The 112574-nt window shown below is 47.6% G+C and carries 128 protein-coding genes, 1 other RNA gene and 6 pseudogenes (2 of these 135 running past the window's edge); 32 read left to right on the top strand and 103 right to left on the bottom strand.

Translation table 11 applies throughout. The features are described from left to right. Together prmC and P6M73_RS06375 are read right to left on the bottom strand one after the other, a co-directional pair. Positions 1 to 1747, bottom strand: the 5' portion of a protein-coding gene (gene prmC / locus P6M73_RS06380; RefSeq protein WP_277855280.1) for a peptide chain release factor N(5)-glutamine methyltransferase. Its footprint begins 5 nt before the window's first position; only the first 1747 of its 1752 coding nucleotides appear in the window; the start codon lies at positions 1745 to 1747; the stop codon falls past the left edge of the window. 44 nt (positions 1748 to 1791) lie between these two features. After that, complete coding sequence (locus P6M73_RS06375; protein ID WP_277855279.1) at positions 1792 to 2454, bottom strand: thymidine kinase; 663 nt, start codon at positions 2452 to 2454, stop codon at positions 1792 to 1794. Between the two features lie 171 nt (positions 2455 to 2625). Here P6M73_RS06375 and rpmE point away from each other — a divergent pair, with 171 nt between their 5' ends. After that, positions 2626 to 2883 (top strand): 50S ribosomal protein L31, encoded by a 258-nt coding sequence (rpmE, locus tag P6M73_RS06370; protein WP_489666476.1) that lies wholly within the window; start codon positions 2626 to 2628, stop codon positions 2881 to 2883. A gap of 234 nt (positions 2884 to 3117) precedes the next feature. Here rpmE and rho read toward each other — a convergent pair whose 3' ends face one another. The 3 genes from rho to P6M73_RS06355 all read right to left on the bottom strand — a co-directional run bounded on the left by rho (position 3118) and on the right by P6M73_RS06355 (position 9620). Then, entirely contained in the window at positions 3118 to 4803 is a 1686-nt protein-coding gene (rho, locus tag P6M73_RS06365) for a transcription termination factor Rho (protein WP_277855278.1), read from the bottom strand. Positions 4804 to 5476: 673 nt separating this feature from the next. Further along, positions 5477 to 8497 carry an AAA family ATPase gene (locus P6M73_RS06360; protein WP_277855277.1) on the bottom strand — a complete coding sequence of 1007 codons (3021 nt, stop codon included), beginning with the start codon at positions 8495 to 8497 and terminating at the stop codon, positions 5477 to 5479. Further along, a complete protein-coding gene (locus P6M73_RS06355; RefSeq protein ID WP_277855276.1) occupies positions 8487 to 9620 on the bottom strand; it encodes a metallophosphoesterase family protein in 1134 nt (377 codons plus the stop codon). Before P6M73_RS06355 ends, P6M73_RS06360 begins: the two co-directional genes overlap by 11 nt. A 450-nt stretch (positions 9621 to 10070) precedes the next feature. Between P6M73_RS06355 and P6M73_RS06350 the strand changes: the two genes are divergently transcribed. Together P6M73_RS06350 and P6M73_RS06345 are read left to right on the top strand one after the other, a co-directional pair. Beyond that, positions 10071 to 10457, top strand: a complete 387-nt coding sequence (locus P6M73_RS06350; RefSeq protein ID WP_277855275.1) for a DUF2200 domain-containing protein — start codon at positions 10071 to 10073, stop codon at positions 10455 to 10457. A 373-nt stretch (positions 10458 to 10830) separates the two neighbouring features. Continuing rightward, positions 10831 to 11163 carry a cupin domain-containing protein gene (locus P6M73_RS06345; protein WP_277855274.1) on the top strand — a complete coding sequence of 111 codons (333 nt, stop codon included), beginning with the start codon at positions 10831 to 10833 and terminating at the stop codon, positions 11161 to 11163. 193 nt (positions 11164 to 11356) lie between these two features. On the opposite strand, the gene pdxT is transcribed toward P6M73_RS06345, so the two are convergent. Both pdxT and pdxS read right to left on the bottom strand, forming a co-directional pair. Beyond that, positions 11357 to 11938, bottom strand: coding sequence for a pyridoxal 5'-phosphate synthase glutaminase subunit PdxT (gene pdxT, locus P6M73_RS06340; protein WP_277855273.1), 582 nt, complete (start codon positions 11936 to 11938; stop codon positions 11357 to 11359). Then, a complete protein-coding gene (gene pdxS / locus P6M73_RS06335) occupies positions 11938 to 12813 on the bottom strand; it encodes a pyridoxal 5'-phosphate synthase lyase subunit PdxS (RefSeq protein ID WP_277855272.1) in 876 nt (291 codons plus the stop codon). The genes pdxT and pdxS overlap by 1 nt, the downstream gene beginning before the upstream one ends. A 248-nt stretch (positions 12814 to 13061) precedes the next feature. Between pdxS and pdxR the strand changes: the two genes are divergently transcribed. Further along, positions 13062 to 14474 (top strand): MocR-like pyridoxine biosynthesis transcription factor PdxR, encoded by a 1413-nt coding sequence (pdxR, locus tag P6M73_RS06330; protein WP_277855271.1) that lies wholly within the window; start codon positions 13062 to 13064, stop codon positions 14472 to 14474. Positions 14475 to 14633: 159 nt separating this feature from the next. On the opposite strand, the gene P6M73_RS06325 is transcribed toward pdxR, so the two are convergent. After that, positions 14634 to 15059 carry a YwiB family protein gene (locus tag P6M73_RS06325; RefSeq protein WP_277855270.1) on the bottom strand — a complete coding sequence of 142 codons (426 nt, stop codon included), beginning with the start codon at positions 15057 to 15059 and terminating at the stop codon, positions 14634 to 14636. A 340-nt stretch (positions 15060 to 15399) separates the two neighbouring features. On the opposite strand from P6M73_RS06325, the gene P6M73_RS06320 reads away from it, so the two are divergent. Next, a complete protein-coding gene (locus tag P6M73_RS06320) occupies positions 15400 to 16755 on the top strand; it encodes an MGDG synthase family glycosyltransferase (protein ID WP_277855269.1) in 1356 nt (451 codons plus the stop codon). Between the two features lie 118 nt (positions 16756 to 16873). Here the strand turns inward: P6M73_RS06320 and ispE are convergent, their stop codons facing one another. The 6 genes from ispE to P6M73_RS06290 all read right to left on the bottom strand — a co-directional run bounded on the left by ispE (position 16874) and on the right by P6M73_RS06290 (position 24666). After that, on the bottom strand, positions 16874 to 17740 hold the full coding sequence (gene ispE, locus P6M73_RS06315) for a 4-(cytidine 5'-diphospho)-2-C-methyl-D-erythritol kinase (protein WP_277855268.1): 867 nt from the start codon (positions 17738 to 17740) through the stop codon (positions 16874 to 16876). Further along, the gene (locus P6M73_RS06310) at positions 17712 to 18677 is read right to left on the bottom strand and encodes a polyprenyl synthetase family protein (RefSeq protein ID WP_277855267.1); all 966 of its coding nucleotides are present in this window, start codon (positions 18675 to 18677) and stop codon (positions 17712 to 17714) included. The genes ispE and P6M73_RS06310 overlap by 29 nt, the downstream gene beginning before the upstream one ends. Beyond that, positions 18677 to 19210, bottom strand: a complete 534-nt coding sequence (locus P6M73_RS06305; RefSeq protein WP_277855266.1) for a Gx transporter family protein — start codon at positions 19208 to 19210, stop codon at positions 18677 to 18679. The genes P6M73_RS06310 and P6M73_RS06305 overlap by 1 nt, the downstream gene beginning before the upstream one ends. Next, positions 19210 to 19620, bottom strand: a complete 411-nt coding sequence (locus P6M73_RS06300; protein WP_277855265.1) for a NusG domain II-containing protein — start codon at positions 19618 to 19620, stop codon at positions 19210 to 19212. The genes P6M73_RS06305 and P6M73_RS06300 overlap by 1 nt, the downstream gene beginning before the upstream one ends. Positions 19621 to 19846: 226 nt before the next feature. Then, complete coding sequence (locus tag P6M73_RS06295; protein WP_277855264.1) at positions 19847 to 21547, bottom strand: FAD-dependent oxidoreductase; 1701 nt, start codon at positions 21545 to 21547, stop codon at positions 19847 to 19849. Between the two features lie 98 nt (positions 21548 to 21645). Beyond that, positions 21646 to 24666 carry a peptidoglycan D,D-transpeptidase FtsI family protein gene (locus P6M73_RS06290; RefSeq protein WP_277855263.1) on the bottom strand — a complete coding sequence of 1007 codons (3021 nt, stop codon included), beginning with the start codon at positions 24664 to 24666 and terminating at the stop codon, positions 21646 to 21648. Between the two features lie 213 nt (positions 24667 to 24879). On the opposite strand from P6M73_RS06290, the gene P6M73_RS06285 reads away from it, so the two are divergent. Both P6M73_RS06285 and P6M73_RS06280 read left to right on the top strand, forming a co-directional pair. After that, the gene (locus P6M73_RS06285) at positions 24880 to 25896 is read left to right on the top strand and encodes a 3'-5' exonuclease family protein (protein WP_277855262.1); all 1017 of its coding nucleotides are present in this window, start codon (positions 24880 to 24882) and stop codon (positions 25894 to 25896) included. Then, positions 25893 to 26168: an acylphosphatase gene (locus P6M73_RS06280; protein WP_277855261.1), complete on the top strand. Its 276-nt coding sequence runs from the start codon at positions 25893 to 25895 to the stop codon at positions 26166 to 26168. Before P6M73_RS06285 ends, P6M73_RS06280 begins: the two co-directional genes overlap by 4 nt. 191 nt (positions 26169 to 26359) lie before the next feature. Here P6M73_RS06280 and P6M73_RS06275 read toward each other — a convergent pair whose 3' ends face one another. Both P6M73_RS06275 and P6M73_RS06270 read right to left on the bottom strand, forming a co-directional pair. Further along, positions 26360 to 26884, bottom strand: a complete 525-nt coding sequence (locus P6M73_RS06275) for a DUF3867 family protein (protein ID WP_277855260.1) — start codon at positions 26882 to 26884, stop codon at positions 26360 to 26362. Between the two features lie 603 nt (positions 26885 to 27487). Then, positions 27488 to 27643, bottom strand: coding sequence for a hypothetical protein (locus tag P6M73_RS06270; RefSeq protein ID WP_277855259.1), 156 nt, complete (start codon positions 27641 to 27643; stop codon positions 27488 to 27490). Between the two features lie 381 nt (positions 27644 to 28024). Here P6M73_RS06270 and smpB point away from each other — a divergent pair, with 381 nt between their 5' ends. The 4 genes from smpB (at position 28025) to P6M73_RS06250 (ending at position 30568) form a co-directional block, all read left to right on the top strand. Beyond that, positions 28025 to 28486: an SsrA-binding protein SmpB gene (gene smpB, locus P6M73_RS06265; RefSeq protein ID WP_277855258.1), complete on the top strand. Its 462-nt coding sequence runs from the start codon at positions 28025 to 28027 to the stop codon at positions 28484 to 28486. A gap of 150 nt (positions 28487 to 28636) precedes the next feature. After that, a complete protein-coding gene (locus P6M73_RS06260) occupies positions 28637 to 29497 on the top strand; it encodes a methyltransferase domain-containing protein (RefSeq protein WP_277855257.1) in 861 nt (286 codons plus the stop codon). 4 nt (positions 29498 to 29501) lie between these two features. Then, a complete protein-coding gene (locus tag P6M73_RS06255) occupies positions 29502 to 29915 on the top strand; it encodes a YbaN family protein (RefSeq protein ID WP_277855256.1) in 414 nt (137 codons plus the stop codon). Between the two features lie 14 nt (positions 29916 to 29929). After that, positions 29930 to 30568 (top strand): poly-gamma-glutamate hydrolase family protein, encoded by a 639-nt coding sequence (locus P6M73_RS06250; RefSeq protein WP_277855255.1) that lies wholly within the window; start codon positions 29930 to 29932, stop codon positions 30566 to 30568. 285 nt (positions 30569 to 30853) lie between these two features. On the opposite strand, the gene P6M73_RS06245 is transcribed toward P6M73_RS06250, so the two are convergent. From P6M73_RS06245 to P6M73_RS06235, 3 genes are all read right to left on the bottom strand, one after another. After that, positions 30854 to 31054, bottom strand: a complete 201-nt coding sequence (locus P6M73_RS06245; RefSeq protein WP_277855254.1) for a hypothetical protein — start codon at positions 31052 to 31054, stop codon at positions 30854 to 30856. A gap of 409 nt (positions 31055 to 31463) precedes the next feature. Further along, on the bottom strand, positions 31464 to 32360 hold the full coding sequence (locus P6M73_RS06240) for a hypothetical protein (RefSeq protein ID WP_277855253.1): 897 nt from the start codon (positions 32358 to 32360) through the stop codon (positions 31464 to 31466). A 292-nt stretch (positions 32361 to 32652) separates the two neighbouring features. Continuing rightward, on the bottom strand, positions 32653 to 32781 hold the full coding sequence (locus P6M73_RS06235; RefSeq protein WP_277855252.1) for a hypothetical protein: 129 nt from the start codon (positions 32779 to 32781) through the stop codon (positions 32653 to 32655). 109 nt (positions 32782 to 32890) lie between these two features. Here P6M73_RS06235 and P6M73_RS06230 point away from each other — a divergent pair, with 109 nt between their 5' ends. Together P6M73_RS06230 and P6M73_RS06225 are read left to right on the top strand one after the other, a co-directional pair. Next, complete coding sequence (locus P6M73_RS06230) at positions 32891 to 33859, top strand: glycosyltransferase family 2 protein (protein ID WP_277855251.1); 969 nt, start codon at positions 32891 to 32893, stop codon at positions 33857 to 33859. Continuing rightward, a complete protein-coding gene (locus tag P6M73_RS06225; protein ID WP_277855250.1) occupies positions 33819 to 36116 on the top strand; it encodes a YfhO family protein in 2298 nt (765 codons plus the stop codon). Before P6M73_RS06230 ends, P6M73_RS06225 begins: the two co-directional genes overlap by 41 nt. A gap of 106 nt (positions 36117 to 36222) precedes the next feature. Here the strand turns inward: P6M73_RS06225 and ltrA are convergent, their stop codons facing one another. From ltrA to P6M73_RS06210, 3 genes are all read right to left on the bottom strand, one after another. Next, positions 36223 to 37608, bottom strand: a complete 1386-nt coding sequence (ltrA, locus tag P6M73_RS06220; RefSeq protein WP_277855249.1) for a group II intron reverse transcriptase/maturase — start codon at positions 37606 to 37608, stop codon at positions 36223 to 36225. A 647-nt stretch (positions 37609 to 38255) separates the two neighbouring features. Beyond that, positions 38256 to 39506, bottom strand: a complete 1251-nt coding sequence (locus P6M73_RS06215; protein ID WP_277855248.1) for a PQQ-dependent sugar dehydrogenase — start codon at positions 39504 to 39506, stop codon at positions 38256 to 38258. 55 nt (positions 39507 to 39561) lie between these two features. Next, positions 39562 to 40143: an SGNH/GDSL hydrolase family protein gene (locus tag P6M73_RS06210; protein ID WP_277855247.1), complete on the bottom strand. Its 582-nt coding sequence runs from the start codon at positions 40141 to 40143 to the stop codon at positions 39562 to 39564. Positions 40144 to 40277: 134 nt separating this feature from the next. Here P6M73_RS06210 and ssrA point away from each other — a divergent pair. Continuing rightward, positions 40278 to 40631: a transfer-messenger RNA gene (gene ssrA, locus P6M73_RS06205) on the top strand. Between the two features lie 422 nt (positions 40632 to 41053). Here ssrA and P6M73_RS06200 read toward each other — a convergent pair. The 5 genes from P6M73_RS06200 to P6M73_RS06180 all read right to left on the bottom strand — a co-directional run bounded on the left by P6M73_RS06200 (position 41054) and on the right by P6M73_RS06180 (position 46699). Next, positions 41054 to 41608 (bottom strand): hypothetical protein, encoded by a 555-nt coding sequence (locus P6M73_RS06200; protein ID WP_277855246.1) that lies wholly within the window; start codon positions 41606 to 41608, stop codon positions 41054 to 41056. A gap of 66 nt (positions 41609 to 41674) precedes the next feature. Beyond that, positions 41675 to 44386, bottom strand: a complete 2712-nt coding sequence (locus P6M73_RS06195; protein ID WP_277855245.1) for a DNA methyltransferase — start codon at positions 44384 to 44386, stop codon at positions 41675 to 41677. Between the two features lie 146 nt (positions 44387 to 44532). After that, on the bottom strand, positions 44533 to 44790 hold the full coding sequence (locus P6M73_RS06190; RefSeq protein WP_277855244.1) for a hypothetical protein: 258 nt from the start codon (positions 44788 to 44790) through the stop codon (positions 44533 to 44535). Positions 44791 to 45237: 447 nt separating this feature from the next. After that, positions 45238 to 46065, bottom strand: a complete 828-nt coding sequence (locus P6M73_RS06185; RefSeq protein ID WP_277855243.1) for a DUF3800 domain-containing protein — start codon at positions 46063 to 46065, stop codon at positions 45238 to 45240. Positions 46066 to 46069: 4 nt separating this feature from the next. Then, positions 46070 to 46699: a PBECR4 domain-containing protein gene (locus P6M73_RS06180; protein WP_277855242.1), complete on the bottom strand. Its 630-nt coding sequence runs from the start codon at positions 46697 to 46699 to the stop codon at positions 46070 to 46072. A 375-nt stretch (positions 46700 to 47074) separates the two neighbouring features. On the opposite strand from P6M73_RS06180, the gene P6M73_RS06175 reads away from it, so the two are divergent. Next, entirely contained in the window at positions 47075 to 47485 is a 411-nt protein-coding gene (locus tag P6M73_RS06175) for a replication/maintenance protein RepL (protein WP_277855241.1), read from the top strand. Between the two features lie 81 nt (positions 47486 to 47566). Here the strand turns inward: P6M73_RS06175 and P6M73_RS06170 are convergent, their stop codons facing one another. The 26 genes and pseudogenes from P6M73_RS06170 to P6M73_RS06045 all read right to left on the bottom strand — a co-directional run bounded on the left by P6M73_RS06170 (position 47567) and on the right by P6M73_RS06045 (position 70549). Beyond that, complete coding sequence (locus P6M73_RS06170) at positions 47567 to 47935, bottom strand: phage holin (protein WP_277855240.1); 369 nt, start codon at positions 47933 to 47935, stop codon at positions 47567 to 47569. Between the two features lies 1 nt (position 47936). Continuing rightward, positions 47937 to 48713: an N-acetylmuramoyl-L-alanine amidase gene (locus P6M73_RS06165; protein ID WP_277855239.1), complete on the bottom strand. Its 777-nt coding sequence runs from the start codon at positions 48711 to 48713 to the stop codon at positions 47937 to 47939. Positions 48714 to 48722: 9 nt separating this feature from the next. Then, on the bottom strand, positions 48723 to 49100 hold the full coding sequence (locus P6M73_RS06160; protein WP_277855238.1) for a hypothetical protein: 378 nt from the start codon (positions 49098 to 49100) through the stop codon (positions 48723 to 48725). 2 nt (positions 49101 to 49102) lie between these two features. Next, complete coding sequence (locus P6M73_RS06155; RefSeq protein ID WP_277855237.1) at positions 49103 to 49756, bottom strand: carbohydrate-binding protein; 654 nt, start codon at positions 49754 to 49756, stop codon at positions 49103 to 49105. An 8-nt stretch (positions 49757 to 49764) separates the two neighbouring features. Continuing rightward, the gene (locus tag P6M73_RS06150) at positions 49765 to 52578 is read right to left on the bottom strand and encodes a hypothetical protein (RefSeq protein ID WP_277855236.1); all 2814 of its coding nucleotides are present in this window, start codon (positions 52576 to 52578) and stop codon (positions 49765 to 49767) included. Further along, on the bottom strand, positions 52578 to 53648 hold the full coding sequence (locus tag P6M73_RS06145) for a hypothetical protein (RefSeq protein ID WP_277855235.1): 1071 nt from the start codon (positions 53646 to 53648) through the stop codon (positions 52578 to 52580). The genes P6M73_RS06150 and P6M73_RS06145 overlap by 1 nt, the downstream gene beginning before the upstream one ends. A gap of 3 nt (positions 53649 to 53651) precedes the next feature. After that, the gene (locus P6M73_RS06140) at positions 53652 to 55571 is read right to left on the bottom strand and encodes a phage tail spike protein (RefSeq protein WP_277855234.1); all 1920 of its coding nucleotides are present in this window, start codon (positions 55569 to 55571) and stop codon (positions 53652 to 53654) included. Next, the gene (locus tag P6M73_RS06135; protein WP_277855233.1) at positions 55568 to 56350 is read right to left on the bottom strand and encodes a distal tail protein Dit; all 783 of its coding nucleotides are present in this window, start codon (positions 56348 to 56350) and stop codon (positions 55568 to 55570) included. The genes P6M73_RS06140 and P6M73_RS06135 overlap by 4 nt, the downstream gene beginning before the upstream one ends. A 2672-nt stretch (positions 56351 to 59022) precedes the next feature. Then, a pseudogene (locus P6M73_RS16960) lies at positions 59023 to 59574 on the bottom strand (tape measure protein); the annotation flags it as partial. Between the two features lie 214 nt (positions 59575 to 59788). Continuing rightward, positions 59789 to 60058 (bottom strand): hypothetical protein, encoded by a 270-nt coding sequence (locus P6M73_RS06125; protein WP_277855231.1) that lies wholly within the window; start codon positions 60056 to 60058, stop codon positions 59789 to 59791. A gap of 77 nt (positions 60059 to 60135) precedes the next feature. Next, positions 60136 to 60543, bottom strand: a complete 408-nt coding sequence (locus P6M73_RS06120; RefSeq protein ID WP_277855230.1) for a tail assembly chaperone — start codon at positions 60541 to 60543, stop codon at positions 60136 to 60138. A 57-nt stretch (positions 60544 to 60600) separates the two neighbouring features. Continuing rightward, on the bottom strand, positions 60601 to 61092 hold the full coding sequence (locus P6M73_RS06115; RefSeq protein ID WP_277855229.1) for a phage major tail protein, TP901-1 family: 492 nt from the start codon (positions 61090 to 61092) through the stop codon (positions 60601 to 60603). 11 nt (positions 61093 to 61103) lie between these two features. Continuing rightward, complete coding sequence (locus P6M73_RS06110) at positions 61104 to 61493, bottom strand: gp17 family tail completion protein (RefSeq protein ID WP_277855228.1); 390 nt, start codon at positions 61491 to 61493, stop codon at positions 61104 to 61106. Next, positions 61490 to 61867: an HK97-gp10 family putative phage morphogenesis protein gene (locus P6M73_RS06105; protein WP_277855227.1), complete on the bottom strand. Its 378-nt coding sequence runs from the start codon at positions 61865 to 61867 to the stop codon at positions 61490 to 61492. Before P6M73_RS06105 ends, P6M73_RS06110 begins: the two co-directional genes overlap by 4 nt. After that, positions 61864 to 62154, bottom strand: a complete 291-nt coding sequence (locus P6M73_RS06100; RefSeq protein WP_277855226.1) for a hypothetical protein — start codon at positions 62152 to 62154, stop codon at positions 61864 to 61866. The genes P6M73_RS06105 and P6M73_RS06100 overlap by 4 nt, the downstream gene beginning before the upstream one ends. 11 nt (positions 62155 to 62165) lie before the next feature. Further along, positions 62166 to 62546, bottom strand: coding sequence for a phage head-tail connector protein (locus P6M73_RS06095; RefSeq protein ID WP_277855225.1), 381 nt, complete (start codon positions 62544 to 62546; stop codon positions 62166 to 62168). 12 nt (positions 62547 to 62558) lie between these two features. Then, positions 62559 to 62843 carry a HeH/LEM domain-containing protein gene (locus P6M73_RS06090; protein WP_277855224.1) on the bottom strand — a complete coding sequence of 95 codons (285 nt, stop codon included), beginning with the start codon at positions 62841 to 62843 and terminating at the stop codon, positions 62559 to 62561. A 38-nt stretch (positions 62844 to 62881) separates the two neighbouring features. After that, a complete protein-coding gene (locus P6M73_RS06085; protein WP_277855223.1) occupies positions 62882 to 63910 on the bottom strand; it encodes a major capsid protein in 1029 nt (342 codons plus the stop codon). A 14-nt stretch (positions 63911 to 63924) separates the two neighbouring features. Further along, positions 63925 to 64245 (bottom strand): hypothetical protein, encoded by a 321-nt coding sequence (locus P6M73_RS06080; protein WP_277855222.1) that lies wholly within the window; start codon positions 64243 to 64245, stop codon positions 63925 to 63927. Positions 64246 to 64256: 11 nt separating this feature from the next. Further along, positions 64257 to 64913 carry a capsid assembly scaffolding protein Gp46 family protein gene (locus P6M73_RS06075; protein ID WP_277855221.1) on the bottom strand — a complete coding sequence of 219 codons (657 nt, stop codon included), beginning with the start codon at positions 64911 to 64913 and terminating at the stop codon, positions 64257 to 64259. A 142-nt stretch (positions 64914 to 65055) separates the two neighbouring features. Next, positions 65056 to 65391 carry a hypothetical protein gene (locus P6M73_RS06070; RefSeq protein ID WP_277855220.1) on the bottom strand — a complete coding sequence of 112 codons (336 nt, stop codon included), beginning with the start codon at positions 65389 to 65391 and terminating at the stop codon, positions 65056 to 65058. Between the two features lie 179 nt (positions 65392 to 65570). Further along, entirely contained in the window at positions 65571 to 65798 is a 228-nt protein-coding gene (locus P6M73_RS06065; RefSeq protein ID WP_277855219.1) for a hypothetical protein, read from the bottom strand. Further along, positions 65795 to 67390, bottom strand: a complete 1596-nt coding sequence (locus P6M73_RS06060; RefSeq protein ID WP_277855218.1) for a minor capsid protein — start codon at positions 67388 to 67390, stop codon at positions 65795 to 65797. The genes P6M73_RS06065 and P6M73_RS06060 overlap by 4 nt, the downstream gene beginning before the upstream one ends. Next, positions 67365 to 68831 carry a phage portal protein gene (locus P6M73_RS06055; RefSeq protein WP_277855217.1) on the bottom strand — a complete coding sequence of 489 codons (1467 nt, stop codon included), beginning with the start codon at positions 68829 to 68831 and terminating at the stop codon, positions 67365 to 67367. The genes P6M73_RS06060 and P6M73_RS06055 overlap by 26 nt, the downstream gene beginning before the upstream one ends. A 10-nt stretch (positions 68832 to 68841) precedes the next feature. Next, on the bottom strand, positions 68842 to 70125 hold the full coding sequence (locus P6M73_RS06050) for a PBSX family phage terminase large subunit (protein WP_277855216.1): 1284 nt from the start codon (positions 70123 to 70125) through the stop codon (positions 68842 to 68844). Then, positions 70109 to 70549 (bottom strand): terminase small subunit, encoded by a 441-nt coding sequence (locus P6M73_RS06045; RefSeq protein WP_277855215.1) that lies wholly within the window; start codon positions 70547 to 70549, stop codon positions 70109 to 70111. The genes P6M73_RS06050 and P6M73_RS06045 overlap by 17 nt, the downstream gene beginning before the upstream one ends. 162 nt (positions 70550 to 70711) lie before the next feature. On the opposite strand from P6M73_RS06045, the gene P6M73_RS06040 reads away from it, so the two are divergent. After that, entirely contained in the window at positions 70712 to 71485 is a 774-nt protein-coding gene (locus P6M73_RS06040; protein WP_277855214.1) for a DUF4393 domain-containing protein, read from the top strand. Positions 71486 to 71665: 180 nt separating this feature from the next. Here P6M73_RS06040 and P6M73_RS06035 read toward each other — a convergent pair whose 3' ends face one another. From P6M73_RS06035 to P6M73_RS05915, 25 genes are all read right to left on the bottom strand, one after another. After that, the gene (locus tag P6M73_RS06035; protein ID WP_277855213.1) at positions 71666 to 72049 is read right to left on the bottom strand and encodes a sigma-70 RNA polymerase sigma factor region 4 domain-containing protein; all 384 of its coding nucleotides are present in this window, start codon (positions 72047 to 72049) and stop codon (positions 71666 to 71668) included. Position 72050: 1 nt separating this feature from the next. Continuing rightward, entirely contained in the window at positions 72051 to 72356 is a 306-nt protein-coding gene (locus P6M73_RS06030; RefSeq protein ID WP_277855212.1) for a DUF4406 domain-containing protein, read from the bottom strand. Beyond that, positions 72353 to 72529, bottom strand: a complete 177-nt coding sequence (locus P6M73_RS06025; RefSeq protein WP_277855211.1) for a hypothetical protein — start codon at positions 72527 to 72529, stop codon at positions 72353 to 72355. Before P6M73_RS06025 ends, P6M73_RS06030 begins: the two co-directional genes overlap by 4 nt. Next, positions 72526 to 72909 (bottom strand): hypothetical protein, encoded by a 384-nt coding sequence (locus P6M73_RS06020; protein WP_277855210.1) that lies wholly within the window; start codon positions 72907 to 72909, stop codon positions 72526 to 72528. The genes P6M73_RS06025 and P6M73_RS06020 overlap by 4 nt, the downstream gene beginning before the upstream one ends. Beyond that, a complete protein-coding gene (locus P6M73_RS06015) occupies positions 72910 to 73152 on the bottom strand; it encodes a hypothetical protein (protein ID WP_277855209.1) in 243 nt (80 codons plus the stop codon). After that, positions 73139 to 73642: a TRM11 family methyltransferase gene (locus P6M73_RS06010; RefSeq protein WP_277855208.1), complete on the bottom strand. Its 504-nt coding sequence runs from the start codon at positions 73640 to 73642 to the stop codon at positions 73139 to 73141. Before P6M73_RS06010 ends, P6M73_RS06015 begins: the two co-directional genes overlap by 14 nt. Beyond that, positions 73639 to 74010, bottom strand: a complete 372-nt coding sequence (locus P6M73_RS06005) for a YopX family protein (RefSeq protein WP_277855207.1) — start codon at positions 74008 to 74010, stop codon at positions 73639 to 73641. The genes P6M73_RS06010 and P6M73_RS06005 overlap by 4 nt, the downstream gene beginning before the upstream one ends. Then, on the bottom strand, positions 74010 to 74246 hold the full coding sequence (locus P6M73_RS06000; protein ID WP_277855206.1) for a hypothetical protein: 237 nt from the start codon (positions 74244 to 74246) through the stop codon (positions 74010 to 74012). Before P6M73_RS06000 ends, P6M73_RS06005 begins: the two co-directional genes overlap by 1 nt. Next, on the bottom strand, positions 74243 to 74581 hold the full coding sequence (locus P6M73_RS05995) for a putative PDDEXK endonuclease (protein WP_277855205.1): 339 nt from the start codon (positions 74579 to 74581) through the stop codon (positions 74243 to 74245). Before P6M73_RS05995 ends, P6M73_RS06000 begins: the two co-directional genes overlap by 4 nt. Next, complete coding sequence (locus P6M73_RS05990; protein ID WP_277855204.1) at positions 74578 to 75252, bottom strand: ATP-binding protein; 675 nt, start codon at positions 75250 to 75252, stop codon at positions 74578 to 74580. Before P6M73_RS05990 ends, P6M73_RS05995 begins: the two co-directional genes overlap by 4 nt. Beyond that, the gene (locus P6M73_RS05985; RefSeq protein ID WP_277855203.1) at positions 75253 to 76104 is read right to left on the bottom strand and encodes a transcriptional regulator; all 852 of its coding nucleotides are present in this window, start codon (positions 76102 to 76104) and stop codon (positions 75253 to 75255) included. A gap of 29 nt (positions 76105 to 76133) precedes the next feature. Beyond that, a complete protein-coding gene (locus tag P6M73_RS05980; RefSeq protein ID WP_277855202.1) occupies positions 76134 to 76847 on the bottom strand; it encodes a hypothetical protein in 714 nt (237 codons plus the stop codon). A gap of 12 nt (positions 76848 to 76859) precedes the next feature. Next, entirely contained in the window at positions 76860 to 77255 is a 396-nt protein-coding gene (locus P6M73_RS05975) for a replication terminator protein (RefSeq protein WP_277855201.1), read from the bottom strand. 13 nt (positions 77256 to 77268) lie between these two features. Continuing rightward, a complete protein-coding gene (locus P6M73_RS05970) occupies positions 77269 to 77988 on the bottom strand; it encodes an MBL fold metallo-hydrolase (RefSeq protein ID WP_277855200.1) in 720 nt (239 codons plus the stop codon). Beyond that, positions 77988 to 78890, bottom strand: a complete 903-nt coding sequence (locus P6M73_RS05965) for a recombinase RecT (protein WP_277855199.1) — start codon at positions 78888 to 78890, stop codon at positions 77988 to 77990. Before P6M73_RS05965 ends, P6M73_RS05970 begins: the two co-directional genes overlap by 1 nt. A 3-nt stretch (positions 78891 to 78893) precedes the next feature. Beyond that, positions 78894 to 80855 (bottom strand): AAA family ATPase, encoded by a 1962-nt coding sequence (locus P6M73_RS05960; protein WP_277855198.1) that lies wholly within the window; start codon positions 80853 to 80855, stop codon positions 78894 to 78896. A gap of 52 nt (positions 80856 to 80907) precedes the next feature. After that, positions 80908 to 81090, bottom strand: a complete 183-nt coding sequence (locus tag P6M73_RS05955) for a hypothetical protein (RefSeq protein ID WP_277855197.1) — start codon at positions 81088 to 81090, stop codon at positions 80908 to 80910. Beyond that, positions 81087 to 81473, bottom strand: coding sequence for a helix-turn-helix domain-containing protein (locus tag P6M73_RS05950; RefSeq protein ID WP_277855196.1), 387 nt, complete (start codon positions 81471 to 81473; stop codon positions 81087 to 81089). The genes P6M73_RS05955 and P6M73_RS05950 overlap by 4 nt, the downstream gene beginning before the upstream one ends. A gap of 48 nt (positions 81474 to 81521) precedes the next feature. Beyond that, a complete protein-coding gene (locus tag P6M73_RS05945; protein WP_277855195.1) occupies positions 81522 to 81755 on the bottom strand; it encodes a helix-turn-helix domain-containing protein in 234 nt (77 codons plus the stop codon). Beyond that, positions 81739 to 81942, bottom strand: coding sequence for a hypothetical protein (locus tag P6M73_RS05940; RefSeq protein ID WP_277855194.1), 204 nt, complete (start codon positions 81940 to 81942; stop codon positions 81739 to 81741). The genes P6M73_RS05945 and P6M73_RS05940 overlap by 17 nt, the downstream gene beginning before the upstream one ends. Beyond that, positions 81939 to 82121, bottom strand: a complete 183-nt coding sequence (locus P6M73_RS05935) for a hypothetical protein (RefSeq protein ID WP_277855193.1) — start codon at positions 82119 to 82121, stop codon at positions 81939 to 81941. Before P6M73_RS05935 ends, P6M73_RS05940 begins: the two co-directional genes overlap by 4 nt. Further along, complete coding sequence (locus P6M73_RS05930) at positions 82118 to 82516, bottom strand: hypothetical protein (protein WP_277855192.1); 399 nt, start codon at positions 82514 to 82516, stop codon at positions 82118 to 82120. The genes P6M73_RS05935 and P6M73_RS05930 overlap by 4 nt, the downstream gene beginning before the upstream one ends. Beyond that, the gene (locus P6M73_RS05925) at positions 82513 to 82725 is read right to left on the bottom strand and encodes a hypothetical protein (RefSeq protein ID WP_277855191.1); all 213 of its coding nucleotides are present in this window, start codon (positions 82723 to 82725) and stop codon (positions 82513 to 82515) included. The genes P6M73_RS05930 and P6M73_RS05925 overlap by 4 nt, the downstream gene beginning before the upstream one ends. Continuing rightward, positions 82722 to 82904 (bottom strand): hypothetical protein, encoded by a 183-nt coding sequence (locus tag P6M73_RS05920; RefSeq protein WP_277855190.1) that lies wholly within the window; start codon positions 82902 to 82904, stop codon positions 82722 to 82724. The genes P6M73_RS05925 and P6M73_RS05920 overlap by 4 nt, the downstream gene beginning before the upstream one ends. Before the next feature lie 90 nt (positions 82905 to 82994). Beyond that, positions 82995 to 83189 (bottom strand): hypothetical protein, encoded by a 195-nt coding sequence (locus tag P6M73_RS05915; RefSeq protein WP_277855189.1) that lies wholly within the window; start codon positions 83187 to 83189, stop codon positions 82995 to 82997. A gap of 102 nt (positions 83190 to 83291) precedes the next feature. Here P6M73_RS05915 and P6M73_RS05910 point away from each other — a divergent pair, with 102 nt between their 5' ends. Further along, positions 83292 to 83468, top strand: coding sequence for a hypothetical protein (locus P6M73_RS05910; RefSeq protein ID WP_277855188.1), 177 nt, complete (start codon positions 83292 to 83294; stop codon positions 83466 to 83468). Here the strand turns inward: P6M73_RS05910 and P6M73_RS05905 are convergent. From P6M73_RS05905 to P6M73_RS05880, 6 genes are read right to left on the bottom strand one after another with little or no spacing between them, the layout of a single operon-like run. After that, entirely contained in the window at positions 83461 to 83628 is a 168-nt protein-coding gene (locus P6M73_RS05905) for a hypothetical protein (RefSeq protein WP_277855187.1), read from the bottom strand. The two genes, P6M73_RS05910 and P6M73_RS05905, sit on opposite strands and share 8 nt — an antisense overlap. A gap of 22 nt (positions 83629 to 83650) precedes the next feature. After that, on the bottom strand, positions 83651 to 84394 hold the full coding sequence (locus P6M73_RS05900; protein WP_277855186.1) for a Rha family transcriptional regulator: 744 nt from the start codon (positions 84392 to 84394) through the stop codon (positions 83651 to 83653). An 8-nt stretch (positions 84395 to 84402) separates the two neighbouring features. Beyond that, positions 84403 to 84558: a hypothetical protein gene (locus tag P6M73_RS05895; RefSeq protein WP_277855185.1), complete on the bottom strand. Its 156-nt coding sequence runs from the start codon at positions 84556 to 84558 to the stop codon at positions 84403 to 84405. Beyond that, a complete protein-coding gene (locus P6M73_RS05890; RefSeq protein WP_277855184.1) occupies positions 84543 to 84710 on the bottom strand; it encodes a hypothetical protein in 168 nt (55 codons plus the stop codon). The genes P6M73_RS05895 and P6M73_RS05890 overlap by 16 nt, the downstream gene beginning before the upstream one ends. A gap of 4 nt (positions 84711 to 84714) precedes the next feature. Further along, a complete protein-coding gene (locus P6M73_RS05885) occupies positions 84715 to 84909 on the bottom strand; it encodes a MerR family transcriptional regulator (RefSeq protein WP_277855183.1) in 195 nt (64 codons plus the stop codon). 35 nt (positions 84910 to 84944) lie between these two features. After that, complete coding sequence (locus P6M73_RS05880; RefSeq protein WP_277855182.1) at positions 84945 to 85145, bottom strand: DUF739 family protein; 201 nt, start codon at positions 85143 to 85145, stop codon at positions 84945 to 84947. A gap of 139 nt (positions 85146 to 85284) precedes the next feature. Here P6M73_RS05880 and P6M73_RS05875 point away from each other — a divergent pair, with 139 nt between their 5' ends. From P6M73_RS05875 to P6M73_RS05865, 3 genes are all read left to right on the top strand, one after another. After that, positions 85285 to 85683, top strand: coding sequence for a helix-turn-helix domain-containing protein (locus tag P6M73_RS05875; RefSeq protein WP_277855181.1), 399 nt, complete (start codon positions 85285 to 85287; stop codon positions 85681 to 85683). A gap of 187 nt (positions 85684 to 85870) precedes the next feature. Further along, a complete protein-coding gene (locus P6M73_RS05870; protein ID WP_277855180.1) occupies positions 85871 to 86479 on the top strand; it encodes an HIRAN domain-containing protein in 609 nt (202 codons plus the stop codon). A 2-nt stretch (positions 86480 to 86481) separates the two neighbouring features. Next, complete coding sequence (locus tag P6M73_RS05865; RefSeq protein WP_277855179.1) at positions 86482 to 87639, top strand: tyrosine-type recombinase/integrase; 1158 nt, start codon at positions 86482 to 86484, stop codon at positions 87637 to 87639. A gap of 449 nt (positions 87640 to 88088) precedes the next feature. Here P6M73_RS05865 and P6M73_RS05860 read toward each other — a convergent pair whose 3' ends face one another. Genes P6M73_RS05860 through P6M73_RS05850 form a run of 3 tightly spaced genes read right to left on the bottom strand, consistent with a single transcriptional unit; the run spans position 88089 to position 89442 of the window. Then, entirely contained in the window at positions 88089 to 88373 is a 285-nt protein-coding gene (locus tag P6M73_RS05860) for a hypothetical protein (protein ID WP_277855162.1), read from the bottom strand. Positions 88374 to 88398: 25 nt separating this feature from the next. Further along, positions 88399 to 88890 carry a DUF6568 family protein gene (locus P6M73_RS05855; protein ID WP_277855178.1) on the bottom strand — a complete coding sequence of 164 codons (492 nt, stop codon included), beginning with the start codon at positions 88888 to 88890 and terminating at the stop codon, positions 88399 to 88401. 15 nt (positions 88891 to 88905) lie between these two features. Further along, positions 88906 to 89442: a DUF2599 domain-containing protein gene (locus tag P6M73_RS05850; protein WP_277855177.1), complete on the bottom strand. Its 537-nt coding sequence runs from the start codon at positions 89440 to 89442 to the stop codon at positions 88906 to 88908. 372 nt (positions 89443 to 89814) lie between these two features. On the opposite strand from P6M73_RS05850, the pseudogene P6M73_RS05845 reads away from it, so the two are divergent. After that, positions 89815 to 91020: pseudogene (locus tag P6M73_RS05845) on the top strand (ISL3 family transposase). 64 nt (positions 91021 to 91084) lie between these two features. Here P6M73_RS05845 and P6M73_RS05835 read toward each other — a convergent pair. Further along, a complete protein-coding gene (locus P6M73_RS05835; protein ID WP_277855175.1) occupies positions 91085 to 91705 on the bottom strand; it encodes a hypothetical protein in 621 nt (206 codons plus the stop codon). A 205-nt stretch (positions 91706 to 91910) separates the two neighbouring features. Beyond that, the gene (locus P6M73_RS05830; RefSeq protein WP_277855174.1) at positions 91911 to 92609 is read right to left on the bottom strand and encodes a hypothetical protein; all 699 of its coding nucleotides are present in this window, start codon (positions 92607 to 92609) and stop codon (positions 91911 to 91913) included. A gap of 647 nt (positions 92610 to 93256) precedes the next feature. Here P6M73_RS05830 and P6M73_RS05825 point away from each other — a divergent pair. Continuing rightward, a pseudogene (locus P6M73_RS05825) lies at positions 93257 to 93376 on the top strand (helix-turn-helix domain-containing protein); the annotation flags it as partial. Between the two features lie 326 nt (positions 93377 to 93702). Here the strand turns inward: P6M73_RS05825 and P6M73_RS05820 are convergent. From P6M73_RS05820 to P6M73_RS05785, 8 genes are all read right to left on the bottom strand, one after another. Then, positions 93703 to 94482, bottom strand: a complete 780-nt coding sequence (locus tag P6M73_RS05820; protein WP_489666494.1) for an RHS repeat domain-containing protein — start codon at positions 94480 to 94482, stop codon at positions 93703 to 93705. 97 nt (positions 94483 to 94579) lie between these two features. Further along, positions 94580 to 94792 (bottom strand): DUF4315 family protein, encoded by a 213-nt coding sequence (locus P6M73_RS05815; protein ID WP_277855172.1) that lies wholly within the window; start codon positions 94790 to 94792, stop codon positions 94580 to 94582. Then, positions 94761 to 95807: an IS1634 family transposase gene (locus tag P6M73_RS05810; RefSeq protein ID WP_489666493.1), complete on the bottom strand. Its 1047-nt coding sequence runs from the start codon at positions 95805 to 95807 to the stop codon at positions 94761 to 94763. Before P6M73_RS05810 ends, P6M73_RS05815 begins: the two co-directional genes overlap by 32 nt. Positions 95808 to 95843: 36 nt before the next feature. Then, a complete protein-coding gene (istB, locus tag P6M73_RS05805; RefSeq protein WP_277855170.1) occupies positions 95844 to 96563 on the bottom strand; it encodes an IS21-like element helper ATPase IstB in 720 nt (239 codons plus the stop codon). Further along, the gene (istA, locus tag P6M73_RS05800) at positions 96551 to 98050 is read right to left on the bottom strand and encodes an IS21 family transposase (protein ID WP_277855169.1); all 1500 of its coding nucleotides are present in this window, start codon (positions 98048 to 98050) and stop codon (positions 96551 to 96553) included. The genes istB and istA overlap by 13 nt, the downstream gene beginning before the upstream one ends. Before the next feature lie 20 nt (positions 98051 to 98070). Then, a complete protein-coding gene (locus tag P6M73_RS05795) occupies positions 98071 to 99198 on the bottom strand; it encodes an IS1634 family transposase (RefSeq protein ID WP_277855168.1) in 1128 nt (375 codons plus the stop codon). Then, positions 99161 to 99673, bottom strand: a complete 513-nt coding sequence (locus P6M73_RS05790; protein ID WP_277855167.1) for a hypothetical protein — start codon at positions 99671 to 99673, stop codon at positions 99161 to 99163. Before P6M73_RS05790 ends, P6M73_RS05795 begins: the two co-directional genes overlap by 38 nt. 201 nt (positions 99674 to 99874) lie before the next feature. Beyond that, positions 99875 to 100324 carry a hypothetical protein gene (locus tag P6M73_RS05785; protein WP_277855166.1) on the bottom strand — a complete coding sequence of 150 codons (450 nt, stop codon included), beginning with the start codon at positions 100322 to 100324 and terminating at the stop codon, positions 99875 to 99877. 99 nt (positions 100325 to 100423) lie between these two features. Between P6M73_RS05785 and P6M73_RS05780 the strand changes: the two genes are divergently transcribed. Beyond that, positions 100424 to 100672: an IS3 family transposase gene (locus tag P6M73_RS05780; RefSeq protein WP_277855165.1), complete on the top strand. Its 249-nt coding sequence runs from the start codon at positions 100424 to 100426 to the stop codon at positions 100670 to 100672. Positions 100673 to 100923: 251 nt separating this feature from the next. Here the strand turns inward: P6M73_RS05780 and P6M73_RS05775 are convergent, their stop codons facing one another. From P6M73_RS05775 to P6M73_RS05750, 6 genes and pseudogenes are all read right to left on the bottom strand, one after another. Continuing rightward, positions 100924 to 101331 (bottom strand): hypothetical protein, encoded by a 408-nt coding sequence (locus P6M73_RS05775; protein ID WP_277855164.1) that lies wholly within the window; start codon positions 101329 to 101331, stop codon positions 100924 to 100926. A gap of 665 nt (positions 101332 to 101996) precedes the next feature. Next, entirely contained in the window at positions 101997 to 102305 is a 309-nt protein-coding gene (locus P6M73_RS05770) for a hypothetical protein (protein WP_277855163.1), read from the bottom strand. Positions 102306 to 102374: 69 nt separating this feature from the next. Beyond that, a pseudogene (locus tag P6M73_RS05765) lies at positions 102375 to 102722 on the bottom strand (transposase); the annotation flags it as partial. Between the two features lie 618 nt (positions 102723 to 103340). Next, positions 103341 to 103625, bottom strand: a complete 285-nt coding sequence (locus P6M73_RS05760; protein ID WP_277855162.1) for a hypothetical protein — start codon at positions 103623 to 103625, stop codon at positions 103341 to 103343. A gap of 25 nt (positions 103626 to 103650) precedes the next feature. After that, a complete protein-coding gene (locus P6M73_RS05755; protein WP_277855161.1) occupies positions 103651 to 104142 on the bottom strand; it encodes a DUF6568 family protein in 492 nt (163 codons plus the stop codon). 15 nt (positions 104143 to 104157) lie between these two features. Beyond that, the gene (locus P6M73_RS05750) at positions 104158 to 104694 is read right to left on the bottom strand and encodes a DUF2599 domain-containing protein (RefSeq protein WP_277855160.1); all 537 of its coding nucleotides are present in this window, start codon (positions 104692 to 104694) and stop codon (positions 104158 to 104160) included. 484 nt (positions 104695 to 105178) lie between these two features. Between P6M73_RS05750 and P6M73_RS05745 the strand changes: the two are divergent. From P6M73_RS05745 to P6M73_RS05710, 9 genes and pseudogenes are all read left to right on the top strand, one after another. Beyond that, positions 105179 to 105778, top strand: a pseudogene (locus tag P6M73_RS05745) (ISL3 family transposase); the annotation flags it as partial. Between the two features lie 165 nt (positions 105779 to 105943). After that, positions 105944 to 107254, top strand: coding sequence for an ISLre2 family transposase (locus tag P6M73_RS05740; RefSeq protein WP_277855159.1), 1311 nt, complete (start codon positions 105944 to 105946; stop codon positions 107252 to 107254). Positions 107255 to 107327: 73 nt separating this feature from the next. After that, positions 107328 to 107828, top strand: coding sequence for a transposase (locus P6M73_RS05735; RefSeq protein WP_277855158.1), 501 nt, complete (start codon positions 107328 to 107330; stop codon positions 107826 to 107828). Positions 107829 to 108259: 431 nt separating this feature from the next. Continuing rightward, a pseudogene (locus P6M73_RS05730) lies at positions 108260 to 108673 on the top strand (IS1634 family transposase); the annotation flags it as partial. Continuing rightward, positions 108673 to 108897: a hypothetical protein gene (locus tag P6M73_RS05725; RefSeq protein WP_277855156.1), complete on the top strand. Its 225-nt coding sequence runs from the start codon at positions 108673 to 108675 to the stop codon at positions 108895 to 108897. The pseudogene P6M73_RS05730 and the gene P6M73_RS05725, both read left to right, overlap by 1 nt. Positions 108898 to 109553: 656 nt before the next feature. Next, complete coding sequence (locus P6M73_RS05720; RefSeq protein WP_277855155.1) at positions 109554 to 109763, top strand: hypothetical protein; 210 nt, start codon at positions 109554 to 109556, stop codon at positions 109761 to 109763. 326 nt (positions 109764 to 110089) lie between these two features. Further along, complete coding sequence (locus tag P6M73_RS05715) at positions 110090 to 110665, top strand: hypothetical protein (protein WP_277855154.1); 576 nt, start codon at positions 110090 to 110092, stop codon at positions 110663 to 110665. 377 nt (positions 110666 to 111042) lie between these two features. Further along, a complete protein-coding gene (locus P6M73_RS16955; protein ID WP_489666475.1) occupies positions 111043 to 111462 on the top strand; it encodes a DUF421 domain-containing protein in 420 nt (139 codons plus the stop codon). Between the two features lie 61 nt (positions 111463 to 111523). After that, on the top strand, positions 111524 to 112574 hold the 5' portion of the coding sequence (locus P6M73_RS05710) for an IS1634 family transposase (protein WP_277855153.1). It continues 548 nt past the right edge of the window; 1051 of the gene's 1599 nt are visible here — the first part of the coding sequence; it begins with the start codon at positions 111524 to 111526; its stop codon lies beyond the right edge, outside the window.

Below are 112574 nucleotides of genomic sequence, written 5' to 3'. Positions count from 1 at the left end.
AATCGCGGATCCAGGTGGCCCGAACCACACGGTCCTGTCCGGCCAAGTCCCCGATTACCTGAGGATCCTGCCAGTTGAACCGCCGCAGCAGATCTGCCACCGCCGTTCCCTGATCGGCTCCGATCTCAAAGAACAGGACGCCGCCCTGGGTAATATACTGCCGGGCTTTGTCCGAGATCCGTTCATAGAACTGAAGTCCGCTCTCGCCGCCGTCCAGGGCCTGTTTGGGCTCAAACTCCCTGACATCACGGGGGAGAGTTCGAATCTCCCGGCTGCGGATATAGGGCGGGTTGGAAACGATCAGATGGAACTCCTCTGACCCGTCAATGGCGTCAAACAAATCGCCGACCAGGAACCGAGTCCGGTCTTCGACCTTGAGATTCTGTGCATTCATCCGGGCAACGGCCATGGCCCGCGGGCTGATATCAGCCAGCACCAGACGAGAGTTGGGATAAAGGGCAGCCAGGGACAATCCGATGGCCCCGGAACCGGAACAAAGATCCAGGATTCGGACGGGCTCCCCGGTCTGAGGCAGTAATTTCAAGGTCAGGAGAGCCTCCTCGACCAGAATCTCCGTATCGGGTCTGGGAATCAGTGTGGACTCATTGACGATGAAGTCCATCCCCATGAATTCCTTGTGCCCCGTAATATAGCTGATGGGCATATGGCTGCGCCGTTTGCTGATGACATCCCGGAACCGATCGTACTCTGAAAAGGTGACGGTTGCCTCGGGATGAGCCAGCAGATAGCTCCGGTCATGTCCGGTCACAAAGCTGAGCAGGACATCCCGGTCCAGCGCTGCGCCTTCCAGTCCTTTCAACCGTTCATCGGCATAGGCTTTCAGTTCCTTGATCGTGAAGGGCAGATTTTCCGAACGCTTCAGCGCAGTGATGGCCACTTCGATCATGGCATCATCGGGTTCCGCAGTCGTAATGCGCTGCATCAGGCGTCCCGGCAGACTGATGGCGCGGGACAGCGGGGTATCATTGGCTCCCAGCCACAGAATCAGTTCAAACGTCAGACCGGCAACCACCGGGATCAGCAGAACTTTGGAGACAACCCGAATAAACGGATCAAAGCTTGGGACGAAGGAGTAGACAACGATGGACATGATCAGAACCAGAAACATAAAATTCGTGCCGCAGCGGGCATGATAGCGGGAAGACTGGCGAACATTGGCCACGGTCAGTTCTCGGTCGTTTTCGTAGGCATCGATGACCTTGTGCTCCGCCCCGTGATACTTGAACACCCGGCGAATATCCGGGATCCGGGAGATGGCCAGGAGATAGAGAATGAACAGAACCAGCTTGATGACTGCTTCCAGAAGGTTCAGAGCCAGCCGGTTCCCCTCCGGCCGGATCAGGAATCGGGCCAGCAGAGTAGGCAGCACCGTAAAGAAAATCAGAGCCAGCCCCAGAGACAATCCAATGGTCAGGGCATTTTCGATCTGCTCTCCGCGTCCGCCGGAGATGCGATCCACAAACGCGGCAAAGCCGGTCCGCGGCGTGGAAGGTTCCTCGTAAAAACGGGCCGCATAATTCATCATGCGCAAGCCCGTCGCCAGGGAGTCAACCAGGCTGAATACTCCGCGCAGCACAGGCGTCTTGCGCCATGCAGAACTGTTGTATTGAATTGGTTCCGTCAGCGTTTCAATCACCCCGTCCGGAGTTCTGACGCTGGTTGCCACACAGTGGCTGCCACGCATCATTACGCCTTCCAGGACCGCCTGTCCTCCTACATTTTTCATGCTTTTCATTCCTTATCTTAAAAATTACTTTTCGTGCGATTTTTCTATTCCCCAGACTGGGACAACCAACCGACTGCCTGGCAGACCTGCTCGGGCTGGTTGTCCTGCGGCCGCTTTGCGGCTTCATACTCATCTTTCAGGCGAAAGTAGCAATCCGGGCAAAGGGACTGGTATTCAATGTCCGCCTGATTGTCGATGGCCACCTGCTCGCCTTCGAAAACAAATCGGCCGTTGACCTTGCGGCCGTTGAACGTTGCTTTGCGGCCGCAGGTGCAGATGGTCTTCATCTCCTCAATGCTGTGAGCCAGCAGGAGGAGCCGCTGTGCGCCCTCAAAGCCATTGGTGGAAAAGTCCGTCCGCAGGCCATAGGCAATGACCGGAATCTTCAGGCGAATCGTCACCGCCAGCAGTTCATCCACCTGCGCCGTTTTCAGGAACTGCGCTTCATCTACCAGAACGCAGTCGATGGGCTGGGTCTTCAGCCGTTCTTCTATGATTTCAAACAACCGGTCGGTGCCCTGTACCATCAAATCCACATGGCGCGAGACGCCGATGCGTGAGATCAGGGTATCGCCCCCCTTGGTGTCAATCTGAGGCTTGATCAGAAAGACCTTCATCCCCCGCTCCTCATAATTGAAGGCGACCTGCATCAGGGCGGTGGATTTTCCTGAGTTCATCGCGCCATATCGAAAATATAATTTAGCCATGGTTTCCTCTTCAGCAGTGGATCCGAAAAATCGCATCCGTTCTCAAGATAATATTATACTGTAAAACATCGCGGATTACGAGAATTTTATTGACTTTGAATCGGAGGTTCTGATATCATTGAATAGTTAATTGATACAGTTCCTGACAAATTATGATTTGAGGTGAAAAAAATGAGAGAAGGCATACATCCAAAGTACAACCACGAATCCGTTGTTAAGTGTGCATGTGGAAACACTTTCGTCACCGGCTCGGTAAAGGACGAACTGAAAGTTGAAATATGTTCTCAGTGCCATCCTTTCTTCACAGGCAAACAGAAGATCGTTGATGTCGGTGGAAGAGTTGATCGGTTCAAGAAGAAATTCGAAAAGAGAACTGTCAAGAACGCTGCGCCTGTTGACGCCCCGGTCGAAGAAAATACTGCTGAATAATGACCCGTTCATTATTCCAGGGAGATCCCACGGTACTTCGTGGGATCCTTTATTTTTTGGGCGGAGCCATCCGCCCGTCCGGGAGCCGGCAGGATTGCCGGCTCTCCAAAGCACCCGATTGGTCGAATGCCGTCGGTTTCGCTCATTTTCCCCGGATCACATGAATTCTGTTCAATACGCCAAGTCCGAACCATCCGGTTCCATCGATCGGTTGTGTACTGACTCTCATGGTTATCAGCTGCGTTCGGTCAGCTGCACTTTTTTGAGTGCATCCATGAACTCTTCATTCGTTTCTGAATTGTCCAGCAGTGATATCAGTTCCTGAGTGACTTTGCTGATTTCGGAAGTCCGGTAGAGCAGTGCGCGGATTTTGCGAACCGCTTCCAGCTCATCGCCGGTCAGAATCAGTTCTTCCTTTCGGGTGCCGGACCGGTATATATCGATGGCCGGGAAAATCCGCCGTTCCTGGAGCCGGCGGTCCAAATGAACTTCCATGTTGCCCGTGCCCTTAAATTCTTCAAAGATCATGTCATCCATCCGGCTGCCGGTATCCACCAGCGCAGTGGCCAGAATCGTCAGTGATCCGCCGTTGCGAATGTTGCGGGCAGCTCCGAAAAACTTCTTGGGCATCAGAAGTGCCGCCGGATCCAATCCGCCGGACAATGTCCGGCCCGATGGAGTAACCGTCAGGTTATAGGCCCGGGACAGTCTGGTCAGAGAGTCCAGCAGAATGACAACGTCCTTCTTATGCTCAACCAGACGCTTGGCCCGCTCCAGCACCATGCCTGCCACTTTGATATGATTCATCGGATCTTCATCAAAGGTCGAGTAGATGACTTCACCCTGGATGGATTCCCTCATATCAGTGACTTCCTCCGGCCGCTCATCAATCAGCAGCACGATGAGGACTGTCTCCGGGTTATTGATGTGGATGTGCTGGGCAATCTTTTTCAGGATCGTGGTCTTTCCGGCTTTGGGCGGAGCGACGATCATGCCGCGCTGCCCTTTGCCCACAGGACTGATGATATCCATGATCCGGGTCGACATGTCGTTTCGTTCCGGAACTTCCAGACGAAGCCGCTGATTGGGATAAATCGGGGTCAGCGTTTCAAAGTCCCGGCGCGTGATCGCGCTGCCCGGGGGATCTCCATTGACGCGATCCACATAGAACAGCGCCTTGAATTTCTCCCCTTCCCGGGTGGGGCGGGTTTTTCCGGCGACTTCATCCCCGGTTTTCAGTCGGAAGCGGCGAATCTGGGTGGGTGATACATAAATGTCATCCGGTGTAGTCAGGTAGTTGTCGCCGCGAAGGAAGCCGAAGCTGTTCTGATCCATGATTTCCAGGATACCTGTCACTTCAATGGTATCCGGCGGGAAGGAGCGTTCACCGGAGTCCGACCGATCCTCCGCGGAACGGGCAGTGCTTCGTTCATAACCCGCGGACCCGTCCCGCTCAGACCGCATCGGTTCAAACCGTCGGGAAAGCTTCTCTTTCAAGGCGATTCCGTTCCGATCCACATAAGATGTTTCCCGCGACGAACCGGCTTCTGCTGAGCTCCCCACTCCGGCAGCTGTCGCTTCCTGAACGGCCTGGCCGATTTGCGGCGGATAACCGCCCCCCGCCGCCGGTTCCGCTGAGGGACTCGCCCCCAGCTCCTGGTCTGCCTCATGCTGATAGGGAGCAAACTCATCCCCAGTCCTGTTATCGAGCTCGTCCGCGGCTTCGGACGGATCCGGTCCTTCTGAAGCCTCAGAATCGACCAGCTCCGCGGCTGGTTTTACCTGATCCGAATCCTGCAGCAATTCCTCCAGAAGAGCAATCAGTTCCGGCTTGCGCAGCTTGGCAATGCCCTTTACCTGGTTTGCCTTGGCCAGATCCCGCAGTTCATTAAGGGTCAGACGTCTAAAATCAAATTCCATAGTTCACCTGCCTGTGATGGATGTCGAAGAGTGAATGTCAAATGTCGTGGGTGGAATGAGTTGAAACCAACAGAATACAAGGAACAGACAACCCAATGAATAACAAGGCGTCCCAGCGATTTTTTCCATGCAAAAAAACCTGGGCTGATCATAAAAACAAAAACTGGTGGAAGGCTTGGGTCATCTGATGAGTGAAAGAAGAATTTCAGTGAAATGGAAAAGAGGCTAAGAGATTTCGGTTTATCGCCAAAAGTCATTGGCATCAGAAGAAAATTACTGTTCTAATTATCCCTCTACAGGCGAAATTTGTCAATGATTTTTATACAGCCTGAGAAAGCAGACCAGCACGCAACCGTTCAGACAGCTATGCAGACAGTCTGGCAGGCATCTCTATGGAAAGATCATTCGTCAGATCATAGCCCGGTTAGTGGACCGTTATTGAATAGATCATTGATTGGATCATGAAACAGATCAAAAAAAGAGCAGTCGCTGCTTTGGTTCTTGTCCGACCGGCAAGGATCAAGGCAACGGCTGCTTTGGTTCTTGTCCGACCGGCAAGGATCAAGGCAACGGCTGCTTTTCTGGCTCTACAATTTCTGGTTATGATGGAAACTTATCCTGGTTCCATTTCAACATGATTCAGGCTGCCTGATGGTTGTGCCTGCTCCATGGATCAGGTCAGGTCCAGAACTGTGACCTCGGGCATCAAACTGGCCCAGTCCCGGATCCGGCCGTGGCAGGTGAAGAGCACCGTCTGGAGCGGAACGGGTCGGGCGCAGGTATGCTCTTTCAGAAAGTTCAGCCCCTCTCTGGCTCTTGCGTCATCATACTGGGTGAAGATGTCATCCAGGAACAGAGGCAGGGGCTGAGCAGGTGACGAAATGAGATCTGTGATGGCGAGCCGGAGGGCCAGGTATGCCTGATCCACGGTTCCTCCGCTGAGGTAACCCCACTCAAACAGCTGACGCTGATTCCCATCCTCCACCATAATATCAAAGCTGCGGCTGACTCGAACATTCTGATATTTATCCCGGGTCAGCCGTCGCAGAATGGCTCCGGTGCGATCGTTCAGGAGCGGTCCGAAGCTTTGCTGCAGCTCCTCAAAGGCTTCTGTCAGCTTTGTCTGGGCCAGGGTCAGTATCTCATATTGCTCCTGTTTGCCCTTGACGCTCATCCGGGCTTGATCCAGTCGTTCCTCCACCTGGCTGAGATTTTCACGGGATCGGTATTTCTCACGCAGTTCCGCTTCTCTTGCCGCCAGCGTACGGTCCAGGGCGTGGATCTGACCCGTCAGCATCTCCGCCTGATGTTCCAGATCCCGGAGATCGTCCGGATCCGGCAGGGCGGCATCGCGCTCATCCGCTGAAGATTCTGACCAAAGAAGTTTCAACTCTTCCAGCGTATGGTTCTTTTCCAGCTCCTGACGGTTCTGTTCAACGGCTTCCCGCTGAATGGAGAGCTGCTGGCACCGCTCCAGGTCTTCAGTCAGATCCTGCATCAGCCCAGTGGTTTCCTCCAGGGTCTTCACGGTGCGGTATGGCTGCAGATGTGTCAGCAGGTCGTTGATGTGTTCGGTCCGCTGTGCGGCCAGTTGTTCCAGTTCCTGCCTTAATTTTGAGATCTCGCGCCCCAGCTGCTGTACTCTCTGGAGCGACATCTGACTGGTAAGCACCTTCTGAATCGCATCCGTCAGATCTCTGGCCTCCAGCAAATCCAACAGCTCGGCATGTCGTTTTTCCAGGCACTGACCTGTTTGCTGCATCTGATCCAGCTCTTCCAGCAGATTCAGTTCATCCAGCTTTGTCCCCTTGACGGTGAACTGCTCCAGTTCTCTCTGCAGCTCCTCATGCTCCCGGGTCAGTGCACTGAGCCGGCTGGTCAGTCCCAGGACACGGCGCCGGACTTCGTCCAGCTGCGTTTCTGTTGCACCATACCTGGCTTCCATTTCGGCCAGCCGCTGGATTGACCTGTTATAGCCCTGTGTGAGCTCCCCGACCTCCCGGGTGAGCGCTGTGTGCTGCACCAGGCTGCCGGCCTGCTCCTTTTCCAGCTGGTCGATCTGATTCAAGAGCATTGCCCGCAGCTGGTTTGCCTCATCGGGTCCAGCTTCCCCCCGGGAATCAGCCGCTCCCGGAAGCCCGCGATATCCCCAGGCAGCAAACAGCAATGCCAGGATCAGGACTCCATAGAATCCCGGGTGAACCTGACTGCCCAGAATGAGGGCAAGCAGAACCGCCAGACCTGAAAGCGTCAGTGCCGGAAGAGCCCGGCTTCTGTTGCTGTATGAACCGGAGGGTGTTTCCTTCGAGATCTGACCGGCATTGTGACTGAGATCCGCCTGCCACTGCCCCACCTGGAGCCGGCTGCGCGCCATGGCTTCCTCGAGCTGCCTGATTTCCTGCTCTTTCTGCCACTGAGTCTGGCGCTGCTGCTCCTTAGCCTGTTTTGCCTCCTCCAGTTCAACGCGCACAACCTTGTACTGCTCTTCCAGCTGTGTCAGTTCGACCTCAGCTTCCCGCACTTCGGCGGAAGTCTCTTCGCACTGACCAGACAGCATCTCCGCTTTCTGAATGGCTGTGCGGTAAAGGCGCAGCTCCTGCAGCTGCCGGCGCGTCACCTGAAGCTGTTCCTCCAGTTCGGACTGCCGCACCTCGTTGGCTTTCAGCTCTTCCAGCGGTTCCTCCAGAGGACTGGTTCGGTCCGAATCCAGCGCCTCAAGCTCGGTTTCGCGGGCTGACAGATTTTCTTCCAGCGATTGGGTTTTGGCCTCGTTCTGATGAATTCGACGCAGCATCTCATCCGCAGCGGACAGATAGCTCCGATCCATCCGGCCGCCGGAATATGTCAACCGAGCCTCTAGGGCATTCATCTGCCGGGTCAGCTCCAGATGCCGGGTTTCCCGGTCAATGGCAGTGGCCAGCTGATGGGTCCGAAGGATGCCTTCGTTTTTCTTCTGTTCCCTGTCCAGGACGGCTTTGCGCTCAATCAGTTCCCGGCGGCAGTTTTGCTCGCGCTCCAGCTCCTCCTGGGCAGCCAGCTTCTCCAGTTCTTCGGCCTGCGCGGCTCGGCGGCGCTCCTCCAGGTGTTCAACCTCCTGGCGAGCCAGAACCAGCAGTCCGTTCTTCTGATTTTTGCTGACCAGCCGTTCTCTGGCCTGATTCATGGAGTCCAGCGCTGACTGGTAAGAAACCTCCTCGCTGCCTGTGGTTACCAGATTGAGCAGACGCTGGGTCAGTTCCTCCTGTTTGGCTCCGTCGCGGATCAGGCTGGCTCCCTGACTGATAAACACACTTCGGGCAAAAGCATCCTCTCCCAGTCCGAGATATTCCACCCCGGGCTCTTTCCTGGCTTTTACCCGGATCCGTTCCCCGGTTGTTTCGTTGAACAGACTGACCTGATCGGTGACATTGCTCTGGCCAAACACCCGCTCCAGGCGGTACGTGGTTCCATCCGCCTCAAAAATCAGGTGCCCCTTCATTGGGCTGCCATCCCAGGGGCGGTATTTTTTGCGCAAATTGCCCGCGACATCCCGGCCTCGGCCGCTGGACCCGTAGAACATCATCTGAAGAAACGCCATCAGCGTGCTTTTGCCTTCTTCATTGGCCCCGTGGATCACCTGCAGGCCCTGACCCAGCGTCAGGGAATAATCCTGGAACCGGCCGAACCGGTCCAGATGCATTTGTTTAATGATCACAGTCAATCACCTGCCCTTCCAATGCTCGCAGTCCCGCTTCCGACGCCTGGCGCATCCGGTTATTCTGAGCTTCGTCGGCGCCCGCTCCCGCTTCCAGCATTTTCCGGACAAAAATGCCCCGCAGTGAAGTTTCCTGAGCCAGATTGTCAAAGTCCACTTCCATCCGGGTCTCGTCCAGCAGCTGAACATAATGGAGGGTTTCAGCCAGCCGGTTCTCAATGACGGTCCAGGGCAGGACGGTTTCCAGCCCGACCCGACCGGTCAGTCGGATCCGGTAAAAATGATCGGCATAGGAGTCGCCGTGACGTTCCTTCAGCTGGGCTAAAATTGCCGCCTCAGCCTGTGCCTCCGTCCGGAAGCTTGAAACATCCACCGGTTCAATCAGATACTGCCGGCTGGACAGACTTTCGAACTGCAGATCTGCCGCACCGGCTTGAACGGTACCCAGATACACTCCTTTCCGGCCAGTTTCATCGAAACCCCGTCCATCCGGAATGCCCGGGTACGCCCAGGTGGTATGACCCACCCGCTGAATGCCGCTGCATTGGTGAATATGCCCCAGCGCCAGGTAATCCAGTCCCGTGGCCCGGATCTGCTCCGGCTGAATTCCGTGGTATCCGGAGGATTGGCCGGTGCCAACGACATCCGCGTGGAACACTCCCAGTCGAATCCGGCCGGCACAGTCCGGATCAGATTGCGGCAGCAGTACTTCCTCCTGGCGCGATCCGGTAAAGGCGGCTCCGTACACGGATACCGGAAGATCCGGCAAATCCACCCGTTCCAATCCTCCCCTGAAGATGTGGACATTGTCCGGCCAGTCCGGATCCAGGAACGGAGAATCCAAGGCTGCATAATCATGATTTCCCGGCGCGATAAAAACCCGGGAGGAAATGTCTGATAAATATTCCTTTACCGAAGCAACCACCGCCGGATCTATATTAGTTCCTTCAAACAGATCCCCGGCAATGAGAAGCAGATCCACCTGCTCCTTCTGGCACAGCCGGGTCATTCTCCGAAAACTCCCGAGCAGCTCCACCGCCCGCTGGGCGGCGTGTTCGGGAATGGACCAAAGGGATGACCCCAGATGCCAGTCCGCGCAATGCAGTATTTTAATCTTTTCCAATGGGATGCTTCCTCCGTCATTTGAAATTATTCATCACCTGAACTTACGATCCTGTCAAAACTGTCTATACCAAATAAGAATAACAGATCATAGGGACATTCTGTCCATTTTCTCTGCAACCGCAAGCCCGGTTTCACGAAAATCCCAAATATTGATCGACGAACCGCGCAGCAAATGACTTCACTTCTGGCATCGGATCCGGTGTTCACTCCGGCTTCGCCTGAACCACTCTGATTGCTCAGGAAGAAATAGATTCAGCCGGAGTACAATCAAGTAACTGTCAATTCATCAACTTAGAATATCCAGTTCATTAACTTATGATATAATGAGAGAACGATCCGTGAGACGGTTGACGTCCTGCTGTCATGAGGTCCTGATGGCCTGCTGATAGGATGCTGACGTCCCTGCGTCTTTCCGTTTCAAATCCGATCCGCCCGAAGGAGGATCATTATGACCGAACACCGAGTTTATCGCATGAGCTTTGCCCGGGTTTATCCACTGCTCGTAGCGAAAGCAGAGAAGAAAGGCAGAACCCGAGCTGAAGTGGATGAAATCATCCGGTGGCTTACCGGATACTCTCAGGATATGCTGGACAGTCAAATCGCACAGGAAGTCGATTATGAGACATTTTTCCGGGAGGCCCCTCTCCTGAACCCCTCCCGCCAATTAATTCAGGGCGTAGTCTGCGGGGTCCGGGTCGAGAATATCGAAGACCCTGTGATGCGTGAAGTCCGGTATTTGGACAAGCTGATTGATGAACTGGCCAAAGGCAAGGCCATGAGCAAAATTCTTCGAAGTGAGAAGCTGACTCCTCCGGCAGTCGACCGGCCGGAGTAATTAACATGACAGGCACAGTTTGTCCCAGTCTGATGGTACCCGTTGCCTGGACAGAGTGTTACCCAGGCAACACTCTGTTTGCTCTATCTGCAGTATACTGGAATTCAGCGGGAAGAGGACCCCTTTTTCCCCCTGCCTTCAGGAATACGAGATCAGCTGTCCCCATACCCAGAGTTCCGGAGGAACGGTCCCGACCAGAACTGTAACTTCCGCTTTTCGCGGGAGACAGTCCTTTCAGATGAGTAAATTGAACCCGGAAAAGAATGAATCAAGTTTCCATGCAATAAATCAGACGAAACAAGTGAAGCTTTAATCAAGTCACAAGATAAGAAAGAAAAGAAAAGAAAACAAAACAATGGAAAGGAGTATACCGATGATTGAAACAGTTCATTCCTACTCGCTTGATGACGAAAAAAAGGTTGAGAAAATAATTGACGCAGATGAAGTGATGATCAACCACATGATCTTCCCCAAAGGAGCCGGTCTCCCCGAACACTTCTCCAACTCCAATGTCTACATGACGATTCTGCGCGGCACGCTGACTCTCCAGCTGGGTGAACAGGAAGCACAGCATTATCCCCAAGGCAGTATTATCAACATTCCCTACAACACAAAGATGAATGTCAGCAATGCTCATGATGAAGTAATGGAGATGTTCGTTATCAAAGCGCCCAATCCCAGAGTCTTCCAGGCACCGAACAACTAACTGCCCCTGACTCGGTGATTCAGGCGAGCTGATGTACAAAGATAAGCCAGAAAACCGATCCGCACACTGGTATGGATCGGTTCTCTGACTTTTTGATTATTGCCGGGCTTTGTAATCATCGCTCGGCTTTGTAATCATCGCCCGGCTGTGTGATGACCATTTGTCATCGGATCAGAATACGACATCTGTGCAGCTAGGAGGCTGCCTGCCGGGATCGGATCATCTCGATGAAATAATCATGAACAAAGGTGTCGTCGGTCAGTTCGGGATGAAACGCCGTAACCAGCTGGCTGTCCTGCCGGGCTGCGACGATCTTTCCCTGGACCATGGAAAGAATCTCTGTCTCGGGACCCACCTTTTCTATGAACGGGGCGCGGATGAACCGCATGGGCACCGCTGTATTGCCGCTGAAGGTTCCCAGGGCCTCAAAGCTTCCCAGCTGGCGCCCGAAGGCATTGCGGCGAACATGGATATCCATGGTAGCAAAGTGGGTGAGCGCCTGCTCGGTGATGGAACGGGCGAGAAGTATCATGCCGGCACAGGTGCCGAATACCGGCAGCCCCTGGCTTATCTTCTGCCGCAGAGGTTCCATCAGACCGAGCTCTGTTAAAAGCTGTCCCATGACGGTGCTTTCCCCGCCCGGCAGGATCAGGCCATCCATGGGACCGTCCAGATCCTTCAGCTGACGGATTTCAAAGCTTTCAATCCCCCTCTGTTCCAGCATCCGGCGATGTTCTGCAAAGGCCCCCTGCAGGGCAAGCACGCCGACTCTCATTATTTTCCACGCTCCGCCATAAGAATCTCAATTTCCTGCTCATTGATGCCGACCATGGCTTCGCCCAGGTCAGCGGACAGTTCCGCCAGCATGGCGGCATCCTGATAATTCGTCACGGCCTTGACAATGGCCTTGGCCCGCCGGGCCGGATCGCCGGACTTAAAGATCCCTGAACCAACGAAGACGCCTTCCGCTCCCAGCTGCATCATCAGGGCAGCATCCGCGGGAGTTGCCACTCCGCCGGCGGCAAAGTTGACAACGGGCAGCCGGCCATGATCATGCACGTAACGGATCAGATCCAGCGGAACCATCAGCTGTTTGGCCATTTCGAACAGTTCATCCGGACGAGCCGCCTGAACCCGGCTGATTTCTGAATTGATTTTTCTTAAGTGCCGGACAGCCTGAACCACGTCGCCCGTTCCTGGCTCACCCTTGGTCCGGATCATGCTGGCCCCTTCGGCGATCCGCCGCAGAGCTTCGCCCAGATCCCGCGCGCCGCAGACAAACGGTGCCTTGAAGGCGGTTTTGTCAATGTGGTAAACATCATCGGCCGGAGAGAGTACTTCACTTTCATCGATGAAGTCAATCTCAACGGCTTCCAGAATCTGCGCTTCCACAAAGTGACCGATGCGGACTTTGGCCATGACTGGAATGGATACCGCGTCCTGAATCTCCCGGATCATTTTCGGATCACTCATGCGGGAAACACCCCCGGCAGCCCGAATGTCCGCCGGAATCCGTTCCAGGGCCATGACAGCGCAGGCTCCGGCTGCCTCGGCAATTCTTGCCTGTTCCGGAGTTGTAACATCCATGATGACGCCGCCCTTGAGCATCTGAGCCAGTTCCTTGTTTAAACCAATTCGTTCGTTATTCATAATCTTCCCCCTGTAGGATGCAGTATGGTGCATCGTTATGCAGTGTAATATGAAGCAGCGCAGAGCCGAGCGATGACGTACCGTAACATCGAATGTCAGTCAATGTCATATAACAATATTCAGTACCATACAGTGCCGCCCCCTGCGGTTTACTTCTGTTTTCTTCTCCAGTATACTGAAGCTTGGTATTGGATCAATGACCATTTTAAACTAATCTGATAAGACCAGATTAATTACAGGAGGCATTTATGCTGACTTATCATATGGAATCCCGGGGATCACTTCCCCTCTACGAATTTCTTTATCAAAAAATCCGACAGGACATCCTGACCGGCACCCTGACCGCCCATGAAAAACTCCCATCCAAGCGCAAGCTGGCCCGCCATTTGCAGATCAGCGTCATCACGGTTGAAAATGCCTATGCTCAGCTCGTTCTGGAAGGGTATGTCTACAGTCAGGAGAAGCAGGGTTATTTTGTCAGTCCCCTGGCCCTTGAGACTACAGTCCCGATTCAGACAATGCCTGCCGGATCCCAAAGCCGGACCGATGGTTCGACGACGCTCCGGCACCCGCCAGTGACCGAAGCCCTCAGCTATACGGAATTCCCCTTCTCGGTCTGGGCCCGGCTCATGCGCCAGATCCTGACCGAAGAAAACAAAACCCTGCTTGCTCCGACTCCGTTTCATGGCGTCACAGAACTTCGGGAAGCCATCGCCTGGCACCTGTTCCATTTTCGGGGAATGACCGTTTCTCCCGGACAGATCATCATCGGCGCCGGAACCGAGTACCTCTATGGCCGAATCATTCAGCTCCTGGGCAAGGATCTGCGCTACGCCGTCGAAAATCCCGGATATCCAAAAATTGCCCGCATTTATCAGCATTACGGGGCAGTCTGTCAGTTCATTCCCATGGATGACAAGGGGTTCTCGGTTCAGGCTCTGACCTGGACCGGTGCTGAAGTCACCCATGTGTCCCCTTCGCATCATTATCCGACCGGCATCGTGATGCCAGCGGGGCGCAGATTTGATCTGCTGGCCTGGGCTGCCCAGCACAGCAGCCGGTACATCATCGAAGATGACTACGACTCCGAATTCCGTTACCAGGGCCGGCCCATTCCTTCGCTCTACAGCATGGATCAGTCCGACAAGGTCATTTATATCAACACCTTTTCCCGAACCATTTCACCTTCCATCCGAATCAGCTATATGGTTCTGCCGCCTCCCCTCGTGGAGCGCTATCAATCCGAGCTTTCCTTCTATTCCTGCCCTGTCCCCAGTTTCGAGCAGTACACGCTGGCCCGGTTTATACGCCAGGGTTATTTTGAAAAGCATCTCAACCGCATGAAAACAGCGTACCGCAAACAGCGGGACGGCCTGAAATCTGCTCTGCGCCAAGCCTTTGGCAGCATACCGCATCAATTCATCGGGGAAGACGCCGGCCTCCACTTTCTGGTCAAAGTCGATACCAAAAAATCGGAAACCGCGCTGATTCGGACTTCCCGGGCATCGGGACTGAACCTCAGCTTTCTGTCTGAATACGTCCATGGCCGCTCGGATGAGTACAACGCCACCCTCATTGTTGACTATTCCCGCCTGGATCCTGGGGATCTGGATGTCACCGCCCGCCAGATGGCTGACCTGTTTCGAACCTCAGATGAGTGATGAGCCGATCATCAACGCAGCCTCCGGTGTCCAAGCGACATCCGGAGGCTGCGTTTCCCAATTTTGATTTATCTTCTGTTCCCTCGAACCCAATGAATTGCCCAGTCTGCCGACTGCGGCAAAGTTTCGGCCTGTTCCTGATCGGAGTTCACCGCTGGATTACTGATCTCTCGAGGCCTGAGGCCGGACCACCATTTCAATGCGGGTGCTGCCCTGTGACTCGCCCTCAATGACCAGTCCGTATTTCAGGAACAGTTCCATCTTTCGTTCGTCGTCCACCACCCGGTATTCCTGGGTATGGGTCGTGACGTTGAATGTCCCGTAGGGCGTATGATAGAGGCACTGCCTGGGTTCAAGCAGCGAAAACTCCAGCGTGGACGTAAAGCTTCCTTGACGCCGGATCGTTACATCCGCCTGATCCATAATGATGGTGGTCTGGGTATCATCCATTCCGGTCAGTTCACTTTCGGCGTAGGATACAATCACTTTGTCCCCTTCCCGCACAATATTGCCCAGACTTGTCAGCTCGATGTATTCTGACTCTCCCGGAAGCAATGTCCTGATCTGAATCACTGCCTTATCCATAAATATCACCTGTCTTTCCTCATTCCATTATACCTTAAGAACCACCTAAACGGGGGGCTTGGCCGTTCTTTCTGAGTGCTCCGGACGATCCGGGACGGTGAGTGCTGGTCTGCGCGGAAAACCGGTTCTCAGCGGCCCTTCGCTTTTTTGGAGTATCAGGCTGCTCAATCATTCCCGGATTTCGGGCAGCCCGCTGTTGCCTGAGACGAAGCAGTCCTCCCACCGATCGGAGCAGCTCTCGCCCGGCAAATCTGAAAACCCTTGGGAAAAGGGCTTTGTTCTGCCCCGTTCTATCCCGTCCCATGAAGTGATATAATAGACAAAGCGGAGGGTTATCCACATGAACACACTTATGCTCACGATTTCTGCCGGCCACGGGCACAATGCGGCGGCAGAGGCGATATCCGAATACATCCTGAAAAACGAACCGGACTCCCGGATCAAAATAGTTGATACACTCAAATACATCAGTCCGATCCTCGACAAAGTCGTGATCGGAACGTATCTCAATTCATTGAAAATTTATCCGAAAGGCTTCTCCATGCTCTACTCGGTGTTTAACCGCAAAGATGAGAGCGTAACCGCCTTCGCTGAAAAATTTGACGAACTTCTGGCCGATCGTCTGCTGCCCCTGATCGTAGAAACTCAGCCGGATGTCATCATTTCGACTCACCCGTTTACCACCCAGATGCTCAGCGCTCTCAAAACATCAGGACACCTCAATCTGCCGGCCCTGGCCATCATCACGGATTACGGCAGTCACGCCCTGTGGGTACATCCCGGCATCGACTTCTATGTGGTAGCCCACGAGTCCGTCGTCGAGGAACTCACCAAGACCGGACGAGACAGGCGCACCGTTTTTCCCTACGGCATTCCGTTCAGATCCACTTTCCTGAACCCGTATGACCGCAGTCAGACCCTGTCCGGCATCGGCCTGGATGAACAGCTGCCCACGGTAACCCTGATGGGCGGATCACTGGCTCTGGGCCATATCAAAACCATCCTGAAGGAACTGGATTCCATTCCCCGGCAGTTCAATATCGTTGTGGTAGCTGCCAATAACCAGAAGTTGTATGACGAAGCCCTGGAAATTTCACTGAAGTCCGACAAGAATATCGCGGTCTTAAAATTCTGCCATTTCATGGATGCCCTGCTTCAGGCCACTGATCTTCTGGTCACAAAGCCCGGCGGCCTGACCGTCACAGAAGCGCTCATCACCGGAACACCCATGGCGATCTTTAAAGCCATCGGCGGGCAGGAGGAACAGAACAAGCACTTTCTTCTGAAAAACCAGCTGGCCATTGATCTGGGTGACGGAGAAGACAGTGCCGGCCAGATTGAAGCGCTGCTCTTCCATCCCCATAAGCTGGAAGATATGACGGATCGGATCCGCGCTTTTGCCAAACCGGATTCTACGGAAAAAATTTATGGACTGCTTCGACTCATGGTCGATGACTTCCACCGTCAGAATAAAACAGCTGTTCCCAATGCCGACACCCTGGAAGATGAAGGCTTTAATGAGAAATTAAAGGGTCTTTTCGATGATGCGAAAACCAGGCTGGAGTCCAATAAAATGACATCCCGCCTGATGGAATTCCTGCGGCGCCGCTCCAAAGAAGTCTCGGATGAAGATTTCTATGAGTTGAGCGATGAAGAAATCTCTCAGCTCCTGGACGAAACCCAGGAAAAGCATTAACCTTCAGTTCAACCACTATGGGCAGGAAACTCCTTTCCGGCCGCAATAAGGCTCCCCGCCGATCCACCGCTAACCTTTCATTGCCGGTGGATCGGCGGGGAGCCTCTTGTTCTCTGGTTTAACCCTTCGCGACAGCTTGTCGGCCCAGGGTCTGAACCAGGAAGGTCTCCGGATACTTCCCGTGAAACCAGACATAGGCGTCGCGGGCGGCTGCTTCGCTGTCAAACAATCCAAACACGGTGGGTCCAGAACCTGACATCAGGCTGCCCAACGCTCCGCGCCGGATCAGCTCCGTTTTCAGATTGCGCAGGAGCGGGTGCCGAGTCAGCGTCACATTTTCCAGCACATTTCCCAAATGCCGGGCAACTCCTGCCAGATCGTCGGCGGCAATGGCTGCCTGCACCGCCTGAGTGGCCGGATGGCGCCGGACCCGGTCGAGTCTGAAGTCGGTGAACACCTGCCGGGTGGACACCCCAAAGGGAGGTTTCACCAGCAACACCCAGTGATTGCAAAAATCCGGCAGCGGTGTGATGATTTCACCGACTCCTTCGCACAAAGCGGTTCCGCCGGTCATGGTAAAGGGAACATCCGCACCCAGACTGAGCCCCAGCTCCAGCAGCTTCTCCTGCGTCAGGGGATGGCCCGTCAGTCCATTGAGTGCCGTCAGAACAGCGCCCGCATCAGTAGACCCTCCGGCCAGCCCGGCAGCCACCGGAATCCGTTTTTCCAGATGGATGCGCACACCCGAATGAATTCCCGTCGCTTCCAGAAAACGAACCGCCGCCCGATAGGCGATGTTTTTTTCAGTCACCGGGACATAGGGCAGGTTGCAGGTCAGGGCGATGCCCTCGCCGGCGAGCTCCACCGAAACATCATCTGCCAGGTCAATGGTCTGCATGACCATTTGGAGCAGATGATACCCATCGGCACGCTTACCCGTGACATCCAGGGTCAGATTAATTTTCGCATAGGCTTTGATCTTCATAATATCCCCCGAAGAGTTGTTGATTCATCCATTCGTAATGCCTCCATTCCTCAGCCCCCAGGTGACTGCGGAATACAGCGGCTGATCGATTCAGATGGTCGCGGATGACGGCCTGGGTGCGCCGGATGGCACCAGTACCTTCGATGCGCCGGACAATCCGGTCGAAGGCAGCCTCATCAGGGATCCCTGGCCCCAAATCAGCCAGTTCAACCTTCAGAGCGGGATCTTCCTCCAGGGCAAAGATGACCGGCAGCGTAAAGTTACCTTCCCGCAGATCTGAATAAGCTGAATCCGACAGATCCGCCAGGTCATCCCGCAGTTGAAAGGCAATTCCAAAATCCAGGCCGGCCCGTTTCATCGGTTCGATGTCATGGGGTGATTCCTGCCTGACGGCAAATCCCGCCGAACTGGCCAGGGAGAACAGCAGCCCGGTCTTGGCTTCAATTCGGGCCAGATAGCCAGCGGGTGTCTGCTCCATGCTGAAGCGTGACTCCAGCTGCTCTGCCTCCGCCTCCAGAAGCGGTCCCATGAAGTCCATCGGCAGCCGGGGCAGGCGGTCTGCCTCCAGCCCGTACAGACACCGTGCTGCCAGAAAAATCAGGTAGTCGCCGGCATAAAGAGCCATGGCTGTTCCATGCTGACGGACCACGGTCGGTTGTCCCCGCCGTTCCCGGCCATGATCAATGATGTCGTCGTGAATCAATGAAGCCAGATGGAGGAATTCCAGCGCCGCCGCCAGGTGATTGACCTCCCACGGACTGGTGCTGAATCCGGCGGACAGAACCAGCAGCGCCGGTCGCAGCATTTTTCCCGACTGGGCCGTCAATGGAGTCAAAACGGCTGAGAACCGCCCGGTACGGGGGACCTCAGCCTGCATAATTTCCTGGATCTGATTCAGTCGTTCGTTCAGTTTCGGCTGGTCCTGCCAAAATCCCATCAGCGTTTCAACTCCCTCATAATGCCCAGTTTTCCCATATGCTCCAGCATGAAGTTAGCGGTCATGCCAATAAAGAAACCGGTCGGTACGGCGATGATCGTCAGAGCCGGCAGATACATCAGAATCCGCGGCTCGGCCACCATCAGCGCGGCGGCCAGCAGCTGCCCCAGATTGTGGCTGAATGCCCCGCCGACTGAGACTCCGATCCGGGAAAGCCGGTTCCCAAAGGTGTTTTTCAGCAGCAGCATCACGACAAAGGACAGCATCGCCCCGGAAAAGGAGTAAATGAACGCTCCGGGATTGTTGGAAATCAGCATCGAAAGAACCGAGCGCAGGACAACGACGCCGAAGGCCTCGCCCGGACGAAGGGTATAGAGCGCCACCATGGTAAAGATGTTTGCCAGCCCCAGCTTGGCCCCCGGTATGGCGGGGAATGGAACCGGAATGAACTCTTCCAGCTTGAAGACGACCATGGCCTGGGCGACCAGGAGCGCGATATACACCATCTTGTAGACATTTTTATTGTTTCTCATCAGTATGCGTTCAGATCTCCTTTTGCTTTGTCTCCCCCTTCAACCTCAACCACCAGCATATGGGGCAGGCAGATGATCTGCTCGCCATCCTTGGAGATAGGGGGGAATGCCGTTACACAGATCTGATCCGGACAATCGGCTGTGATCATTGTTACTGTGCCGCCGTCGATTCGAATCGTATTTTTTTCACCCTTGGGGGTGACAATTTCATGGACATAAGCCGCCTTGGTTTCATCCAGCTGGATCCGCTCCACTTCCTGTGAGTCGATCTTGATGACCACATAGATGGCATCGCTCTGTGCCGGGCTGCTCATAGCCTGATAGGCAAACACGGCATTGGGGATAAAGGAAGCAAGGATCAAAAGCCCGATCAGGACAATATCCAGAAGCTTTATTTTAAAGTATTTCAACTGATTTCATTCCTTTCTGGTTTCTAATACTACATTATACCAGTTCCCGGTAAAAATTGCTTAAAATTTGCACGTTCTGAAACACCGGAACATCCTCAGGACGATCTGGCCATTGGATCAACAAATTCAGAAATGATCGAATTTGGGAATCCATGAAGTTTGAAATCAAGGCCGGCCGGATCCATCACTCGGCTGGCGGGGTTCAGATTTCTGTCCTTGCGCTGAATTACAGGGAATCAATCTTCAGCTGCCGATGGATCCAGGGGATGAGCCAGGCATCCAGCCCCATGATCCTGCCGGCACCGCCCAGCAGAGCCAGTGAAGCCGGCAGAATCCAGAGCAGCTGCCAGCCGGCGACGCCGGAGAGGAAAAAGTTGACCGTCAGAGCGAAGGACAGAAGAGCAGAGAGAAAGACCGCAAGACCCAGAATCAGTCCCACGCCAACGGCAAATTCCGCCCATACCAGCAGACTTTGGAAGAAGGCTCCCAGAGCGGGCGTGGGCATAATGGTGCGCATCAGTGCTTCATACCAGACGGGAAGCTCTTCCAGCACCGGACCGTTTGTACCTGCCATGGTGGCACTGCTGACGGCATCGACATCCCGCAGCCAGGCAAAGGGCACCTGCAGGTTTCCGGGACGAAGCCACGAATCGCTGCCCACGGTGAGGTAATCACGAGCCGAGACAGCTTTGGCAAACTGAGCTGGTCCAATGACTTTTTTCCAGGCTTCCAGAAACCACAGACCGCCCAGGTACAGGCGGAGCGGGAGCAGCCAGAAGCGCTGTCCCCGGCTGGAGAGGAGGCGTCCGGTCAGAGTCCGGCCATGCGCTGGACGAACCAGGTGCCCGGTAAAATAATTGGCAGCCGAACCCAGGCCGCCGACGGAAAACACATAATACAGATCCACCAGGAACTTCAGTACGACCGCCGGCCACCCCGATAAGGGGATTCGGGTCGTTGTCACCCCATCAGAGGGTCCCAGTGAAATCATCAGTCCGCGCCGGCTGGGCTGATAGGAGTGAATGTCACCCTCCCCGGTCAGCAGATTTTTAGCTACCAGATCCGCGGACTGCAGTCCGTTTTCCACGCAGGCCCAGTCTGGATCGCCGCCATCCCCCACTGCACAGACTTCCGGATGGCTACGCAGGCGCAGCGCGTCATCCAAAATCGGTTCAGCTGCCTCCCCCTGGGGCGCATCCAGACGAAATGCGGCCCGATTTCCGCTGGTCCATACGACCAGGTCCGCCTGGAGCTCGGCTTCAGGACACCCTTCCAGCCGAACGCCGGATTCGCAAACTTCCGTGACCCGCGCAGCCGTCATCAGGCGGATTCCCCGCCGTTCCAGCTTGCGCCTCACTTTTTCCTGAACCGGGAGGGGCAGATCCGGCAGGATGTTGTCTCTGGCTTCCACCAGCGTCACGGCAAGATTCGGCGCCATGGCCTTCAGATCTGCTGCCAGCTCGACTCCCGTCAAACCCGCTCCGCACAGTACGATCCGGCCGTCGGGATTTTGCCTCAGCCACTGCCGGATCGACAAGGCATCCTTCATAGTGTTCAGGGTAAGGCTGTGTTCCTGCGCACCCGGCACTCCATAGAAAAAGGGGACCGCTCCCGAGGCGATGATTAACTGGTCATAAGGATAACTGCCGCTCTCCCCGGTCAGGATCCTGGACTCCAGGTCGATGGAGCGGATCCGGTCACGGATTCGTTCCACCCGGGCATGCTCCAGGATATGATCCAGCGGGATCTCCAGGGTTTGGGGTTCCACCCGACCGGAGGCGACTTCATGCAGGTTGGTGATGAGGGTATGATGGTCATTCTGGTCAATCAGCGTCAGCCGATCGTACTGCTTTTCCGCCAGCAGGCGCCGGGCCAGCCGGATTCCGGCATAGCCTGCCCCCAGAATGACAATGCGTGATTCGTTCATGGCAAACTCCTTGCACTGGACTATTGATAATATTTCTCAATTAAGGTTCCGGAATAAGCAGTCAATCTGACTGCTTCTCCGTTTGGTCCTATCCTTATTTAATCACCTGTTGGATCCGCCGGTGCTTCCGGTTCTGCCGGTTGCTCTCCCTGAGGCGTTTTGATCCGCGGCGGTGTACCGTCCGGGCGGGTGTTGACCGGCTGATTGAGGTAAGCCGGAACCGGCACTCCCGGAAGGTAGGAGTCGATGACGGGCGTTGTCGTCAGTTCCGTCGGCTCCTCCAGCTTGAGCAGAGACGGTTCCACTTTCATGACCGGCTTGAGCTGGTAGTCAAAGCTTCGGACATAATCCGGAGCTTCCTTCTGGATCCGTTCCTCAAAATATTCTTCGTAGATGGCCCGGGCGACCGGGATCATGAAGGAACCGTGGATGGCGTCATACCCGATGACTGCGATGGCGATCTCCGGATCCTCCAGGGGCGCGAACGTAATGTAGGTTCCGTACTGGTGACGGCCGACATAGTTGGCCATATTGTTTTCGCGATACTGAGCCGTACCGGTTTTTCCGGCGGTCTCGATCGGGAAGTCTTTCATGTAGCGGTAGGCCGTTCCGCCCTCGACGGTATTGACCTTGTGCATGCCTTCATAGATCAGTTTCAGGTGTTCATCCTTGATTGAAACCTCTTCCAGGACTTCCGGCTCCACAACCTTGACCAGATTGCCTTCCGGATCAAGAATCCGGTCAACCAGAGAAGTCCGGTAGCGGGTTCCGCCATTGGCCAGAGTGGCTATGGCATTGGCGATCTGGAGCAGTGTCAGTTCCGCGTCGCCCTGACCGATGCTGGCATTCATGATATTGACCGGGGTGGTCAGTTCGCGGCCGCGGTCATACACCAGGACACTGGCAACCTGATCCGCCAAGTAGGTCGAGTCGGCCATGCCTTCCTGCTCTTCGGCGGGCAGGAGCGATATGATGTAGTTGAGGTTATAGTCAAGAATCTGCCGGATTTCGTCGAATTTCTCATCAACAGTCCGGGGATCGTTGAACTGAGCCTTGCTCCAGTATTCCCGCAGGCCCCGGTCCATCTCGAGTTTCAGTTCCCGCATTTTCTCGGAATCTGTATCCTTGAGCGACACGTCCAGCGGCTTAAACCGCTTGCCGTCCCGGGCAATTCCCTTTTTCAGGACATTGACCAGATCACCATAGGCGGCTCGCCCGATAATCTGCTTGCGGGACTCAAAGTTGAAGATGTTGCCGTATACATTCTCGTTAATCTCAATGCCGGTCGTTGAATGAACCCCTTCGGTGGGATCATGGCCCAGTCCCAGTTTCCAGACGGTTTCGGCGATGGCGTTGGGACCAGACTTCTGATGCATTCGCCAGCCCATTTCCAGGAAGAAGACGTTGGAAGACAGCTTCAGCGCCTCGGTCAGATCCAGCAGACCGTAGGGCATGCTGTTGTTGTTGGTTGGGCGATAGCCTTTCAACTCCGGCCGTTCGTATACGCCGGTGTCGTCGATGATCGTGTTCTTGTCGACCACGCCGTGCTGCAGGGCGGCGAGTGAGGTAAAGGGCTTAAAGATGGATCCCACCGGGGACAGGCCCTGGGTGGCGTAATTCAGGAATGGCTTGGGATAGTTGTCATAATAATCCTGGCGAACCCCTTCCTTATTTTTGGGGAAGATGTCATCCAGGGTCTTGCCCGGAATGGGCAAGTTCTGGATCAGGTTTGTGCCGAAAGCCTCCAGATCTGGATTAAAGTAGGTCGAATACAGTTCAGGAGTCAGCGCGCCCGGAGCGATGAACACATTGGGATCAAAATCCGGATTCGAGGCCATGGCCAGTACCTTGCCGGTTTTCACCTGAATGACCACCACCGCGCCGCGGGTGGCGTTGTTGGATTTGCCCTGGGTATGATCCACAAAGCTGGTGCGCAGATTCTTCAGCGTGGCATCCAGCGCCATCTGAGCTGTATACTGCAGATCCTTGTCCAGGGTCAGCTGGACGCTGGATCCGGGATAGCCCTCCAGCTTGAACAGCTCGCTGACCGTTCGTCCCTGTTTGTCGACCTTGACGGTGGTGACGGACTTGTTTCCGCGCAGTTCCTGCTCAAAGGCTTCTTCAATGCCGTAAACCCCGATCATGTCCTGATTCAGGTCATAGCCCATGGATTCGTATTTATCCTTATTGTATTCGCTGATGTTGGACAAATAACCCAGCACATGAGCCCCCAGCGTTCCATAGGGATAGATCCGGGTGGGGCTGAGCTGCACATCAATGCCGGCCAGCAGATTGGCTTTCTGCATGAAGACAAAGGCGTTCTGCTTGGTCATGGTCTTGACCAGCGGTACGGACTTGTTGGACTGATAGACTTTCATCCGCACCTGATCCCGAATCACCATGTAGCGGCGCAGTTCCGGTACAGACAGTTTTTTTAGTACGGTCTCGGTCACTTCCCGATCCGTCAGCTTAAGCAGGGCAGCTTCTTCGGTTTTGCTCAGTCCCAGGATTTTATAAAGGCCATGATAGCGCACCAGATATTGGAAGGTCTCCTCCGGTGTCACCGCCAGCAGCATTTTATTGAGCTCCTCGCTTTCTTCATTGCTCAGATCCTTGATCTGCGTTTTCCCGATCATCTTGCCGTAACCGGATTTGAGGATCCAGGAATCCATGTTGCGGTCTTTCTTAAAGCGAAGTTCACGGGTCTGGGAGGCACTGGGACTGCTGGTCTTAAAATCGAAGGCGAAGGCCGGTTCGGCCTTCAGTTCAAACGTGTCATAGAGTTCCTCACCGGTTCGATCCAGGAGGCGGAAGAATTCTCCCATCACGCTGTAGAATTGAGCAGCCGATTCTCGGGTTTCATTGTAAATCAGGTCATAGGACGAGAGATTGGTCGCCAGCACTTCGCCGTTGCGGTCCAGGATTTCTCCGCGCGGCGCCGGTTCACTGATATCTTTCACCGAATAGGCATCTGCCTTATTCTGAAATTCTTCGCCGCTGACAATCTGAAGTCCGAACAGCGTTCGGCCGATGAGCCCCATAACCGCCAGCATGATCAGAAACAGAGCGGTATAGCGGTTAAACAGTCTGCGCTCGGTTGTATTGTTACTTTTTTTCATATCTTTCACCCAGGGTTTTTGTTTCTGTGTATAATAATTGCAATGACTTCATTCAGGATCCAGAGATCCCATACCCCATTGTACAATAAAACGATGGATTATGCTCCGCTTGATTCGGTGACCGGACAGGAAAAAAACACATACTGCCGGCCTCGACCGCGAAGGAGTTCCTGAATCTTTTTTTGCCATATTACCATCGGGAGGCTTTCATCCATGATTAGTAAACTACTGACCCGCTCCTATTTCTTCAGCTTTATTGCACTGGGCTGTGCCCTTCTGATCCTGTTTATCGCCGGAGGGGGTGAATCATCCCATCTGAGCGCGGCCGGCATCCGGTTTCTTCTGGTGTCGACTGGGATCATCCTGTTTTTTGATCTCCTCAAGATCCTTTTGAATAAGGAACGGACCAGCTACCGGGCCATGCTGATGGAAAAACCTTTGTTCAACCCCAGGTCCAAGCTGCGGGAACCCCAGCTGACGGCTCCCCTGTTCCCTCGGTTCATCGCACTGTATTTTGACGGAGATGACGAGGATCCTTACAAGTCTCGGGTTTACTCCATCCAGGCCGTCCGCTATGAAGGCGGTTATCTCACCGACAGCCTGTACCTGCCGCTAAAAAGCCCGGGAAAGAAAAGCAAGGCCATCGATCTGGAACTGGAAGACGCGCTGAAATATCTCAAGACCTATACCCGGGACTTCCCGCTGATCATCCACGATAAAAGCTACGCCAACGCCTGGCTGAGGGAACATTCCAATTCCATCCTGCTGACGGATGCCATCGATACTGAAACGCTGGCCCGCAACCTATACCCGAAACTGACCGACTTTGGCATTGAAGACCTCAATGATTTCTACCACTTCGAAGTCAACGCACAGGATCCGGTCTACGGCGCCAAAATTACCACAGCGGTCTATCTGGATTATCTGCGAGTGCATAATTACCGGACTGCGCTGTCGAAAAACCCATTTGCCAAAGCGGTGGAACTCACCCCCGTCTACCCGACGGATCAGGCTCCATTGCCCGAGGCATCGGAAGCCGATGATTTTTCCTTCTGGGTTGAAAATGAACCGGCCTATCAGGTGGAGCCAGCCCTGGAACTGGACCTTGACCAGGAAGAAACCCTGACTCAAAAGGCGGAGCATTATATCGGACCTTTCACCCCGTTGGATGAAGAAGGCAATGACATCCCGGAACGCGGTCACCTCATTGACCAGAAATCCCAGTCATGATGAAACGCTTCCAATATCTAATTTCCGGCCGGGTTCAGGGTGTGGGATTTCGCTGGCAGACATTGCAGGCGACAAAAGCCATCGGTGTCACCGGATTCGTAAAAAATCTTCCTTCCGGCCAGGTTCTGCTGGAAGCCCAGGGAGAACCGGAGCAGATCGCAGCTCTGAAACAGTTCATCCTCCAGGATATGTCCTATGCTCGGATCGACAGCCTGACTGAAGAACCACGGGAAGTCATACCGGATGAAACCATTTTTCAGATTCTACGCTAAAACGCACTGGAAGGATCTCAGAATCACCTCCGGTCATTGATAACCTCTGTCCCCTGATAACCGGACAAGGAGAATGCCTCACCGCTTGGTGAGGCATTCTCCTTGTCTGGTATTTACTCACATTAACAAAGATCACTTATAAGATCTACTTCAAAGATCCGTTATAAGATCCGCTTCAAAGATTCGCTGGTTCAATACTGAAAGGTTTGAATCGACTCAGCTAGCTGAACGTCCAGGGTTTCGCTACCCGCCTGACGCTTGTAAGAGACCAGAAATTCGTGAACTTCGTTGTCCTCCAGGTCGATCTTTTTTTCACTGAGCAGAATGATGCGATGACCCGTTGCAAAAATGACCAGTTCATTGCGGTTATTCTTGATAACCTTGCGATAGCCCTTGGCTTCCTCAATGGATTTGCCGTATTTTTCGAGCAGACCCCGCGACTGCCCCAGCAGCGACGGATCTTGCATCAGTTGCTTCTCCAGTTCATTGGGATCATAGCCATAGCGTTCAATCAGTTTCTTCTGAATCTCCATGAATTTGGTATGGGAGATGTCGTTCTCCTCCACATACTTTCTGATTTCACGGTTGACGTCCGCCAAGGTCATTTTGCCTTCAGCCACCTGAAAATAAAGAGAATAGATGTAATTTTCCAGTTCATCCACATCTTTGTCCCGCACCTTCTCCTTAAATTTGCTCAAATCAATGATATCGCTCACTGATCTCACCTCCGTTTAATGCAATTAAATCCTCAGGCTGTCTTTTCTTGTGCATGCAATGGTTCAGTGTCAGCAATTTTCTGATGTTCGAAAAAAGCTGAAAGGAATAATCCAGGATATGCAGTTCCTTCGGTCCAACAGGGATCCTGCATCCATCCTGTTGATGGAACCGGGCAAGGCGACCAATCACTTGGCAGACCGGTGCATTGCATGGCAGACCGATGAATCACCTGTGTCTGTTTTTCCGCATTGGGTCGGATGGCTCTTCGTCGAACTAAGGGTACCTGCATTAATATCATATCATACTTCATTTTGACCGGTGGGCGGTTATGCTGATTCTGCCGTTCTTAAACTGCCCCCCGAAGGAGGATTAAGAATGCCCCTCCTGCCCTTTCACAGCAGCAGACATTCCGTCCGAAGGAGAAATTGACCGGACGAAAACGCCGGCAGCACTGATTGTGCCGCCGGCGTTCTCACCAACTCATTGAACTCTTATGGGGGGAGAGTCATGATTGCCTCTTCTTTCAAACAGGCTGTTCCTTCTTCGGCAGAAGGACTGCTTTCTTTCGGGGGGAAATTTATCGAAACGTCTTAGGAGGTTGACTAGATTCTGCGGATCATGCGATCAGCGATGTTGGAAAGTTCTCTTTCCAGGTTTGCCTTGTTCAGTTCCATTGTCATTGTGTTAATGTCCTGAATAGTGCCCTGTTCCATTTTCAAGTTTCTTCCAGTAATAAAGTTCATAATGTTTTTTACCATGATACGACCTCACTTAATTTAATATTTTGTTAATCTATTGCATCAGGTCATTCAAAGGATTTCTTTGATGGCTCTTGCTTTCTTCTACACTTATATAATATCTTCTTGATTTCATTTTTGCAAGTGATCTTTCACGGATTAATATCTTTTGCAAGTTTTTAACTCATTGTTGTTTACGATATTGTTTTCCCATCATGGACAGATTTATCTATTTGAACTTTCATCGAAACCCTTCTCAGATTATGTTTTTGATATTAATACAGGATAGTTCAGATAAAGTTGTCACCTGTTTTTACATATTGTTAACATAGCCGGGGCGGTTATTGATATTAAGAGAAATTCCTTCTATAATTGCAGTGTTAGGTCAGGAGGTGATATGAAATGGCCAATACCAAAACCATCGCAGAAAACCGCAAGGCGTTTCATGATTACTTCATCCTGGAAGAATTTGAAGCGGGCATAGAACTCAAAGGCACGGAAGTCAAATCGATCCGCGCCGGCAAAGTCAATCTCAAAGACAGCTATGCCGACATCGTCAACGGCGAATGCATCCTGCGGGCAATGCATATCAGTCCCTATGAGCAGGGCAATATCTTTAATGTAAATCCCCTGCGCGACCGGAAGCTGCTGCTGCACAAGAATGAGATCGTCAAGCTGGATATCGCGTCAAGCCAGGACGGAGCGACCCTGGTGCCTCTGCGGCTGTATTTCAAGGAAGGCAAAGTCAAGGTTGCCCTTGCCATTGGCAAAGGAAAGAAAAACTACGACAAGCGGGATTCACTGCTGGAAAAAACCCATATGCGGGAAATCGAACGGGAATTTAGAAACCGCCAGAAATACTAACATCGCAGGGTGAGTCCTGCTGATGAAGCCAGACCGGAACCCGGTTATCATCCGATCGTCCATTACGGGTTGGTAATATTTTTACCGGCTCGTTTTCTTTTTTATCGCTGAACTCCCCATAGCCCGACTCAATCAAGGAGCTGTGATCCATTGAATCAAAAAGCATCCCGTCTGCTCGCCCAGGCGTCTCTGTTCCGCTGTCCCATCTGCCATCAAAGCATGACTGCGCAGGATTCCAGCCTGATCTGCGAATCCCGCCATACCTTTAATCTGTCCAAAAAAGGCCATGTCAATTTTGTGCCTGGACAAAAGCCACTGAAATATACCCGAGAACTGTTTGCCGCACGGGAACGCATCCTGCAGGCTGGCTTCTACCTGCCCCTGCTCGAAACCTTGCAGTCCCTCATCGAAATCCATCGCACCCAAATCGGAGGGAACCCGCTGGTGATTCTCGACGCCGGCTGCGGTCAGGGTTACTACACCAGGGAACTGGCATACGGGACCCAGGATACTCTGCTCGGTTTCGATCTCTCCCAGGACGCCATCGCCATGGCTGCCAGCGGAGTGCATCCAGCAAACTTCTTTATAGCGGATCTTACGAATATCCCGCTGCAGGATGCCTCGCAGGATCTGGTGATCGATCTGCTGACTCAGGCGAACTATGCCGAATTCCGGCGGGTGCTTCGTCCCGGAGGCCTCCTGATCAAAATCATTCCGGGACCGGACTACCTGAAGGAAATCCGGCAGCTGCTGGGCGGCTCACTGCTGCATGAAAGCCATTCCGATGATGATGTGCTGCGCCATTTTCAGGCGCACTGCACCCTGACCGACAGACGGTCCGTCTATTATTCCAGAACTCTGGAGCAGGACCAGGCCCGGGATATGATTCGAATGACTCCCATGGCCCTTGGTGTCGATCCGGAGACCTTGTCCACCAACACCCTTCATGCCATTACCATCGACCTGCGGATCCTGATTGGATCCTTCCCCCAGACAGGAGCTGAGTTCTAATCTTATGAAACGAATCATCTACCTCATTCTGGGGATCCTCTGTGTCGTGACCGGAACCATCGGCATTGTCGTTCCGATTCTGCCTACGACCCCGCTGCTGCTGGCGAGCGCCTGGTTTTTCGCCCGCAGCAGCGAGCGCTTCTATCGCTGGCTGATGGAACACCCCATTCATGGCAAATACATCCGCGACTACATCGAAAAGCGGGCTGTTCGAAAAAGCCATCGGACCAAGGCTCTGATCCTGCTCTGGTTCGGATTGGGCTTGACCATGTTCCTGGTCAGAAAACCTGCTGTTTTTCTCATTTTAGGAATTCTGGGAACTTTGGTGACCATCCACCTGATGCACCTTCGGGTGCTGCCCGATGCCGAATTCGAAGAACCGGCAGATCCCGAACTAAGCGAAACGACCGCTGACTGACCCGGAGGACCCCAATGGCTGACAAATACAATTCCATGAAAGAACTGTTTACTTTTGAACCGATGGAGAATTATCGTCTAACCACCCGCAGCCGAGCCGAATCCGGAATTCTGGTCATGTCGCCCCATGGCGGCGGAATCGAGTTCTTCACCTCGGAAATCGCCCATGAAGTGGCCGGCGAAACTTTTTCCCTGTATGATTTCGCCGGACAGATGCAGGAACGCAATTTTTCCAACCTCCACGTCACTTCCAGGCATTATGACTGCAGCATTGCCCGGCGCCTCAGTGCACTGTCCCGCTGCACTCTGGCCATTCACGGCTGCATGGGCAAAGACAATGAACGCACCACTTATCTGGGCGGACAGGATCGGACAGGGCGCGCCATCGTCGAACGACATCTCCGGGCGGCCGGATTCGAAGTCGCCGACGCCCCCGCCCACCTGTCCGGTCTGGGTGATGACAATATCGTCAATCAGAATCAGCGGGGTCAGGGCATCCAGCTGGAGATATCCATGGCCCAGCGGCTTCAATTCACTTTTATGCCCGTCGTCGGCTTCCTGATCCGAAAAAAATATTCCAGACATTTTCACCGCTACTGTGAAGCGCTGCGCAGCGCCCTCCTTGAACTGGCTTCTCTGACAAAGGAAGCCTGATCTGACATTCCACTCGGTGAAACCGCTGTCCAAATGAAATATAAATCATAATAATAAAAACCAACAAAACGAAGAGATTCGGCCTCGCGCCAAATCTCTTCGTTTTGATTGCGTATCGAAACTTTTTGGTCCTGCCACGAATCAGCTTCGGTGCCAAAGCTGTGGCTTGGTTTCATTTTTATGTTCATCCAGAACTGGACCCTGGAACGATTCAGAATCCCGATCTGCTCGAACTTGGGGGGAAACCCCGCCGAATTCCGCTGGATCCCACCCCAAAGGAATCTGCTATCTTGCCAAGTGACTGTCTTGCTTAATCCATTGATGACCTGATGGGTTCGTTGTCTTCAGCGCTGTCATCAGCCACTCGCTCTGCCCGGCAGACATCAGTTCCAGTGCGCAGTCATAATCCAGCTGGTACCCTGCTCGTCCGGGATCGGTTGATTGGTAGAGCAGCACGAGTTCGGACGCAATACCGTGTCGATCCAATATCGCCCTCTCCATGGGAAGGGTGATCTCTTGATTTCGGGCATACAGAAATTTCCCGTCCTGTTCATGATTAAGAAGAATTTCGATGAAATTAAGCCCGGTTTGTCCGCAGGGGTTGAACGTCAGCTGTACCAGATCCCGCTCTTCGGTCGGAATGAGGCTGATCAGTCAATGCACCCTATTCTCCTCCCATTCTTTCTGACTGGAAATCCCCGTCCAGGCCACTGAAGTTCCGGCACATCTCTTTCACCTGTGGATCAGGACCTTCGGCATGCGTTTCCTAACAATCGGTCTCCGACTTGCTCTCCAGCAAAATTCATCCCCCACTAAGAAGCCCTGCTTCGAAGTGGGGGATGATCCGAGGATCCTTGCAGATCCTGATTGAGATGTCTATTGCAATGATACTCCCCTAGAACTGCTCTTTGGACATTACTTCCATCTCTGCTTCCAGATCCATGATTTTAGGATTCACGAGCTTGAAGTACTCCTTGTCGATTTTGGCCTGCAGAATGGGCAGAGCCTTTCTGGCATTGGCCTTTACATTGACCAGGAGAGAATCATATACTTCATTGTTTTCCAGTTCCAGGAGGCCTTCACCCCAGTCATGCAGCGTTTCCACATGATTATAGAACAGGTACAGCTTGGTTTCATTGGCTGGATTCTGTTTCATGAAGTCCGCCACTTTCTGGGCTGAATTCAGGGTATTGCGGAACAGCGAGCCCATTTCATGGTCATGCTGATCCAGTGATGCGGTAATGGTCTCGAGCTTTTCCAGCATGGCATAGGCTTCCCGGGCTTCCTGAATGGTTCCCTGGGAGGAAGGTTCTGCAACCGGCTCTTCCGTATCCTGATTGGGATACTCCTGGATTATTTCTGCGTCCACATACGGTTTACCCGGTCCGGGAGACGACTTGCCATAAGAATCGGTTGTTCCCGTCAGTTTCATCTCGTCAATGGAGGCTTTCAGGCCAAGGATTTCTTCGTCCCACAATGCAATACGCTTTTTCATGCTTTTCAGACGGTCCTTGATGAAGGTTTCTGAAATCACGTTGTAGCCAATCGCGATGATGAGTCCGATCCAGGAAAAACGGATGATATTATAAAAAATAAACAGGCCGGAAATGGTTGAATTCACCTTGGAGAAGCTTTTCAGATTATCATAGCTGTTCTCCATGGAACGTTTTTCTTTTGTTATCTTGGCCAGCATGTTTTCAGTTTTCTTCAGTTTGAGATCTTCTTTGTTCAGGCCCAGATCCAGCTCCAGACCCAATGTCTGCAGCATGTCTTTGATCCAGTTGCTTTTCAACGTGCATTCCTCCCGGTGATGTCCCTGCGTCTGGCGAAGGTGTGCGAAGCATCTTAATTTCATGCAAATCTTTCTTTATCCTACACCCAAATAATTAAAACGGGTTAAAAGAATAAGACCCTTCCGATCAGATCCTTCCCTATCTATTTTAACGGGAATCTCTCGACTTCTCAATCTTTACTGCCCTTTCCCCAAGAATCTCTGGAAGATTGTCGTGATCAAGCGAAGACTCTCCCTGTGAACATCCAAAAATAATATTGATTTACTGATCTTCCCTCGCTGCTATCCGGTACTATCCTGCATTCTGCCGGACATGTGACGCTTCTTTGGTCCGGAATCGATCAATCCCCCCCTCTCTGCCTGCATACTCAATGACCCTGACCAATGTGACGATTTCATTGGGAGCAGCCACGTCGTTCATTCGCTCCTCTTTTCAGCATACCGGGCGGCCGACGTGCGGTCCGAAAAGTTTGACGAGGTGGCCTGGACAAGGTAATCTTGAACTAGATTATGTCTTCAAGGAGCAATTCATGCTGATTTCGATCGTCATTCCCATGTATTTTGAAGAAGCAGTTGCCAATGAATGTCATCGCCGTCTTCAGGCGGTGATGCAAAGCCTGGCAAATACCTTGGATTACGAACTGATTTTCGTCAACGACGGCAGTCGGGACCAGACACCTGAAATTTTAAACCGGATCGCTCAGGACGATCCTCACAGCCGGGTGATCCATTTCTCCCGGAACTTCGGTCATCAGAATGCCGTGACTGCCGGAATCCTGGAATCCCGGGGGGATGCAGTCATTCTGATTGACGCCGATCTGCAGGATCCGCCGGAGCTGATCCCAGCCATGATCGAGAAATGGCAGGAAGGCTATGAGGTGGTCTATGCCACCCGCGCTTCCCGAGCCGGAGAATCCAGATTCAAGCTCTGGTCGGCCACGCTGTTCTACCGGGTGCTCGACTCTCTGAGCGATACAAAAATCCCGCGAAACACCGGGGATTTCCGGTTAATGGACCGCCGGGTGGTGGAAGCATTCCGCCAGATGCCGGAGAAAAACAAATTTATCCGCGGCATGGTCAGCTGGATCGGATATCGCCAGACCGCCATCGAGTACCAGCGGCAGGAACGACTGGCCGGGGAAACGCACTATACGTTGAAAAAAATGGTGCGACTGGCCATGGATGGAATCATGAGCTTTTCCACCAAGCCGCTGAAAATCGTGACTTCCATCGGCTTTTTCACGGTTCTGATCTCTTTTCTCGTGCTGATCTATGCCCTGGTTCAGAAATTCAGGGGGCATACCGACGCCGGCTGGGCGTCCCTCATGACCGCCATTACATTCTTTTCAGGGATCCAGCTGATCTCCCTGGGCATTATCGGAGGCTACATCGGCCGCATCTACGAGGAGGCCCGCAACCGCCCCAACTACATCATTGCAGATAAACGAGGTTTTACTCATGACATATCGACTGCCCCGGATGAATCACCCAAACGATGAGGAAACCGCCGCGCTGCGGCGGCTTCTGCTGTTATCCCTGATGGCTGCCCTGGCGATGTTCCTGCCTTATCTTCTGTTGGACGGAGGCCGCTTCACCCTGATGTCGGACTTCAACCATCAGCAGATTCCGTTTAACCGGCATTCAGCCTGGGCCATTTGGAACGGAGCCTCCACCTGGGACTGGTATACCGATCTGGGTGTCAATTTCATCGGTGCCTTCAGCTTTTATACTCTGGGCAGTCCCTTCTTCTGGATGGGCGCTCTGTTTCCGGAATCGGCCTTTCCCTATCTGATCGGCTGGCTGTTCATTCTGAAGTATGTTGCTGCCGCTCTGGTCAGCTTTCTCTGGCTGAAGCGTCATGTCCGAAACCTGGATTATGCGATTTTGGGCTCGCTGCTTTATGCCTTTTCCGGCTTTTCGCACATTAATCTGATGTACTATCATTTTCATGAAGTCATTGTGTTCTTTCCTCTTCTGCTGTGGGGAATGGACCAGTTGCTTCAGGATGAGCGACGGGGCCGCTTCGCCCTGACAGTTGCCCTGTGCGCGCTGCTGAACTATTTCTTCTTTTATGGTCAGGTTCTGTTTTTGATCCTCTACTTTTTCCTGTTCTATCAAAGTGAAAATCGCCGTGAGCGCCTTCTGGCATTCGGGCGCGTACTGGGCGAAGGGGTTCTGGGGACTCTGGCTGCCTCCATCCTGCTCATCCCTTCCGCACTGTTCATCATCAGCAGTCCCAAAGCCAGCCAGGTCATTACAGGCATTGACGGACTGCGCTATCCCCTGGAGCGTTACCTGACTCTGTGGAAAGCTCTGGTGTTTCCGGCCGAGAGCATGATCCGCTCGACCAGCATCAACCCGTGGGACTTTTCCTCCGCCTCGCTCTACCTGCCTGGTCTTGGATTGTCCATGGTCCTGGCCGCGGCTCGGACCCAGCGACTGGCTCGCCGGTTTCTGCTCGTTCTCTTCCCACTCATGCTCATTCCGGTGATGAATTCAGCCTTTGCGCTGTTCAACGGCTACTACTATGCCCGCTGGTTCTATATGCCTTTGCTGATTCTGGTTTCCTTCTCCATCCAAAGCCTCGAGACGGCTTCCGGAGCAGTGCGCCGCGGCAGCGTACGAATCATTATCATCGCTGCTCTGGCATTCATCGGCACACTCGTGATCTCTGACCGGGTGAACCCCGAGATGATCCAGCTCCCCTTTGAGTTCGTCCTGTCCGCCCTGATCGCTCTGGCCGGACTGGGACTTACGCTCTATATATTCAGACAGTCTGATCGGGAGCGAGCCCGGAAGCTGACCCTGCTGGCTCTGGTATGTTCCGTCCTGACCGGGCTGTACAGCATCCATCTGATCCGAAGTTTTCAACCGGAGGAAACGTACCAGTATGCCGAAGGCTACTTTGACCGGACTGCGGAACTGGATCTGACAGCTCCTGAGGGGGAAAACCAGCAGAATTACCGCTTCTACACCTACGAGGCGGGCTGGAACCTGTCGATGCTGAACCATATTCCTTCGGTCAATTCCTTTATCACCACCAATTCACCCAGTACGGATGACTTTTTTAAAACGGTCGGAATCCAGCACATCGCTGCTTCCCTGTTTCCAGCCCAAGCGCAGGATCTGTTGACCCTGCTCTCGGTCAGGTATCGGGTGGATCTGACCCAGCTGGAGGACTACATTCCCCGTTCCCAAAAGAGCAATGGCTTCTTTGATCTCTACGTCAGTGAAAACCCTGACTTTATTCCTCTGGGCTTTCCGCTGGACTCCTACATTACCCGGGCAGAGCTGATGAGCTATGAAGAAGCACAGCGTCCCCGGATTCTGCTCCAGGCACTGGTTATCGAACCGGGAGATCCCATTCCTGATAACCTGGTGGCCTACCGGGAGAATCCAGCCAGAACCACCTCAGCGATCGCCCGGGAAAAACGATCCGGTGCCGTGTCCGATTTTCAACGGGACACGCATGGTTTTCAGGCAGTCCTGAATGCTGCCCAGGAAAAAACACTTCTGTTTACCGTTCCCTGGGATTCTGGCTGGCAGGCCACGGTGAACGGTCAGAAAGTACCCATCCGAAAGAATCTGGGCTTCCAGACCATCCAGGTTTCTCCCGGTGCTTCCACCATTTCCTTTACTTATGAAATCCCCGGCCTGAAAGCGGGAATACTGGGGTCCCTCGCCGGCCTGATCGTGATTGCATTGCTCATTATCCGGGATCGCCGGGATCGAATGAGCGTACAGCAGAGCCATTGAAGCGCACAAACTTATTGAGCAATCGAGTAGGAGGTAGCTGATTAATTCAGCTACCGACCTCTCACACCACCGTACGTACCGTTCGGTATACGGCGGTTCAATCGCTTTAGTGCTTACGCATTCGCTCGTACTGATTAAGGATTTCAAAGTATCCTGCCTGTACGAGCTTTTCGTTTGTTATGGAGCGTGCCAAGACCGGACTTCCGGCAATACGCCAATATCCCAGCCTGGAATTTCCCCATTGGTAGGCTTGCCATGCCGGGATTCCCAGTTTCCGCAAGTTATCCACCCTTGTTCTGGGTTTCTTCCACTGCTTCCAGATGTACATTCTCAGTCGTCTTCGAAGCCATTTATCCCACTCAATCAGCGTGTTCTTGATTGAAGCGATGTAGTAGTGGTTCAGCCAGCCTGTGATATAGGCTTTGACCTCTTTCATGACTTCTCGTACGTTCTTTCCCCGGTTGCGCCTGGTTTTCTCCTTCAACTTCTGCTTGGCTTTCTTCAGGGAGCTTTTATGGGCTCGTATGTAGTTTCCATTCTTATTCTTGCCCATGGCGTAGCCCAGAAACTTGAACTTACTCGAATAGATACTGATAGCCCGGCTCTTTTCCTGATTCAGTTTTAGCTTCAGCTTCTCTTCCAGGTACTTTCTGCTGGATTCCAACAGACGCTCGGCGGCTCGCTGGCTCCTTGCCAGTACCACGATGTCATCGGCATACCGAACAATGGCCACCCCTCTGCGCTTCATCTCCCAGTCATATTGATTCAGGTAGATATTAGCCAGCAGGGGGGAGAGCGGCCCGCCTTGCGGTGAACCTTCCTCCGTTTCGGTGACCACCCCTTTTTCCATGACTCCGCTTTTCAAATAACTCTTTATGAGCTGTGTCACTCGTTTGTCCTGGATATGCTGACGAACAAGATTCATCAGCAGTTCGTGGTTGAGTGTATCGAAGTATTTGGACAAGTCTACTTCTGCAACATGGATGTAGCCTTCGTCTGCATACTCCTTGACTCTCGCCATGGCCTTCTGACAATTCCGGTCCGGTCGGTAACCATAACTTTCATCCGCGAACACCGATTCGAAGATCGGGGCCAGTTTGAGGGCAATGGCTTGCTGGAGTATTCGGTCAATGATCGTGGGAATCCCCAGCATGCGTTCGCCGCTTCCATCTGGTTTGGGAATCACTGCGCGTCGAACCGGGTCGGGTTTATACTTCCCTTCCCGGATCTTCTGCCTGAGCTCTTCCACATTCTCCTGCAACCATGGCAGTACCGCCTCGACGGTCATTCCATCGATGCCAGGTGCTCCGCGGTTGTCCTTGACCCTTTTGTAGGCTTCGAACAGATTTCTCTTATCCAGAATTTCCTCCAACAGGTCCTTAGCACCGCCTTGTTCGCTCCTTTTCCGAGCCTCGACGCTCTGCGCTCCTGCATACTCTTTGTGTTCCGCACTATCCCTTTGCAGGCAGCCCTTTCGGTATTCTGCTTTCACACGTCGACCTCCTTCTGAGTCGTTACTTAAGACTTACGATTGTTCAGCCCTTCCCAGAAAAAAATCCTGGTACTATGGCCTCGGCTGACTTCTCACAGCAAGCTTTACTCCATCCTTCGGATTTCCTGATGGATGTCTGTGAGACCTCCCCGGGTAAGAACGATAACCTTCATTCCATGTAGCCGTCCCATTTACCACAATTTAAACATAATGTCCGGATCCGGGTAGCATTGGACTTCTTCTTGTCTTGCAGAGTCGTCCTCCGGTTGTGGCCTTATATGAGATTTCTGTTCGTCGGCCCAGAACTTTGCCCGCCAGAACTCCTCGCCCTGACATCCGACTGCCTTCAGATTCCACCTCGCGATGGACACCCTTGCCTTCGGCTAACGCTTCCTGCTACCGAGCGCGTAGTGGACTTGCACCACCAAGTTATCGCCCATGCCGGGCGCACAAGGATGAGCCAGTCAACCCGCCGGATTAACGGCGGTTGACTGGCTCATTTGCAGGTTCTGATGAAGCATTCCTTTTCGAAAAGCAGCAGTGACAAAAGAAAGTGTTTTAAAGATATTACCCTGAAGCCGGGAGGTTGCGAGCCCGATTCCGTCTCTTGCATCCGGTTACAACTGATCTGAAATCATTCAATGAACTCAGGGACCAATCCGGTATAGCCGACCGCTGTCGGTTACCGCGTAGATCGCGCCGTCCGCACCTTGTGCCACATCGCGAAACCGCTGATTTTCATCGTCGAGAAGCCGTTCTTCTCCCACTACCCGATCCGACTTCAGAACAATTCGGGCAATGTGCTGACCGGCCAGACCGGCAATAAACAGATTGCCGCGCCATTCGGGGATTGAGTCGCTGGTATAAAAGGTCATCCCGCTGGGAGCCAGGACCGGATCCCAATAGTAGACCGGCTGTTCCATGCCAGCCTTTTGAGTGAGCCCCTCTCCGATTTTGAATCCAGAATACTCAATCCCATAACTGATCACCGGCCAGCCATAATTTTTTCCGGGCAGAATCCGGTTCAATTCATCCCCACCCCTTGGCCCCATTTCACTGATCCAGATATCCCCGGTTTCAGGATGAAGGGCCATGCCCTGAACATTGCGATGACCATAGGAATAAATTTCCGGCATGGCATCGCTCTGTCCGACAAACGGATTATCCGCTAACGCCTGTCCCTCCCGGGTAATGCGCAGCACTTTGCCATATCCGTTGTCTAAGCTCTGAGCCTTCACGCGGGTCGAGGCTGACTGGCGTTCCCCTGTGGTAATCAGAAGATTTCCTGATTTGTCAAAGCTCAGGCGACTGCCATAGTGGGCCGCCCGACCATCTGCCGGCATGGCGCGATATAAAACGACTGCCTCTTCTACTGACCGCTCGTCATCGGCCAGACGGGCTCTGCCTACAGCCGTTACAGAGCCTTGCTCCAGTTGTTCCGAGAAAGTGAAAAACAGATACCGGTTGGATGAAAAATCTGAATCCAGTGCCAGATCCAGCAATCCGCCCTGTCCGGATGACTCGATGGGCGGGAAACCGGTAATCGGCGGACTGACCGTTCCGGATGAATCCACGATCGCGATGCTTCCGGCTTTTTGCGTTACAATCAGTCGACCATCGGGCAGCGAATTGACGCTCCAGGGGGATTCCAGTCGTTCCGTTAAAATGCTCACCTGGAAGGGAAAGTCCGTTCGCATGCCGGGAACTCTGGTCTGACCGGGAAAGGCAGACTGATAATTAGTATTCGGCGATCGGGCTTCCACTGGCGGCAATTGCCTTGGCACCCCGGCCGCATCAGTTGCAGGCTGACTGGTCGTAAACGACGGAGTTTGGCTGCAGGCGGTTGTCAGACCTGCCATCAGCAGCAGACCCGCCTGCAGAATTCTTGTCTTATTCATGGCATTCTCCTCCTGGCCAGTTGATTGAAATTGCGATTCTCAGACTGAAAAGCCGTCATGGATTACCCCTCAACCACTTATCGGCCCGGGATGCGATATATTCATGGAACAACGCTGTAAAATGCAGTCCATCTACATAGGCTGTCCCCCCCAGGAACAGCCAGTCCAGACGGATTGATTCCAGGTCCAGGATGCATCGTCCTGTTCCCGGCCTATCATCCTGAAAAATAGCCCGAAGTTCTTTCAGCGCTTGATTGGCCTGCTCATACAGAACGACGGGATCCCCAAAGCAGCGAGCCGCAGCCACAGGATCTATTTGCGGCGGCAGAACCCATGCCGGTCTGGCCCCAATGCCTTTGAGCTGCTCTCCGATAAAGTGCAGAGATGCTGTGATTTGCTCTCCGCTGCGCCCTGAGATGGCATCATTGCTGCCGCACAGGATCAGTACCTGGTCCGGTCGATGTACGAGGACATCGTTGGTCAGACAGGCAATCAGATCGGAGATGGTATACCCGTTATGCCAGACAACGTGGCAAATCCGCAGTTCCGGACGGGCAGCCAGCTGTAATGACCAGGCAGCTCCCCCCGGATTTCCGTAAGGCCCGACCAGGCTGTCGCCATAAATGATTCGATTCATCTCACACCTCCCTGTGTTATTATTATAGGGATAAACCGAACAGATCTTGCCGACAAGCCTATTTGTTCGAATTTAATTTGATTTTCATTTACAGATGGTATAAAATAAGAGACTGGATAAGATCCAGATGATATGGGGATGTAATGGTTTCGACGGGGGCAGGAGTGTCTCTGTAAGCGAGTAGAAGGAGCCTGTAGTCCTGGCTTTAAAAAACCACAGGAAACTGTAAACGCAGAAGATAATTTTGCATTAGCAGCGTAAGCTGCTACGTTCTGCCCTGATCCACCGGAGTCAGGAACAGGGCGTCAAAAATCCGGTAAAACGAGCCGGGGATAAGCTTTGCCCCCCGGAACGGGATTAATGAAGCTACCTGACTGAAAGCCTGCTGCCGGGCGTTCACGACGGGAATTTAAATCGGACAGCTGCACTCGGAGAAAGCAGTGAAGCTCGGCTTTCGGACACGGGTTCAACTCCCGTCATCTCCACCATAGACCATCGGATTCGCCATGCAGGCGGTTTCCGGTGGTCTTTCCCTTTGTACGGTGAGTAACCCGTGAGTAGTGACATTTTGCATAGACTTCAAAAAATGCATAAAAAAGAGCCCCACTCTGAGGCTCTTTTATTTACATTTTCCAACCCTGACCGTTAGTGCATAAAAAGAGTCATATGAAGCTCTCACACACTTCATATGACGTCAGAAGGTTTGTTCTTTACTATGGGAGGTAAAACCATAATAATGAATGTCATTGGGTACCCCTAGACCTTTCGGTATAGAGAAGGGAAAAGAATGAAAATCGTACCGGTTCTCAACAACTTTTCTGTCTTTATATTATAATTTTACATCGACAGATAATCCGCAGTTGAATGTGGATTTTCGATTGAGAATTTATATTAATCCTTCTTCATAGAATTACTCATTATCCTCAGGAGTAAGATAATCATCAAGTACTTGACCATTTTTCACTGAAAATAGTAGATAGTCCGATTTCTCACCCCAATTAGTTACCACTAAACGGTACTCTGGAACCTCTGAATATATTTCCTCGCTAACTCTTAATATCTTATCTTTCATTTCTGCCCATTGTTCCAACATCGGACCAGAGCTTTCATCCAACATGATGAATGTTGCCTTAGTCAGTTCCTTTGGCTCCAACCGGAAAACCTCGTGTTCGGAATCTTCCTTAATTGAAAACCAGTCACCAAGATTAAGCTCTAAGTAACCCAATACCAATTCGAGGTCAGTGTCTTTCAAATCAATGGGGCTGGTGGTTGAAGGAGTAGTTGCCGGTGTCGTTACTGGAGTGGTTACTGGCAAAGTAGCCACTCCAGTTGTTGACGGTATTGTAGCTGCCACAGTTACAGGCGTAGTGGCGCTTATAGTAGATGAGGTAACAGCAGGAGCCGAAGAGCAACCGACCAGAGCCATCATCATTGCAACACTCAGAATAGTACATTTAATCTTCAAATCATTCCCCTCCGTTTCGTTTACTATCTTGACTATACTGTTTTGGCTGGACAAGAATTACTAAGATCACTTTGTCATCTCAGCATACAGCTTCATCAGGTGAGCAACGCAGTCGTCTTCCGAGGTGATATCCCAAGCTTTGCCATAGGCTTCCCAAACGGCCTTGTCATTTGCCTGGTGGGCTTTGCGAAGTTCAGGTGGCATGGAGGAAGATTTATAAAGTTGTAATAAGCTAGCAGTTGGATATAAGTTCCTCGCGTTTAAAATACCTTCCGCTGAAGCCGTAATTTTTTTACGGCTCATATCTGTTATTTCCGGCCATGGGAAAGTGTTATAAACCAGTTCTTTTGAATATCTGTAGTCACTTTTTAAGCGGCCTGCAAATATCCTGATCCATGCCATATGCACATTGGAAGTTAGCACTCCAAACTCAAACAGAGATGCTTCGGGCACGATAAATGTCGCATTTGAAGCCACAGTGTCTGTTGTAACAAAACCCAAAGGTATATATTTCCTCTCAGAAGAAGACACTCCGGGAATCACAACATATGAACCTTCCTCAGGGTGAGCATTCTGCCTGAAAAGATGTGGTGTATCCGCTGCATTACGTGTAGTTTCAGCCTTGCTTTTTAACCGAAACTCCCTCACGGCCTGAATCCTATCGGCAATTGGTTTGCACTTATGAAGCTCGATAAAATTACTCCCAGCCAACCATAGAACCCATCTATATCTTCTATTAATAAAATCTTCAGCATTAATGTATTTCTTAATCCATTTTTCGGCACTAGGGCATGTATTTAACAAGTCATCTTTTTCTTGTTCAGTCATGATAAAATTCCCCCCATCAGTTGGTTTACTGCCAAAGAATATTGGGGATATATCGGCTAAAGGTGATTTCCTCTTTTCTACTATTAATTTAATATCTGGATAAAGATAAGGAGATATATAGGAAACTAATTTGGTAGAACCATCTTCTAAGAATAACTTTTTAGTTAGCGGTGCATAGTTTTTGTGTGCGAATCCTATTATGACACAATGAACTGCCGCTTTCCCCTTAGCCTCATTCTCCCATGGGAAAGTTTTATAAGCATAAATTATTTCGTAGTTTACCTTTTCCATTTGAAGCCACAAGGTGGGAACCTGCTCTCCCTGCGTTATTGAATTAGTAGACACGAAAGCGATGATAATTCGATTTTCTCCAACAAATTCCGCTGCTTTAAAGAACCAAGAAGCAACGTAATCTAAATATCCTAGTTTGACCTTTGACCCGAACAGATCAATCATATCTGCTCTTTGATCCATAGTTTGTTGATCGGCTCCAATAAATGGAGGATTGCCCATAATATAATTTAGCTTTTCAGCGGTAACTACATCATTCCAGTCTATCCTCAGTGCATTTCCTTGAACTATATGCGCCGTATCTCGGATCGGAAAGTCAACAGCATTTACCCCAAAGTAATTGCTGATTTCCTGATCCATCAGATGCTTCATCAGGATCATCGATAGATTGGCTATCTGAACCGGGAAGTCTTCGATTTCAATACCATTAAACTGCTCTGGCTTGACCAGAATCATCGCATCCAGAAAAACATTCTCCTGGTAATCATACATTAGCTTTAATACTTCAAATTCCAGTTTTCGCAGTTCCTCATATGCAACGATGAGGAAATTTCCGGAGCCACAGGCAGGATCCAAGAAGTGGAGTGATGCCAGTTTATTCTGGAAGGCTAAAAGCTCTTTTCGAGTTGTTTTATTGCGCTCAAACTCATCATAGAGCTCATCCAGGAACAATGGCTGGATGACCTTCATAATATTCTCTCTTGAAGTGTAATGAGCTCCCAAGCTTCTACGTTCCTCCTGATCCATTACCCCTTGGAACATCGCTCCGAAAATTGCCGGAGAAATCTTTGACCAATTGAAGTCCTTAGAGCATTCCAGTAGAAGCCCCCTCATTTTGGAGTCAAATGAAGCCAGTGGAAGCGGATCTTTGAAGATGGATCCATTAATGTACCTGAAGCGCATCAAATCATCCGGGAGTCCTTTGGGACGCTTATCCATTGGAGTATCCAGGATGGAGAACAATGTCATCAATCGCATCGACAGATCCGATCCATCTGGATTGGAAGCTTCAATATACTTCTCAAAGGCTTCCTTTTCAAAGACGCCAGTATCTTCTGCAAATAGGCAGAATAAGAGCCTGACAAGATACAGTTCCAAAGAGTGTCCTTCATATCCTTTTTCCTTAAGAGCATCATGAAGTTTTGCCATTTTGTAAGAGGCATCGGTATTAACTTCAATCTCAGTCTTTTCCTCATCAGTGAGTCCATATCCAGCCAGAATCCCAAATATCCGCACATGCTGCTTTAGTTGGCTAACCTTGAAAGGTTTGTAAGGATGATCCTTTTTTAAGTTGTAAACTTCAATCTTATCGAAATCGCAGCACATGACCAACACTGGAATCTCTTCCGGCTTCAGAGCATGAACATAACTCATCGCTTGAGTGTATGCCTTTGCCAATGACTGTCCCTTCGACTTCATTTCAATCAGGATCTTCCCTGGAATGAAATAATCAATATATCCAGTTGTTCCATCTTTTAAATAAACCGGATGCTCATGGAGTCCATCTCGCCACTCCACTCCAAAGACATCCATAAAGTCTTTCTCGAAGGTTTGCCCAGATTGCTTCTCATCTCCGGAATTTTTCTTCCACCGTTTTTGAAAGGCAACCGCCTTTGATTCAATCTCGCTCCAAGTTAACATTAAAAATATTTCCCCCATTTTGTGCCATTTCCTTGATTTTAACATAGTTATAGATCATAAGGGGGTGATGAGGATGACAGATGATGAACTGATAATGCTGATTCTAGGAGACGACGAGATCATGGACGACCTTGTTAAAAGATACTTCCAATTAGAAAAAGAGCCTAACTAGGCTCTCCAGTCTGCTCTTTTAATTTTAAGCCGTGAATTGAATAATCCGGTTCATACTTTTCACGGCAATTATCACAATAAATTAGAATTGCGGATTCCCTGTAACCAGGAGTTTTGTCATCCTCGTCAACTACTCTGCCTTTTCCGCATGGGCACTCATATTCAGTGGTCTCAATCGTACCTTCGCCTACTCCATATGCTACTGTATGCATACTTGTTTCTTCGATGAACTTTAATTCCGATAATCTCATAACACACCTCGTAAATTGTACTTATGATCATCATACTACCATAAATAGACAAAAGCCCCTGGATGGCTCCAAGGTTAATATCCTAATCATGTTAAACAATTCCCTGCACTCCAGGCACCAATAGATCTCATCTCGGAACCTACCCATGAGGGATGTCTGTCAGTCCGGGCAAACAGCCGTACCTCAAAACTCTGAGTACTGGACAGGACCTGCCAGTTGCTTGTACCTGGTGATTGTATTCAGATTGACATGCACCATTCGGCCATCCGCCTGATAGATTGGGTTTCCAGTCCTGAAATATTCATCGATTGCTGCCTTCAAGAAGTCTTTTTCACTCATTTGTCTCACCTCGTTAGTCGTACATACATTCTAACAGGTGGAGTGGACAAAAAAACCTCTAGTTTTTAAGCTAGATTTATTGAATTAGTAAACGGCGGTTTGTTTCAACTAAGGAAACTTTTTTATACCATATCCGTAGTAATTAGGAAAATTATCGAGTTTTGATTCAATCGCTTGAAAAATCGGATCCTTTGATCCACTTTTACAAAATTTCGAAACAGAGTAAACTACTAAATCAGCTATTTCAATGCCAAAATATGATGATTGATAGTCTGAACTCCATTTAGTATTAAAGTATACACCTTTAATTTTGCCGCAATCTTTTTTTGAAATAAAACTATTTCCATGGTTGAGTAAATGATCGATAGTACGAAGTAAATTAGTATCATTATTGATACCTCTTGATTCTAATACTAATATTCCGTCTCCTTTAAAATTTTTAATTAAACGCTCGATAATAAACTCCATGTTTAAAGGGTATACAGGGAATGGTGATTTATATTTTTGAACATGTTTAGCTTTATTAGTGTAAGATGAAACTATTGTAAATCTAGAAGCTTTCAATATCGCTTGTAAATCTTCCCAAAATGAATCGTAATTAATAAATCTAGGATTAAAGGGACCAGTCTTTCTTCTGATATCTCTAGAATGGAGACAAACTCTTCTTAGTCCATCATTATATAAAAACTTACCTAGGTCCCAATATTTATTTTTTAGACACATTATAAGATTTTTACAGTCTTCAATATCACTTTTATAAAATATACATGCCGAGATACAAAAATTTATATTACTTCTTTTAGAGTTCATGATATCGAAGGATACACCAGATCTTTTTTTCTTTAATAGGTTTTTTATATCATGATCGCCGCTTTCATCAATAAACGCTATCCAATCTATAATTTCAGGATAATAATTTATATTTTCGGTTTTCATATCATTATATTTTTATCCTATCCGATTCATCAAATTGAGGAATAAAATTTTTCAATCTATGAACTTCTTTTCGCTTTTGGGATTTAAAATCGTAAATTGATAGATACACTAAAGTTCGTTTTTCACAATTGTATCTTATATCATTGTTTCTGATAAGTGTTACAGGAGCATAGTATAACGTACCCTTTTCACGTTGCAAGAAAAACCGAACATTAAGCTCGCACATGATTTGAAGTTGAAAATGAGCCTTAATGCTCCGACAACTCCCTTTGCTGATTTTATGTGGCTCTACTACATGCTGGTCTATCATGTTCATTAAATTATAAAGTAATTCAAACCGTACTTTCGGAGGATCTTCTTCATTAAAAGAGCCCTTAGAGAAAAAAGCGGATTTTTCCAAATCAGCTTGAGTAATATTTCCTCTTCTCACCTCATCACAAAATTTTTCTGATGAAAATTTTCCGGTTGCGAAAACTGTATCTGTTAATTTATGTATGCCTGCGAGATGTTTAAAATGAGTGTCATCAAACAAAACCTCAATTAGCTCATTTTCGCCTTTTTTCCCGGCCACGATTTCTAATCTGGAATTTTTAAGAAGATTGTAATGATCAAGTAGTTGATTGATGTTAATCATAAAATTCTACCTACAGAAAAAGCCACTTTTCAGTGGCTCTTTAATATACCCTCGTTAGAATTACTAACCTAATGCTATTACAATCACTGGGGTATACAGCGATAGTCTTACGCATTCTCCTATTGTACGTGTCAATAGGTACTTGAAAGAAATGATCCTTTCCGTAACTAAACTATAGCAAGTATCATACAATTTATATAATATATATATGTGGAGTCACGATAAGGTTAATATCTTCGAGACGACTCATATAATCTAACTTCAGCCAAAAAATAATTAAGAAAAGGTTGGTTTTTATACCAAGATTGTTTGCCAGAAAACCATAATTAAGCTACAATCTGGTATACAAACTAACTTTATAGGAGATTTTGCATTATGGCATATAGTATTTACTGGGGAGCGTTTATTATACCAGCTTTCGAGCCGCTTTATAGTGACGAGCTGCATGGCACAGATTACAAAATTTTCTTTTATTTGCTATCTAACATTAATTATACCAATAACATTTCATCAATTAAACAAAAGGATATTTCACAAGAACTAAATATTCATAAAACCACCGTTTCCAAGAGTTTGAAGAAATTGGAGGAACTCCAATACATAGCAAAAGTTGAAAAGTTTAATGGTTATATGATAAACCCTAACATCTTTTATGTCGGTAAGAACAAAGCGGATGAGCGCGATAAAATCAGAGATGAATTTGATGAGATAGTTATTAGTAATAATTCCGAAGTAAGATTCTCTTTAATTGAGTATACTGGGGTGTTAAACGATAATAACAGGTAAGATAAAAAATCAAGAAAAGAAAAAGCCCCCGGATCACTCCGAGGGCTCTTTTAATGTCATGCCTATGATGTCATAACTATTTTACATGCCGGGATCGGGTGCGTCAATCAAAATCGGCACCGGCTCTGGCAACTCCTGATCCCACATTTCCTTCACGGCGGTTTCAATGTAATGGTTAAGTTCTTCGCTCGTAAATCCCTTGATTCCCCAACCCTGGATCTGACAGGCAAGCCGGGCCAGTGCTTCTTCCTTTTTCTTCTGCCCTGTCTCAGTCTTCAGATCGTTTTCCACGCTCTTTACCGCGATATCTGCCATCTGAAGCACCAACTGGATCTCTTTGTTGTCCCGGTTGCGGTCAATCCACTCTTTGAGTGCCGGCACCAGCACGGCCGTTACCAGCAGCATCACCATCTTAATTATGGCATCAATAATAATCGTTCTTTCAGTCATTTTATTTCTCCTTTACATAGGCTGCCATCAGCCATGAGTCTTTAAATCCTTTGCTTTCCAGTTCCTTGAGTGCCGCTTCTGCTTCTGCTCGAGTTTTGTAGGATCCGGCCAGTACCCTGAACCAAAGCCGTTCGCCCTTATCGTTCACGTAGGGGCCGTTCTTGGGGTCCTGCTTCACTGTTTTTCTTTCCTTGTCCCATTTGATCAGATCGGTCAGAAGCTCCTCCCAGGGGAACTCCCTGCCCGGATCTGTTATTGATCGGTTGACTGTATCCACCTCGTAGTGACCTAAGATGTGATCCCGATCAACTAAAAAAGGCTCCTTATAAGTAGCCTCGTACTGCTCGATGATGTATTTATGCAGCCAAAGCGTTGCCTCGTATTGTGCGGCCGTCAAGCGCCCCTGGGTCTCCTTGTGTACGCCTTCATGCTCAATCCCTACCGTGTAGAGGTTTGGTGGTGCAGAGCGTTCCTTGACGATCCTGGCGGATGGTGAGCGCTTCAATGCATGCCATGTTCCATGGTGCAGATCCGCCAGCTGGTAGATCTCACCCTTCCGGGTTACCAGGAAATGGCAAGATACTTCTGCAGCATAGTGCAGCTCACCGGGTGAAGTCTCTACTTTCTTCACGTTTGTAAGCCAGTTTAAGGTTCCGGGCATCAGCCCTTCCGTAATGTGGTTCACGATCACATCCCACTTTTGCGGGGTTTTGAAGGTTGTGTTTCTTCGCAAAGTTGAAATCTTGCCGTTGTAATTCTCTGCTTTTTTGATTTCCATTAGTTTCTCCTATCTCATTTTTTCCAGGACCTGACTGATCTCGACAAAGCTATACCCCATGAGAACCATGGAGATGATAACAGCTCCAAGGATGATCCACATGAGGTATGTTGGGTTTTTCAGTAGGATCGCCAGCCAGCCATTGCCGTTTTGTTTGGCCTGTGATGGCGTTACTACCATGATTGAGTTTTCGATTTTCTTCAGGCTGTCCGGCACCCCGTTCAGCCGTTCCAATGCCAGCGAGAAGTTCTGATGCTCCGTGTCATTGCGTCTTGCGATGGCTTCCAGCTCATCGACACGTTGTTCCATTGCCTTGATATCGTCCTTTAGTCGCCCTACCTCTGCCAGGATCTTCCCATGTTCCACCGGATTAATTTCATACGCCACTATTACACCTCTTTCCATCCGGCAGGATAGCCATCCGGACTCCATACGTTATTGTCGATTGTTGATTCATAGACCTTCCCCTTATATAGCACTCGATCCCCTTTCATGTATGGATTCGTGCTTCCAGGCTGTACCCATTCTTTTGGTGTCCCATCAAGACTTGTCAGTTTTGGCGCATAAAGTGCCGGAGTCTGAGCTGGAATCCAATCTCTTTGAGCAGAATGTGACTGAAGCACAACATAGAGTACGCCTTCTGCCTCCACCAGATCATTCGTCTTGTAAAAGGCTGTCGGGTCATAAGTTCGGATCAGGTATTTCAACTGGCTCAGCGTTTCAGCCGGAGCATTCGAAAAATCGATTAGGGATTTGAGAGCTTCGTTTGATTTGCTGATTGAATCGGCTCGGAGCAGACTTTCCGGGGCGTTGGTCAAGTCACCATTTAATACATACCGAGTTGCTTCTTCAGATCCAAGGTTATACACATGCTTGATAGCTTCCAGCCTGCCTAGCTGATCATCTGTTAGCGTCACATCTTCAACCTTCAGATCTGGCAATCCTTGAAACCTTGTTGCGTCATCGTCATACTCTGTGATCATCTGCGAATAGGAAACCTTCTTCGTGTAAGGCCTCCATTTGATTCCGTCAAAATACAACATGTTTCCTCCTATACTGTCCTTGTGACACTGGCTTCAACCTCCAAATCATCCCAGATCGCATATCCAGAATTGAGGACACTTGAGTAGAATTTCAGTGTCGTTCCGCTTGATGGAAATAGAGTCGGTGAACCGGTTACCTGATTGCCCCATGCTCCACGGTTAACCCCTGTGAATCCACTCAGTGAGAAGCTGTATGGATCTGGTGCCACTCCGGTCGATGGTCCGTGGGTAGTGTTCTTACGATGAAGCCTAATCTTAACAACCGGGTTAGTGCCACCTTCCAGGAATTCTGCTATTTCTGATCCAAAATCAAAGCAAGCATCTTCCCAATTGGCCATACCATCCCATTTTCCCTGAGCCGCATTGTTTCCGTAGTAAGTAGAAATGGTATTTGTACCATGGTGCTTAGTGTAGATCTTCTTGGGCTTAAAAATTGCCGTGAATGTCTTAGCCGTTGCCGCTGGCGGTGAGTAGGCGGATGCCGTCTTAGTAATGGTCCCGCTGGCGAAATAGTGACCATAGCTTAATTCAACAGCTCCTGAGCAGTTTGGTGCAGTTCCTCTGGCATAGATCGCTGCACTGCTGGTCCGATATGCATTAGCTCCACAGTTTCCACGATTAGCGATCGCAAAGACTTGAGCAGCATCATAGGCCATTATGGCAAAATTGGTGCGCACAAAGTCACAGTTAGCAACATACACAAAGGATCCTTTGTCTGCTCGAACTCCACCTTCCGTTCCATCGTTGACATCGATGTTCATTCGATCAACCTGGATGTACTTATCCCCGGTTGAGTTGATCGGATGAGTGGCATTGACCCGTTTAATCGTTCCATTAGCTCCGGAGGCTCCACGGATGATAACCCGAGAAGCGTTCCCTCGGGTTGTTATATGTCCATTTAGTTTTGCCCCGGGCTGAAAGAAAATCTCCAATTCCCCGCCCATGAAGTCGTTGATGTAGACATTGTCGCTTAGTTCGCCATACACATTGATTAGGATTTTCTTGCCGTTTAAGAACCTTATCCGCTTTCCGTCAGCATCCAAAGATTCCAGTGCTGCAGAAATGGTTTTGATTGATTTTGCTGGTCCCACATCAAAGGTGACATCCGCTGGGAGGATGTTGATAATATCCCCGATAATCGACTCGGATTTAAGCTGGGCAATAACCGCTCCAGCCTCACCAAAGGAAGCAATGGGCTCCTCAATGTCGAGAACTGTAATGCCTCGGTGATTGATATGCGTATTGATATCACTGTTTGAAACTCCAACAAACACACCGTCAATATTGATCCTTGTACGCCCGCTGTAAATTTCTCCAGGTGCTGGTGTCCAGTCACTTTGAACTTTTCCCTTCTCCAGCATGATCCATTCGATTACTGCAGCTCCCGGGGTGTTAATGGGTGGCTGGTAGATACTGATCTTCCGCTCTTTTCCTGTCTGTGGAGTGGGTGCCTGGAATGTGACGGAATAGACTCCATTGCCATTGTGTCCGAGGATCCCAACGGTCGTCTGTCCGGAATTCATCCATACGCCAAATTCTTGCCCTGCAGGCTTTGAGCCCTTGAGTGATAGGGTGTACCACTCCCCTGCAATCAGATCCTCATTGGTCGTGTACTCATTGATCAGGTAACTGGATGAGAGGATCATTTCGTTACTGTTTGGGATCAGGTTCTTTCCGCCGATTTTGGAGAACTCTGCCGTCCAGTCATCGATAGCCTGCGTCACATCAGAAGTCTTGGCAAATTTTCTCTCTCCGCCAATTTCCGTTGCTTGCTCAATCACTCCAACAATTTCAGAAGGTGTGACTTTATGTTCTACTGTGGTTACTCTGGTCGTAAGGTTGTCCACCTTTCCATTTGCTTCGGCGGCTATTTGAGCGAATGATTTGAGCACCCCATTATCAAAGCGGTACATCTCATGTTGACCATAAAGTGAAAATCGGTAGGTATCATGAAGTTGCCCAATCAGCATATAAACGCTTGAATTGTTTGTTGGAGTGTCCGTGAAGAGGTTGATTCCAGTTGGAGTAAAAAGCAGACCGTTCAAAGTCCCTTCTATGTAAATCGCCTTATTGGTGGTGAATGCAAGGGTCCCGTTTCCACTATTATTCCGGACTGATATACCGCTTGGGTAGACGGTGTAATTGTTTGTCCCGGAGGCACTGGCGGCAATGGCGCTTCCAGCATACAGGATTGGTTTATCGATTTCGAAGGGCACATTTTTCGATAAATGGAAGAAATTCGAGGTGCTATCTGCGACTAAAAGATATCCAGCCGTGATGGCTGACTTGGCAGTGATGGCTCGATTGTATAAAACTCTGTCGTAGGTATTCCCATCGCTGAAGGTGGCATCTGCCCACCAACCCGTATAATTCGTTCCCGAGATTACGTTATTTACCAGGTAGGTCAGGCGGATCACATTGCCCTGCCCGAAGTGAGTCGTGAGTCTTGAGGATCCCAGGTAGTAACAATTGATGGGACCGGTTGTCCCTCCTCCTTTTAGAGTAAGGTTCAGTGTAGCTGTCCCATTCGGAGCCTGGGTCAGTAGGTAAGTGATCTGCTGTCCATTCTCCAACGTTTCAAACGGGGCGTCTCCGGTCCATGAAGCCGTGCTAGAGGTCTGAGTGCCCTTAATAAAAGGCGTGATTCTATTTGTGTCATTGATGATTATCCAAGTCGTCCCATCCCACCGTTTCAGCTGGTTAGGCACCAAAGAGGTGTCTAGCCAAAGCTGATTCAGAACTGGATTTGTCGGCTGAGTGGTTGAGATATTGACATCGTTAAGGTCAGTGATTGTAAATTGCCCAACGGCAAGAGGTGCCATTACGACACCTCCACCAGGAACGTTGCCTTTGTATCAACATCCGAATCACCGACGGTGATTGATTTGCCCGTCTTGTAGTCCGTGGCTCCGCCCCATCCGGTTACAAGGGTGCCTGCTGAGTTGTATTTATACCAACGGTAGGTTTTCGTTCCTCCAGCATCAATCTCGGTTCCTGCCTGAAAGAGCTTAGCGGTAAGAGTAGTAGACCCTAAACCGTTCTTAAAGACATCTCCACCGGTTGAAGTAATGGATACCTGAATGGGATCGGACTGGTCAGCAAGGGTAATCGTGTCAATGAAGCTGGTTCCGTTGGTGGGTGAAGCGGCATCCGTGTCCTTGATGTAGACTTTAAAGACTCCGATGTTATTGAATGCTGCCGGGTAGACGGTCAAAGTGTCAAGGTTATAGCCTGTAATTACATTAGCAGTATCGGCGGTAATTTTGCGCCATCCGATTCCGCCGCCCTGATCGGTCGATACAGAAGAATCCATGATGTACCAGGTGTAAGTAACTGAGGTGGTGTCAATCGTGGATCCACGCCACAGTTCAGCTTTCAGTCTCAAGGAACTGACAGAACCATTCTTAAAAACAGCTCCGTCAAGTGCCGTCAATACGGCATCTGTAATACCTGATCCATTTACGACACGAGAGAAGGAGATATCAAACTTGTGGATCAGATCCAGTCCGGTCGAAGGATCCTTGTAGGTAACTTTACACATGTAGTCCTTACCAGGAAGACCTGCCAGAGTGTTGGCTTTAATGGTCAGGATATGGTTTTTCGTGCCGCTGAAAACATGAGTGGCATTTGCTGTAATGGCAACCTCTGACCCGGTGGTTACGTCATACCACTGAACGCTTTGAACTGCTGCATCTGTAATAATATCTGTAGCAGTACCAAGCTTAAACAGGGATGGAGTTAAGACCAGGTTGGATGATGCCCAGTTCGGCTGATACGTACCGTTATCCGGGTTATACATCTGAGTTTTAGGATGATTACTCTGGATATATCCAGTAAGTGTAAGTGCGTCATTATAATCGATGATAGTTATTTGGCCAGTTGCAATTGCCATTTGTTATTCCTCCAAAATTTCGCATTTAAAGGATGCTCGTTGATTTACATCCTCTGCGGTTAGTGTTACCTGTTTTGCTCCGCCAAAATACCGGATGTTCCAGGCTTCATCCGGGCTTCCGTCTTCATTTGTTTTTGTCCATCGGAATCTGCTTGCATTGATCTGATCGGTCACATCCACATTGTTTTTATAGACACGAGCAATCAAAGTTGTTGATACATTATCGTTCTTAAAGACCAAACCGTTCGTCGAGATCAGATCAACTTTGTAGATTCCAATCTCCCCGATCTGTTCGGTCACCTCCGTCACGATCTTTGAGCTAATAAGTCCATCAAGTATGGTGAACTTGGTGTCCATCTCAGTTTTTGTGTAGACCTGATTGGCATTGGCTTTTTGGGATGGATCATAACCTTCCAGAAAGGTTGATGATGGTCCAATTTCGATGTACTGAGCCTTGATCTTTCCTGCCGTTATTGCATCAGCTGTCAACCCGGTTCCGTCACCGATCAAGTTAAAGTCCCAGGATCCATCCGGGAGGATATTAGCTCGCCCGATCTTTCCATTTCTGAGGACTACAGCACTGGTTGGCTCCGGAGTTCCTGGATCATCGTCCAAAGGGGCATCAAAGCTGTAAATACCTGCTGGAAGACCATAAGGATTGTCAGCCTTTAATGAGTAGTCGTAGCTGGACCCATCAAAGAAGGTGTCACTTTTCGATTCCATTAGAGCGTCATACCAATCTTTGGAGACTTTAAGGATCTGTCCCATTGTCAATTTCTCGACATTAGAAATCTTGTCGTTGAGTCCTTCAAACTGCTTCTTCAGTTCTTTTGTTCGCTGCACTTGGCCCGATGGGATATAGTCCCCAAATTTGAACTTGGTCAAACTGGGATTGAGAAGATCTACTTCATCCTCGAAGATCCGAGCTTCATAGTAAATTCCTAAATTCGGCCGAATAATGTAGTTCGTGTCTCCCAACTGATAGGGTCCCGTTCGGGCAACGGTCGACTCAAATGTAACTAGTGGCCGGGCTCTGTCAACAACCACCCTGTAGGAGCTCCAGAGAAGCTCTGTAGTGTCTGTTTGCTGGTCATCGATAAATACCTCTATCCGAGGTGAAAGCGTGCCGTCCGGCTTAGGATAGCCATATAGAGCGGTCATCTCCGGGATCTCAACGTAAAGTTGCCCAGCAGGTTTATCCACCGGATCCCCTGCTGCTTTGCTCCAGACAACATCCGCAAAATCAATGCGCCTTCCGTATCCTCCGGTTGGTTTGCCTTCATCGTCCAGGATTTCAATTCCTTTCCCCCGGCCAATAATTGCGGTGACGATGCTTGAGCGATCCTCTTCCTGCAAGATCTCCATTACATTGGATCCATAGACATATCGCTCACCAGTCAATCGTCCTCTCCTTTGGAGCACATCGATTTTTCGGCCAGTGATCTTTTTGCCATCAAACTCAAAATAGAGATCCGGTTCAATGCCCCATACCTCTATTACCTTCTGTAGCGCCTGCAGAGGGCTAACGTAATAGAAGTTAGTAGAAAGTAATGGTGTGCTCTCCACCGTGCCCAAGCTCCAGCCAGTGCCCTCCATGGCCGAAAGAATCGCTTCTGCTGCTGAAACATCCTGAGGTCTTTTATCCTCAATAATGGAGATGTTTGCCAGCTCATCGTGAGCGTAATTGATTCCTTCAAATCCCACGGTGCTTCCTCGGGCTTGAAGCCGCTTAATGGTATAAATGTAAAACCGGTCATCGAAAAAATGACCGGCATAAGAGCATCCTTTGAGGTGTTCGTAGGTTTCGATCCCCGCCTCCACTTGGAGCCGATCCACACCGATCAATCTTCGGGACATAATGGCTGAGATCGGATTTCTGACCGTTTCCGTTAGCTGTAAATGTCGATCAAACAGGTAAATCATAGTCTCAGCTCCTGGAATCTAGCGGTCAGAGTCCCTCCCGTGGACAGTGAGTAAACCGATCCAGGCTGGATCGTAAAAGTCTCAACTCCAGACTGGATCGAAAGCAGGGTCATTTTCCGGATTCCGTTTTCCTTGATCGTAATCCGATCATCACTAAGAATCAGATCATACAACCTTCCGGCTGCTACCGGGCCTATTGTTATTGCTTGTCCATACGAATTGCGGATCTGGATGCTTTCCCCTGATTCGGTTGGAATGAACGAGAAGTCGGCCAGTAGCTTGATGGTATAAAGGTTAACCGGGAATGAGACTGAGGTCCCGGAATTTGTTACCGCATTGCTATACTGGTATGGCTTTGAGCAGAAAATGCGCATCATGCCAATGACCTCGTTTCCCAACTCTTCATCTACGTTACAATCCGTCACTAGTCCGATATAGTACCGTCCTGGATCATCCCGAAAACTTACTGTTGTTTGATTTTTAGTCAGAATAAAACGATTGAGTTTTTCGTAGGATCTTCTCAGGTCTGTAGCAGAGGATCCACGGAGCAAAAACTTCACGTCAATGGTTCTTGCGGGTAGGCTTGATTCATCAATCCGCAGTCCGTCCATTTCCGGAACTTTACTAGTGGAAATGTCCTTACTGATCAATCCCCGCCCGGTTACTGACAAGGTGCGAAATCCTGGTAGTTCCTGCTCGAGATCCGTAGTATTATAGATCAGCCCAAAGGAGGATCCTGCCGAATGTGGTATTTGATTTAGGTCAGTAAAATCGTACATAGGCGCCTCCTTTAGGGATATTGAAGTTCTAAATTGACCTCGTGATCTTGGAGCCTGGAGATATCATCCACAAATGTCCGGAACGCTCTTGGTCCCAAGTGCAGGATCAATTCCAATGGTTGAGCCGGCTGGGTTTTCTCAAGCTTTGCCGGATTGGCTTTCGCTTGATAGCGCTTCGCTTGTTCGGATATATTCGCATCATGGACTTTCTCCTGGTAGGCTTTCGCTTGATAAGCCTTCAGGTCCACATCCGCCACTGTGTCCGCCATCTTTTGGGACATCCTTGCAACATCAGGAATGCCATCTTTCATACCAATAACCAATCCTTCATCGATGAAATTACCGAAACGACGGAAGAGTCTTGAAGGTGAGTTGATTTCCATGGCTGCTCGAAATTTCTGTGAGATCTTCCGGGCAATGGCTTCCGCTGTTGAATAGATCGTGCCTTTTTTCTCGTTCAATCCGATATCCAGGCCATCCATTGCGAACTTTCCATTTGCGATAGCGTCTCTTTTTAATTGCTCTTTATTCATTCCTTTGACAATGTTCGATTTAAGGCCCTTACCAACATTCTCTGCCTGGGTGTTGAGCCCGGACATCTCATTGGCCATACCGGTTCTCATCTCAATCAATGGCCGTTCGCCTTTTTCAGTCCAGTCGGCTTCTGTAATCGCCTCGTCCGCGATATTTCCGCCCGACACAATTGCTTTTCGACGTTCTTCATTGATGGCATCGACTCGATTCTTGGTCTTTTTCTTCATGTCATCGTAGGCTGTGCCTTGTTTATCACTGCCTTTGTAGAGCTCATCTACAAACCGTTGAAGCTGGTTAGCTCCGGCGGGTCCCATCTGCTCCAACTCTGCAATGATGGAGTCATCAATGCCAGCGTCATTCAAGATCTTGAGATTCTTCCACCAATTTTCTTGGGCTTTTCGGTTGGATTCCATGTTGTCCATGTATTCCTTCCAGCTAATGGTGGTGTTTTGTTTGAGCTTGCTCCAGCCGTCTGTTGCATTGCCAACATAAGTGTCAATGGCATCACCGGCAGTTTTGAGATTCTCATCATGCTTCTTAGCGAATTCATCCAGGCTGATTCCCTGCTCTCTTACGGCTGTCTGAACCGTTTCAGTCGCCAATCCATATTTCTCTGAAATCTCAGTAAGCTTTTCATGCTGCTTTGCCCACTCTTCCAAAGACAGACCGCTTTCAGCCACTTTGGCCATGATCTGATCGCTGGACAATGCATATTTTTCTGCAAGCGAAAGAACCTTTTCTCCGACTTTGTCCAGCTCCGTTCCACTCTTTTCGGCATAGTCGATTATGGCAAAGGTGGTTACTCCATATTCTTCATTTAACGACTGAAGGGACTTCTTTTGTTCGTCCTGCTCCATCCTAAGCCTTAACTGTGCGTCATTGGCAATGTTGAGTTGACCTTCAAGATCAGCAATTTTGTTATTCGTGTCGGTCAATCCACCATTTAACTCAACGCTGGAGTCTTTGAGTTTTTTAAATTCCTCTGTAGTAGCCGACCCAAGCCCAAACCAGGTCTTTTGAGTGCTTGTTCCCTGTTTTTCCATGTCCTGCATCGTTTTGGTAGTGGAATCGATGGACATCTCATATTCGATCTGATCTTTGTAGAGTTCTTTCAGATACTCTTTCATAGCTTCCATTTTGGCTTGCTGTTCCATGGCATCGATCTGATCATAGATTTCATCGGTGGTGCCCTTAATGGCCTTCCCGGTCTTGTCCAGCTGAACGTTTAGATTGGGATATTGAGTATTTAGCTCTTTGACCGCATCACTCATCCGCATCTGTTTTTCTTCGGCTGACATTGTAGACTTTTCAATCTTTTTCAGGTTATCCACCATTCGGCGTGCCTCAGCTGCATTTGCTTTCGCATCCGTTGCATTATCCTGGTAAGACTTTCCAAGTTCCTTTGTTGACTTGACCAATGACTCATTGGTACTGGCCATAGCTTCCGCCTCTTTATTAGCGGCTTTATGTTCTTTCGAAGTTTCAGTCAGCTTTCCATTAAGCCATTTTAAAGCTCCGATCAGAGCAGCAACACCAGCGACAATCATACCGATCGGATTTGCTTTCATAGCCATGTTCCAGGCAATTTGAGCAGCCGTTGTTAGTGCAATCTTTCCAGACAGCACTCCCAAAACTAAACTCTTGATAGAAATTGCGCCGGTTTCCGCAAGAATAGCGGCCTTTTGAGCATCCGTTAACCTGGTGTACTTGGTGATTCCGTCGGAGTTGATGGTAGTAAGTTCTATATTCAGCCTTTGAGCTGCTGCACGCATTCTTTCCGCTGTTTCTCCATCTTTCATTGCATTGTAATAGGCCTTTTGGATAGATGTTCCTTTGCTCTGACCGTTGAAGAATACCTCAAGGCTGGATCCGGCATTTGTTGTCGCTGTCTTAAAAGCTGTGAATTTATCAGCGATCTCATCAACAACACGATAGCCGGCCCATGCGGATAGTCCTGTGACAAGGACAGTAGAAAGTGTTTCGAAGTGCTGAGCTACAAACCCTGCAACCCCAGCTACACCGTTTAAGACTTTTTCAGTAGTTCTTCCAAACTCAGCGACTGCATCCTTCATTCCAGGGAGATTGGCATCCGCTCGGGAATCTTCAATCGCTTTGATAATGGACAGCATGCCTCTGGTGGTCGCCGCCTGCATGTTGTCAAAAGTACCCTTCCAAGTACCACCAGCATTCTTAGCGGCTCCTTCAATCTTCGTGAAAGACTTGGTTCCACTGCGGAATGCTTCATCCATCACACCAAGGAACTTCTCAGCCGAGATGGCCCCTTTTGAGATTTGATCACTGACCGTCTCCGTTGATTGGCCTGTAGCCTCGGCATAGATCTTGATTACTGGGATACCGGCTTCCATTGCGGATTTAAGGTCTCCTAAATTAGCCTTTCCTTTGGATGCCATTTGTGACAACTGGAAGGTGACGTTACCAAGAGTTTCGTTTGTTCCGTCGCCATAAGTTGAGACGGCATCCATCCATCCACCGATCCACTTAGTGGCCGTCTTAATCTCAGTTCCGGAGGTTACCAGTCCTTGAGTTGCTTTTGCGGCCACATCAAGACCGTAGGCGGTTCCGGAGACTTTGTCTTTCAGTGATTCCAGTGCTCCGCTGGCTTTATCCGTGGATCCGGTCATTAACGTCATCGTCCGGTTGAAGTTATCCATGGTATCCATTCGAGCCATTGCCTTTCCGACAGAGTCGGAAATCATGTTGAACCCCGAAGAGATCAAGGCTGTTACTCCAATAGCTGATGCCATTCCTAGCATGGTGTCCTTGAAAGATGTGGATTTTTTCCCAGCAGTGTCAAGGTTTGTACCCAGGCCTTGCGCTGCCTTTTGAGCCTTTTGCATCGCTGCAAAATATCCATTGTCCTTCACGCCCAATGCGGCACTTACTTTATACTGTTTTTCCATTGTCTACCTCCTTCCCCTTGTGGTACTCCTCAAGGTTTTTATGGATTTTCATAAGACGGGAATATGTCTCTTCATCAATAGCCAGGTCACCGAAGATTTCTCGCTCAAGCGCTTCCACATCCACCAAGTCAGATGCTTTCTGAACCTTGTAGATCTTGGTTTTCGGATCGAACTCCTGAGCCCTGCGAGTATAAATCGCCAGCTGGGCGAGTCGGTGACATTCATCGATGGTTTTCAGACTATGGGCTTCCATTCGAAGGCTATACTCTGCGAGTGTCATCCTCTGGAGCGTCACGATATCGTTCGTGAGACATCTAAGGCCGTTAATGATTAACTTCCGATAGGTTTTTTCCGAGTTTTCTTTTCTGGCCGCATTGCCATTGCCTCGATCTGCAGCTGAGTGATTGCGATCTGTGCTACCTGAGCCTTGGTCAGAGTACTCTCTCCCAAGGCATCGAGAAAAGCCATGTACTTCTCAATGACCTCAGTTTCTTCCCACGATTCGATTTCTTTCTCGATATCTTCCTCTGTGGGTGGATTGTCTAGTGTGCAGGTGGCCGCAAGTACAAAATCACAGTAGGCTACGGGATTATATTGAGACAGTGCAAGGAAGATTTTTGCGATCCCATGGCCAAACTCAACCCCCGCAAAATTTTGAGTGTACTTTTTATCCAGCTCCCGGACAAATGCCAGTCCAATGTGCAGGGGATATTCTTTCTTATTAATCGTGATTCTCATAATCCATCACTCCTTAAAAATTAAGAGGAGGCGGTGAAGCCTCCTCTCTTTTGCTTATTAGCCGGGTGCGTTAGCCAGATCCTTGAAGGCATACTGCACTTCACTGATCTGCTCTGCGGTAAGGGTTACCTGGCCTTCCTTCGGGACACCGTCAATATCTGCCGCCGTGGATATTGTTACCGGACCGGTTGCAGGTGCCGGAACAGACCAGGAGCGAAGGTTACCCTGCATGTAGAGTGCATTGTACTTACCACTGGTTACTTCCTTGGTCAGATCGATCTCCCAGATTTCCAGCTTCTCGCCATCAATGACTGATTTCATCAGCATTTTGTTCAGCGGATCGTCTGTTGCCAGGGCTGACAGCTCCAGAGTCGGAACCAGAGCACCCGGACTAACCACCGGACCGTCCTTTGTTTCAGTCGTCTCATTTGACCGCTCATAATTGAGCGTGTGTTCAACCTGCAAGGCCAGCTTTGTGCCGGTTGCAGTTGCGGCATCCTTCAGCAGTCGGAATGCCAGAATTTTATTCTTTCCTTGAATTGCTCCCATTCTTTTTCCTCCTAGAAAAATTTGATGTAAAGGGTCATTCTTGCCCTCCATAAGTCTTCTGTGGTAGAGCTATCAGTCATGAGCTCAATCGTTGATTCATTCTGATCAAGCATCACTTGATAGCCTTCCTTGGTTACTGTTTTTGATCCGACAGCAACCATAATGGCAATTGCCATATCTGATACCAGCTTTCTATTAGTCCGGTCACCCCATACATCAAGGGTGGTGATCACAGTGCCGATCAGATTACTTTTGGTTGCCTGCGGAAGCAGCTGTGTTTCGCCCATCCTTACAAAGGGATATGGGGTTCCTTCTGGTGGTATGAAGGGATAAGCTTTGAAAGTCAGATCATCAATTGTCTGAAAGATCAGATCATACACTGCTTGATCCGGAGATATCATTTCTTCATCGCCTCCTCCACCTCAGCCAGGAATACCGGCTTAACTTCTTCCAGGGCTGGCGTCATGTAAGGCTGTGCATCCATGTACCGTGTGCCAAGTTCCACATACCCAGCGTAATTCGCCTCAGCTCTGACAACAGCTGATAACCCATCGGATGCGAATTTAGGCGGCTGGATGCTTCGCCTCAGGTTTCCTGTTGGCTTAACGAGGTTCTTCCCTTCAAAGTGTCCTCTGAATACGGCTTTCCTTTGAGCTTTCCTGTGCAGTTCAGCCCCGTTGCGCTTTACAATGAGCCTTAGTTTTTGTTTTACCTCTTCAGTTGCCAGGGCTTTGATCAGATCTTCAAGGCCTTCTGTACCAACCTCTATCTTCAAGATTTCGCCTCCTCCAGCACGTAAGATGCTTTGTGATTCAGCGATCTGCTCGAACGAACCCAGTACCGTTTAGAGCCAACCAGGACTGCATCAGCAGCAATGACATGCCCTTGATGGTGTAGGGTTAAGCCCTTAACGTCCATCCGTCCCAGCAGCGTGATCCTCTCAGTACTTGAAAGATCATAGATCGAACACATCTTGCTACCAACTACCGCTTCAGTCGCCGTCATGGATCCGGTATTCGGATCGTACTTCTCAGGTCCGATCCGATAAAAAACCGCTTTCATGTCATACCTCATTAGATAAGCACCACCTGTCCCATGCTTCCGCCGGTTGGTTGCACTGGCGCATAGTAATCCTTGATCAGTGCAATGTAATCCTGAAAATCATCCGTGGCAAATGATACGCTGTGGCCTTCGACACTTTGTGACTGGTAGCCTTCGGACCCGAGCCGGTTAAACCTACGGATGACAACTTCATCCAGGATCCACATCAAATCTTCTGGGACCGGCACCGGCGAACTGGATGCAATCCCGAGACCTTTTTTGATGTTCCCAATAATGAAAATCAGCCTCTTCGATGCCATTGAATCCAGTTGATTCAATGTATCGTCCAGGCTTATGTCAGTCTTGTCGCCTAAGATTAAGAGTCTTAGTCCTTCCAGTCTTTCGGGTGTCATATTCGGATCCTCCTAATCTTCCAGGAGAGCGATTAGATCATCCTTCCTGGCATTCTTTGGATATTCTTTCCCCATCTTTTCAAGAGCCTGTTTTAGTTGAGCCATTGTCATATCTTCGGGAGCTTCAAAGGCTTCCTGATCGGAGGTCTTTTGTCCTTCGGGCGGATTTTTCTCCACCACTTCAACGAAATCCTTAATCCCTTCATAGTGGGAATCCTGGATATCAAAGTCATCACCCTTTTCGAAGTAGTTCCCTTCATAGCTGATCGACAAATCAGCAGTAACCTTTACTTTCATCAATTACCTCCTGAAGAAGGAAAAGTAGCCCTTTCGGACTACTTAACCTTGATTGACATGATGTTGTTGGCACCAGGGAACGAGGGCATGAATGCCGCAACAGCCTTGGTCCAGTGGGTTACCGGGTCCGGAGTCTTGTAGACCATGGCCAGAACGTTACCGACCATATTCACATCGATGGAAGGATCTCCGGACAGATCGATTTCCTCAGCGGTCGGACCAAAGAGGCCTTCACCCAGTTCACCAGCAGGCAAAAGAGAAATGTAGTTCTCGTCAAAATAGCGTTTGGCCGTGTAAGAACCGTCCGCATTCTGCACGTTGTACATTTCATCATAGGTAATGAATGCCGGCAGTCCCTGCTGTTCGAAGAAGTCATTCAGCACGGTGTTGGAAACCAGCATTGCTGAGTTCACTCCATTGATGGCTGTCCGAATCTTCTCGTTAGCGCTCATAAGGCGCATTACGGCATTGGAAGTGATGGCTCTGGTGACCGTGACTCCCTTACCTTTCATGAGATCTACCCAAGCCTGCAGCTGTCCCAGGATATCTGCAGCCGGGTCGGTGAACATGTTGGATCCGGCCAGAACAACCTTCTGGTTGGCGGGAACGCCATAGTCAACCGTGCCCACGATGCCATTCTCATTGATGTTGATGACACCCTTAGCGACGGCCTCCATCTTCATGGCCTCGACTCTTGCCAGAACACCATTAACCAAAGTGTCAACATCGTTATACCGTGCTTTGATCAGTCGATCCAGCTCCGCATTGGTTCTGGGGTTATTAATTGCGATGATCTCACGTTCCCGGATGGGCAGTTTCCGTTTGATCAGGGTCATTTCCTGCTTAATGGATTCAGCGCCAAGTCTGGATCCGATCTGTGTTTCAGAGTCCCAGGAATGGACTGTAGCAGCCACGGGAAGGCCGTTAGCACCTTTAAGATATTCAACCTCCAGGGCATCCGTTTTTCTGTTCGGGAACAGAGCATCGCCCACTTTAGGGGCCACATTTCGGGAAGAAAGATAGGTGATGAGTTCCTTGGGAGTCATCAGATCAAGTAAATTCGCCATATATTAAGTACCTCCTACTTGTACTGTCTGAAGATGATATTCTTCAGGACTGGTTTTGCAAGTTCAGCAACGGCAACCGGCAGTCTGTTTTCATAAACTGCACCATGATCGATGTAGGCTGCGGGTGCGTCTCCATCAGTTACATCCACATCATGAACAATGATCCCAAGCGCTGTTGCATCATTGGCCGGAAACACGGTTCCACCCTTTACGATGGTTCTTCCATCAACAGCTGTACCCATGGCTTTGGTTACGGTGCAGGACTGAGTCGTGAAATGGTCCGATGCCAGAAATTCCGGCCGGACTGAATAAGTGGTTCCTGGTTTAACAAACATTCTTCATCCTCCTATTTTTTCGCCCAAGGATCATATTCCTGGGCTTTGCTTTGATTGTTCTTTTCTTCGGCAATCCGTTCTGCCAAAGTCTTTGCTTTGCTGGAACTTCCAGCTCCGGATTTGGGATCATCCTGTCTTAATGACTCTTTGACCTTGGCGTTAATGGCTGCATCCCACGCTTTCTTGATCGCCAAGATGGATGCTTTGACCTTTTCATTGTCCTCTTCCCTGACAAGATGTGCTGCCAGCTCCATCGGCATGCCTTCCTTCTGGAGATCTGCAGTAATCTCTGTCAGTCGTTCCTTCCTGGTCAGTTCCTGTTCTTTTTCAAGGAGTTTCTGCTCTCTTTCCGACAGATCCTGTTCTTTTCTCTGCTCTTCTGTCAACTGGGAGTAGCTTTTGCCCTTGGCCACGCCCTCTGTCATGGCTTTGTCCAGAAGCTTTTGGAATTCCTTCTCTTTCTTCTTCGAATGCGAATCAACAGCTCGAGAAATAGCAGCATCCAGCTCACTTTGGGAGTAGGTTTTGCCTTTATCCTCGGCGGATCCCTCATCTGAAGTTTCCTCCGATGCCCCCTCACCTTCTCCAGCTTCGGCAAAGTACTGAAGTGGCAAAATCAAAGGTTTCAAAGCTTGTTTTGAGTTCCAAAGTTCTAATGTTCTTCTCATGTATCCTCCTTCGTCCCGCGACAGTCTCAGCTATTGCCAGTCTTTCCCCCGGCGGTGCCTGCCCCGTGCAGTACGTTATTGTAAGCCTTTTAGTGCCTTGCTCAGGGCATAAAAAATCACCCAACCGCAATGAGGTGGGTGATTAAATGTTAAGTTCCTTGAACACGGCGCCGATCTTATGGAACTGATTGGCCAGCCAGTCGGTGTCATTTTCCACGTCCCAGAGCTTATTCATGGCGTACCAGACGCCCGACTCGAATTGAAAAGCATGGATGATCTCATGCCGTGTGACCCGGTCCATTGATTCAGGATCGTCCCCTGTCTTTACAAAAATCGTTCTTCGGTCCCCATAGCAGATACCGCAAAGATCTTCGTTCTTCCGGTCTTCTTTGTCAAGCCCTATGCACTTTCTCCACTTTTTCGGGGATAAAAAACGGATTACATAGGGCACCCCTAGTATATAAACTTCTTTCTTCAATATTCCCTCCACGAGTTACGGTCTACGCCGGCGCTCTCACCCAGGCGCTGGGAGATCATTGGATCACCTTACCTTCCCCTGCCAAGCAGGAAGTCGTGAAGAATCATCCATGCTGCTATTCGTCCTCTCACCCGGTCACCTCCTTAAACCATAAATTTAAAACCACCTGGCTTTAATCGCTAGGTGGTTTCATCATTCATTTCTTCAATTTGCTGAAAGGCTTCTTCTACTGTAGACATTCGGATTTCATCACCCTTAACTAAGATCATCAAAGGTGGTCCGATAAATGCTGTTCCTTCTTCGTTGACAATTGGCTCATACGCATCGTAACCTCGCCATTTACCAAGGGGGAGGGCTCCGATATATCCCTGTGAGAGGGCGTATTTTCTTATTTCCATTTGGTTCATTTCCCGAATTCCTCCATGATTTGGTTAACAATGCCTAAATTAAATTCTTTGTCATCAACTCTTAGGACTTTTGCAGGGAGTGGTACTGTCACATTGAGAGCGGGTACTCTAAACTTCAGCTTCAAGTTGCCGAAATAAGCCTCAACTTCCTTGTTGTGGTAGTGTTTGCCGCTCTGAGGATCATATAGATTTAAGCCACCTTCCGGATTCTTGGATAACGAGACTATATGTCCCGAATTCCTCCTACCCTTCCAGGCAAATTCAATGGTGTACCTTCCTTCCGGATCCAAGGTATCATCAAGGAACTTATAAAGGCGTTTTGCAGTTGTGGCTGTTTCGTCAAAAATGTACTCTGGATGAGTCTTGGAAGCAGGATCGATCCAGGCCAAATTAGTTTTCCTTGAAAGCTGATCTCCGGCTGCGCCTTTTGGCAAGGTACTCACATCGTAACCCCTTAAACGTGCTTCATAGGTTACAACGCAACTCTGGCAATTGACTCGATATCCATATGCATCCAAAAAGTGCGGATTCGGATTGCCGCTGTTTGCCCTTTGAGGATCCATCGGTTCGCCACGTTTCACACCCGCCAGCTCATCTGGAAACATCATCTTGTTTTCTGGTTCAATTATACTACTTTCCTTTGCTTTTTTCTCCTCATCCGGCCCCATGCTGGCAGCTGTGGAACACTTACAGTTCGGATGGATCGGTGGAGCATTTCCACCGAACATCATCGTCTTAACCGGGGCAATCTTTCCATCCAGTGCTCTGCAGATTTCACAGGCAGAAGGTTCCGCAATAAACTCGAACCAATCATAGCCTCCAGCTTCATAGGCCGCTTTCTGTGAGGCGATTTGCACCCTTGCTGACTCAGTAACCGCTAATCGCTTCATGGCGTAAGCAGAGCCGTTAAATGCCTCTGTGAGGTTATGCCTCATTTCCCGCATCCAAGTTGTAGGATGTTTACCCATCAGCATGGACTTGGTGATTCCCGCATCCAATCGCTTTAAGAGTTCTGATTGGTTTTGCCAGATCCGATCCGAGAAATGAGCTCCTTGAAAGCCGCTATTTGCGATTTGTCTTGCAAGGGCTTCCATATCTTCCATATCTCCAACTGAAAGACCTAAGATCCCAGCCTGCCTCCGAAGCTCTGCCAATGACATCTCCCCAAGATAGCTTGAGAGGGTTCCATTTACGTTCCCATAAGCTCTTAATGTCTCTAAATCCATGTTCCGTAGAAGTAGCTCATGCCGGCTCATTCTCATCGAAAAGTTATAGAGCCGCATTTCTGAATTTGCTATGTCGGAAAAGTCTTTTGCCGGCACATAGATCTTAGCCTTTTCAGCCAAAGCCTTTATATCGGCTGAGCTTGCCAGCTTCAAGGCATCCGCAGTACTGATCTTTTCTTTCATGGCATACCTGGTGATCCAGGATTCAGACTCTTTCAAGCATTGCTCCATAGCATACTTGAGCTGCCGATTTACATCCTGAATCACATTGCGGTCTTGAGTATGGATCCATAACAACCGCTCTGATTCCCTTTGTCTTGCATATTTGAGTTGCTTGACTCTACTCCTCTGGATCGCTGTGGCCATGGCTAACTCCTAAATCAAAAGGATCCTCTTCAAATCCTTTGTTGGCTTCTTCCTTTTCGTCTTTGAGCTTTTCAAGCTCTGCCAGGGGATCTGCAACCAGTGCAGTCAATGTAAGCAAGGTTTCCTGGGATAGTTGCCCTCCAGCCTCCGAGAAAGCCTTCAGCTCCTCATAGAAAGCCCTTGGGATGTTGGGAGTAAATACAAACTCAAGGTCGTTGGCATCCACTCCTGTCAGCTCCTGAGCCGTTGACTTGAGGTTAAATAGTAAGCGGTATCTCCTGGACAATCCCTCAATCATTCGGGTTTCCTTGTCAGCTCTGACCTGGTCTAGCCCAAAGAGCTTATACTTCATAGACTCTCCGGAAGAACTACCGGAGAACTTCTCATCCGTGATGTCCGGAGTGTTTGTAAAACGATGAATATCATTCTGCAGTCGACTTTTATATGCCTCGACTCCTGCCACGTCATATTGCTTGTAAATGTACTTTGCATCGACATTACCAATTGGCTGACCCTCAAGATCAGTGGCTGGAATCAGCAGCATCGTGTTCTTTTCTTTCATCTGGCTGGCTGATGTGAGATCCAGTTTCAAGTTCCCAATGATGACAAGCATTGCATTGTTGAGATCGGTCATGTAGTTGGATGTGTCCGATTCAGCAGCATCATAAGCATCAATCTGATCAAGGACTGGCTCAAAGTCGCCTTGTCGGAAACGGTTATTGGAGTACTCAGTAATTGGGACCTCGCCGAAGTAGTGAGCTTGCCGCTTTACTTCTATAAGCTTATCACCGGCCTGAACATAGTAGATGACAGATCTATCAGTGTACATTTCGATCTCGTACTGCTCTTCCCGGTTGAGTTTATAGCGGATCCCTGCTAGAGGTAATCGCTCGACTGTATCACCGTAGATCACAAATGTTTTCAGCGGATCCAGCTTAACCACTCTGTCTTGATCTCTGCTGTTTCTGAAAGTCATATCGTAAGCTCGCCCATAAATGGACAGATCCAGAGTCAGATCCGAATTGAGCCGATCAGCCTTAAACATTTTGTTCAGCAAGGTTATCGCTTCGTTGACCTTCGGATCCTGGTGCTTGACCTTAATTGGATTTCCAACCAGGTATCCTTGGATAAAAGAAGAAATATACCGGGCAAATCCATGGGCTAAGCGGACATCCGCCAAATGACTCTCCCGGTCCTTTCGGTTGTAGATCGTAGGGTTTTTAACCTCGTAGTAATCATCCAGCTCGTTCAATCGGGGAGCTTGCTCTTCGTGATGTTTTCGGATCAGATCCATCAGAAGCTCTGGGGTAATCTCCTCTAGGGAGAGGACCTCATACACTTCATTGCAGTTCTCATGGAACCGGTATTTGCTTTTCCTGTAGAGCAGTGCTGCCTTTCCCATCTCTGTCCTTGGGATGGCTGATATGTTGTTGCTTTCCATAAGTTACCTCCTAAAGGCCCAGAGCCTGAATTGCATCATACTGTTCTTTGTAATCCTCTTTCTTGACTGGTCTAATGTATTTCTCAAGTCCGTACCGCATAGCATCCATCAAATGGTTAAAGTCATCAATTGGCTCATTTGTGAGCTTGCCAAACTTATCCGGTTTAAAGCCGTAGTTGCTGATCTCCGTGATGAAATTGACGCATCTTGGATGCACCCATATCTCCAGATCCTGAATCCACTGGATCCCATTCTGGATGCTGTCCGGTCCCTTTTTAGCACCGGTCACCCTTAAGCCGTAGCCTCTGAGCTCAGCATTACTCTTAGGCTCTGCTGAATCGGCTGTGATTGTTTCTTTGCCGTAGCCCAAGCGGGTGATCTCCTCGAAGATCTTCTTATTGCTCATGCCCTTCTGATATATTTCATCCCAGATATATAGCCGGCGCTGTGATGGGCTGTAGAATGGCATCAGGAAGGCTGTAGGATCATTGGTGTAGCCATAGTCCAACCCTGCTGCAGATAGTGCGTCCGGCGGGAGATCCTTTATTGTAAAGTCCTTCTCCTGCCAGTTCTCATAAACAAGTCCTTCAACGATGCCCCAGTGTCCAAGTCCGGCAACCTGGTACCGCCGTGGGTTACGCTTTCGCATATCCTCAAACATTCGGCGGTCAGAATCATCAAGGAATTCATTACAGGTGTAATTGGTCGTTAAAGCCAATACATCATGGTTTTGGACATCAAAAAAACGGCGCTTAATCCAGTGCCGTTCATTCCATGGGTTAAATGTAAGTGTTGCTTGTTTCCAAAGCCCTTCCGGGACTTCTCCCCGGATGGATTCATCCAGGATATCGAAATCCGCTTCGGTCATTACCTCATAGGACTCCTCCAACCATAGCCAGCAGAGCACTCCAACCTCTACTGTGATCGATGTGACCTTCAGTGGATCGTCTAGTCCCCGAAAATATATCTTCTGTCCTGTAGGCTTGTAGGTTGCTTCCAGTGGTTGCATCGTGAAGTGCCATAAATGTGATACCTTCAACCGATTGACTGCCCACTTGAGTTCGGTAAAGCAGCTATCTTTTAGAGTCCGGAAGGTCTTTCTGACCACCAATAAGTTTGAATCCGGATACTTCATGATGTTGTAGATAAACCAGAGTGCAGTCGTTTTTGATTTCTTACTGGCTCGGGATCCCTTGATCACTCGATACCGGTGCCTGGATCTCCAGAAGGATCCATAGCCTTTCCCGACGAGCTCCGGTAGATTAACCCGGACCTTGTTACTCGGGGATTTCATTTTCGCCCACGAATGTTACTTGGACATCCTGCTGAACTTCCTGCTTATCTACAAACAGGCGGTATCTTTTACCAAGGAGTTCTGCTGCCTTCAAGCGTTCCTTTTCATCAGGAGCCTTTTCCATTCGCCTGGCTTCTGAAGCTCCATCCCCAATACCTTCGACCACAACGATCTCTGAGGAAGATTCACCCCGGAGCACTGCAGTCAGATACTGAAGGACCTCTTTTTCTTTTGCGATTGTGGCATCTTCAAGGTGAGCCATGCGATCATCGATGTAGTTCCTGATGTTAGTATTTTTTAGTAGTTTGTCTGTATTTGTTGCCACGTATGTTGGGCTATACCCAGCACGTTTGGCTGCCTCTGTCGCATTGCCGGTGATGATGTACTCATCGGCAAATCGTTTTTGTTTGATTGTTAACTTCAAAGCGCATCACCTCCCTGATTAAATAATGATTCCGCTAATTCTGTGAATTGGTCTTTTTTCTTTTTAAAAAATCGATTAATTTAACGGTCACAAATGATATCATAGCTGATAAAATTACTGTATCGGACAAATTGTTCACCACCTTAGTTAGAAAGGATTATTATGGATCAAACTCTTATTACAGTTATTACCTCCGCGAGTACAGCGCTTGTAACAAAAGGAATAGAAGGCCCCATTAACAGCTTTAATGATTTATGGTATGGAGCAGTTGGTCATTCTATAAAAGCATGGTCAGAAGTTCGGAAACTTAAAGCTTTCGAGAATTACAACAAAATCCTTGAGGATATGGCCAATAATTTAAATAAAATTCCTCAAGAAAATTTGAAGGACCCTGACGCATCTATAGTTGGCCCAGCTCTTGAATCAGCTAAATATTATTGTGACCAAGAAATGTTAAGGAAAATGTTCGCAAAAGTAATTTCGTCAAACATGGATAATAGGCTTTCATCTAAAGTTCACCACTCATTCGTTGAGATAATTAAACAATTATCCCCAATCGAAGCGGAATTTATAAACGATATGTCCCAAACCCTACCATTAGGAGATATTGTAGTAGAATATGAACCAAGCGGACAAAATAGATTTTTCAACTATTTCTATCTCGATCCAATTTACCCTGATCCATTAGCAAATTCTGTAACAATATCTAATCTCTTGAGGCTTGGAATTATATGGAGCCCCGGGTCACTAGAGTATTTCTCAGAAGATCGACCCTATCAGTATATCCTCCAATCCTCAAAATATATAGAAATACGTGACCAAATCATCACAGCTGGATACCATCATGGTAAAAAAGTCAAGTCAGTGAAATTCCAGAAGTCTTATTTTGATTTAACCCCATACGGTAAAAACTTTAAAGAGATATGCACTCCTTAGGAATTTATTAGGCTAACACTATGTAAAATAGACTCTCAGTAGCAAAGCACCCAAGCGTAATGCCTGGGTGCTTATCTCATGGGGGAGAATATAGATGAACCGTTCTTTTCCACTTACATAGTAACACGTTTATAATGGGGTTATTTTCTGTATTTCCCGGTATAAACCGGTATTTTCCTGTCACGCTCTAAAAAAAGAGTCTTTGATCGATGCTACTGTGTCCTCATGAATGTTCTCTTCAGCTGCTATTTCCTTCAAAGTCTTCCCTTCAATGTAAAAGGCATCAAGGATGTTCCTTGTGCGGGCGTCCGGGCACCCTGAGATAGCCTTTTCCACCTCAATGACCATTTCTTCAGCTCTTGTCTTGCGAGCCTCCAAAAGCTCTCTCAGGCGTCCTGCAGGGGCATCGTCGGCCAGACCTCTTAGGACAATAGCCCTTCCCTGTCCGGTTGAATAGTCGATCCCGTAATCCGTGACCTCCCCTTTTGGAAGCTTTTGAATCCGCCGATCCAGACGCTCAATTTCTTTACGCAGTGCTTTGTATTGGCTAAATACGTTCTTCAAGCTATTCCTCCGTCAAATATCTAATCTTCATCCCTAACGATGCAGCTTCCTGTACTTCCGCCTTGCACCCTGGTGACTCTCTCCATCCTGGAGCCACCCACAGTTCATCACAGCGGGCTACCATATCCAGGCAGTTCCTCATGATTTCAACCTCTGGCAGAAAAGACCCAAAGTATGAAAAATACCTGACGGCATTAAAAATATGTGCTTCGGGGTACTTGGTCATTATCCGATATTCCAGAAGAACTGCCTTAATCCCATTCTCCGCCATGCCACCGTACGGATGGGCAAGGTAAACCAGCTTCATTCCACTAGCTCCTTTGCCCACTTTTCGAACTCCGTTTTCACCGAATCGGGGACAAACAGTTTGACATGCGCCCCCTTGACCCCTTCGATCTCCCCTCTTCTCCCCATCTCATCCAGTTCAGCCATCCCCCTAAAGAAGTTTGCCTGTTTCTGCTTTGCGCTAATCTGCTTCATTCTTCGCCCTCCAGCTCATACTTCATTTCGTCCGGAACTTCGACGATAACGGTATCGCAATAGTTGCCGTAGTTAGAGTACTTTTCGTTGTACTCCTGGAAGCACTTCCCTAAAAACTCTTTCCCGCCCTCCGGCATTTCGTAATCTTCGCCAGAAAAATCATGGTCGTAAAGCTGTTGTTCGATTGCGTCAATTGCATCTTCCGGATCAATGGCTATCTTAACCGGGATACCACCGTCAACCTCATCAGGGCAGGCATATCCGCCGTCTTTCAACTCACCGAGAAGTTCTTCAAGTGATAAAAGCATCCGTTCGCCGCATTCATAGTCCTCGTGGCCAAAACAGTGATGATATTTTTTCATGTACTCTTCGTAAGTCATCTACTCTTCCCCCTCATTCCATGCCAGGTGACTTAGATCCATCTTATCCTGGCAGCTCTCGCAGACTTCGCACTGATCCACCGCCAGCTCACCGTATCTGTGACAGTGCTTCATGGCTCGGTACCTCTGTAGCTCCTTGTGGTAGTGCAGGTGTGCTTCTTCCCGATCTCGGCTTTCTCTGCTCAGGTCAGGATTGGCCAGCCTGATTTTGCAGTTTTCTATGACTTCTTCAAGGCTTCTCACTTTGCACCTCCTGGACACTGGCCGGCTTCATGAAAATCAGCCAATGGGTATTTTTGTTTCGTCCTCGCTTCTCTCCAAGTAATGGTTCCGCCTGGAAGATCTTTAATATATCGCGGAGTGGTATTTGAATCTCTGACCATTTGAAAATCATCAGGCCATCGTCATCCAGCACTCTCATACACTCGTTAAATCCATCTCTTAGGGTATCTTCCCAATCTTCTTCGAGTCGTCCATATTTGAGCCTCGACCACGATTTATCCCCTGCGTGAATCAAGTGTGGTGGATCGAATACAACCACCTTAAATGAGCCGTCTTCGAATGGGAGATTCGTGAAATCACTGACTGTATTCGGCTTAACATTTAAGAATCGTCCTGGATAATACTCAAGGTTATCCACTTCTCGAATATCGCAAAACTCAACGTCCGGGTTGTCCTTGTCGAAATAAAACATTTTTCCACCACAGCAGGCATCAAGCACTCTTTTGCTCATTCCTTCACCTCCATCAGTTCCGGATCTTCGTGAATGTTGCCAATGACTTCCATCTCGTAATAGTCCCCAGACCCAATCGACCTGATGTCCTCGACAAGTATCGTCCCGACACACTCATACTGGTCACCGAATCTAAGTCCGTCCTTAACCTTCACAAAGTCACCTACGAAGATCTTTCGTCCGTTCTTATCATCAAATCCAAGGTACTGCTCGAGTATTACATCATCCATTGGATAGTGGTCATCACATAGTCCGCAATTCTCATAGCCACATCCCCATACTGTGATTTCTTCGTTGAAAAAATCGATGGATGCTATAGGCAAGTACTTATTTTCTGGTTTTACCCACGCTCTAAACTTAAGCTCCATTATTCCACCTCCGGTAAGTGCCACCAGTGAGTTATGTACTTTCCGTGTTGCGTATGCCAACCGAGTTGTTCGCTCCAGTACATTTCAAGAAAACTCACGAAACCGTTTATCTCCACTCTTGTCAGATAAGACTTTTCTTCCTGCGGTTTTTCCTCCGGCCATTTGTGCCTAATCAGGGGGTCAACTGTATAATCACGACCATCAGAAATGTCGATTCCAAAGTTCAAAACCTTCATTCCGTTACCTCCGAAAGTTTTTGATTGTCTTGCTCATAGATCCTCATGAAATCATCCAAAGTCATAACTACTACCCAAGGGGAGTTATTCTTCCTGTGCACAACAACCGGTATAGATCCTGCCTTTGCATCAGCTTTTGCTTGTGCCAATGCATCGTATAACCTAAAGGCTTCTGTTCGTTTGCATTCAATGTGAATCCCGGGAAGACCGATAACATCAGCGTCACCATTAGCTCCACAGAATTGCTGACCTCTCCTGGAGTCATAACCAAACTCCCTTAGTTTTAATGCCAGCTCTCTCTCGCCTCGTGCTCCTTTTGATCTGCTGTTGGTCATTTCAACCTCCGGTTCTTATTCTTGTCTGATCCGATCAGGACCCGATAACCGTGTGTCATCTCACGGATCCGGCTTCCAACCGCCTCATTGATGGCGATCAGTTCTTCAATGTTTTTTTCGGATGAGATCATCATCGGTTTTCCGCTCGTATAGCGGGCATCGATGATTTCAAACACTACCGGAATATCTTGCTCCATGGGTTTTCCCTGAAAAAGATCATCAATAGCCAACACGTCACAGTTTTTCAGTTCTGACATGATTCTTCCGTACCCTTCCGAATCAAACCGATTCTGACGAAGAAGATTGATTAGCTCGACGTACTTTAGAATGCTGACCTTGATTCCACTCTCCATGAGTTCCCTTGCGGTTGCCCTTAAGATATGTGTTTTTCCTGTTCCAGACTGTCCAAGCATCGCCATGCTTTTATTCGGATACTCCTTTATGAACTGTTTGGCAGTCGAGTACATTTTCTTTGCCATTTCGGTCGTTACTTCAAAACTGTCAAATGTCATTTTTCCACCGGAGAAGCCGCTTTCTTCCATTCGCTTTTCTGACTGTGTCATGGCCACGCAGGGACAGCGCGTCACAACCAGCGGCAATTCACCGAAGTTTCCTTTTCCATTGGTTGGCACCCAGCCGGTGCCCTTGCATCTGCTGCAGTTCGGGTCCATTTATATCTCCTCCTCTTTAAGCCTATTTCTAAGCTCCAGCTCATTTGGTTTCCAGATAGTGTCGCCAGTCATTTCATTCGGCTGCCAGTCATCTCCTAAAAAGTCCAGGATGCCGCCATTGAAAAAAGTGGATCCATATTTTATAAACTTCTTATCAGTTTTCAGAATGGCGATCTCTTCTTTGTATCGCTCGACTGCCAGAAGTACTTTGTCATACCCATACTCTTGGATGAGTAAAGGGATCTTCTTCATTGCTTGGGCAGTTCCTTTTTTATTTGGATATGCTTTCCAAATGGCTGCTGTTTCCTCCGAAAAATGGGCATTATTTACTTTCTTTTCCTTCTTATCCTTATTTCCCTTATTATCTTTATTGTTTGTGTCACTCTGCTGTCCTTCTGCTGTCCCTTTGTTGTCACTCTGCTGTCCTTCTGCTGTCCTTCTGCTGTCACTTTCATCTTCCCCGTACTGATAGAACGCCCAATTAGCAACGGTTATAACGCTAAATTTGTTGTTACTTTTAATGCTTATGTTGCCTAACTTTTCGAGTGCTTTCAGACGCTTCCAAAGTGACGTCCCCTTCATCTTCAATTCTTCAGAAGCAGCGTTTCGGCCAGTGACAAATTCACCTGGTTTAAGCTCTACAATCTGATTCCCAATAACCACTTGACGATCTTTGTAGGATGCCCGTACAAGGCACCATATCCAGATTTTCAGGAGGCTTTCATTTTCCCAAACTGCACTTTTAGTGATTTTTCTGTGCAAATATATATAATCGGATAAGTTGCTTATGATAGATGGCCTCCTTTCAGGGGAAGGATTGCAAAGCCTTCCCCCAGGTATTTCAGGTGACATATGACAAGCAGCCGAAGCCACATCATCAATTAAGCCAATATGATAAAGCCATCAAATCCCTGCAGCTTATCTTCTAAGAAAGAGGCGATATCCAAGATACACTGGTTTTTCCATGCTCCGCCGTCTGCTTCAAATAAAGCGCATGATGGTCCTTCTTTAATGCGAAATACAAACTCAGATTCTGGCTGAGATATCTCTGTGAAAGTGCGGAACGGTTTGAGTTTGACCGTCTTAGGAACTGACATATTCGCAATGGTGGTAATCCCGGTCCTGATTGCAACGGATTGAGAAACCCCGTCATCAACAGATGTCTTAATAGCTGATTCCTCGATGCATCCACTGATCTTAAGCAGTGTGTCACGGTCTTCAGTCGGAACAAACCTTGCCTGAAGCGCAATATTGAAAGATTCTGTATCATAATAAGATCCGTAGTTGATGGTTGATGGAACCATCGCCTTGGCTTTTAGCCAGTGATCGCGTCTTTGGAACTTGTCCAGCGTTCCATAAACAGACACGGTGTCATAGTCTTCGACATGAATGATCTTTTGTGAGTCTGTATCAATGTTAGTCTTGATATATTCAATTACTGATGTAAGTGTAGATGTTTTGATCGCTTCTGGACGATCCGGAAGCACTCGGCTAAACTCCTTAGAAACATAAACGTTATTTGAAGCATCCGTGAAAGTCTTTTTCTCTTCAAAACCAAGGTTAACCAGGTATTCTATCGCTTGTTTTAATTCCATTTTTAGCTCTCCTTATTTGTATAGTGCTCTGACATTAGAGGCAGTATCTTCTTTGATCTCTCCAGTTTCAATATCAACCACTTCGCCACCGTTGACCCGCATAACCTGCTGACCAGGAACTTGATTCTTATATTCAGCAGCCAAGAATCCACCCCGACCATCCATGCCCATCAAAAGCTTAGTCATGGCATCCTTGGACGGGACAAGTTTTGAGCTGGTTGAAATAGTGACTATGGAGATATCTCGTGCTTCGTCTGTCACAAACTTGATCTTCATGGTTAGTTCTCTCGGCTTTTTATAGTCGCTGTTAGGATCCTGAAGATTGGACAACACCTTTTCCAGCTCCAAATTGAATTTCTCTTGAAGCGCCCCATCGGCGAACGTGTTTAAGTCAATTGAATTACTCATTAAATTCTCCTTTTTAAAGTGTGATAGATAATCCCTTATCTGCTACCCATACATGGCAGCCGCTGATCTCTTGCATCTGCCGCTTGAAGCTCTCCATATCGGAGTTACTATCTGAGAGATGGATCAGTACAATGTTCTTGATCCACTCGATGCCAGAGGCTTTGACGGCTTCCAGGGTCTTCCCGATGCTCATGTGTGACTTTACTACCCTCTGAGCAAGCCAGGCGTTCGTTTTACCGCTCTCTACATCTCTGACTAGAATATCCTTGTCATAGTTCGCCTCAATCATCCAGTGATTAACACCTCTGATCTCGTAAGGTAGGATGTAAGTGTCTGTCGCAAAGAGAAGGCTTCCCATCTCAGGATGGCTGATCAGATAGCTTACGATGGGTACATCATGTTTTGCTGGTAATGGTATGACCTTGAATCTGCCTACCCAGAAAGCCTTGTCGGTCTCCACATCAAATGCGAATGGGCTGTTTATATTTTTAGCTTCAAAGGTTTCCCTTGGAGCAAATACCTTTACTCCAAAGGAATTTAGATCTCTGATTGACCTGGAGTGATCATTGTGACTGTGAGTTACTAAACAGCCTCTTACCTTACGGAAACTCCAGTCCAATTCCTTCTTGATTTCCTTAATCGGGACTCCGCATTCAAGGATTAGAATTTCATTCTCTGCTTCGAGGAAGTAGCAGTTCCCTTGACTGCTGCTTCCTAAAACTTTTAGTTTCATTAAAACGGCAACTCCTCTTCATTGAACTCATATGGGGGTTCTTCCTTTGAAGGTTTAGGTTCTTGAGGAACAGCCTTTGGTGGTTCGCTGGGCTGTTCAATGGAAAGTGAAGAAGCATCTACTATTTGTTTTGGTTGACGGTCTTCTTCTACCACGGCCTCATAAGTCGCATTGACAACATCCCTTGTCGTTTCTTCGTCCCCGGTCATTAACAAGTACGCATCATCTGATGTCGCAAAATATCGCTTGCAGGCCCTGTTAATAACGGATTTGACCGCCATTTCTTCGCTGAAATTTTTGTGTGCCGGTGAGTTTCCTTTTGTTTGGCCTTGATTCCAAGCAGCTCTGATCTGCGCCATTGTCATCACTTCGGTATGGATAATCCCGGTTTCACCAATGACAACCGCAAAGGCGCCCATCAACTGATTTGCATCGATGTTTTCGAAACTAGGCTCAAAAGCTTTTACTTTCAATGCTCCTGACTCCAGGTCAAAAACAGTTTCGAATTTATCACCCTTGTAAAGCGGATATCCCTTCACATCCTTCACATTTCCCATACGCTTTGTGACAGCAATGGTCCCAAGATAGCTGCGTGACAATGTGAGCTGATTACCATAGGGGATGAAATAGCACTGCTTTTTACTAGGATTGAGACCCTGGATCACCATGTCATACAGTGCTTGGGTGATCGATGCTGTCGTACAGGCTTCAAGGGCCGGCCTGTTATCCTTTGTCTTTACCTCTTGAAGAATGAGGTATGCGCTTTTTAAAGCGTTCTCCGGGCTGTAGTTTGGCGGTACGATGATCGTTTTGTTCTCTTCTGCAGTTCTAAGCTGCGAAAGCACTTTAGCTGTGATTGCTGTGTTTTCGGATCTTGCAATTTCGTTTTTATTTTCTGCCATTTGTTAGGCCTCCTGCTCAATTCTGATTTTCTTATCGTTGCTTACGTAGAGATTGATGATCTGCCCTTTAGTGGGAGTTAGGCGATTGACTTCGCCTCTGCTGTCGATCCAGATTGGAGCACTAGTCTGGTAGTAGTCAGTGAGAGTGTTGATGATATCAAGGCCCGCATTTACTTTTCCGGCGTGATTGGCATCCTTAAAGGGCACCAAAGAGCCGTTGGTATTAACCAGAGCCTCGCAGGTTTCCGACAGTCCACCGTTGATCTGCTGTTCAAAAAGTTTGAAACGAACCGCTGTAAAGTGCTGATTCACCCTGCTTTCAAGCAATCGGACCTTTGCTTTCATGAACTCTTCAACTGCAAATTCCGTCTGCTGGGCACGAACAAATTCCTCAGACTTTTCAGCCAGCTCCTCTTCCAGCTCCTGGATCCTCTTATCGGCTCGATCGTTGATTCCTGATTTAGCCAATTCTCTGTCGATAACCTCAATCTTCGCATTCAGATTTTTCAGATCATCTTTGAGACTCTGATCTGCTCCGTCATCCGTCAGTGTGCTCATTTCTTCATTGGCTTTTTTGATCTCCTCTTCGACCTTCGTGATGTCTTCAGACTGTGGAATTTCGATATTTTTCGCTTTTTCATATTCCTTCTTGGCTTCTGCTGTAGTCTGTTCGGCTTCATCAATAGCCTTCAAGAGACTGTCAATCTTTGATCTTAGAAGTTCATCCTTTGCCAAAGCCTCTTTTTCCCGATTTCTCAAGTCATCACCTTGGGATTTAATCTCTGTAAGTACTTGAGACTTCTTGCGGTTAAATTCAGCTTCCAAGCTGTCTCTGGTGTGTGCGATATGATCAGCATCATATGGACGGCCGCACGTTGGACACGCTGTGTAATCATCGGAAGGATTAAACACTGTTGTGTACTGATTTTTGTATTGAGTCAGCTTCTCTGAAAGATCGGCCTGGATCCTCTCCAGCTGCCGCTTATTTCGAGAGTAGTCGGATTCACAAGCTGTCAGATCCGACTTTAAGTTTCCAAGGCCCAAGCTTTCTTCGAGCCATTTCTTCTTAAACCCCGCTATAGCGGTTTCCTGCCTCTCTGTAGCGTTTCGCTTCGCCTTGAGCAATTCCCCCTCTAAGGTGTATATCCGCTGCTTGATGCTTAATCTCTGGTCGTCCAGGCTGGTTCTGTACTTAAGCCCCTGATTGATGTCAAAAATCCTGTCCTGGAGCTTCTTCTTTTCCTTTAGCAACTCCTTCCCCGGGATCGGATCAATCTTTGAGAGCTGCACTTCTTTGATTCGTTCCGGGATGATCTTCATATCATCGTTAAGTCGGCTTTTGATCTGCTTTGTGATCTTTAACAGGTCATCAATCGAGTGCTTTTCAAGCTGAGACGTGAGCATTTCAAGCTCTTCAGGATTGGAGTTGATGACATCCTGGTCAGATACTTCTCCAAGCACCTTCAACAGGATTTCCCGCCTCTCCTTCCATCCCTGGGCCATAGAAAACTGCATCGGATTAGTCAGCAACATAAATGCTTTCTCATCAACCAATTCCTGGATCCTAGATTTGTACTCCGTCATTGTGACTGGCACTCCGTTTACTTCGTACTTCGTTTCATGACCGGAGAACTCCTCTAAGCTACTTCCCCTCTTCTTTACCCATTTTTCCTTCAGTGTCTTGCTCAAGCTGAGCTCGATTCCGTTTATCTCCAACTTCGCCTCGACACGATGCTCCAAGTGGTGGATCGGATTTCCGTTCTCATCATTGGTTTTCAGGGAAAAACTGGATTCATTTGCTGAGTTTTTATCGAAGAGAAGCCATGAGAATGCGTCAAAGAGAGTGGTTTTTCCGGCTCCGTTATCTCCATAAACATTTGTAACTTTTCCAAAGTTGGCGTGAAGGGATCGCACTCCCTTGAAGTTGGTCAGATCCATGCTGACAAGTGTAATATTTTTGAACATATGCTATAATCTCCTTGAGTTATTAAGTCGGGGCCTTTCAAAGGCTCTTTTTTTATTCGCTGATACTCACAGTGCATATAGAGTCCACTGCAATCCATCGCATAACCTCACCAGACTTTACCTTGATCCAGTGCTGCGTGCTTCCAGGCCAATCTAGCAGTGTAATCACTGATTCAGCAGCTTCGCCTTCCAGTCTGGTTTCCTTGCCATCCAACGTGTTGATTGTTACGGTCATTCTTCATCCTCCGGCTTCCAAGCCAGCAGCCAATCCGGGTGAACATTCAGCCCATTGGCGATATGGATAATGGTGTAAAAATTCATCGTCCAAGTACCCTTCTCGTAGTGGTCAACCAGCGCCACGGCCACTCCTGCACGTTCAGCCAGTTCCTTTTTGCTCCATCCCCACTGTTTACGGTAGGACTTGATATTTTTTCCGGTCTGTTTTTCGTCAAACTGTATATTCATCTGTTTGCCTCCTTGATAATCCGAACCTCTCCATTTCTCCTCCAGCTTCAGCAGATTGTCTACCAAGGTATTCACCAGATACGTTCTGACATCTTCACTCTTTAGTTCCGTTTCAAGCGCTCTCATGAGCACGTCCTTAATTTCGTTTTTCATTTTTTTATGCCTCCTTGTGTGAATTTGTATTGGTTACGCCTCTTCTTGTCATTCTTCGTCCTCCGGCTTCCAAGCCAGCAGCCAGGACGGCTCCACGCCCAGGGCATTGGCGATGTTTGTGATTCCCGAGAGGCGAGGATCGGCGTTTCCGCACTCAAGAATAGATATGGCTTGTTGTGAGCAGCCAATCGCACTCGCCAGATCAGCACGCGTCATCCCTCGCTGTTTGCGGTAGTGCTCAATCTTTTTTCCCATTTCTTCTGCGTCAAACTGTAGCTTCATTTCTTTCCGCCTTAATCTTGTCAATGGCTGCATGCAGCTCATCTACATCAGCGCCCGCGTCCAGCAGTGCGCATACACAGAAACCGAACAACTGAGCGACCTCTTCTGTTCCTATCCCGCCCAGTACCTCTACGTAAACTTCTTCGCCTTCGTCCTCAAATTTAAGGATGTACATACCTTTTTTCATTCTTTTTCGGTCTCCTGCTTGTAAAATGCATTCCTTGAGGTTTCCAAAATCCAAATCGTGTATCGTTCGGGCAGTAAATCGTCAAATGAGTACCCCGATACTCTAAGGGTGGAATATCTTTCACGAGTGTCGCAGATTGCTGTTTCGCAAGCTGCTTTAATCGTTTTTTCGTCTATCATTCCTTCTCTGCCTCCGTGGATAAAAACTCGAACATTGTTACCTGTGAATCTTCGGGCTGCCAGTCCAGCATGTCCCGGATAAATTTTTGTACCTGACCCCAAGATATTTGCACCTCGTAGTCCCTATACGTTCCGCTTACGCCTTTTCCGTTGGCTGTGAGGTCATATCCCATGCTGTACCGATCCTGCTTTGAGGATTTTCCTTGATATGTCACTGTTTCCCAATTGGTCAAGGCGTACTCAAAGACATTCCGCAACTGGTCATCATAATCGACATGTTTCCATTCGTGATACGTGTCCAGTGGGTAGAGCGTGCGCTGATGCAGGGATTTGATGACATCCAGCGCGTAGTTCATGGTCTGCATCCAGAGCCATTTGTTCGTTAGGTCAGTCATTCCTCTTCCTCCTCATCCCCATCTACCTGGGCCTGAATGATGATCTCAGCTAGGTCAGCAATGAACTGCTCTGCGGTCATCAGCTCCGGGTTGTAGCAAAAATCATGATCGTCCAGGGTGCCGGAGATCTCGCCATCAAAGCTGATCCCGATGTGCCAATCCAGCCCGGACCGCTCCATGAGCATGTGTGCCAGTAAAAAAAGTTTCACTTCTTTGCCTCCTTAATAATCCTTACCTCTGAGTTTCTCCTGCTGTCGTCGTCTATGATCAACGCTATGTCTTCGTTCTTTCGCCATTTCCGATCCGGGAAAGAATCGGCGCTGTAGTCATCTTCCTCCGGAGTGAGTTTCCGGCCGTAGAAATCTGCGATGTTTTTCCGTCTGCTCATCAGATCATCCCCATCCTGAAGCCGATATAGGCGAAAACCATGTAAGGCAATGCGATAAGCAGCAGTCCCAGCAGCAGTCCTAACAATCCATCATCCACGATCTACCCCTCCTGCCTCATTCTGTAATTCTCTTATCCTTTTCTTGATGGCTTGGTATGCCATGATCACCGCCTCGTGTTTTTCATGCTGCGATTCATCGGAATCCTGCATCATTTGTTGCCTGGTTTCAATTCTGAAATCCAGAGTATTTATCAATTTGCTTGCTTCAATGAATTTTCTAGGCATTCTTCATACCTCCTTAAGTTAGTTATTTTTGTAGCGTCTCCCTGCTATAATCGGGGTACAGGCTGTAGCGAGCCGAGTTTGATATGGAGGGAGGTGAGATATGTGGGAATTAGTAATGAGCAGCGTGCTCACGATATCGCGATAGAATATGGGAAAATGCTATACGATGCAGCTTTAAGAGATGCCCATTCGGGTGAAAAGGTCAGTTTTGATTTCTATTCGGAATACAAGCATGCATATGAGATGGTTATTGAACTAATTGAAAAAGATTTTAAGTAAAGTTCTCTCCATTTAGCTTAAGTTTTACAATGCTTTCCAGCTCCTCAGTTTGCACCTGGGGGGCTCTTTTCAATTCAGCAATCTCTTTCTCAATGTTCTGAACTCGGATCTTGAGCAACTGCAGCTCCGTCGGATCCTCTTTTACTTTTCTTCTAAACATTTGTTTTATCTCCTTTCAGTCTTTAATGATCTTCTCGTTCAATCACTGGCAAAATGCCATTGTCCTTCAGTAATCCATACAGGAAGATCCTGCCCTTCTGTGTCCATTTCGTGATCATCCTTACATCCGCACGTCCGTCAGTGTGTGTGATTTGTACGGTTTCGGAATGGGTATAACCTTTGTCCTGGTGCTTCGAGTACATTAACCACTGCTCGGATTGCTTGTACTGTACACCCAGGTTTTTCAACGTCCGGTTCATCTCCTGACCGCTCATACCATAGTCCTTAGCGATCTGGCTGATAGTAACAAGCCCTTTGTTTTTCAGGATGTCGTCATAGTAATCAGCCTTTGGTTTGAGCTCCGCAATCTGCTGGTCCTTTACCTTTGTTTCAAGTTGCAACTGGTTGATTGTCTGGTCAGCGATCCGGAGCGCCCTTGCCATGATTTTCTCGGGGCTGTTTAGTTCAGTCTCCATCTGATTGAATGCATTGATAAAGTTGAGTTTGAAGGTCAACGCCTTGGCTCCGGTGAACCCCATGGCCAACAGACTGAAGCCGTCCCTGTTCATGTAGTACATCCGGTACTCTTGCTTATTTTGTGGGTGGATATAGGTTTCTTCCTGAAATAGGTCTCCCCAATTTTGGGTAACCCCCTTGATGTCATCGATATCCCTTAGCACGTGGTCATGTCTTTTTCCAAACTGCTCTGCTACGATCAGCGACGAGGTCACCGCCTGATCATTTTTGATAATGGTTAATTCGTTCATCTTTCCTCCTACCATCGAAGTGTAATTCTGATATTGTTGTCTTTCTTGAGCATGAATGTTACTGATTCGTGATCCTCGGAGATCCGCAGCCAGCTCCATGGCCAGAGGCCGTAAAACTTGAGCAGCATATGGTCCCGTTGCTGCTTGGTCAGCTGTTCATACATCCGACCAGCTCCCCGGTCCAGCAGTCCTCGTAGATATCCACACCGGCATTAAGGTCTGATCCGACATACCGGACGAGTTTCTTCAGCAGCTCCTTTTGGCTAAGTATCTCGATATCGATCGCCCGATCGTAGCAGTCAACACACATTTTCATTTGGTCATTCCTCCTTATCGCCTCTTTGGTAGTACTCTTCGCGGAACTCCTCCACGATGTGCCTGAGTGTTGTCCATCCCTTTCCGGTCTTTCTAGCCTTTAACCTCTTGGCTGCGATCTCACGCCGTACAAGGTCTTTCGATATGCCACAGTAGTCTGCGATGTCTTGCAGGTGCATCAGGTCCTGGTGCATGCTCACGTCATTAGCCTCCTTAATTTGTGCGTTTACGCACATTACTCTTTAAAAAAAATGGCCGTTAAGTCAGGCTCATCTAAAAATTGAGCGGTTAACAGCATCTCGTTTCGTTTCCACTCAGATTGACCATCCATTTTTCGGTAGAGAGTCGCTTCGTTAATTCCAAGGTGTTTAGCCAGCTCTGTTTTAGTTTTCTTCTTTTTCACGAGTAGAATTTCTAAAGCCTCTTTGTCAAACATTGAATTCACCTCCGATCGATTCAATTTGCGTTTCCGTACTTTTATGATATCAGTTAAAAATTGCGTGTCAATACATATTCGCAATAATTATTGCAAAAACGCAATTTATTTAATATGATGTACCCAAGGGGTGACACAAATGGAATTGAAAGATCTTATTAAATTTAGACGGAAGCAATTACGTCTTACTCAAAAACAGCTTGGTGATATGATAGGGGTGTCCAGCCCGACAATTGCAAGGTATGAATCAGGCGAAATCACTAATATGGGAAGAGACAAAATCTACCTTCTTGCAAAAGCCTTAGATGTTCCAGCTACTCAATTAATGGGCTGGGATGAGAGTAAAGCCCAAAAAAGCGCCACAGACGACGACGCTTTTAAAGGGCTAAAGGATTCAATTGACGCGCTGGTGATGATGGAAAATGTAACTAGCCTTTCTGACTTGGACCAGATGACGATGATTCGATTGATGGAGATCGCACGCTCTGCGATTGGCCGCTATATTGAGGATAGCGCCTCTGTTCCAAAAACAAAATGAAGTCGATGATAGCATTTGCGTATTCTGTCTGAGTTTTAGTCAATTTCTAGCCCTCCAGTTCGCACATATGTTCTAATTCAATTGTAGGTGGTCTAAAATTTTATTTCAAGGAGTTTATTTTTAAGCTAAGTATTGTCCTATCACTATTGTAATGTTTAACTACCGCAACTATGTAAGAGGTGAAGAGATGAGTAAATTGAACAAAAAGACCGTCGTTATTCTAGGAATTATCGTTGTTATTGCCGGGATTTCACAACGCGACCTGGCTACAATTCTTTTCGGAGTAGTTATTGCTGTTGGTGGCTATTTTTACTTCAAGCGACGCATAGACCGCCAAAACACAATGGTCTTAGAGAATAAAGCGGAGGATCATGGATCTTGGAAAGACGCGCTATACACAACTTATGTCACTGGGCTGAAATACGATGATCATGATAAGGTTCTAAAAAAGTATATGGGCCTCCCTTACGGCGGCATGACAAAGGGAGAGATCGAAGAAAAAGCAAAGTCTGGCGAACGGGTCTATGAATATTCGAACATCACTATCCCTGTTTCACTTGTACCAGAGCCTAAGAATGAATACGATCCAAATGCTATTGCGGTTAAGCTTGAAGGTAAAAAGACCATTGGCTATATCAAAAGGACAGACACCTTCAATGTCAGAAAATACATCGACAAGAATGTTGTTGCTCAGGTTTTTGGTGGTAGCTTCTATTTTCAGGGGCAGGACGGCAAGGTCATGAAAATTGAGGAGGAGGCACCTGGAGTCGCTCTAAGATTTTACGAGAGGACATAACTATGAAAATCCGTAAACCAGGCGAAGGGTCCATCTATTACGACGCCAGGAAAGATCGCTGGATCGTAGCCGTCACCGTAGACGGCAAGCAAATCCGTCGGACTGCAAAGGATGAATCTGACACCGTAAACATCCTTCAGGCTTTGCGCCGGAAATACGGGCTGGTCAAATACTCTGGAAATATTTCCCTGGAGGACTGGTATGAGGAGTGGCTTTTTGAAACGAAATACCACACGGTCCGACCACGAACCGTCGCCAGCCACATTGGGATCCTTAATAACCACATCAGACCGTACGATATCGCAAAGATGCCGATTGCTGAGATCACCAAGATGGACGTGCAAAAGTATTTCAATCAGCTCGCCAAAGACGGACGGTCCAGACAGCGCCTAGAGACCATCAGAGCGCGTCTGACAACGTGCCTGCATGAAGCTGAGGACTATATCGAGAAGAACCCTATGAAGGGCTTGAAGCTTCCTATCGCCCCAGACAACAGCAGGGATTATTCCGGGGATCCTGATTCACTCGCTATGGTCCAGGGCAATGTCTTCACATCACCGCAGCAACAGATCCTTTTGTCTGCCCTGGGCAACAAGTGGGTGACAGACCCGTTAATTCACTTTCTAATGGGTACTGGACTACGGATTGGGGAAGCTCTGGCGCTCACCCGTCTGGACTACGATGGCAGCTCAATCATGGTCAATAAGCAGCTGCAGCGTAATCCAGTTTTCATCGATCACGAGCTTGATCACTATGTTCTGGAGATCGTCGAGACAAAGACAGAAGGATCCGTCCGGCGAATCCCTCTGCCAACAAAGATGAAGGCCTTGATCGACCAGCGAATCCGCGAGATCAAAGCCATGAAAGAACCATATAAGGATCAAGGGCTGCTATTCCCGGATGAGATCGGATCACCCATGGACGACAAGCGCCCCTTGCGCCGCCTGAAAGCCCTCGAGAAAGCAAACGGCTTACCGAATGTAAATATCCATGGGTTGCGCCACACGTACGCCACGCGCTTGCTGGAACTGGGAGAGCCCATCCACTCTATCAGCAAGTTACTCGGCCATAGCTCCATTGAGCTGACTCAGGAGATCTACGCGCACGTCCTGGAATCAATGAAAGAGAAGACTGTGAATCGCCTTGATGCGATCCTGTGATGCATAATTCGGGAGTAATTGGTGAGTAACAGATGACCGATATTCCATCTTTTCACAATGTGGTCTCTCCCTCGAATCCGCTCTAAATCAACATCTATCGTGTTCACTCTTATATCATCATAGAGTCTTTTCAACTCCCGTCATCTCCACCATAAATAAAACCATCAATTGATAAAAAATATTTTATCGATTGATGGTTTTATTTTGTCTTGGAACGGGTTGAAACAAGGGATTCCTGAAGGTTTTCAGAGACCTCTAATTTCAATTTTGAGAGTCTTCCTGGTGAAGTGATGATCAATATGGTCGTTAGAACTCTGAGATTGCGTTTGAATCGTTTGACAGTTGGTAGGGTGTGCATATTTTCTGCAAATCGTTGGACAATTGAGTAATCGTTGAGCATTAGAGGTGCCCTTTGTTCCAGTACTTGCGCTAGCTCGTATATTTGAATTTTAACTGCGATCTATCAAGTGATCAGCCAGAGTAAAACTATTAATAATAATGGACGAAACCACAAAAACCCATACTATAACTCTCATTGGGGGGGTTACATCAATTAAACCATTGAAATCTTGATATAATACATATTGAGCATTTAATTCATACACCAAACCAACCGTGAGCAATGACAAAGACATACTAATAAATCTAAATAATTTAGGATTTTTCCCTTTAAAATAATTCACTAAATTTAATAGAGAAAAAATAATCGAAGCAACTCCAAATAATAAAAACATTTATTTACCTCATTTAACTAACAAATTATTCAATTAAAGAATCCGTCAAACTCTTTTCAATTACTTTTAAATTACCACTAATATTAAATTTAACGAATCTATAATTATTTTTACCCTCGAATTTAATTATTGAAGGAACAACCGATATGCCATGTTCATCTCTGAATTTTTTAACAGTTGGGTTTATGTTGGTATCTTCACTATCTAGATAATATATTTCAACCCTATTTGACGTTGAAAAACGCTCAAGTGCAGGCACTATTTTCCGACAACTCGGACAAGTGATTCTACCAATGTATAGCACAAAAGCATCGCCATTCCTTATTTTTTGATTTATACCATCAACAGATATCGGAATGAACTTCTTTGTTGCATATAAATAGGCAATAACATCCATTTCTAAAGTATCAGTAGTATCGTTTTTTATTGCATTATAATTATTTAATAAAACGCCAATCATAATAGTTAAAATTGAGAATAAAAGTATTAGAAATGATTTCTTTAATAATTTATCCATTTGAGGAAGCCATATTTAATTGCATGTTATTGGGTTCATAGAAGTTCTCCAAGGTTCTAGATTCCATTCCGCCTCAATTGCAGCATATCCCAATCTGGCGTGACAATAAAATTGTTCTTTCATAATGTTTGTATTATTCCAATTGGAACTGCTTGCAAATTTAGCATAAACTGAATTCCAACCATTTATTTTGTCGGTTGATGACCAATAACTCTTAAAATTTCCGAGACTAAGTGTTATACCATTAGATCTTGTCTCAAAACGCCCGTAGCTGAAGTAATTTGGAAATTGATTTATCCAGTACATTTGATCTGGATCATACTGAGGCTGAATAATATCACTTGATATTTCCATTTCTGCTTCAAGACTACTTCTACCTATAGCGAGCAGTTCTTCTTGTTTTCGAGTATCACCTTTTTTTATTGCATCCTGATATGCATCGTAAAGGTGATTGAAAGATGTGTATGTTCCATATATTCCCTTGGAAGAATTAATTGTTGTTGCTGAGACATTAATAGGAATGCTTATAGTAGCCAATACAATTATTAACAAAAAAATTTTTCTGGAGAATTTCATAAATTATTAGGGTCAATCACATATTCTGTGGGATTGACCGACTAGATCCCTTCCCCAAACCAGCATAACATTTGATAATAGAACGAGCCCCGCGCTATGATGGAAATGCATCTGGACGGATGTACAAATCCAAGCACAGCGGAGGCTCTGATGAATTATACACAGAACGGACAGGCTAACACAATCACTGATTCCTAAAATTTTCTGCACATCCCTTCATCCCTTGTTGGGTTTACTAATACGCATAGTTCGCAGCATATCGCCGTTTCCGGTAAGAGTGTTGTTCAGTTGCATGGAGTCCTCAAGCTAGATGACACCGATCGCGCCTGCCCCAACTGCGGGGGCTTCATGCACATCAACAATACGTCCCCATGCAGTCTCTGGCACCTGAACTTCGGGCACACTTATACGTCCTTGGAGTTCGGCAAGAATAAGTTACTGTGCCCAACCTGCGGGATCACCAAGGTCCAACAGGTGTCTTTCCAGGCACAAGGCCATCGGATCACACAAGCCCTCCTGCAGTACACCAGGGACCTTCTCGCCATCGGAACCTACAATTTCAAACAGGTCGCTGAGATTACTGGTCTAGGCAAGAACACGGTCAAAGCGATCGACTTGAAACGCCTGGAGGAAATGTACACCCTTGATGGCAAGCTCATCAAGCCCCAGCGGCAGGCAAAGTGCCTCAGCATCGACGAGTTCAAGCTTCACCGGGGCCACCATTACGCCACTCATATCATCGACATAGAGACTGGCCATATCCTCTGGATCGCCCATGGCAAGCGCAAGCAGGTCGTCTATGACTTCATTGAGCACGTCGGTCTCGAGTGGATGGACGGTGTTGAAGCAGTCGCCTCGGACATGAACTCAGACTTCCAAGAAGCCTTTGAGGAAAAGTGCCCCCACATCCAGCCGGTCTTCGACCATTTCCACATCATCAAGAATTTCAATGACAAAGTGGTCGCTGAAGTGCGCAAAGACGAGCAGAGGCGTCTTCAGGCGGTGGGTGAGTACAAAGCTGCTGAGTCCCTCAAGAGGACCCGCTATATCCTGATGTCTTCTCGGGAGACGCTGCAGCGCAAAGACCGGGAGGCCGCGGAGGGCAAACCCTTGTCCAAGGGCGGCACGCTCCTCTAAAGGGCAGAGATCACGCGTCGTCCTGGCAGTGAGGAGAAGTACGACCAGTTCATCCAGGAGAACCAGCTTCTGTTCACAGTTGACCTTGTCAAAGAGATGCTCTCGGAGGCGTACAAGGCCGCCAGTGAGCCGGAAATGGCTAGTCTGATCACGGAGGTCATGGAAGTATGCTATGCCTCGGGGAATGAGCACCTGCAATGGTTTGGGCGCCTGATGGACAGACATTTTGAAGGGATTATAGCTTATGCGACCTACCGTATTTCGAATGGTCAAATCGAGGGGATCAACAACAAGATTAAGACATTACGTCGACAAGGGTATGGCTATCCAGATGATGAATACTTCTTCCTCAAGTTATTCGATATGAGTCGTAAAACGTACGTAAGGAATCCACCATCCCACAGAATTTATGATTGAGCCATTTTTTCATAAATTATTCCTTTTGATTTTTAGGATAGGGAGGCATTTAATACTCATCATCTTATAAATTATTCGAAATCAAAAAATTTTGTAATTGGCGCACTAACTCAGCATTTAATGATATTAATCCTAGGTTCTCTACGTCAGTTATAGAATTTTCATTATAGTACGGCTGAAGATAAGTCGTCTGGACATAAATGTAATACCCTTTCCCTTTAAAAGCTACCTCAAAATGAGGAACCATAGATAAACTCCGGTAGTTCTCCTGAACATTATTTGTGTATTTTAGGCTGTCAAAGTAATCAACTCTAATATAATCTTTTTCAATTGAATCGGGAGCATAAAACAAGGTTACCTTTGTAATTGCATTTTTATTTTGATTATTTAGGTAATAAAAATCTATTTGTCTTGGTTTTAAAGTATCTCCTTTATATGAGTTATTATTCTCAGAATTCCACTGCGTACTTGGGTACGATGTTATCTTAGTATATTCCGTAGGATGACTAACATTAATGGAAGTGAAATTATTGGACTTAAAGTCATTTTCTACTTGTAATCTCACATTTTCAAAATACTCGTAGCTTATCAAAGGGGATTTATCGCTTACATATCCACTCATTAATGCAATGAATAGACCACAAGATAAGATAATAGGTACTATTCGGATAAACTTCTTAATCATATAAACACCTTAATCATATAAACTCTATCCTTTCGACTAGATAACAATAATTTTTCACTTCAATTCGATTCTTGTTCCAAAAATCAAGTTTTTTAGGATAACAGGCAGGAATCGATTAAATTACTGCCTGTAAGCTTTTTATTAAACAAATTCCTTCTCTGCAATTAATATGAAATTACAATTTTGAATTGAAACAGACTTAATTTCATCTGTAAATTGGGGCTGCAAAATAGACCCTTACAACATTATCTGAATATGGTGCATAAGAATTACCATTACCTTTTGTATAAGTGCCTGTTGATCCGTCACTATCGCGATACCCATAAATAATGGCACCTTTTGTATAATAACCTTTATGATAAGCTTTTAGATAGCCTGTTCTATTGGTATAGATTTGATATGTATGAGATGTTCCAACCTCATTATAATTTGTATGGGATTGTGAAAGTTGAATAGCGGCTGCTGCTTGGAGTTTCTCAAACATTGCTGTCTTAATTTCAGCAGTCGCTGAAATGGTAAGAGCAGCAACTTGCGTCATTGTCCTTGCACTTGTAATTGATACAGTATAATTTGTGTATGTTCCAGCTTCTCCTCTAGTATCAAATTCTACATCGGCAGCTATATACGCATCTCTTTTTTCTTGTAGTAAGGATGGTTCAAATCTTTCAAACCATTCTTGATAAGTCCATTGAGGTTGGATAGTTATTGGAGAATTCTCACTTCCATCTATACCTAGTTCCTCATTTAAGAATTCTGAAATTCTAATATTGTCCTCTTCTATCATTTGCTTCATAGGCTTTGAGGTAAATGAACTTTTCTGGCTATTGATAGATGATGCTTGTACTCTTATTCCAGTACTAAAAGACATAACCAAAATAACTAGTAAACATAGTATTCTTTTCATAGATAAACTCCCTTTTTCCCAAAAATTGATTAACCATAATACTTTCGATCTTATAATCTTAACTTTGCTAAACAAATTCCGCTGATTTGAGAACACAAACTCCTAATAATACATTTACACAACTGTCATCAATTTAAATTACTCTAACCCCCTTGACTCTAAAAAAGTGAATTACAACTGCATTGGGTATGATTTAGCTATTCACAATATATAAAATTATGAGTAAAAATCGAAAGCTGAATGGGTCAAGTTTTAAAGAGAACTTTTGTGAGATGAAAATAATATGCTTAAAGAAATCAAAATTTATATTTAGTTATTAAAATAGATAATTTATATAAGAACACCTAACAAGAAAAATTAAGATGAAAATATATTGCATAATATTTTTATAGTTTTATATTGTCAGTATACTTATGATATGCTTATAAACGTTTACATCACAATTATAGCAAAGAGTAAACAAATTTTCAAGGAATAGTTAACCACATATTCGCCATCCAATGCTTTTATTGTAGAAGTGTAAGTTGCCAAAGTAAATTCCACACACGATACCAATCAACTGGAATTTACTTTACCAAACTAAGAACTGGATTTTAGTTTGACAAGCAGGTAAGCTGAAATGGCTGGTGCCTCCATTGGAGGCCTATATGCCAAATCAAACTCATCTATCACTAGACGACCGGATCAGGATTCAGGAAAGACTTACCCAAAGGGAATCTTTCCGAAGCATTGCATTAGAACTGGATAAGGACCCTACCACTATTTCTAAAGAAATCAAAAGCCGCCTCCAATACCGAAAAATCAGCTGTTACGGTAAGCCGTTTAACGACTGTCGTCTCCGGATGGGATGCCCGGCCCAGCAGCTTTGTGGCAACAAAGGGTGCAGACGCTCCTGCAAGTTCTGTAAGAGTCATTCTTGCAGAACATTGTGTAGCGCTTATGTGCTGCAGCAGTGCGATCGACTGTCAAAGCCTCCTTATGTTTGCAACGGTTGCGAGGCCAGAAACGCTTGCACGTTGGAGAAGCGGTTTTACGATGCCAAGGCAGCTCAGGCTGAGTATGAGGAGATCCTCACCTCGGCACGGCAGGGCATTCAGTTGACGGAAGAAGAAGCTTTACGCATTGATGCCATCATTAGTCCTCTGCTCTTGAAAGGACAATCCCTACACCACATCCTCATTAACCATGCGGATGAAATCATGCAGGATGAACGCACGATCTCCGGATTATAGTAGCGGCTCTGCAGATAGTAGAGTCCCGTTTCGGTGTCATACCGGTAACCGCGGTAGCGGTAGGGGTTCTTCACGCCAAGAGTTGTCGCCAGGCTGCCAGTGGTGCTGATGAGCTTGCCCCAGCTGTCGTAGTTGTAACTGACAACAGCGGCTCCGGCAGCATCAGCAAGTCCTGTCACATCCCCTTGGAGGTTCGTGAGGTAGAAGTATTCACTACCATCGTAAGTCATGGAGAAAGGTACGCCATTGCCGTCATAGGTGTAATGGATCGTCTCGGCTCCAGTGGTTTCAAACGCTACTTTTCCGCCCAGGTAAGTGTACTTCGTGACGAGGCCATTGACACTTTTCTCGCTCCGCAGGCCGCTGGAGTTATACTTGAAACTTAAGCTGGTGCCGGTTTTGGACAGGGTCTTGAGCTGGCGGCCTTCTTCCCAAGTGTAGGTCCAGCCGTCAAAGTTTAAGGGATTCCCGATGGCGTCATAGGTGATGGCTTTGCCGTCAAAGCTGGTCAGCTTGTCTTTCCAATTGGTGTCGGCATACCCAAAGGGAATGGTCCGCGTCGGGGTACCCAAAGGCTCCGTGGTATAGGCATACTCCTTCTTCTCCAGAAGATTGCCGCCGGCATCGTAGCGGTAGGTGATGGTCTTGTTTAGGACCTGATTGTCTTCCCGGATCAGTTCACCCTCAACTTTGCATAAAAGTTACACTAAATGCTTTTTGAAGCTCAAAACCGTTGCCTCAGACATCTAAAAATGTCATCAGCTCCTGCAAGCTTTTGCCACTTTTTTGGAAAGCCTCCATTACTTGTTTGGCCTCGTGTTCCTTCTTTTGCTTTTGGAGTTCCAACAGTCTGTCCGATAGAGCCTCCTGTTTTTCTTGAAGTTTTGTTAGCTCACTAATTATTCCTGTAATTTCAGTTTCAATCGAAGTTATCGATTTCGTCCGCGCCATCGTCGTATTCATCCTCATCCGGGATTTCTGTTTTTGTCATCAGTGACTGGTTCTTCGATAATAGATTGCCAATTCCGCTTGCAATATCACGAATATTATTCTCGTCCATGCCGAATGAACTTAGAATAACTTTCTGCCGCTTGGTTACGGCGTGATCAAGCCGATAATGTCCTTTACTCCGCCTAACCATTTCGATTTTTTCCAGTTCGCGAAGCGCCGCAGGCACCGTCATATAATTCGGTTTGGTCGCTAATCGAAGCATCGTTTCCTTCAAGAGGTTGTAAATTCTGTTTCGGACAATTAGTGCAATAAATTCGATAAATAGCTTTGCAGCCAATGATTCGGAAGTGTGAACCCGGTTGCTTTTAGACCCAATAAACGATTTGTCCGTGCTGAACAGTTTTTCAGAGTTATCCCGGCCTTTGTAATGGATAAGCGCCTGTGATGCAGTCATCTCAGTAGAGGTGATAATGGAGAAATAACCGCATTGCTCCAACTTTTTCCGAACTACATCCTTTTTTTCTGTATACGAGACAAGCGCATGCTTGTTGTTATAGCGAAGGTCAAAATATTCGTGATATACGTTCCCAAGTGTGATATCTTTTCCAATATGTTTTTCCAAATACAATCCAAGTCTTTCAATCAGTTGCTCCAGCTGTTCTCTCTCAGCAGCCTGTTTGGAAGGGTTGAAGTATAAATGGAAATATCTAAGGGTATTATCGTCCTCATATAACTTAGCTGAAACTGTTTTTCCATATACTGTGTATGAACGGATAGCACACTCGCGATCAGTCTCAAATGTATTTCGGTTCGCTGTTATCAGCTCAGACACGAGGTTTTTACGGCCTTTAACCATGATGATGAAGGAGTAACCATTATCTTCCATGTATTTTATATTAGCTTTGCTGAAATATCCTCTGTCCAGAATGAACCCGACTGATTTATAATTGTACTCTTTCACCTTGTCTACCATATACTCAAACTGGGATGTGTTTGGCAAGTTGGAATTCCCCAGAGTGGAAAATAAGAATTCCCCACCCCCTGGTCCTGATTATTGCATTTTAGAATGTCGAATTCGGTAGCTCTGGCCTTCGTGCATCAGGAGCAGTCCATGATGCACCAGGCGGTCCAGAATGGCCGTGGTCAGCTTCTGGTCGTAGAAGATGGTGTTCCATTCATCGAAGGGCAAGTTGGTCGTGATGACCACGCTGCGCTTCTCATAGCAGTCCGAGATCGCCTCGAACAGCAGTTGGGTACCGACTCGCTCGAAGGGGACATAGCCCCACTCATCAAGGATCAGCAGATCCGCTGAGTTAAGCTTCTTCCAAAACCGGGGTTCTGTCTTGGCGGCTTTTGCCTCGGACAGCAGGTTGACCAGGCGACTGGTCTTGAAGTAGAGGGTTTTATAGCCCTTCCGGCAGGCCTCCACGCCCAGAGCGGTAGCCAGGTGAGTCTTGCCGGTCCCGGGCCGGCCATAGAGAATCAGATTTTGTTTGTTTTCCACAAACTCACCGGAACGGAGCAGCTCGGGGGTAACTCCACCGGGCAGGGTCACATCCGAGAAGTCGAAGGTCTCAAAGCGTTTCATCACCTCGAAGCCGGCCTGCTGGATGTAGCGGTTCTGCCGCTCCAGATCCCGGGACGTCACGGCCTTGGTCAGAAGCTGCAGAAGGAACTCCTCATGGGTGTCGGCCTGGATGTCCTTGTAGATGTCTGCGATGTGGGCCCCCAGACGCAGTTGCCGACAGAGATCAAGAATCATTTCCTGCATGCTGCCACCTCCATGAGCTGACCGTAGGCAGCAAAGTCCAACTCATATTCCGCCAGGACCGGTAAGTGGTCCGGTACGCTGTTTTTCGGGATCGGTGATGGCTTGTTCAGGGCGAAGCTGTAGGCTGCGATGAAGCTGTCCGGATCCAGAGGTTCGAAGCTCAACGCAGACGACAGGGCATTGACCGACTGGTCCACCCCCGTCTCCCGGCTGGAGGCTGCCACAACTTTCAGGATCTGCTTCTTCCCGGATAGATTGCATCCATCGAGGAACTCCTGAACATCCGGAGGGAGTCCTCGGAAGAACCCCGAGTACTTGAGCGCCATTGGCCTTTGAGCCAGAACATCCAGATAGGGCCCCCAGATCATCGACTCCTTGTTTTTCCCATAGAGCCGCTGATGGGTGACCACTTCCTTCATGCGGCTGTCATACACGGTAACGGTGTATGCGCCCACCCTGAGGGTCACTTCCTGGCGGGCCAGCCTGCCGCCGATCGAGTAGCTGTTGGTCTGATAGCGGGCCAAGCCATACTGGTTGGTCCGAGCCAGGACGTACTGGTCCCCGTCGAAGGGATACCGGGGCAGGGCGTTCATGCGGGCCAGATCCTCCTCGAAGAGCGCCCGGACGGTACTCTCCAGCTTGTAGTGATCCCTGTCCAGGTCCTTATCGCAATCCTTCAGCAGCTTCCGGTTATATTCAGCCAGGTCGTCAAACTCAGGGACGGGGACAAAGTAGTTCCTGCGGCTGTAGCCCACGTAATTCTCAACCGACCCTTTTTCATGGCCGGCGGAAGGATTGCAAAAGTTGCTGTCGAACCCGAAGTGGCACTGCATCCGACGGAAGCGTTCGGTGACTTCCCGTTCCCCGTGAGCCAGGATGGCCTTGACTGCGGTGGACATGTTATCCAGGCGGATGGTTGTCGGTACGGCGCCAATATGGTCAAAGATATTGACCAGACCCTGAGCCAGGCACTCAAAGTTCTGTCCCTTGAACAACTGGACAAACTTGGCATCGGAATGCGGCAGGGTCAGTGCCAAGTGATATCCCTCATAGTAGGTTCCTCGCTCGTAGAAATGAGTTTCGCCAAAGTCGATCTGGGCTTCACCGGCGGGATGGAGCAGGGGCAGAGCGGCCAGCTCACTTTGATTCAGCTCCACCCGCAGCTGTTTGACCAGGGTCCGCACCGATCGTTCCGAGAGGTCGAGCTCCCGTCCGTTTTGGGCTTCCAGTTCCTGGAGGCGATGAAAAACTCGACGGGCCGTGTGCCGTTGTTTACGGGGTGCCTTCTGATCGTTCTGTAGCCACTCTTTCACGATTTTGCGGTAAGCATCGGTCTTGCTGCGGCGAACCGTTCGGATCGGTTTTGGCCCGCTGAAATCCTCCTGTTGTAAGTACTTCCGGATCGTCTTTCGGTCGTGACCGGTTACTCGGGCAATATCACTGATGCTTTTCTCTTTCTGACGGTAGAGTTTTTTGATATGACCCAAATTCCCGGGAATTCTATAGTCTACACTTCAAAGTGGAGAATGGTTTGAAGAAATTCCTCCGGTTCGATGGCGAACGCGCTAAGAATGTCCTTTTGTTTCCTGGTCAGTGGCTGGAGCAAACTGCAGCCTGATCCATAATCGGTCCGCTTGATCGTTCCCATCTGTTTGACCAACCGGTTGATGGATTTCTCCCCGCTGTTTTTCCCATGATTGGTCAAATCCGACCACAGAATAAGACTCAAAAAGGCGACAAAGGCTTCCCCTTCTGTCGTCTTTTCTGTGTGCGTCAGAAAGCGGTCATAGTCGATGCTGTTTTTTAAATTCTGGAAGGCCTTCTCCACCATGTCCCGTCGCCCATAAAGTCGTAGTGCCACCTCTGCGCTCTTATCCTGGGTATTGCTCAGCAGGCAGAACATGCCGGCCAGCTCAATCATCTCGGTGATCTTCTCATGATTGCGTTCGTACTCCTCAATCGGTGATGCATTGCGTGTCACATCATAATACTTGTTATACCGAGTAATACTGATGGGCTTCATCTGATTTTGCAGCTCTTCCTCGAGACGATCAACATGCTGGTAGATCCGGGCTTCTTCATCCGCCGCACTGGATGTGTTCAGGTAGATGTGGAGGGTATAGGGCAACTCATTGATCTGGATCACTTTGGACAGTCCATAGCAGCTGGTCTGGGGGATGTGATAACGAGAGTGACGGATCACCGCGGTTGCCTCGATTAATGCCTGACGATAGATTTTCTGGGATTTGGGAGCAGCCATCAGGAAATTGAGTTGGTTCTGGGCCATGAAGCTCAGATTGTCCAGGGTGAGAAAGCCTCGATCCATGATGTAGAACAAATCATTGAGACCGACCAATTCGCCCAATTCCATCATATAGGGGAAAAAGGCCTTGTCCACGATACTTCCGCTGTAGATCTCATAGCAAAGCGGGAGGGCTGTCTTGGTGCCATAGAGCATGCCGATGTTGAGTTGCGGTAGGGTTTCCTGATCCCGATTATAGCCGTACTCTGCCATTTGGATCTCCGCATAGGTCGATATGCTCGTCACATCATAAGCCAGGGTCTGTTCCTCGTCTTTGTGGAGAGCACTCCAGAGCTTAAAACCGAAAGCGCTGCTCTTCGCTGATCTGTGCAAACAGTTCGCTGCTGCGCTGGGAATTCAGACTGAGCCTTGTAGAAAGTAGGCTCTCCCGGATGAACAGATCCAGATTCATCATGACATTGCCTTCGCAGACCATATAGATGGCCATCGCCAAAAGCTCTTGTGCCTGCAAGGGAAATACCTGTTGTAAAGCCTTGGTCAATCCAATAGCCTCAGCTCGCTGCCACAACAGAGCGATATGACCAGCCGCCAGAACCTCTTGAGGCGGGGTCAGGGAAATGGCATCGACTGGCAGCGGATAGAACTCAGTGAATCGTTCATTGGGGATCATCCAACCGGGACGAGTAGGATCCTCTTTGCCAATGGCAACTTCCTTGGCTGTAGGGGTACCCAATGCGTTTCTGTAGCGTTTTTCGACATGATAGACGCGTCTGGGCTTATCCGGGCCATCTTTTTTGTAGGTGATGCGCTCGGTGGGAATTGGGATTGAAATATTGAGCATTGCCATAATATCCCTCCTCTGTAGACTACTTATATTGTAGTCTACAGAGGGGTAATAAGCAAGATAAAAATAAATTAAGTCACAGAGCCATCTCATATGAAATCGGCTCTGTGACTTAATTCGAGGAAAATCCAACATCTATGTCACCCAATTGGGGGATCAAACCGAAGGTGTAGACTATACTATTTCCGGGAATTGGGGATATGATTAACTTGCTCCACTGATAACATCTCCTTGTATAGCCATCCTTTCTGTGTAGTTACTTAAAGGATAGCGTATTTGGGGGGTCAGTGGAGTTCTTTTGCCACTATGGGGAATTCTTAGCTTCCACACCTGTCCATTTTTAGTTTGCCACAAACACTGGGAAACATCGGTTATTGAACCTGGATACTCCTCATAAAATAGTGGAACTCGGTTGGTCTTATCAAATGCTAATGCAAGATTAAACACCGGGAGTCCTTTTTCATCTTTCGCTTTGCCGTATTCTATAAGATCAATATCACCGGCTTGGCAGTTCTTGTTTGTTGAATCATACGAGATGTAAATACATTGCTTATGATCACGTTTTTTGTTCCAGTCATTAAGGAAGCCAATAATCTGTTCCCGAGAAACTGATTTAAGGAACCGACTTACTTTTGAATCGCTGTATATCGTCATTCCTTCCGAAAACAGTGGGTGGTTAAATGCGAAATCAGGATAGTACTGGCCAGCATTTTCTTCATTAACGATCAGGTGTTTTGCAGGATCGCGTCTCCGATGTATTTCTCAAAGGCTGGCTACATCCAGAGCATGTCGCGGGTCGGCCGCTCCATCGACAACGGGCCGATGGAAGGGTTCTTGGGTATCCTGAAGTGTGAGATGTTCTACCTTAAGACCTTCCACACTTACGACGAACACAAGCAGGCGGTGGATGACTACATCCGCTTCTACAACACGAAGCGGTACTTGAGAAAGTACAAAGGCCTGGATCCTCTTGAGGTGAGGAACCAGGCACTGGCTGCATGATCTTGTTTTGGTTATTTCACTGTCCACTTGACAGGGAGCAGTTCAAAAGCGGCTTGCTTCTTTTTTTGCCTTTTTGTTCAACTGTATTTTATGCGATTTTTCCAAGGGTTATGCAAAGGTAAGCTGAAACGAGAATTAATCAGAGGCCCCTAACTACATGGAAGATTAATACCCCAACTAATGTATCCATTCATCCTTCGGAATGATGAGAACTCAGTTAGTTATTGTTTTTGTCTTTTTTCTGTATGATGTTATTTTTTAATCAATATATTTTCATTATCTGACTCTAAATATAAATTTAATTCTTGTTGTTGAGTTGTATTCTCATATTCCGCAAGATTGAAATAAAAAATTTCAGTTTCTTTATTATTTATAACTCCATACATATAAAATTCTGTAGTTGGGTGATATGATATTTGAAACAATATGACATTATTCTCTCCCTCACTTTCTCTAAGTAAAGGTTTTTTAGTGTTATTCTCGAAAGTTCCGACTTCAAAAAAATCGACAGGGAAATTCTGTGTGTTATTAATTTTGATCTGAACGAGGTATTGTATATTTCCTCCTTTGGAGGTATGAGGGCTTGAGATATTTAAACATGAAGTAAAAAGTGATAATAAGATTAAAATATAACTAAAAAAAACTTTAGAATATCTCATGATTATTCTCCTATAGTTTTTAGGGAAACAATATTTTAGCAGGAAACTGACAGGCTTATGATTATTAGATATAAGCCTGTCAGTTTTATTTCGTTAATAAGTTACAACCATATAGAGACCATCTGCTTCCCCAGTAGATAATTTTTTCGGGGAATAACCTGTAACAGAAGAAGTTTGAATTATTCCCCTTAAACAAATTTTGTGATGGTTGACAGAATGGCAGAAGACGTTATGATTACCTTAGAGGTGATAAACATGAAGTCAATCAAAATACTTTTTGTTATTTTGATAATCTTTGCATTTTCAATGTCAATGCTGGCTATCATTACAAACGATATGATTTACCGGGCCTTGTTTGGAATATCAGGGATAGCGTGTCTTGTAATTCAAGCTCTTTTCTTTGAGGATAATCAAAACAATAAGGGTTTACTTTTAATTATCTGCCTATTATTACTACAACAGCTTCTCTAACTACACCTCCTTCGACAGTAATCGTTACCTGGATCATATATTAATATTCAAGTATTTACAACCCTTATAGTGTCCACTTACTCCGGGACAATGGAGGTCTCTGGTGGATCATCTGTCAATGATTTGTATCGTGTTACTGCATTGAAATCCACCAGTACCCACCCCGCCATCGGCCTTGTAAAGTGCTAATAGCCCTATGTTGAATCGTCTATTTTCTTTTTTGTAAGACTCCACTTCTTTACCAAGGTCTTTAATGAAAGCGATTCGCATTTTTCAATCATTCGGTCTTTTGTGATCCGATTGGCCAGGGACTTGAGCTGGCAGCCGTCTTCCCAAGTGTAGCTCCATCCGTCATAGCTTAAGGGGTTTCCGATGGTATCATAGGTGATTGCTTTGACGACAAAACTGGTCAGTTTGTCCTTCAGTTGGCATCGGCATTCCCATTGGGGATGGTGCGTCTGGGTACCCAGAGGCTCCGTGGTATATCCGTACTCCTTCTCCAAAAGATAGCCGCCGCCATCGTAGCGATAGGTAATGGTTTTGTTAGGAACTTATCTCCCCTTTGACCCCTCGTATTCTTTGATGTAGAGTTTGTCGTATGTCAGGCTGCGGAAGAACCGCTCAGTCAGTACATTGTCCAGCGCCTGCCCATTGCCATCCATGGAGACCTGCACCCCGCAAGAGTCCAAAATCTCAAGGTAGGATTGGCTTGTAAACTGGCTTCCCTGATCCGAGTTCATGATCTCGGGTTTTCTTTCGCACTGGGCACGCTTATGGCGGCGCAGGACAAACTCCTTCTCGAGGTTATAGCTGATCTCGTAGTTGACGATCCGGCGGCTATACCAGTCAATGATAACAAAGCGGTACAGGAAGCTTTACTTGAGGAGCACATAGGTGATATCGATCCCCCATACCTGGTTGTTTAGGGAGAAAAAGACTAATTTGGACTCGAAGTACCCGAATCTAATATTACGGTGAGTCAGTACAGTGCTTTTTGGAAAACAGGATTAAAATAATTCCCCCTCGCCTCGAAACGGAATACTTTTGTCAATGTGTAGAATATTATAAGTTTAGTGCCACTGGAACATCCTGAGAGTAATAAGTGCAGTTAGGAATAGCTTATTCTACTAATGTTAATAATGTGACCGATGCACCCCCCTGATAAAAATGCACCCCACCCCCTCAAATCGTTGAACTTTGACCAGGGGTGTGCATTCTATCATTTTCTTAGTCTTTTGCCATAAATAAAACCATCAATTGATAAAAAATATTTTATCGATTGATGGTTTTATTTTGTCTTGGAACGGGTTGAAACAAGGGATTCCTGAAGGTTTTCAGAGACCTCTAATTTCAATTTTGAGAGTCTTCCTGGTGAAGTGATGATCAATATGGTCGTTAGAACTCTGAGATTGCGTTTGAATCGTTTGACAGTTGGTAGGGTGTGCATATTTTCTGCAAATCGTTGGACAATTGAGTAATCGTTGAGCATTAGAGGTGCCCTTTGTTCCAGTACTTGCGCTAGCTCGTATATTTGAATTTTAACTGCGATCTATCAAGTGATCAGCCAGAGTAAAACTATTAATAATAATGGACGAAACCACAAAAACCCATACTATAACTCTCATTGGGGGGGTTACATCAATTAAACCATTGAAATCTTGATATAATACATATTGAGCATTTAATTCATACACCAAACCAACCGTGAGCAATGACAAAGACATACTAATAAATCTAAATAATTTAGGATTTTTCCCTTTAAAATAATTCACTAAATTTAATAGAGAAAAAATAATCGAAGCAACTCCAAATAATAAAAACATTTATTTACCTCATTTAACTAACAAATTATTCAATTAAAGAATCCGTCAAACTCTTTTCAATCACTTTTAAATTACAACTAATATTAAATTTAACGAATCTATAATTATTTTTACCCTCGAATTTAATTATTGAAGGAACAACCGATATGCCATGTTCATCTCTGAATTTTTTAACAGTTGGGTTTATGTTGGTATCTTCACTATCTAGATAATATATTTCAACCCTATTTGACGTTGAAAAACGCTCAAGTGCAGGCACTATTTTCCGACAACTCGGACAAGTGATTCTACCAATGTATAGCACAAAAGCATCGCCATTCCTTATTTTTTGATTTATACCATCAACAGATATCGGAATGAACTTCTTTGTTGCATGTAAATAGGCAATAACATCCATTTCTAAAGTATCAGTAGTATCGTTTTTTATTGCATTATAATTATTTAATAAAACGCCAATCATAATAGTTAAAATTGAGAATAAAAGTATTAGAAATGATTTCTTTAATAATTTATCCATTTGAGGAAGCCATATTTAATTGCATGTTATTGGGTTCATAGAAGTTCTCCAAGGTTCTAGATTCCATTCCGCCTCAATTGCAGCATATCCCAATCTGGCGTGACAATATAATTGTTCTTTCATAATGTTTGTATTATTCCAATTGGAACTGCTTGCAAATTTAGCATAAACTGAATTCCAACCATTTATTTTGTCGGTTGATGACCAATAACTCTTAAAATTTCCGAGACTAAGTGTTATACCATTAGATCTTGTCTCAAAACGCCCGTAGCTGAAGTAATTTGGAAATTGATTTATCCAGTACATTTGATCTGGATCATACTGAGGCTGAATAATATCACTTGATATTTCCATTTCTGCTTCAAGACTACTTCTACCTATAGCGAGCAGTTCTTCTTGTTTTCGAGTATCACCTTTTTTTATTGCATCCTGATATGCATCGTAAAGGTGATTGAAAGATGTGTATGTTCCATATATTCCCTTGGAAGAATTAATTGTTGTTGCTGAGACATTAATAGGAATGCTTATAGTAGCCAATACAATTATTAACAAAAAAATTTTTCTGGAGAATTTCATAAATTATTAGGGTCAATCACAAATTCTGTGGGATTGACCGACTAGATCCATTCCCCAAACCGGCATAACATTTGATAATAGAACGAGCCCCGCGCTATGATGGAAATGCATCTGGACGGATGTACAAATCCAAGCACAGCGGAGGCTCTGAATGAATTATACACAGAATGGACAGGCTAACACAATCAATGATTCCCAAAATTTTCTGCACATCCCTTCATCTCTTGTTGGGTTTACTAATACGCATAGTTCGCAGCATACCGCCGTTTCCGGTAAGAGTGTTGTTCAGTTGTATGGAGTCCTCAAGCTAGATGACACCGATCGCGCCTGCCCCAACTGCGGGGGCTTCATGCACATCAACAATACGTCCCCATGCAGTCTCTGGCACCTGAACTTCGGGCACACTTATACGTCCTTGGAGTTCGGCAAGAATCAGTTACTGTGCCCAACCTGCGGGATCACCAAGGTCCAACAGGTGTCTTTCCAGGCACAAGGCCATCGGATCACACAAGCCCTCCTGCAGTACACCAAGGACCTTCTCGCCATCGGAACCTACAATCTCAAACAGGTCGCTGAGATTACTGGTCTAGGCAAGAACACGGTCAAAGCGATCGACTTGAAACGCCTGGAGGAAATGTACACCCTTGATGGCAAGCTCATCAAGCCCCAGAGGCAGGCAAAGTACCTCAGTATCGACGAATTCAAGCTTCACCGAGGCCACCAGTACGCCACCCACATCATCGACATAGAGACTGGCCATATCCTCTGGATCGCCCATGGCAAGCGCAAGCAGGTCGTCTATGACTTCATTGAGCACGTCGGTCTCGAGTGGATGGACGGTGTTGAAGCAGTCGCCTCGGACATGAACTCAGACTTCCAAGAAGCCTTTGAGGAAAAGTGCCCCCACATCCAGCCGGTCTTCGACCATTTCCACATCATCAAGAATTTCAATGACAAAGTGGTCGCTGAAGTGCGCAAAGACGAACAGAGGCGTCTTCAGGCGGTGGGTGAGTACAAAGCTGCTGAGTCCCTCAAGAGGACCCGCTATATCCTGATGTCTGTTAGTGTAAAGTTACTGTAGGTCGAAAATGAAAGAGAATAAGCCCAAGTGCTAGAATGTTAGTAACAACAACAAACAAACTACACGAAAGGACTTATTCTCATGCCTATCTTAACAGATTTCAACTCAATGTTCACCTCTCTCAGACAAAGTTTTGATTCAAGAATGGCAAGCGGTACTCTCACCATGGATCAGGTGGTCCAGGAGACTCACGAGCTGACGGATCGGATTGCCCGTGAGCAGATCCAGGATTATGTTCAGGTACTCGATGAGCGCCTGAGGAACTCACAGTTACGGAAAAAAGACTACACCATCGAACGGCGCTATCAAACAAAAACCATCGCTACTACAGCCGGACCTGTGGTCTTTGACCGGACGTACTTTCGGGATAAAAAGACTAATCACCATGTGTGTCTGGTGGATCGTCTTCTGGGCCTTGAGCCCCATCAGAGAATCAGCCGGGAACTAGCCTCGTGTCTTCTCTCCAGTGCTAAAGATATTTCTTACCAGGGGACGGTGGAGCGCTATGCAAGCAGCGGAATTACCAGCCGCACTACGGTAATGAATCTGGTCCATCGACTGGGGAACATTGAGTCTTCTGAGGGACCCCTGCCTCAGAAAAAAGTGGCATCTCGGATCTATATTGAGGCCGATGAGGATCATGTAGCTATGCAGGACGGTTCCAATCAGCAGATGCGGCTGATCTACGTCCATGAGGGGCAGCAGAGTGTCGGGAAGAGACGCAAGGCCTTAATGGGTGTACGTCGATTTGCAGGCTTCTACAAGGGCAACTCGGATGAACTGTGGTACGAAGTGTTCGATTACCTGAACTCGGCTTATGAAGTGGATAAGATCGAGGAAATCTCCTTATCAGGGGATGGGGCGTCCTGGATCAAGATGGGTGCCCAGATTCTGCCTCGATGCAAGCTCTATCTGGATAAGTTCCACCTGGAAAAGGCCCTGCGCCAGGCGGCAACGCCGATTGATTCCTACAAAGGGACAAAGGATGAATATTACTGGTACCTCAAAGACGCCATCAGCATGGACTCCCTTGAGGACATCAACACATTCTTCGAATCAGCGGCGGGATTGCCGCTTAAAAAGACCCAGGAAAAGAAGTTAGGCGAGATGAAAACCTATCTTTTGTCCAACTGGGAATCGATCCAGAACGCGGCCAAGTCGGGCTATCAGGGCTGCAGTGCGGAAGGGCATGTCAGTCATGTGCTTTCCTCACGGTTATCTTCACGCCCGATGGGGTGGAGCACAGTAGGTGCTGAGAATATAGCGCGCATGCGAGTTTTCGTCCTCAATGGCGGGGATCTCATGGGCTACTTCGCTGCCAAAGAGAAAGAAAAGAAGAAGGAAGCCCGACTTTTGAGGCTGGAAAAACGGATCGTGAAGAAGAGCCGGGTCTACCCGGTAAAACAAGGTTCAATCAGCTATGCAACGCCTCATTTTGGGTGGTATAAATCATAAAACCCGGGCTACTTGGAATCCGCACGGCAGGCTTATTCAGTTTTTGAACCGAAAGTAAGTTGACACTATCCTGATGTCTTCTCGGGAGACGCTGCAGCGCAAAGACCGGGAGGCCGCGGAGGGCAAACCCTTGTCCAAGGGCGGTAGGCTCTTCCAAAGGGCAGAGATCACGCGTCGTCCTGGCAGTGAGGAGAAGTACGACCAGCTCATCCAGGAGAACCAGCTTCTGTTCACAGTTGACCTCGTCAAAGAGATGCTCTCGGAGGCGTACAAGGCCGCCAGTGAGCCGGAAATGGCTAGTCTGATCACGGAGGTCATGGAAGTATGCTATGCCTCGGAGAATGAGCACCTGCAGTGGTTTGGGCGCCTGATGGACAGACATTTTGAAGGGATTATAGCTTATGCGACCTACCGCATTTCGAATGGTCAAATCGAGGGGATCAACAACAAGATTAAGACATTACGTCGACAAGGGTATGGCTATCCAGATGATGAATACTTCTTCCTCAAGTTATTCGATATGAGTCGTAAAACGTACGTAAGGAATCCACCATCCCACAGAATTTATGATTGAGCCAATTATTACCTCGTTTTAATATTTGAATAGAACAGAGCCCAAATGATCGGAAGAGCCCCTAGAGGCCTCCAAATGTACGGTTTCAACATTTTTAGAGGACAACCCGGAAAAACATACTAGAACATCTCAAAGGAAAGAACGTGTTATCAAAAAGTATTCATAAAAATTTCCTCCTTGATAAAATATGTGTTATAGAATTACGAATAATATACTTCAGGATGTGAATATGTCAAGAACGCCAAATCACCTATATTCGTCCTTGTTAAAAGAACGTTTTCAATTCTTTGCATATACAATATCACATTTTAGTTATTATTTTAATACCCTCTGAAAGAATGATGATAAAGAAGTTACTTTGTCAAATCGGGAATTGAAACTTAGTCTGACAAACAGGTATGATTAAATGGATGGTGTCTCTCAAATTAATAAAGATGACCGCCGAAGAAGCGATCACCTTGTATAGGGGGCGTGATGTATCGGAAAAGTTGTTCCGTGGAAGCAAGTCCTATCTGGGCAACAAGAGTCTTCGAGTGCACTCCAACGAATCCGCAACGGCTAAAATCTTCATTGAGTTTGTTGCCACGATCATTCGAAGCCGCATGTACACCCTGCTGAAAGCGGAGATGGTAAACAACGACCGGAAAGCCAATTACATGACTGTTCCAGCCGCACTACGGGAACTGGAAAAGATCGAGATGACGAGGATGGGAGATGGCAACTATCGCTTAAGTCACGCGGTGACAGCCACGCAGAAAGCAATCCTGAAAGCCTTCAGACTGGATGCGGTAAACATAAAGAACAAGGCAAACCAAATCAATGAACGATTAAAAGGAGAGCTCTAATGGCAAGAGGACCCAAGATCCTGATCGATGAGAAAATAAAGCAATCCGAAGCCGCCCTGACCAAGGCCAAGGCTAGATACGACGCGGAAGCCGCTGTTCTGAAGGAACTTCTCCAGAAGAGACAGGCAATGAGAGACCGGGAATTATTGGAGGCGATCGCAAAGAGCAAGCGCTCCTTTGAAGAGATTCTGGACTACATCAATCGGGATCCGGATACAGATTAATTCGGTCAATTCGATCTTTAGTGGGAAAATTTCAGGAAGTTAAGGATATGATAATAGAACGAGCCCCGGGCTATGACTTCAAAGAAATAAGTTTTAACTATACTGACCCCTTAGTTCACACTGCCCCAAAGCACCGCTCGCGGTGCTACCAATAAAAACCAAAATGATGAATTAGCATATAATTCGATTAGCCATTTCTGAAAGCATCATCCATACTGAAGAGATAATTTGTTAATAATAATTTAATATCCTTATGCTTTGTTCAAATTCTTCTTGCTCTTACTAATAAATTCTTAGCTCTTATGGCGTAGTCTTCTCGTCTATAATTTAAATCTATATTCAAAATCAGTTAATCGTGCTATAGTCTGATCAATTTAGTATAACTATTGTTTCAATCTCTGAATATGGGCTGTGATTTGATCAAGGCGGCTTTGTCACTGACCTCCAAGGGTGAGGACAGTCCAGATTTTTATTGAGAAAAACAAAGGCCGCAATCATGTGGTACTGTATGTAATCTCGTCTTGAGATCCCTGGAGAGGTTTTTTGAAAAACACTCGATTAGCTGTTAACCTTGGTGGAAAACCTCAAAGTTCAAGTTACGCATTCATATCCTGTGACTACAGCTTAAAAATATAATGAAATCAGGAGGAAAAGAAATGGATTCTAAGTTATTCTCCCGCTTACTAAAAATTCTAATTGGTGTATTTTCAGTGCTATTTGTGAGATACGTTATCCTTTTGGAACTTATTTTTTCTCGTAATTATATAGCTGATTATCAACTAGCCTTTGCTCTCCCCGTTTGTATTGTGATCGGATTTTTAGCATTAGCCATCAGCCTCCTCTTATTGATTGCTAAGAACACATAAATTATAGTGGCGAGTTCGTCTAATAGCCTTGAGTGTCGACACGTTTGTGAAGAAATTTCGCCACCGGACGACCTGAAATCAGGTTTGGTGAATAGAGCATACAGGATCTGAATTTCAACAACTTCTTCTGTCAAGCTGACGGCGCCGTTCCATACCTCACAAACAGACTGCACCAGAGGTGGCGGCACTATATCTTCCCTGATTTGATCCCGCATCGAGTCTTCCTTCTGTTATAGCTACTGCACAAATCCAGGGATATGATTCAGGATCCAAGATACAGTATGGCAAATACTTTAACTAAACTTATAATACGAGGAGAGTTATGTATGTCGATTTGTAAAAAGTTCAAAGTTACGATAACTGGAATCCTGATGGCGATGTTATTTAGTTCTTGCAGCTCTTTCTATGAGAATCAAATGGCATTCAATAACCAATCACACCCTGTATTCGATATAGAAAACTTTGATTCCTGCAGTTTTTCAGATAAGTCAGATTTGTTCAAATACGATCTTACAGCTTCCATAGATAAGAAAGAGAATAAGAATTTAATGACCTATGAATTAACCATTACTCCGAACACCGACCAGATTATCAATGATGTCACAGTAACCGCCTCACTGGATGAAAGCTGGTCCAACTGGCTGCTGGATAAAAACAGAAATACATTGTTCTTTGGAACTGATAAGAAAAATCCGATCCGGATGGATCGTAACTCCGATTCGTATAGAGGGTTGATTTCGGAGATAGGAAAATATCTGGAAGAAGAAGTTTCATCTGAGCAAATGAAAAATCTATTGGTTCTCCCGATTAAAATCAGGATTAAGTATCAGGATACGATTATAACCGAAACACTTAAGCCAAATAAAATACTACTCTACGGAAATGAGGAGCAATCCGTTTGATCCCCGATTGATGGCGCAATTGATTCGATACCTTTTAACTATGCAACTGCAAAAATGGAGCAATTATGTAGTAAGGTTCAATCAAACATCCCTACGGTTTGTCCCTCTGTTGTTGCTGACTAACATCAAACTTAGTCAGCTTTTTTAGCGCATTCATCCTTACCCTGCCCGGAAATAAACTATTCACCATTCCGGCAGGAAAGACAACAACCAGGTTATGGTAAAATCAGACCTAAAGGGAGAATCCATTCATTCTCAATCCATGAAACCCTCATGATAAGATAGCATGCCGAGCCAATGATCAGCTGCCGAACCTTAATCACAGATGATAGGCCCGGGGAATTTGTCCGTAATAACAATAGGAGCGGAGAACGGATATGACATTTTTCAATAACCCCTATGTTCAGATCAGCTTGAGTTCAGTGACAGTATATTTATTTCTCCTTGTCGCCATCCGACTGTTCGGAAAAAAAGAACTTTCTCAGTTATCCGTTATTGATCTGGTCTTTATTCTATTGATCAGCAATTCCGTTCAGAATGCCATGGTTGGTTCAAATTCATCCCTGTCTGGCGGGTTAGTGGCTGCTGGCGCATTGTTTATCACGAACTATGTTTTCAAGCAGTTTCTATATCGTTTCCCAAAATTCAGCAGATTCATCCAGGGTGAGCCACTCATGCTGATCTATCAGGGGAAACTCAATCTTCAGAATTGTGTCAAGGCAAAGCTGACAATGGATCCTGGATTCCCGGCGAATTATAACGGGGAATGCTGGAAATCGTTGATATCACTGGATTAGCAGCATAATTTCTCTTGATTTTGCCTCATAAACACGTTATAATTATAACGTGAGGTGGCGCATGAATATCATCGATGTCAAAAACAAGAAAAACGGAGTTATCTACGTCTACGAATCCATCGACTACTGGGACAAAGAGAAGAAACAGTCTCGAAGTAAGCGTGTTTGTATTGGCAAACGTGATGAACAGGGCAATCTGATCCCTTCCAAACGACTCACTCAACCTCCGGTCTCCACTGTGATTAAACCAGGGCCGACTCCATCTACTTCCACTCGGCATGGTTATTTTGGCGCTACGTATCTGTTTGATGCGATCGGGGAGCAGCTGGGCATCACACAAGACTTGAAGGCATGCTTTCCGCAGATTTATAAGAAGATCCTCTCCGTGGCCTACTATTTGATTTTGGAGGACCGCAACTCCCTTCTTCGTTTCCCGAAATGGGATAGGACCCATTTTCATCCACATGGGGCCTGCATCTCTTCCCAACAAAGCAGTGATCTGTTCTCGATGATTACGGAAGAAGCAAAAGAACGTTTCTTTCGCTTGCAGGGCAAGCGCCGGATGGAAAATGAATATTGGGCCTATGATACCACCAGCATTTCGTCCTATTCAGAGTCTCTCAAACAAGTCAAATATGGGATGAACAAGGATCATGATCCGCTTCCCCAGATTAACCTGGCGCTGCTCTTTGGAGAAGACTCAGGCTTGCCGTTCTACTACAGAAAGCTGGCCGGCAACATCAGCGATATCTCGACCATGAAGAAATTGCTGGCCGACTTAAAGCAACTTGATTTTGGCAAAGTTAAACTGGTCATGGATCGTGGCTTTTACAGTGAAGCCAACATCAATGCCATTTATCAGAACAACCTGAAATTCCTGATTGCCACCAAAGTATCCCTGAAGTTTGTGCGAAAAGAATTAGACAAAGTCAGAGACAGCATAAAAACAAGGACCAACTACAACTCAATCTATCAGTTATACAGCCATTCCACCGCCATTGAATGGAACTACTCTCAAACAAGACCCCGCAAAGGCGATGTCATCAAGGATACTCGCCGCATGTATCTGCACATCTATTACAGTAGCGAGAAGGCGTTGGAACATGAGAGCC

It is taken from the genome of Anaerococcoides asporogena (assembly GCF_029590275.1).
Taxonomy (GTDB): domain Bacteria; phylum Bacillota; class Clostridia; order Clostridiales; family Clostridiaceae; genus JG1575.
This window is presented reverse-complemented; position numbering and strand designations above follow the sequence as displayed.

Bases quoted from the DNA above. Each gene is read 5' to 3' on its own strand.
- P6M73_RS05815 (WP_277855172.1), bottom strand. From the start codon at position 94,792: ATGGCGCGGACGAAATCGATAACTTCGATTGAAACTGAAATTACAGGA.
- P6M73_RS06115 (WP_277855229.1), bottom strand. From the start codon at position 61,092: ATGGGAGCAATTCAAGGAAAGAATAAAATTCTGGCATTCCGACTGCTG.
- P6M73_RS05875 (WP_277855181.1), top strand. From the start codon at position 85,285: ATGGAATTGAAAGATCTTATTAAATTTAGACGGAAGCAATTACGTCTT.
- P6M73_RS06155 (WP_277855237.1), bottom strand. From the start codon at position 49,756: ATGTTGTATTTTGACGGAATCAAATGGAGGCCTTACACGAAGAAGGTT.
- P6M73_RS05775 (WP_277855164.1), bottom strand. From the start codon at position 101,331: ATGAGATATTCTAAAGTTTTTTTTAGTTATATTTTAATCTTATTATCA.
- P6M73_RS05740 (WP_277855159.1), top strand. From the start codon at position 105,944: ATGGCAAGCGGTACTCTCACCATGGATCAGGTGGTCCAGGAGACTCAC.
- P6M73_RS05980 (WP_277855202.1), bottom strand. From the start codon at position 76,847: ATGGAATTAAAACAAGCGATAGAATACCTGGTTAACCTTGGTTTTGAA.
- P6M73_RS06000 (WP_277855206.1), bottom strand. From the start codon at position 74,246: ATGAAGGTTTTGAACTTTGGAATCGACATTTCTGATGGTCGTGATTAT.
- P6M73_RS05975 (WP_277855201.1), bottom strand. From the start codon at position 77,255: ATGAGTAATTCAATTGACTTAAACACGTTCGCCGATGGGGCGCTTCAA.
- P6M73_RS06175 (WP_277855241.1), top strand. From the start codon at position 47,075: ATGGCATATAGTATTTACTGGGGAGCGTTTATTATACCAGCTTTCGAG.
- P6M73_RS06100 (WP_277855226.1), bottom strand. From the start codon at position 62,154: ATGAAAGCGGTTTTTTATCGGATCGGACCTGAGAAGTACGATCCGAAT.
- P6M73_RS06095 (WP_277855225.1), bottom strand. From the start codon at position 62,546: ATGACACCCGAAAGACTGGAAGGACTAAGACTCTTAATCTTAGGCGAC.
- P6M73_RS05715 (WP_277855154.1), top strand. From the start codon at position 110,090: ATGTCGATTTGTAAAAAGTTCAAAGTTACGATAACTGGAATCCTGATG.
- P6M73_RS06325 (WP_277855270.1), bottom strand. From the start codon at position 15,059: ATGGATAAGGCAGTGATTCAGATCAGGACATTGCTTCCGGGAGAGTCA.
- P6M73_RS06285 (WP_277855262.1), top strand. From the start codon at position 24,880: ATGATTAGTAAACTACTGACCCGCTCCTATTTCTTCAGCTTTATTGCA.
- P6M73_RS05965 (WP_277855199.1), bottom strand. From the start codon at position 78,890: ATGGCAGAAAATAAAAACGAAATTGCAAGATCCGAAAACACAGCAATC.
- P6M73_RS05900 (WP_277855186.1), bottom strand. From the start codon at position 84,394: ATGAACGAATTAACCATTATCAAAAATGATCAGGCGGTGACCTCGTCG.
- P6M73_RS05780 (WP_277855165.1), top strand. From the start codon at position 100,424: ATGTATTTCTCAAAGGCTGGCTACATCCAGAGCATGTCGCGGGTCGGC.
- pdxT (WP_277855273.1), bottom strand. From the start codon at position 11,938: ATGAGAGTCGGCGTGCTTGCCCTGCAGGGGGCCTTTGCAGAACATCGC.
- P6M73_RS05855 (WP_277855178.1), bottom strand. From the start codon at position 88,890: ATGGATAAATTATTAAAGAAATCATTTCTAATACTTTTATTCTCAATT.
- P6M73_RS06170 (WP_277855240.1), bottom strand. From the start codon at position 47,935: ATGACTGAAAGAACGATTATTATTGATGCCATAATTAAGATGGTGATG.
- P6M73_RS06180 (WP_277855242.1), bottom strand. From the start codon at position 46,699: ATGATTAACATCAATCAACTACTTGATCATTACAATCTTCTTAAAAAT.
- pdxS (WP_277855272.1), bottom strand. From the start codon at position 12,813: ATGAATAACGAACGAATTGGTTTAAACAAGGAACTGGCTCAGATGCTC.
- P6M73_RS06075 (WP_277855221.1), bottom strand. From the start codon at position 64,913: ATGAGAAGAACATTAGAACTTTGGAACTCAAAACAAGCTTTGAAACCT.
- P6M73_RS05755 (WP_277855161.1), bottom strand. From the start codon at position 104,142: ATGGATAAATTATTAAAGAAATCATTTCTAATACTTTTATTCTCAATT.
- P6M73_RS06190 (WP_277855244.1), bottom strand. From the start codon at position 44,790: ATGAGATTATCGGAATTAAAGTTCATCGAAGAAACAAGTATGCATACA.
- P6M73_RS05880 (WP_277855182.1), bottom strand. From the start codon at position 85,145: ATGTTTGACAAAGAGGCTTTAGAAATTCTACTCGTGAAAAAGAAGAAA.
- P6M73_RS06010 (WP_277855208.1), bottom strand. From the start codon at position 73,642: ATGAGCAAAAGAGTGCTTGATGCCTGCTGTGGTGGAAAAATGTTTTAT.
- P6M73_RS05940 (WP_277855194.1), bottom strand. From the start codon at position 81,942: ATGAAAAAAGGTATGTACATCCTTAAATTTGAGGACGAAGGCGAAGAA.
- P6M73_RS06185 (WP_277855243.1), bottom strand. From the start codon at position 46,065: ATGAAAACCGAAAATATAAATTATTATCCTGAAATTATAGATTGGATA.
- P6M73_RS16955 (WP_489666475.1), top strand. From the start codon at position 111,043: ATGACATTTTTCAATAACCCCTATGTTCAGATCAGCTTGAGTTCAGTG.
- P6M73_RS05985 (WP_277855203.1), bottom strand. From the start codon at position 76,104: ATGTCACCTGAAATACCTGGGGGAAGGCTTTGCAATCCTTCCCCTGAA.
- P6M73_RS06025 (WP_277855211.1), bottom strand. From the start codon at position 72,529: ATGAAGCAGATTAGCGCAAAGCAGAAACAGGCAAACTTCTTTAGGGGG.
- istB (WP_277855170.1), bottom strand. From the start codon at position 96,563: ATGCAGGAAATGATTCTTGATCTCTGTCGGCAACTGCGTCTGGGGGCC.
- P6M73_RS05960 (WP_277855198.1), bottom strand. From the start codon at position 80,855: ATGTTCAAAAATATTACACTTGTCAGCATGGATCTGACCAACTTCAAG.
- P6M73_RS06290 (WP_277855263.1), bottom strand. From the start codon at position 24,666: ATGAAAAAAAGTAACAATACAACCGAGCGCAGACTGTTTAACCGCTAT.
- P6M73_RS06225 (WP_277855250.1), top strand. From the start codon at position 33,819: ATGACATATCGACTGCCCCGGATGAATCACCCAAACGATGAGGAAACC.
- P6M73_RS06280 (WP_277855261.1), top strand. From the start codon at position 25,893: ATGATGAAACGCTTCCAATATCTAATTTCCGGCCGGGTTCAGGGTGTG.
- P6M73_RS05990 (WP_277855204.1), bottom strand. From the start codon at position 75,252: ATGGACCCGAACTGCAGCAGATGCAAGGGCACCGGCTGGGTGCCAACC.
- P6M73_RS05950 (WP_277855196.1), bottom strand. From the start codon at position 81,473: ATGAAAAACGAAATTAAGGACGTGCTCATGAGAGCGCTTGAAACGGAA.
- P6M73_RS06040 (WP_277855214.1), top strand. From the start codon at position 70,712: ATGGATCAAACTCTTATTACAGTTATTACCTCCGCGAGTACAGCGCTT.
- P6M73_RS06250 (WP_277855255.1), top strand. From the start codon at position 29,930: ATGGCTGACAAATACAATTCCATGAAAGAACTGTTTACTTTTGAACCG.
- P6M73_RS05895 (WP_277855185.1), bottom strand. From the start codon at position 84,558: ATGTATGAACAGCTGACCAAGCAGCAACGGGACCATATGCTGCTCAAG.
- P6M73_RS06085 (WP_277855223.1), bottom strand. From the start codon at position 63,910: ATGGCGAATTTACTTGATCTGATGACTCCCAAGGAACTCATCACCTAT.
- P6M73_RS05890 (WP_277855184.1), bottom strand. From the start codon at position 84,710: ATGAAAATGTGTGTTGACTGCTACGATCGGGCGATCGATATCGAGATA.
- P6M73_RS05915 (WP_277855189.1), bottom strand. From the start codon at position 83,189: ATGCCTAGAAAATTCATTGAAGCAAGCAAATTGATAAATACTCTGGAT.
- P6M73_RS05760 (WP_277855162.1), bottom strand. From the start codon at position 103,625: ATGTTTTTATTATTTGGAGTTGCTTCGATTATTTTTTCTCTATTAAAT.
- P6M73_RS06030 (WP_277855212.1), bottom strand. From the start codon at position 72,356: ATGAAGCTGGTTTACCTTGCCCATCCGTACGGTGGCATGGCGGAGAAT.
- P6M73_RS06230 (WP_277855251.1), top strand. From the start codon at position 32,891: ATGCTGATTTCGATCGTCATTCCCATGTATTTTGAAGAAGCAGTTGCC.
- P6M73_RS05970 (WP_277855200.1), bottom strand. From the start codon at position 77,988: ATGAAACTAAAAGTTTTAGGAAGCAGCAGTCAAGGGAACTGCTACTTC.
- rho (WP_277855278.1), bottom strand. From the start codon at position 4,803: ATGGAATTTGATTTTAGACGTCTGACCCTTAATGAACTGCGGGATCTG.
- P6M73_RS06345 (WP_277855274.1), top strand. From the start codon at position 10,831: ATGATTGAAACAGTTCATTCCTACTCGCTTGATGACGAAAAAAAGGTT.
- pdxR (WP_277855271.1), top strand. From the start codon at position 13,062: ATGCTGACTTATCATATGGAATCCCGGGGATCACTTCCCCTCTACGAA.
- P6M73_RS06305 (WP_277855266.1), bottom strand. From the start codon at position 19,210: ATGAGAAACAATAAAAATGTCTACAAGATGGTGTATATCGCGCTCCTG.
- P6M73_RS06125 (WP_277855231.1), bottom strand. From the start codon at position 60,058: ATGGAAGCCCATAGTCTGAAAACCATCGATGAATGTCACCGACTCGCC.
- ispE (WP_277855268.1), bottom strand. From the start codon at position 17,740: ATGAAGATCAAAGCCTATGCGAAAATTAATCTGACCCTGGATGTCACG.
- P6M73_RS05930 (WP_277855192.1), bottom strand. From the start codon at position 82,516: ATGACTGACCTAACGAACAAATGGCTCTGGATGCAGACCATGAACTAC.
- P6M73_RS05720 (WP_277855155.1), top strand. From the start codon at position 109,554: ATGGATTCTAAGTTATTCTCCCGCTTACTAAAAATTCTAATTGGTGTA.
- P6M73_RS05725 (WP_277855156.1), top strand. From the start codon at position 108,673: ATGGCAAGAGGACCCAAGATCCTGATCGATGAGAAAATAAAGCAATCC.
- P6M73_RS06120 (WP_277855230.1), bottom strand. From the start codon at position 60,543: ATGAGAATCACGATTAATAAGAAAGAATATCCCCTGCACATTGGACTG.
- P6M73_RS05830 (WP_277855174.1), bottom strand. From the start codon at position 92,609: ATGAAAAGAATACTATGTTTACTAGTTATTTTGGTTATGTCTTTTAGT.
- P6M73_RS06005 (WP_277855207.1), bottom strand. From the start codon at position 74,010: ATGGAGCTTAAGTTTAGAGCGTGGGTAAAACCAGAAAATAAGTACTTG.
- P6M73_RS06195 (WP_277855245.1), bottom strand. From the start codon at position 44,386: ATGGGGGAAATATTTTTAATGTTAACTTGGAGCGAGATTGAATCAAAG.
- P6M73_RS06150 (WP_277855236.1), bottom strand. From the start codon at position 52,578: ATGGCACCTCTTGCCGTTGGGCAATTTACAATCACTGACCTTAACGAT.
- P6M73_RS06235 (WP_277855252.1), bottom strand. From the start codon at position 32,781: ATGAACGACGTGGCTGCTCCCAATGAAATCGTCACATTGGTCAGGGTC.
- P6M73_RS05865 (WP_277855179.1), top strand. From the start codon at position 86,482: ATGAAAATCCGTAAACCAGGCGAAGGGTCCATCTATTACGACGCCAGG.
- P6M73_RS06270 (WP_277855259.1), bottom strand. From the start codon at position 27,643: ATGGTAAAAAACATTATGAACTTTATTACTGGAAGAAACTTGAAAATG.
- P6M73_RS05835 (WP_277855175.1), bottom strand. From the start codon at position 91,705: ATGATTAAGAAGTTTATCCGAATAGTACCTATTATCTTATCTTGTGGT.
- P6M73_RS06295 (WP_277855264.1), bottom strand. From the start codon at position 21,547: ATGAACGAATCACGCATTGTCATTCTGGGGGCAGGCTATGCCGGAATC.
- P6M73_RS06050 (WP_277855216.1), bottom strand. From the start codon at position 70,125: ATGAAATCCCCGAGTAACAAGGTCCGGGTTAATCTACCGGAGCTCGTC.
- P6M73_RS05870 (WP_277855180.1), top strand. From the start codon at position 85,871: ATGAGTAAATTGAACAAAAAGACCGTCGTTATTCTAGGAATTATCGTT.
- P6M73_RS06310 (WP_277855267.1), bottom strand. From the start codon at position 18,677: ATGGGATTTTGGCAGGACCAGCCGAAACTGAACGAACGACTGAATCAG.
- P6M73_RS05905 (WP_277855187.1), bottom strand. From the start codon at position 83,628: ATGTTTAGAAGAAAAGTAAAAGAGGATCCGACGGAGCTGCAGTTGCTC.
- P6M73_RS06060 (WP_277855218.1), bottom strand. From the start codon at position 67,390: ATGGCCACAGCGATCCAGAGGAGTAGAGTCAAGCAACTCAAATATGCA.
- P6M73_RS05935 (WP_277855193.1), bottom strand. From the start codon at position 82,121: ATGATAGACGAAAAAACGATTAAAGCAGCTTGCGAAACAGCAATCTGC.
- P6M73_RS06320 (WP_277855269.1), top strand. From the start codon at position 15,400: ATGAACACACTTATGCTCACGATTTCTGCCGGCCACGGGCACAATGCG.
- rpmE (WP_489666476.1), top strand. From the start codon at position 2,626: ATGAGAGAAGGCATACATCCAAAGTACAACCACGAATCCGTTGTTAAG.
- P6M73_RS06135 (WP_277855233.1), bottom strand. From the start codon at position 56,350: ATGTACGATTTTACTGACCTAAATCAAATACCACATTCGGCAGGATCC.
- P6M73_RS05785 (WP_277855166.1), bottom strand. From the start codon at position 100,324: ATGACGATATACAGCGATTCAAAAGTAAGTCGGTTCCTTAAATCAGTT.
- P6M73_RS05945 (WP_277855195.1), bottom strand. From the start codon at position 81,755: ATGAAGCTACAGTTTGACGCAGAAGAAATGGGAAAAAAGATTGAGCAC.
- P6M73_RS06090 (WP_277855224.1), bottom strand. From the start codon at position 62,843: ATGAAAGTAAAGGTTACTGCTGATTTGTCGATCAGCTATGAAGGGAAC.
- P6M73_RS05735 (WP_277855158.1), top strand. From the start codon at position 107,328: ATGTCTTCTCGGGAGACGCTGCAGCGCAAAGACCGGGAGGCCGCGGAG.
- P6M73_RS06375 (WP_277855279.1), bottom strand. From the start codon at position 2,454: ATGGCTAAATTATATTTTCGATATGGCGCGATGAACTCAGGAAAATCC.
- P6M73_RS06215 (WP_277855248.1), bottom strand. From the start codon at position 39,506: ATGAATAAGACAAGAATTCTGCAGGCGGGTCTGCTGCTGATGGCAGGT.
- P6M73_RS05920 (WP_277855190.1), bottom strand. From the start codon at position 82,904: ATGAGCAGACGGAAAAACATCGCAGATTTCTACGGCCGGAAACTCACT.
- smpB (WP_277855258.1), top strand. From the start codon at position 28,025: ATGGCCAATACCAAAACCATCGCAGAAAACCGCAAGGCGTTTCATGAT.
- P6M73_RS06110 (WP_277855228.1), bottom strand. From the start codon at position 61,493: ATGATATCTCCGGATCAAGCAGTGTATGATCTGATCTTTCAGACAATT.
- P6M73_RS06255 (WP_277855256.1), top strand. From the start codon at position 29,502: ATGAAACGAATCATCTACCTCATTCTGGGGATCCTCTGTGTCGTGACC.
- P6M73_RS05790 (WP_277855167.1), bottom strand. From the start codon at position 99,673: ATGGCAATGCTCAATATTTCAATCCCAATTCCCACCGAGCGCATCACC.
- P6M73_RS06145 (WP_277855235.1), bottom strand. From the start codon at position 53,648: ATGGCAATTGCAACTGGCCAAATAACTATCATCGATTATAATGACGCA.
- P6M73_RS06140 (WP_277855234.1), bottom strand. From the start codon at position 55,571: ATGATTTACCTGTTTGATCGACATTTACAGCTAACGGAAACGGTCAGA.
- P6M73_RS05860 (WP_277855162.1), bottom strand. From the start codon at position 88,373: ATGTTTTTATTATTTGGAGTTGCTTCGATTATTTTTTCTCTATTAAAT.
- P6M73_RS06165 (WP_277855239.1), bottom strand. From the start codon at position 48,713: ATGGAAATCAAAAAAGCAGAGAATTACAACGGCAAGATTTCAACTTTG.
- P6M73_RS05995 (WP_277855205.1), bottom strand. From the start codon at position 74,581: ATGACCAACAGCAGATCAAAAGGAGCACGAGGCGAGAGAGAGCTGGCA.
- P6M73_RS06065 (WP_277855219.1), bottom strand. From the start codon at position 65,798: ATGAACCAAATGGAAATAAGAAAATACGCCCTCTCACAGGGATATATC.
- P6M73_RS05955 (WP_277855197.1), bottom strand. From the start codon at position 81,090: ATGACCGTAACAATCAACACGTTGGATGGCAAGGAAACCAGACTGGAA.
- P6M73_RS06080 (WP_277855222.1), bottom strand. From the start codon at position 64,245: ATGTTTGTTAAACCAGGAACCACTTATTCAGTCCGGCCGGAATTTCTG.
- P6M73_RS06020 (WP_277855210.1), bottom strand. From the start codon at position 72,909: ATGACTTACGAAGAGTACATGAAAAAATATCATCACTGTTTTGGCCAC.
- P6M73_RS06350 (WP_277855275.1), top strand. From the start codon at position 10,071: ATGACCGAACACCGAGTTTATCGCATGAGCTTTGCCCGGGTTTATCCA.
- P6M73_RS06055 (WP_277855217.1), bottom strand. From the start codon at position 68,831: ATGGAAAGCAACAACATATCAGCCATCCCAAGGACAGAGATGGGAAAG.
- P6M73_RS06210 (WP_277855247.1), bottom strand. From the start codon at position 40,143: ATGAATCGAATCATTTATGGCGACAGCCTGGTCGGGCCTTACGGAAAT.